The organism is Actinomycetospora sp. CA-084318, assembly GCF_050955885.1.
Classification (GTDB): Bacteria; Actinomycetota; Actinomycetes; order Mycobacteriales; family Pseudonocardiaceae; genus Actinomycetospora.
This window is the reverse complement of sequence record NZ_CP192098.1, coordinates 5016321-5128715: the sequence shown is the minus strand read 5'-3', so window position 1 is coordinate 5128715 and position 112395 is coordinate 5016321. Positions and strand designations below refer to the sequence as shown.

General features: G+C 72.0%; 111 protein-coding genes and 3 pseudogenes (2 of these 114 running past the window's edge). 50 read left to right on the top strand and 64 right to left on the bottom strand.

Annotation, left to right across the window (positions count from 1 at the left end):
* Positions 1–666: the start of a sensor histidine kinase gene (locus ACQPYX_RS24995; RefSeq protein WP_433799967.1), read on the bottom strand. It extends 1089 nt beyond the left edge of the window; 666 of the gene's 1755 nt are visible here — the first part of the coding sequence; it begins with the start codon at positions 664–666; the stop codon falls past the left edge of the window.
* Between the two features lie 177 nt (positions 667–843).
* On the opposite strand from ACQPYX_RS24995, the gene ACQPYX_RS24990 reads away from it, so the two are divergent.
* Positions 844–2715: a hypothetical protein gene (locus tag ACQPYX_RS24990; protein ID WP_433799966.1), complete on the top strand. Its 1872-nt coding sequence runs from the start codon at positions 844–846 to the stop codon at positions 2713–2715.
* Positions 2716–2836: 121 nt separating this feature from the next.
* A complete protein-coding gene (locus ACQPYX_RS24985; RefSeq protein WP_433799965.1) occupies positions 2837–3184 on the top strand; it encodes a hypothetical protein in 348 nt (115 codons plus the stop codon).
* 7 nt (positions 3185–3191) lie between these two features.
* On the opposite strand, the gene ACQPYX_RS24980 is transcribed toward ACQPYX_RS24985, so the two are convergent.
* The 4 genes from ACQPYX_RS24980 to ACQPYX_RS24965 all read right to left on the bottom strand — a co-directional run bounded on the left by ACQPYX_RS24980 (position 3192) and on the right by ACQPYX_RS24965 (position 12841).
* On the bottom strand, positions 3192–5633 hold the full coding sequence (locus ACQPYX_RS24980; RefSeq protein ID WP_433799964.1) for a caspase family protein: 2442 nt from the start codon (positions 5631–5633) through the stop codon (positions 3192–3194).
* A gap of 10 nt (positions 5634–5643) precedes the next feature.
* Positions 5644–9018, bottom strand: a complete 3375-nt coding sequence (locus tag ACQPYX_RS24975; RefSeq protein ID WP_433799963.1) for a CHAT domain-containing protein — start codon at positions 9016–9018, stop codon at positions 5644–5646.
* Positions 9019–9187: 169 nt separating this feature from the next.
* A complete protein-coding gene (locus ACQPYX_RS24970; RefSeq protein ID WP_433799962.1) occupies positions 9188–9724 on the bottom strand; it encodes a hypothetical protein in 537 nt (178 codons plus the stop codon).
* 795 nt (positions 9725–10519) lie between these two features.
* Positions 10520–12841, bottom strand: a complete 2322-nt coding sequence (locus tag ACQPYX_RS24965; protein ID WP_433799961.1) for a tetratricopeptide repeat protein — start codon at positions 12839–12841, stop codon at positions 10520–10522.
* Positions 12842–13426: 585 nt separating this feature from the next.
* Between ACQPYX_RS24965 and ACQPYX_RS24960 the strand changes: the two genes are divergently transcribed.
* A complete protein-coding gene (locus tag ACQPYX_RS24960; RefSeq protein WP_433803803.1) occupies positions 13427–13693 on the top strand; it encodes a GIY-YIG nuclease family protein in 267 nt (88 codons plus the stop codon).
* 185 nt (positions 13694–13878) lie between these two features.
* Here the strand turns inward: ACQPYX_RS24960 and ACQPYX_RS24955 are convergent, their stop codons facing one another.
* The 6 genes from ACQPYX_RS24955 to ACQPYX_RS24930 form a co-directional block, all read right to left on the bottom strand.
* Positions 13879–14580 carry an ABC transporter substrate-binding protein gene (locus ACQPYX_RS24955; protein WP_433799960.1) on the bottom strand — a complete coding sequence of 234 codons (702 nt, stop codon included), beginning with the start codon at positions 14578–14580 and terminating at the stop codon, positions 13879–13881.
* A gap of 48 nt (positions 14581–14628) precedes the next feature.
* The gene (locus ACQPYX_RS24950; protein WP_433799959.1) at positions 14629–14757 is read right to left on the bottom strand and encodes a hypothetical protein; all 129 of its coding nucleotides are present in this window, start codon (positions 14755–14757) and stop codon (positions 14629–14631) included.
* A 48-nt stretch (positions 14758–14805) separates the two neighbouring features.
* On the bottom strand, positions 14806–15552 hold the full coding sequence (locus ACQPYX_RS24945) for an SDR family NAD(P)-dependent oxidoreductase (RefSeq protein ID WP_433799958.1): 747 nt from the start codon (positions 15550–15552) through the stop codon (positions 14806–14808).
* A 703-nt stretch (positions 15553–16255) separates the two neighbouring features.
* The gene (locus ACQPYX_RS24940; protein ID WP_433799956.1) at positions 16256–16840 is read right to left on the bottom strand and encodes a TetR/AcrR family transcriptional regulator; all 585 of its coding nucleotides are present in this window, start codon (positions 16838–16840) and stop codon (positions 16256–16258) included.
* Positions 16837–17160, bottom strand: coding sequence for a DMT family transporter (locus ACQPYX_RS24935; RefSeq protein WP_433799955.1), 324 nt, complete (start codon positions 17158–17160; stop codon positions 16837–16839). Before ACQPYX_RS24935 ends, ACQPYX_RS24940 begins: the two co-directional genes overlap by 4 nt.
* Positions 17157–17516, bottom strand: coding sequence for a DMT family transporter (locus ACQPYX_RS24930; protein WP_433799954.1), 360 nt, complete (start codon positions 17514–17516; stop codon positions 17157–17159). Before ACQPYX_RS24930 ends, ACQPYX_RS24935 begins: the two co-directional genes overlap by 4 nt.
* Before the next feature lie 540 nt (positions 17517–18056).
* On the opposite strand from ACQPYX_RS24930, the gene ACQPYX_RS24925 reads away from it, so the two are divergent.
* Positions 18057–19364: a flavin monoamine oxidase family protein gene (locus tag ACQPYX_RS24925; protein ID WP_433799953.1), complete on the top strand. Its 1308-nt coding sequence runs from the start codon at positions 18057–18059 to the stop codon at positions 19362–19364.
* Here the strand turns inward: ACQPYX_RS24925 and ACQPYX_RS24920 are convergent.
* The gene (locus ACQPYX_RS24920; protein WP_433799952.1) at positions 19348–19947 is read right to left on the bottom strand and encodes a TetR/AcrR family transcriptional regulator; all 600 of its coding nucleotides are present in this window, start codon (positions 19945–19947) and stop codon (positions 19348–19350) included. The two genes, ACQPYX_RS24925 and ACQPYX_RS24920, sit on opposite strands and share 17 nt — an antisense overlap.
* A 474-nt stretch (positions 19948–20421) precedes the next feature.
* Here ACQPYX_RS24920 and ACQPYX_RS24915 point away from each other — a divergent pair, with 474 nt between their 5' ends.
* Both ACQPYX_RS24915 and ACQPYX_RS24910 read left to right on the top strand, forming a co-directional pair.
* Positions 20422–20706 (top strand): hypothetical protein, encoded by a 285-nt coding sequence (locus ACQPYX_RS24915; RefSeq protein WP_433799951.1) that lies wholly within the window; start codon positions 20422–20424, stop codon positions 20704–20706.
* Positions 20707–20773: 67 nt separating this feature from the next.
* On the top strand, positions 20774–22255 hold the full coding sequence (locus ACQPYX_RS24910) for an APC family permease (RefSeq protein WP_433799950.1): 1482 nt from the start codon (positions 20774–20776) through the stop codon (positions 22253–22255).
* A 109-nt stretch (positions 22256–22364) separates the two neighbouring features.
* Here ACQPYX_RS24910 and ACQPYX_RS24905 read toward each other — a convergent pair whose 3' ends face one another.
* The 4 genes from ACQPYX_RS24905 to ACQPYX_RS24890 all read right to left on the bottom strand — a co-directional run bounded on the left by ACQPYX_RS24905 (position 22365) and on the right by ACQPYX_RS24890 (position 27218).
* Positions 22365–23597, bottom strand: a complete 1233-nt coding sequence (locus ACQPYX_RS24905) for a cytochrome P450 (protein ID WP_433799949.1) — start codon at positions 23595–23597, stop codon at positions 22365–22367.
* Between the two features lie 70 nt (positions 23598–23667).
* Complete coding sequence (locus ACQPYX_RS24900; RefSeq protein WP_433799948.1) at positions 23668–24645, bottom strand: PDR/VanB family oxidoreductase; 978 nt, start codon at positions 24643–24645, stop codon at positions 23668–23670.
* 80 nt (positions 24646–24725) lie between these two features.
* On the bottom strand, positions 24726–26099 hold the full coding sequence (locus tag ACQPYX_RS24895; protein WP_433799947.1) for a cytochrome P450: 1374 nt from the start codon (positions 26097–26099) through the stop codon (positions 24726–24728).
* 177 nt (positions 26100–26276) lie between these two features.
* The gene (locus ACQPYX_RS24890; RefSeq protein ID WP_433799946.1) at positions 26277–27218 is read right to left on the bottom strand and encodes a zinc-binding dehydrogenase; all 942 of its coding nucleotides are present in this window, start codon (positions 27216–27218) and stop codon (positions 26277–26279) included.
* 228 nt (positions 27219–27446) lie between these two features.
* On the opposite strand from ACQPYX_RS24890, the gene ACQPYX_RS24885 reads away from it, so the two are divergent.
* The 4 genes from ACQPYX_RS24885 (at position 27447) to ACQPYX_RS24870 (ending at position 32630) form a co-directional block, all read left to right on the top strand.
* Positions 27447–28520, top strand: coding sequence for an LLM class flavin-dependent oxidoreductase (locus ACQPYX_RS24885; protein WP_433799944.1), 1074 nt, complete (start codon positions 27447–27449; stop codon positions 28518–28520).
* A gap of 26 nt (positions 28521–28546) precedes the next feature.
* Complete coding sequence (locus ACQPYX_RS24880; protein WP_433799943.1) at positions 28547–29161, top strand: cysteine hydrolase family protein; 615 nt, start codon at positions 28547–28549, stop codon at positions 29159–29161.
* A gap of 65 nt (positions 29162–29226) precedes the next feature.
* Positions 29227–31083 carry an FAD-dependent monooxygenase gene (locus ACQPYX_RS24875; RefSeq protein WP_433799942.1) on the top strand — a complete coding sequence of 619 codons (1857 nt, stop codon included), beginning with the start codon at positions 29227–29229 and terminating at the stop codon, positions 31081–31083.
* Positions 31084–31148: 65 nt separating this feature from the next.
* Positions 31149–32630 carry an aldehyde dehydrogenase (NADP(+)) gene (locus ACQPYX_RS24870; protein WP_433799941.1) on the top strand — a complete coding sequence of 494 codons (1482 nt, stop codon included), beginning with the start codon at positions 31149–31151 and terminating at the stop codon, positions 32628–32630.
* A 74-nt stretch (positions 32631–32704) separates the two neighbouring features.
* Here ACQPYX_RS24870 and ACQPYX_RS24865 read toward each other — a convergent pair whose 3' ends face one another.
* Positions 32705–33505, bottom strand: a complete 801-nt coding sequence (locus tag ACQPYX_RS24865; RefSeq protein ID WP_433799940.1) for an IclR family transcriptional regulator — start codon at positions 33503–33505, stop codon at positions 32705–32707.
* A gap of 60 nt (positions 33506–33565) precedes the next feature.
* Entirely contained in the window at positions 33566–34009 is a 444-nt protein-coding gene (locus tag ACQPYX_RS24860) for a nuclear transport factor 2 family protein (protein WP_433799939.1), read from the bottom strand.
* 132 nt (positions 34010–34141) lie between these two features.
* Between ACQPYX_RS24860 and ACQPYX_RS24855 the strand changes: the two genes are divergently transcribed.
* Together ACQPYX_RS24855 and ACQPYX_RS24850 are read left to right on the top strand one after the other, a co-directional pair.
* Positions 34142–35029: an alpha/beta fold hydrolase gene (locus ACQPYX_RS24855; protein WP_433799938.1), complete on the top strand. Its 888-nt coding sequence runs from the start codon at positions 34142–34144 to the stop codon at positions 35027–35029.
* Complete coding sequence (locus ACQPYX_RS24850) at positions 35026–35943, top strand: hypothetical protein (protein ID WP_433803802.1); 918 nt, start codon at positions 35026–35028, stop codon at positions 35941–35943. Before ACQPYX_RS24855 ends, ACQPYX_RS24850 begins: the two co-directional genes overlap by 4 nt.
* Positions 35944–36089: 146 nt before the next feature.
* On the opposite strand, the gene ACQPYX_RS24845 is transcribed toward ACQPYX_RS24850, so the two are convergent.
* Positions 36090–36869, bottom strand: coding sequence for a class I adenylate-forming enzyme family protein (locus ACQPYX_RS24845; RefSeq protein WP_433803801.1), 780 nt, complete (start codon positions 36867–36869; stop codon positions 36090–36092).
* A gap of 35 nt (positions 36870–36904) precedes the next feature.
* On the opposite strand from ACQPYX_RS24845, the gene ACQPYX_RS24840 reads away from it, so the two are divergent.
* From ACQPYX_RS24840 to ACQPYX_RS24825, 4 genes and pseudogenes are all read left to right on the top strand, one after another.
* Positions 36905–37288, top strand: a complete 384-nt coding sequence (locus ACQPYX_RS24840; protein WP_433803800.1) for a hypothetical protein — start codon at positions 36905–36907, stop codon at positions 37286–37288.
* 210 nt (positions 37289–37498) lie between these two features.
* Entirely contained in the window at positions 37499–37933 is a 435-nt protein-coding gene (locus ACQPYX_RS24835; protein ID WP_433799937.1) for a VOC family protein, read from the top strand.
* A gap of 188 nt (positions 37934–38121) precedes the next feature.
* Positions 38122–38835, top strand: a pseudogene (locus ACQPYX_RS24830) (SulP family inorganic anion transporter); the annotation flags it as partial.
* Between the two features lie 96 nt (positions 38836–38931).
* Positions 38932–40107, top strand: coding sequence for a PP2C family protein-serine/threonine phosphatase (locus ACQPYX_RS24825; protein ID WP_433799936.1), 1176 nt, complete (start codon positions 38932–38934; stop codon positions 40105–40107).
* On the opposite strand, the gene ACQPYX_RS24820 is transcribed toward ACQPYX_RS24825, so the two are convergent.
* Positions 40091–40612, bottom strand: coding sequence for a MarR family transcriptional regulator (locus ACQPYX_RS24820; protein ID WP_433799935.1), 522 nt, complete (start codon positions 40610–40612; stop codon positions 40091–40093). The two genes, ACQPYX_RS24825 and ACQPYX_RS24820, sit on opposite strands and share 17 nt — an antisense overlap.
* 200 nt (positions 40613–40812) lie before the next feature.
* On the opposite strand from ACQPYX_RS24820, the gene ACQPYX_RS24815 reads away from it, so the two are divergent.
* Positions 40813–41817 (top strand): bacteriorhodopsin, encoded by a 1005-nt coding sequence (locus ACQPYX_RS24815; protein WP_433799934.1) that lies wholly within the window; start codon positions 40813–40815, stop codon positions 41815–41817.
* Between the two features lie 120 nt (positions 41818–41937).
* On the top strand, positions 41938–42900 hold the full coding sequence (locus tag ACQPYX_RS24810; protein WP_433799933.1) for a beta-carotene 15,15'-dioxygenase, Brp/Blh family: 963 nt from the start codon (positions 41938–41940) through the stop codon (positions 42898–42900).
* Positions 42901–42955: 55 nt separating this feature from the next.
* Here ACQPYX_RS24810 and nhaA read toward each other — a convergent pair whose 3' ends face one another.
* The 5 genes from nhaA to ACQPYX_RS24785 all read right to left on the bottom strand — a co-directional run bounded on the left by nhaA (position 42956) and on the right by ACQPYX_RS24785 (position 48205).
* Entirely contained in the window at positions 42956–44230 is a 1275-nt protein-coding gene (gene nhaA / locus ACQPYX_RS24805) for a Na+/H+ antiporter NhaA (RefSeq protein WP_433799932.1), read from the bottom strand.
* Positions 44231–44556: 326 nt separating this feature from the next.
* Positions 44557–45102: a hypothetical protein gene (locus ACQPYX_RS24800; protein WP_433799931.1), complete on the bottom strand. Its 546-nt coding sequence runs from the start codon at positions 45100–45102 to the stop codon at positions 44557–44559.
* A gap of 109 nt (positions 45103–45211) precedes the next feature.
* Positions 45212–45580 (bottom strand): hypothetical protein, encoded by a 369-nt coding sequence (locus tag ACQPYX_RS24795; protein WP_433799930.1) that lies wholly within the window; start codon positions 45578–45580, stop codon positions 45212–45214.
* Between the two features lie 127 nt (positions 45581–45707).
* Positions 45708–46559, bottom strand: a complete 852-nt coding sequence (locus ACQPYX_RS24790; RefSeq protein WP_433799929.1) for a YhjD/YihY/BrkB family envelope integrity protein — start codon at positions 46557–46559, stop codon at positions 45708–45710.
* A 53-nt stretch (positions 46560–46612) separates the two neighbouring features.
* Positions 46613–48205 carry an alanine/glycine:cation symporter family protein gene (locus tag ACQPYX_RS24785; RefSeq protein ID WP_433799928.1) on the bottom strand — a complete coding sequence of 531 codons (1593 nt, stop codon included), beginning with the start codon at positions 48203–48205 and terminating at the stop codon, positions 46613–46615.
* A gap of 160 nt (positions 48206–48365) precedes the next feature.
* On the opposite strand from ACQPYX_RS24785, the gene ACQPYX_RS24780 reads away from it, so the two are divergent.
* Complete coding sequence (locus ACQPYX_RS24780; protein WP_433799927.1) at positions 48366–50648, top strand: MMPL family transporter; 2283 nt, start codon at positions 48366–48368, stop codon at positions 50646–50648.
* Positions 50649–50680: 32 nt separating this feature from the next.
* Complete coding sequence (locus ACQPYX_RS24775; RefSeq protein ID WP_433799926.1) at positions 50681–51238, top strand: hypothetical protein; 558 nt, start codon at positions 50681–50683, stop codon at positions 51236–51238.
* Between the two features lie 9 nt (positions 51239–51247).
* Here ACQPYX_RS24775 and ACQPYX_RS24770 read toward each other — a convergent pair whose 3' ends face one another.
* The 4 genes from ACQPYX_RS24770 to ACQPYX_RS24755 all read right to left on the bottom strand — a co-directional run bounded on the left by ACQPYX_RS24770 (position 51248) and on the right by ACQPYX_RS24755 (position 57217).
* Entirely contained in the window at positions 51248–53269 is a 2022-nt protein-coding gene (locus tag ACQPYX_RS24770; protein WP_433799925.1) for a transglycosylase domain-containing protein, read from the bottom strand.
* Positions 53266–55044 (bottom strand): BCCT family transporter, encoded by a 1779-nt coding sequence (locus ACQPYX_RS24765; protein WP_433799924.1) that lies wholly within the window; start codon positions 55042–55044, stop codon positions 53266–53268. The genes ACQPYX_RS24770 and ACQPYX_RS24765 overlap by 4 nt, the downstream gene beginning before the upstream one ends.
* 107 nt (positions 55045–55151) lie before the next feature.
* Positions 55152–56534 carry a sensor histidine kinase gene (locus ACQPYX_RS24760; RefSeq protein ID WP_433799923.1) on the bottom strand — a complete coding sequence of 461 codons (1383 nt, stop codon included), beginning with the start codon at positions 56532–56534 and terminating at the stop codon, positions 55152–55154.
* Positions 56531–57217: a winged helix-turn-helix domain-containing protein gene (locus tag ACQPYX_RS24755; RefSeq protein WP_433799922.1), complete on the bottom strand. Its 687-nt coding sequence runs from the start codon at positions 57215–57217 to the stop codon at positions 56531–56533. The genes ACQPYX_RS24760 and ACQPYX_RS24755 overlap by 4 nt, the downstream gene beginning before the upstream one ends.
* A gap of 245 nt (positions 57218–57462) precedes the next feature.
* Between ACQPYX_RS24755 and ACQPYX_RS24750 the strand changes: the two genes are divergently transcribed.
* The 3 genes from ACQPYX_RS24750 (at position 57463) to ACQPYX_RS24740 (ending at position 60015) form a co-directional block, all read left to right on the top strand.
* Positions 57463–57693, top strand: a complete 231-nt coding sequence (locus ACQPYX_RS24750) for a hypothetical protein (RefSeq protein ID WP_433799921.1) — start codon at positions 57463–57465, stop codon at positions 57691–57693.
* Between the two features lie 277 nt (positions 57694–57970).
* Positions 57971–59758, top strand: coding sequence for a purine-cytosine permease family protein (locus tag ACQPYX_RS24745; protein ID WP_433799920.1), 1788 nt, complete (start codon positions 57971–57973; stop codon positions 59756–59758).
* 35 nt (positions 59759–59793) lie between these two features.
* A complete protein-coding gene (locus ACQPYX_RS24740) occupies positions 59794–60015 on the top strand; it encodes a hypothetical protein (RefSeq protein WP_433799919.1) in 222 nt (73 codons plus the stop codon).
* On the opposite strand, the gene ACQPYX_RS24735 is transcribed toward ACQPYX_RS24740, so the two are convergent.
* Together ACQPYX_RS24735 and ACQPYX_RS24730 are read right to left on the bottom strand one after the other, a co-directional pair.
* Positions 60016–60858 carry an alpha/beta fold hydrolase gene (locus tag ACQPYX_RS24735; protein ID WP_433799918.1) on the bottom strand — a complete coding sequence of 281 codons (843 nt, stop codon included), beginning with the start codon at positions 60856–60858 and terminating at the stop codon, positions 60016–60018. It lies immediately after the preceding gene.
* A 125-nt stretch (positions 60859–60983) separates the two neighbouring features.
* Positions 60984–61289, bottom strand: a complete 306-nt coding sequence (locus ACQPYX_RS24730; RefSeq protein WP_433799916.1) for a helix-turn-helix domain-containing protein — start codon at positions 61287–61289, stop codon at positions 60984–60986.
* A gap of 136 nt (positions 61290–61425) precedes the next feature.
* On the opposite strand from ACQPYX_RS24730, the pseudogene ACQPYX_RS24725 reads away from it, so the two are divergent.
* From ACQPYX_RS24725 to ACQPYX_RS24710, 4 genes and pseudogenes are all read left to right on the top strand, one after another.
* Positions 61426–62409 (top strand): annotated as a pseudogene (locus tag ACQPYX_RS24725) (sigma-70 family RNA polymerase sigma factor); the annotation flags it as partial.
* Positions 62410–62579: 170 nt separating this feature from the next.
* Positions 62580–62723, top strand: a complete 144-nt coding sequence (locus ACQPYX_RS24720) for a sigma factor-like helix-turn-helix DNA-binding protein (RefSeq protein WP_433799915.1) — start codon at positions 62580–62582, stop codon at positions 62721–62723.
* A gap of 127 nt (positions 62724–62850) precedes the next feature.
* Positions 62851–63405 carry a DUF4232 domain-containing protein gene (locus tag ACQPYX_RS24715; RefSeq protein ID WP_433803799.1) on the top strand — a complete coding sequence of 185 codons (555 nt, stop codon included), beginning with the start codon at positions 62851–62853 and terminating at the stop codon, positions 63403–63405.
* A 2-nt stretch (positions 63406–63407) separates the two neighbouring features.
* On the top strand, positions 63408–64028 hold the full coding sequence (locus ACQPYX_RS24710) for a DUF4232 domain-containing protein (protein WP_433799914.1): 621 nt from the start codon (positions 63408–63410) through the stop codon (positions 64026–64028).
* A gap of 21 nt (positions 64029–64049) precedes the next feature.
* On the opposite strand, the pseudogene ACQPYX_RS24705 reads toward ACQPYX_RS24710, so the two are convergent.
* Positions 64050–65236: pseudogene (locus ACQPYX_RS24705) on the bottom strand (DUF2254 domain-containing protein).
* Between the two features lie 745 nt (positions 65237–65981).
* Between ACQPYX_RS24705 and ACQPYX_RS24700 the strand changes: the two are divergent.
* Positions 65982–67265, top strand: coding sequence for an MFS transporter (locus ACQPYX_RS24700; protein ID WP_433799913.1), 1284 nt, complete (start codon positions 65982–65984; stop codon positions 67263–67265).
* Here ACQPYX_RS24700 and ACQPYX_RS24695 read toward each other — a convergent pair.
* The 3 genes from ACQPYX_RS24695 to ACQPYX_RS24685 all read right to left on the bottom strand — a co-directional run bounded on the left by ACQPYX_RS24695 (position 67245) and on the right by ACQPYX_RS24685 (position 69477).
* Positions 67245–67466, bottom strand: a complete 222-nt coding sequence (locus tag ACQPYX_RS24695; RefSeq protein ID WP_433799911.1) for a hypothetical protein — start codon at positions 67464–67466, stop codon at positions 67245–67247. The genes ACQPYX_RS24700 and ACQPYX_RS24695 overlap by 21 nt on opposite strands.
* A gap of 440 nt (positions 67467–67906) precedes the next feature.
* Positions 67907–69025, bottom strand: coding sequence for an epoxide hydrolase family protein (locus tag ACQPYX_RS24690; protein ID WP_433799910.1), 1119 nt, complete (start codon positions 69023–69025; stop codon positions 67907–67909).
* Positions 69026–69057: 32 nt separating this feature from the next.
* On the bottom strand, positions 69058–69477 hold the full coding sequence (locus ACQPYX_RS24685; RefSeq protein ID WP_433799909.1) for a Rid family hydrolase: 420 nt from the start codon (positions 69475–69477) through the stop codon (positions 69058–69060).
* An 85-nt stretch (positions 69478–69562) separates the two neighbouring features.
* Between ACQPYX_RS24685 and ACQPYX_RS24680 the strand changes: the two genes are divergently transcribed.
* Positions 69563–70078 (top strand): MarR family winged helix-turn-helix transcriptional regulator, encoded by a 516-nt coding sequence (locus tag ACQPYX_RS24680; RefSeq protein WP_433799908.1) that lies wholly within the window; start codon positions 69563–69565, stop codon positions 70076–70078.
* A gap of 163 nt (positions 70079–70241) precedes the next feature.
* Here ACQPYX_RS24680 and ACQPYX_RS24675 read toward each other — a convergent pair whose 3' ends face one another.
* Together ACQPYX_RS24675 and ACQPYX_RS24670 are read right to left on the bottom strand one after the other, a co-directional pair.
* On the bottom strand, positions 70242–70589 hold the full coding sequence (locus ACQPYX_RS24675) for a carboxymuconolactone decarboxylase family protein (protein WP_433799907.1): 348 nt from the start codon (positions 70587–70589) through the stop codon (positions 70242–70244).
* On the bottom strand, positions 70586–71077 hold the full coding sequence (locus ACQPYX_RS24670; RefSeq protein ID WP_433799906.1) for a TIGR03618 family F420-dependent PPOX class oxidoreductase: 492 nt from the start codon (positions 71075–71077) through the stop codon (positions 70586–70588). Before ACQPYX_RS24670 ends, ACQPYX_RS24675 begins: the two co-directional genes overlap by 4 nt.
* On the opposite strand from ACQPYX_RS24670, the gene ACQPYX_RS24665 reads away from it, so the two are divergent.
* Positions 71076–72035: a GlxA family transcriptional regulator gene (locus ACQPYX_RS24665; protein ID WP_433799905.1), complete on the top strand. Its 960-nt coding sequence runs from the start codon at positions 71076–71078 to the stop codon at positions 72033–72035. The genes ACQPYX_RS24670 and ACQPYX_RS24665 overlap by 2 nt on opposite strands.
* Positions 72036–72189: 154 nt before the next feature.
* Here ACQPYX_RS24665 and ACQPYX_RS24660 read toward each other — a convergent pair whose 3' ends face one another.
* Positions 72190–72990: an IclR family transcriptional regulator gene (locus tag ACQPYX_RS24660; RefSeq protein ID WP_433799904.1), complete on the bottom strand. Its 801-nt coding sequence runs from the start codon at positions 72988–72990 to the stop codon at positions 72190–72192.
* A gap of 51 nt (positions 72991–73041) precedes the next feature.
* Between ACQPYX_RS24660 and ACQPYX_RS24655 the strand changes: the two genes are divergently transcribed.
* Both ACQPYX_RS24655 and ACQPYX_RS24650 read left to right on the top strand, forming a co-directional pair.
* Positions 73042–73494, top strand: coding sequence for a nuclear transport factor 2 family protein (locus ACQPYX_RS24655; RefSeq protein WP_433799902.1), 453 nt, complete (start codon positions 73042–73044; stop codon positions 73492–73494).
* Positions 73495–73547: 53 nt separating this feature from the next.
* Positions 73548–74216: an NIPSNAP family protein gene (locus ACQPYX_RS24650; RefSeq protein ID WP_433799901.1), complete on the top strand. Its 669-nt coding sequence runs from the start codon at positions 73548–73550 to the stop codon at positions 74214–74216.
* A 108-nt stretch (positions 74217–74324) separates the two neighbouring features.
* Here the strand turns inward: ACQPYX_RS24650 and ACQPYX_RS24645 are convergent, their stop codons facing one another.
* Together ACQPYX_RS24645 and ACQPYX_RS24640 are read right to left on the bottom strand one after the other, a co-directional pair.
* Complete coding sequence (locus tag ACQPYX_RS24645) at positions 74325–75083, bottom strand: enoyl-CoA hydratase/isomerase family protein (protein WP_433799900.1); 759 nt, start codon at positions 75081–75083, stop codon at positions 74325–74327.
* An 88-nt stretch (positions 75084–75171) separates the two neighbouring features.
* Positions 75172–75798, bottom strand: a complete 627-nt coding sequence (locus tag ACQPYX_RS24640; RefSeq protein ID WP_433799899.1) for a TetR/AcrR family transcriptional regulator — start codon at positions 75796–75798, stop codon at positions 75172–75174.
* 69 nt (positions 75799–75867) lie between these two features.
* Here ACQPYX_RS24640 and ACQPYX_RS24635 point away from each other — a divergent pair, with 69 nt between their 5' ends.
* A complete protein-coding gene (locus tag ACQPYX_RS24635; RefSeq protein WP_433799898.1) occupies positions 75868–76755 on the top strand; it encodes a sterol desaturase family protein in 888 nt (295 codons plus the stop codon).
* Positions 76756–76811: 56 nt separating this feature from the next.
* On the opposite strand, the gene ACQPYX_RS24630 is transcribed toward ACQPYX_RS24635, so the two are convergent.
* Positions 76812–77567, bottom strand: coding sequence for a FadR/GntR family transcriptional regulator (locus ACQPYX_RS24630; protein ID WP_433799897.1), 756 nt, complete (start codon positions 77565–77567; stop codon positions 76812–76814).
* 195 nt (positions 77568–77762) lie between these two features.
* Between ACQPYX_RS24630 and ACQPYX_RS24625 the strand changes: the two genes are divergently transcribed.
* The 6 genes from ACQPYX_RS24625 to ACQPYX_RS24600 all read left to right on the top strand — a co-directional run bounded on the left by ACQPYX_RS24625 (position 77763) and on the right by ACQPYX_RS24600 (position 82348).
* Positions 77763–78635, top strand: a complete 873-nt coding sequence (locus ACQPYX_RS24625) for a fumarylacetoacetate hydrolase family protein (RefSeq protein ID WP_433799896.1) — start codon at positions 77763–77765, stop codon at positions 78633–78635.
* Between the two features lie 35 nt (positions 78636–78670).
* The gene (locus ACQPYX_RS24620; protein WP_433799895.1) at positions 78671–79435 is read left to right on the top strand and encodes an alpha/beta fold hydrolase; all 765 of its coding nucleotides are present in this window, start codon (positions 78671–78673) and stop codon (positions 79433–79435) included.
* An 80-nt stretch (positions 79436–79515) separates the two neighbouring features.
* Positions 79516–80814: an amidohydrolase family protein gene (locus tag ACQPYX_RS24615; protein ID WP_433799894.1), complete on the top strand. Its 1299-nt coding sequence runs from the start codon at positions 79516–79518 to the stop codon at positions 80812–80814.
* 83 nt (positions 80815–80897) lie between these two features.
* Positions 80898–81260 (top strand): DUF1636 family protein, encoded by a 363-nt coding sequence (locus tag ACQPYX_RS24610; protein ID WP_433799893.1) that lies wholly within the window; start codon positions 80898–80900, stop codon positions 81258–81260.
* A gap of 63 nt (positions 81261–81323) precedes the next feature.
* Positions 81324–81656 (top strand): Cd(II)/Pb(II)-sensing metalloregulatory transcriptional regulator CmtR, encoded by a 333-nt coding sequence (gene cmtR, locus ACQPYX_RS24605; RefSeq protein ID WP_433799891.1) that lies wholly within the window; start codon positions 81324–81326, stop codon positions 81654–81656.
* Positions 81657–81697: 41 nt separating this feature from the next.
* Complete coding sequence (locus ACQPYX_RS24600; RefSeq protein WP_433803798.1) at positions 81698–82348, top strand: cation transporter; 651 nt, start codon at positions 81698–81700, stop codon at positions 82346–82348.
* Between the two features lie 4 nt (positions 82349–82352).
* Here ACQPYX_RS24600 and ACQPYX_RS24595 read toward each other — a convergent pair whose 3' ends face one another.
* Both ACQPYX_RS24595 and ACQPYX_RS24590 read right to left on the bottom strand, forming a co-directional pair.
* The gene (locus tag ACQPYX_RS24595; RefSeq protein ID WP_433799890.1) at positions 82353–83216 is read right to left on the bottom strand and encodes an alpha/beta fold hydrolase; all 864 of its coding nucleotides are present in this window, start codon (positions 83214–83216) and stop codon (positions 82353–82355) included.
* 74 nt (positions 83217–83290) lie between these two features.
* Positions 83291–84052: an SDR family oxidoreductase gene (locus ACQPYX_RS24590; RefSeq protein WP_433799889.1), complete on the bottom strand. Its 762-nt coding sequence runs from the start codon at positions 84050–84052 to the stop codon at positions 83291–83293.
* A gap of 85 nt (positions 84053–84137) precedes the next feature.
* On the opposite strand from ACQPYX_RS24590, the gene ACQPYX_RS24585 reads away from it, so the two are divergent.
* Positions 84138–84602: an RrF2 family transcriptional regulator gene (locus ACQPYX_RS24585; protein ID WP_433803797.1), complete on the top strand. Its 465-nt coding sequence runs from the start codon at positions 84138–84140 to the stop codon at positions 84600–84602.
* Positions 84587–85057: a TetR-like C-terminal domain-containing protein gene (locus tag ACQPYX_RS24580; RefSeq protein ID WP_433799888.1), complete on the top strand. Its 471-nt coding sequence runs from the start codon at positions 84587–84589 to the stop codon at positions 85055–85057. Before ACQPYX_RS24585 ends, ACQPYX_RS24580 begins: the two co-directional genes overlap by 16 nt.
* A gap of 39 nt (positions 85058–85096) precedes the next feature.
* Here ACQPYX_RS24580 and ACQPYX_RS24575 read toward each other — a convergent pair whose 3' ends face one another.
* Positions 85097–86020 carry a hypothetical protein gene (locus ACQPYX_RS24575; RefSeq protein ID WP_433799887.1) on the bottom strand — a complete coding sequence of 308 codons (924 nt, stop codon included), beginning with the start codon at positions 86018–86020 and terminating at the stop codon, positions 85097–85099.
* Positions 86021–86281: 261 nt separating this feature from the next.
* On the opposite strand from ACQPYX_RS24575, the gene ACQPYX_RS24570 reads away from it, so the two are divergent.
* Together ACQPYX_RS24570 and ACQPYX_RS24565 are read left to right on the top strand one after the other, a co-directional pair.
* The gene (locus tag ACQPYX_RS24570) at positions 86282–87538 is read left to right on the top strand and encodes a serine hydrolase domain-containing protein (protein ID WP_433799886.1); all 1257 of its coding nucleotides are present in this window, start codon (positions 86282–86284) and stop codon (positions 87536–87538) included.
* Positions 87539–88423 carry an alpha/beta fold hydrolase gene (locus ACQPYX_RS24565; protein WP_433799885.1) on the top strand — a complete coding sequence of 295 codons (885 nt, stop codon included), beginning with the start codon at positions 87539–87541 and terminating at the stop codon, positions 88421–88423. It abuts the gene before it with no gap.
* A gap of 53 nt (positions 88424–88476) precedes the next feature.
* Here ACQPYX_RS24565 and ACQPYX_RS24560 read toward each other — a convergent pair whose 3' ends face one another.
* The 11 genes from ACQPYX_RS24560 to ACQPYX_RS24510 form a co-directional block, all read right to left on the bottom strand.
* Positions 88477–89301 carry an LLM class flavin-dependent oxidoreductase gene (locus ACQPYX_RS24560; protein WP_433803796.1) on the bottom strand — a complete coding sequence of 275 codons (825 nt, stop codon included), beginning with the start codon at positions 89299–89301 and terminating at the stop codon, positions 88477–88479.
* Positions 89302–89445: 144 nt separating this feature from the next.
* Positions 89446–90279 carry a mycofactocin-coupled SDR family oxidoreductase gene (locus ACQPYX_RS24555; RefSeq protein ID WP_433799884.1) on the bottom strand — a complete coding sequence of 278 codons (834 nt, stop codon included), beginning with the start codon at positions 90277–90279 and terminating at the stop codon, positions 89446–89448.
* Positions 90280–90303: 24 nt separating this feature from the next.
* Entirely contained in the window at positions 90304–91074 is a 771-nt protein-coding gene (locus tag ACQPYX_RS24550) for an IclR family transcriptional regulator (RefSeq protein ID WP_433799883.1), read from the bottom strand.
* A complete protein-coding gene (locus ACQPYX_RS24545) occupies positions 91061–92083 on the bottom strand; it encodes a VOC family protein (protein WP_433799882.1) in 1023 nt (340 codons plus the stop codon). The genes ACQPYX_RS24550 and ACQPYX_RS24545 overlap by 14 nt, the downstream gene beginning before the upstream one ends.
* Positions 92080–93273, bottom strand: coding sequence for an FAD-dependent monooxygenase (locus ACQPYX_RS24540; protein ID WP_433799881.1), 1194 nt, complete (start codon positions 93271–93273; stop codon positions 92080–92082). Before ACQPYX_RS24540 ends, ACQPYX_RS24545 begins: the two co-directional genes overlap by 4 nt.
* A complete protein-coding gene (locus ACQPYX_RS24535) occupies positions 93273–93659 on the bottom strand; it encodes a nuclear transport factor 2 family protein (RefSeq protein ID WP_433799880.1) in 387 nt (128 codons plus the stop codon). Before ACQPYX_RS24535 ends, ACQPYX_RS24540 begins: the two co-directional genes overlap by 1 nt.
* Entirely contained in the window at positions 93656–94117 is a 462-nt protein-coding gene (locus tag ACQPYX_RS24530; protein WP_433799879.1) for an AtaL-like protein, read from the bottom strand. The genes ACQPYX_RS24535 and ACQPYX_RS24530 overlap by 4 nt, the downstream gene beginning before the upstream one ends.
* Positions 94118–94131: 14 nt before the next feature.
* On the bottom strand, positions 94132–95037 hold the full coding sequence (locus ACQPYX_RS24525) for a VOC family protein (RefSeq protein ID WP_433799878.1): 906 nt from the start codon (positions 95035–95037) through the stop codon (positions 94132–94134).
* A gap of 28 nt (positions 95038–95065) precedes the next feature.
* Positions 95066–95806 carry an SDR family NAD(P)-dependent oxidoreductase gene (locus ACQPYX_RS24520; protein WP_433799877.1) on the bottom strand — a complete coding sequence of 247 codons (741 nt, stop codon included), beginning with the start codon at positions 95804–95806 and terminating at the stop codon, positions 95066–95068.
* Positions 95803–96732 (bottom strand): fumarylacetoacetate hydrolase family protein, encoded by a 930-nt coding sequence (locus tag ACQPYX_RS24515; RefSeq protein ID WP_433799875.1) that lies wholly within the window; start codon positions 96730–96732, stop codon positions 95803–95805. The genes ACQPYX_RS24520 and ACQPYX_RS24515 overlap by 4 nt, the downstream gene beginning before the upstream one ends.
* Complete coding sequence (locus ACQPYX_RS24510) at positions 96729–97892, bottom strand: quinone oxidoreductase family protein (protein WP_433799874.1); 1164 nt, start codon at positions 97890–97892, stop codon at positions 96729–96731. Before ACQPYX_RS24510 ends, ACQPYX_RS24515 begins: the two co-directional genes overlap by 4 nt.
* Before the next feature lie 227 nt (positions 97893–98119).
* On the opposite strand from ACQPYX_RS24510, the gene ACQPYX_RS24505 reads away from it, so the two are divergent.
* The 4 genes from ACQPYX_RS24505 (at position 98120) to ACQPYX_RS24490 (ending at position 100675) form a co-directional block, all read left to right on the top strand.
* Entirely contained in the window at positions 98120–98869 is a 750-nt protein-coding gene (locus ACQPYX_RS24505) for a GntR family transcriptional regulator (RefSeq protein WP_433799873.1), read from the top strand.
* 74 nt (positions 98870–98943) lie between these two features.
* The gene (locus ACQPYX_RS24500) at positions 98944–99726 is read left to right on the top strand and encodes a 2-keto-4-pentenoate hydratase (RefSeq protein ID WP_433799872.1); all 783 of its coding nucleotides are present in this window, start codon (positions 98944–98946) and stop codon (positions 99724–99726) included.
* Positions 99723–100481, top strand: coding sequence for a 2-keto-4-pentenoate hydratase (locus ACQPYX_RS24495; RefSeq protein WP_433799871.1), 759 nt, complete (start codon positions 99723–99725; stop codon positions 100479–100481). The genes ACQPYX_RS24500 and ACQPYX_RS24495 overlap by 4 nt, the downstream gene beginning before the upstream one ends.
* Complete coding sequence (locus ACQPYX_RS24490; RefSeq protein WP_433799869.1) at positions 100472–100675, top strand: tautomerase family protein; 204 nt, start codon at positions 100472–100474, stop codon at positions 100673–100675. The genes ACQPYX_RS24495 and ACQPYX_RS24490 overlap by 10 nt, the downstream gene beginning before the upstream one ends.
* A gap of 62 nt (positions 100676–100737) precedes the next feature.
* On the opposite strand, the gene ACQPYX_RS24485 is transcribed toward ACQPYX_RS24490, so the two are convergent.
* The 4 genes from ACQPYX_RS24485 to ACQPYX_RS24470 all read right to left on the bottom strand — a co-directional run bounded on the left by ACQPYX_RS24485 (position 100738) and on the right by ACQPYX_RS24470 (position 104698).
* Positions 100738–102162, bottom strand: coding sequence for an aldehyde dehydrogenase (locus ACQPYX_RS24485; RefSeq protein WP_433799868.1), 1425 nt, complete (start codon positions 102160–102162; stop codon positions 100738–100740).
* Complete coding sequence (dmpG, locus tag ACQPYX_RS24480; RefSeq protein ID WP_433799866.1) at positions 102159–103184, bottom strand: 4-hydroxy-2-oxovalerate aldolase; 1026 nt, start codon at positions 103182–103184, stop codon at positions 102159–102161. Before dmpG ends, ACQPYX_RS24485 begins: the two co-directional genes overlap by 4 nt.
* Complete coding sequence (locus ACQPYX_RS24475) at positions 103181–104086, bottom strand: acetaldehyde dehydrogenase (acetylating) (RefSeq protein ID WP_433799865.1); 906 nt, start codon at positions 104084–104086, stop codon at positions 103181–103183. Before ACQPYX_RS24475 ends, dmpG begins: the two co-directional genes overlap by 4 nt.
* 72 nt (positions 104087–104158) lie before the next feature.
* Positions 104159–104698 carry a zinc-binding dehydrogenase gene (locus ACQPYX_RS24470; protein ID WP_433799864.1) on the bottom strand — a complete coding sequence of 180 codons (540 nt, stop codon included), beginning with the start codon at positions 104696–104698 and terminating at the stop codon, positions 104159–104161.
* Here ACQPYX_RS24470 and ACQPYX_RS24465 point away from each other — a divergent pair.
* Positions 104582–104908 carry an aldehyde dehydrogenase family protein gene (locus tag ACQPYX_RS24465; RefSeq protein WP_433799863.1) on the top strand — a complete coding sequence of 109 codons (327 nt, stop codon included), beginning with the start codon at positions 104582–104584 and terminating at the stop codon, positions 104906–104908. The genes ACQPYX_RS24470 and ACQPYX_RS24465 overlap by 117 nt on opposite strands.
* Before the next feature lie 29 nt (positions 104909–104937).
* Positions 104938–106116 carry an LLM class flavin-dependent oxidoreductase gene (locus ACQPYX_RS24460; protein ID WP_433799862.1) on the top strand — a complete coding sequence of 393 codons (1179 nt, stop codon included), beginning with the start codon at positions 104938–104940 and terminating at the stop codon, positions 106114–106116.
* A gap of 12 nt (positions 106117–106128) precedes the next feature.
* Here the strand turns inward: ACQPYX_RS24460 and ACQPYX_RS24455 are convergent, their stop codons facing one another.
* Positions 106129–106629, bottom strand: a complete 501-nt coding sequence (locus ACQPYX_RS24455) for an IclR family transcriptional regulator (protein WP_433799861.1) — start codon at positions 106627–106629, stop codon at positions 106129–106131.
* Positions 106630–106707: 78 nt separating this feature from the next.
* Here ACQPYX_RS24455 and ACQPYX_RS24450 point away from each other — a divergent pair, with 78 nt between their 5' ends.
* Positions 106708–108534 carry an FAD-dependent monooxygenase gene (locus ACQPYX_RS24450; protein ID WP_433799860.1) on the top strand — a complete coding sequence of 609 codons (1827 nt, stop codon included), beginning with the start codon at positions 106708–106710 and terminating at the stop codon, positions 108532–108534.
* 3 nt (positions 108535–108537) lie between these two features.
* Here the strand turns inward: ACQPYX_RS24450 and ACQPYX_RS24445 are convergent, their stop codons facing one another.
* The 4 genes from ACQPYX_RS24445 to ACQPYX_RS24430 all read right to left on the bottom strand — a co-directional run.
* Positions 108538–108852 carry a hypothetical protein gene (locus ACQPYX_RS24445; protein ID WP_433799859.1) on the bottom strand — a complete coding sequence of 105 codons (315 nt, stop codon included), beginning with the start codon at positions 108850–108852 and terminating at the stop codon, positions 108538–108540.
* Positions 108853–109102: 250 nt separating this feature from the next.
* Complete coding sequence (locus tag ACQPYX_RS24440; RefSeq protein WP_433799858.1) at positions 109103–111025, bottom strand: maleylacetate reductase and hydroxyquinol 1,2-dioxygenase domain-containing protein; 1923 nt, start codon at positions 111023–111025, stop codon at positions 109103–109105.
* A 90-nt stretch (positions 111026–111115) separates the two neighbouring features.
* Positions 111116–112267, bottom strand: a complete 1152-nt coding sequence (locus ACQPYX_RS24435; RefSeq protein WP_433799857.1) for an acetyl-CoA C-acetyltransferase — start codon at positions 112265–112267, stop codon at positions 111116–111118.
* Between the two features lie 74 nt (positions 112268–112341).
* Positions 112342–112395: the 3' portion of an SCP2 sterol-binding domain-containing protein gene (locus ACQPYX_RS24430; protein ID WP_433799856.1), read on the bottom strand. Its footprint extends 360 nt past the window's final position; the window shows 54 of its 414 coding nt (coding positions 361–414); its start codon lies off the right edge, out of view; the stop codon is at positions 112342–112344.

Below are 112395 nucleotides of genomic sequence, written 5' to 3'. Positions count from 1 at the left end.
GACCGCCGAGGCCACGGCGGCCGACGCCACCGGGCGCAGCAGCCGCCGGTCGATCCCGTGAGCACGGAGCAGCCGACGGGTCGCGAGCGCGCTGAAGACGATCGCGCCAAGCGCTCCGACCACCGCGAACGCGATGTCGCAGGCGGCCGCGATGGTCGGGGACGTCCTCAGCGTCGGCCACCAGGACCGCGGGTCGAAGCCGAGCCGGCCGGGCTCCTCGATGAGGGCCCACGTGATCCGAAGCGCGGCCAGGAGCACGGCGAGGGTGACCACGAGGACCCGATCCCGGGCCGCGAGGGGACGGGGGAACGGATAGCGCAGGAGCACTGCCATGAGGACGGGGAACACCAGCGGCCCGACCACCCATTGGACGAGGGCCCAGGGGCCGGTCGGCGCGAGGACGCTCGTGTAGCCCGCGGTCCAGCAGGCGGCGGCGACCAGGAAGGTGTGGACGTTCGGGCGCTGATCGGGCTCGCCGGTCAGAACGAGGGCTGTGACGGCGAAACCGATCGTGACGGCGAGGTTGACTAGGGCGAGCAGGGGATCGGTACGCCACGCCGGGAGGACAGCGACAGCGGCGAACACCACCACGCCGGCGATGACGCAGAGCAGAGGCACGCTCGGCCTCGAACGCTCCACAGGTCGACGGTCGTGCTCATTGTCCACGCCCGGCTCCTCGTGGTCGCCATCCACGGTATCGACAGGCTCGTGCTTCCCACAACACCAACCAGGGACCAAGGAGCGCCGCTGCCGTCCTGCCAGATCGACGTCGGGATCGGGAGAACCCCCATCAATGTCGCGGGATAGCCGGCCTGTTCGCGTCCCGCTGCTCGGGAACTGTCGGTGGCGGCGGACGACATCGACCGTCGACCCGCAGGACCAAACTCGAGGGAGCACCCCGTGACCGAATTCTTCATCACGGCGACCGAACCGTCGGTCTTCACCCGTGATGCATCCTTGGCCTTCTTCCCCACCACCATCGACGGCACTTGGGCCTACGCCAACCGGGCACCCCAGGTGGCCGAGGATGGAGACCTCTACCGCCTGACCCTGGTGCGCCGCCGCAAGAGCGAGCGCAACGAGGCGGGCCTGGTCGAGCTCGTGACCAAGGGCGGCACCTTCGCCCTCCAGCTCGACACGGCGGCGGTGATCGGCAGCCTCGAGGAGGAGGCTCGCTGGACGGAGGCGATCAAGCGGGAGAGCCCGTTCGTCCCGGCGGAGACCGAGCGGCTCACCTTCCGCCCCGCCACGCTCCGGGACACGACGATGAGCATCTACGGTGTCGACGCCCTGGTCGCGGACCCGACGGCGTTCCTGGACGTCGAGATCGGCAGCTCGACGAGTCTCCCCGTGACGCTGGAACTCACCGCTGACGGCGCTGACACTCTGTGGCGGGTGCTGGAGCAGGGCGGGCGGTTCCCGATCACCGTGGCGCTGAGCTCGACGATGACGCTGAGCGTGCCGGGGGCGCACTACCGCATCACCGCGAACTCGCGGAAGGCCTGGGACTTCTTCAGCGTCGACGCCAAGGCGCGCGCCAGCTACTTCGGGCTGGTCGACGCCGAGGTCGACGTGTCGGTGGCGCGCCAGAGCCTCGTGGAGAGCGGCGCGGTGACCATCGAGTGGATCGCGAAGCCTGCGGGCTTCGACGACACCCGCATCCGTGCGCTCGAGCAGACCATCATCGACACCTGGGCCAAGCGTGCCCTGCAGCAGATGACGCACAGCGTGGTCACCGACACCGGCGCCCCGGAGCCCGGCGGGTTCTTCGGCGGGGTGTCCGTGCGGATCAAGGACGTCCACGAGGTGGAGGACCTCGACCTGTCGGCGGAGTACCGCGAGACCGACCTGCAGACCGCGCCGTTCACGCAGACCACGGCGCTGACACTGCTGCGCGATCTCGACGTCGACGACTACGGCGTCGACGTCACCGGCGACAACGTGCTCCCGGTGACGATCAACCTCGGTCCGGACCCGGACCACGTCCGCCGCTACTTCTGCCAGTTCGGCTACCGGCGCGACGACGGCACCTACACCGCCGACGCGCGCGAGGCGACGGGACCCGACGGGCTGGTGCTCGCCGGACTCCTGCAGTGGAGCCCCGCCGATCCGCCGCCGGCGGAAACGGAGATCCAGTTCCTCGTGGACTTCGAGGACCTCGACGACGAGGACATCCGCCACGTGGTGCGCCGCGACAACGGCGAGGCCGGAGTGTCGTTCACCTACACGCCCGGCACCTACGTCAAGGACATCGAGCTCTCGACGAACCTGCCGTCCGCTCCCGAGGGCTCCCTCGCGACGATCGAGTGGTACACCGATCTCCCGCCGAACCCCGAAGGCGTCGAGCCCGCGATCCCGAAGAACTATGCCGGCGGCGTGACGTACGACGGTGCCGGCGCCGGGGCGCCGATGGACAAGGTCGCCATCACCTTCCCGTACAACCCCGAGACGGTGGACGGCGCGACGTTTTCGTGGCGGGCACTGCTCATCACGCCGGACGGGCGGACCTACGAGCGGGAGGAGCGTCGCCCCCTGGCCCAGGTGAGCCGGGTGGCCGTGGCGAGGGCGCTGCTCGAGGAGGTGCGCGAGGACGGCCCGAACCCCGACCCGGAAGGCGTCCGGCTGCGCCGGCTGCTGGGGGCCCGGCACCGCCCGACGCCCGCGCCGGTGCCGCGCCCAGCGGACGCGACGCCGACCACGGTCGCTGTCAGCTGACCGCGCGAGCCAGGCCGGCGGGGGCGTTGCCAGGCGGTGGCGCCCCCGCCAGGCTGACCGCCAGCAGCAGACTGCTGGGGCGTCAACCGACGACGCTACTCCTCGACGAGAAGGACGGATCTTGAACCAACCCGAGCGCGGCCTCGACCCCGAGATGCTGCGGACGCTGGTCGACGCCCACCACGACACGGCGTCTGCGCTCCGCTGGGTCAGCGCGGCCTGGGACCTCGAGCAGGACGGCACCCTGACCTACCCCCTCCGCAGCCTCGACGACCTGGACCACGTCTTCGCCCTCGCGCAGGGGGGCGGGCTATCGAACGCCGACGTGCGGACCATAAAGAGCTGCATCCCCGCCGCCGTGTTCCCGGTGGACGACTTCCGGGACTTCGTCCACAAGACCCTCGTGGTCGTCCAGGTCGTGCATCGCCTCCAGGATCCGAAGCGACCACCGAAGAAGTGGCGGCAGTGAGGGGATTTCACGTGGTGTCGGCGATCTCGAGGGCGAGTGCCACGGCGTCCGCCCGCAGCGACCCGACGGCGGGGTGACGTCGCGCGCCGTCACCGGTCCCGAAGCGCTCGTGCGGCACCAGGACCGTCCGGAACGCGGCGACCACACCCGGCCCGATCCGGTCACCCAGCGCCCGCGCCGCAGCCACGACGAGCTCCGCGACGGCGCCTGCGGCGCCCTTCGTCACGGGCTTGGCCGGCGCCAAGAGGTCGGCGAGGTCCTCGGCGCCGCCCTCGTCGGGTGACACCCAGAGCGCGACGTCGAGGAAGTGTCCCGGCCGGCCCTCGTCGAGCAGCAGGCCACTGTCGGGCACCGTGTCCCCGGAGGCGACCCGCACGGTGCGCGCTCGGAACGCCTCGCCGGCGGGCACGGCCAGCACGTCCAGCCGGAGCGCGTGGTCCACCGGCCCGGTGACGTCGAGGTCGACCAGACGCAGGCCCAGGCGACGGACTGGCTCAGCACCGTACCGGAGCGACGGCGTCACCAGCCGTACCGAGTCGTCGGGCCGCTGGTCGATGGCGAACATCGGTTCCGCGGGGCCGGGAGCGGGACGCCGTCCGGGGTGGAGCACGATGTCGAACGACACGACGCGGTAGCGCACCGGCGTGCCGAGGTCCGCCGCGTCCCGCGTGCGGCGCCCGACCGCCAGGTCCTCCAGCAGGCGTCCCACGGAGGTGGTGACGGTTCCGGACCGGGACACAACGCCGGGCTGAACCAACTGGGCCAATCCGTCGATCTTAGCGTCAGAGATGATCGTGACGATGGTCTCCCCGCGGGGCGCCCCGGCTGGCAGCCCGGGCACCCAGGACAGCGGGAGACCGTTGCGACCGCCGGTCCGCCCCAGCTCGTAGATCTCGTCGGGGGCGATCGTGAGACCGTCGGGCTCCGACGTGTTGAGGATGTCCAGGAGGCCGGCCAGTCCGACGTCGATCACCGAGACGTAGAGGGTGCGCAGCGCTCGGTTGTGGGCCCGGATCACCAGGCGATCGCCGACGAACAGGTGCGCGCCCTGCTCGAGCGGTTCGAGCCGGCCGGACGGCAGGAGCCGGAGCACGGACAGCTCGACCTCGTCGGCCAGCGCCTCGGTCCCGCGGCCGGACGACAGATTTCGGACCCAGGCGGCACGCGCGAGGGTGCGGACGTCGTCGGCGACCACGGCGGGCGTGGGGGTCGCACCGTCCTGGTAGAGCGGCTCGCCACCGGCGTCGAGCAACTGGACACCTCCGTCGAGGCGGACGGTGGCGAGCGCCCCCGAGGGGTCGTCGACCACGCGGACGTGAGCGGTCCGGCCGAGCTCGGTGACGACCTCTGGGCGAGCCGGTGACCCGGCCGGCAGCACCGCCACCGGGCGGCTGCCCAGGGCCACCTCCAGCGGCCAGGCCGCGGTCCCGGGCGGAAGGTCGGCGCCGGTGCCGCTGTCGAGGCTGAGCACGGCGCGACCGTCCACAATCCGGTCAACGACGGCCCTCACCGCCGGGGCGCGGGCCCGACCGCCGCGCGGCGGGACGAGCACGTACGCGTCGCCCACGGCGGAGCCGAACAGGGCCGCCGCGTCGAGCAGCGCCGTTCCCTCGACCACCTGGACCGGACGGACCCCCGTCTGGTCGCGCGTGGCGAGGGAGAAAAGCAACCGGTCCGTGCGGCCCTCGACCTCCGGTCGTTGCTGTTCGACCTGGAGGACGGCCACCCGGACCAGGTCGCGTACCTCGCGCCAGGTCATCTCGGCCGGGGTCCCGTGCGTCAAGACGTTGACGAGTGCCGCGGTCAGCAGACCGTGCACGACCCCGCCGAGGGCGGCGCTCGGCTGTTCGTAGGCCCTCTCGTCCGGGGAGCACGCCACCAGGCGGACCGAGACCGGGTTGCTGTCGGTGGTGACCGCCACCAGGCGCGGGCTCTCCCGGAGCTCCGCCCACCGCCGGTGGAGGTCCGCCTCCGGCAGGTCGACGCTGTCGAGGGCGCGTGGGACCGACATCGGGTTGCGTGACATCCGAGCGGAGTGGCAGCAGTCGAGGATGACCGTGGCGTTTCTGGTCCGGCCGGTCAGCTCGAGCTGCAGCAGGCTGAGCTCCTCGGCGAGCACGCAGCGGGCCCGGTTGTCGGAGCGGTCCTCGATGTCGGTGGGCACGATGTACTGCAGCCAGCGCGGAGCGGCCGGGTCGTCGCCAGGTACACGGCCGCGGGAGCCGTGCCCGGAGTAGTAGACGACGGCGGCGTCGTCGGGCTCGGTGTCGGCGATGAGCTCGCGGTAGCCGGCCACGATGCCGTCGGCCGTCGCCCCCGTTCCGGTCAGACGCCGGGTGGTGAAGTCGAGATCCTCGAGGACGTCGCCCAGGACGGCCACGTCGTTCTCGGGGCCGGTCAGGCCCGCCATCTTGCTGCCGATGAGCAGCGCGCGCCGATTCGGCAACATGCCCGTCCTCTCAGGAGGCGCCGATGTGGACGAACGGGGCCCAGGAACTGGGGTGTGTGGGGTCCGGGTCGGGGAGGGCCCCCTCGCCGCCGATCTCACGCGCCGTCCGCCGCATCCCAGCGCCCGAGGCGTCGGCCTCGGGGTCCAGCTCCCGGTACCACGCCGCGGCCTCCTCGCGGGTGAGCGCGCGGAGCCGACCCCGGGCCCGCTCAAGCGCTACGGCCACGGACGTCTCCCGCCCTAGTTCCTCGTGCAGCGCGACCATTGTCAGGCACGCGAGCCGGTCGTCCACCGGCCACAGCGAGACGACCAGCTCGTCCGCGCCCGCCGCGATCAGCGCGCGGGTCAGACCGACAACGTCACCGGCGGCCGTCGCCCTGCCGCGGCCGCTGTCGCAGGCGCTGAGCACGGCGAGCTCGATCGACGTCTCGGCGCCGACTAGATCGGGGAGGGTGAGGCTGGAGGTGCCCGCGAGGGCCAGCTCCGCGCTGTACGGGGATGCCTCGCGAAGGAGACCGTGGGTGGCGAGGTGCACGACCCGGGCCGTGGCGAGCCGGCCGACGACCGCCTCGCGCGTCGCTCCGTCGGCGAGGAGGGGCTCGGCCTCGCGGAGCCGGCCGATGGCCCTGACCTCGGCGCGGGTACCCGGCAGCGCCGTTAGCCCGCGCCCAGGCGCGTAGGTCGGATCGCCGACGAGCAGCACCTGCCCGTCCGTCGCCGCCGGGATCGAGGCTAGGCGCCCGCGCGCCGGTTCGGACGGCAGCAGCGAGGCCGCGGGTAGGGAGGACGTCGTCCATCCGGTGCCCAGCAGGTCCCCGTCCCACGGCAGCGCGTGGAACGGGAGCACCGCCAACGGCCCGTGGGGGACGACGACGAGACGGTCGTGGGCCGCCAACTCCTCGGCCCAGGGGCGCAGCAGGAGGTCCGCTAGGTGGGCGGCCCTCCCCGCGCGGGCTGCGTCGGTCGTCGAGGCCCGTGCGAGGGCGCGGTGCCAGCCACGGGCGTCCGCCACGAGCTGGGGCGTGGGGACCTCCTGGCGCACGACACGCGCGGAGTCGGCCGTGACCGCCCAGGCGACGAGCTCGTCGTCGAAGGCGTGGTACTGGAGCAGCAGGGTCCCCGGTGCGAGACGCTCCCGGACGGTTGCGAGGCCGGGGGTGTCGGGCAGGCGTCGTCGCGCGGCAAGGTCACCGGGCGACGCGGTGGCAAGCGCCTCTTCCGCGTTGTCGAGAGCGCGCTCCGCGTCGCGGACCTGCCGCTGGATCTGCTCGGCCGCCCACGGCTGGCCGATCTGGTCGCCGACCTGCTCGACGGTGCGTGCGAGGAGCGCCCCGGCCTGCTGCCATCGCCGGACCAGCGCGGCTCCGGGAGCGCGTGCCGATCGGCCGAGGAGGTCCGTCAGCGATCCGGCGCGGCTCCGGTCGGACAGCTCGAAGGCGCGAGCAAGGTCGGTGTCGGTGTCGGCGTCCCCATTGCCCGCCGCCGCGAGGCGGGCGTGGGCGCGGATCGCGGTCGTGTAGAGACCGGCGGTGGCGAGGTCGTCGGTCGCCATCGTGCGGAACACGTCGAGGCCCAGCCCGGCGAGGTGCTCCTCGAACCGCGCGATCGCCGTGTTCGCGGTCGCAGCGGCGCCCCGGACGTCATCGGTGCCGAGCTGGATCTCACTTCTGAGTCCGAGGTCCTCCCATGGCCGGGCGTCGGGCACCGCGGGCCGGTCGACGGGCAGCCCGGCGAGGAGGGCGCGCGCCTGCTCGTACTGGCGCAGGCGGACCCGGAGCTGGAGGAGCGCGTCCGCTAGCCCGTCGGCCACCAGCTGGTCGGCGATCGTGTCCAGGACGGCGACGGCCTCGTCGAACCGGCGCGTCTGGCCCAGGACGAGGAGCGTGGGCAGCGGACCCGCGGCCTGCGCGGCCGCCAGCGCCTCGTCGAAGCGCGGACCGGCGCGTTCGGGATCGCCCTCGGCGTGCAGCGTCAGCGCCTCGTAGAGGGGTCCGTAGACGGAACCCTCCGCCGCGATGTCCGCGAGCGCCCGCGCCAGGGTGACGCGAGCGGCGTTCGGGAGCGTGTCCACCGGGGGTGCCTCGGCCAGCTTCTGGGCGTGCACACCGACCCTACGGACGGACGCGGCGTCCCGCAGTCCCTGCGCGTCGCGGCTCGCGATCGCGACGCGCTCGACGAGGCGCGCCCACCCAACCGCGTCACGGCCGCCGTCCTCCCGGAGGGCCTCGTCGATCTCAGCGTCCGTGAGCACGAAGACCAGGCGCCGATAGTTTGCCTCGAGGTACCGGCTCGCCTGGTCGCCCCGCAGCAGAGCGGCCTCCGGTGCGGCCCCCAGTGGAGTCGTGATCTCCTCCGCGAGGCGGTGCGCGAGGCGGGCGTGGACCACGTCGTCGTGACGCCAGCGCGCGGAGCGCGCGACGCACAACCGGGCGAGCCCGCGCCCGTAGGCCCGGCTGCCGTCACCTAGCGCCCAGGCCGCCACCGCGCCGCCCACCGCCGCGACGTCAGCTCGGTCGCCGGCGCGGATGAGGGCCAGTGCGCGGTGAACTTCGAGCGTCACACCGAGAGCGCCGTCGCCGGAGCCCTCGGCGAGGGCCACGCCTTGGTCGAGGACACGAGCTGCGGATTGGTGGTCGTCAACGGCAGCCCGGGCGGCAGCGCGTCGCAGGGCGACAGCGGCCAGCCCGCGTGCCGTCCCCGCCGCCTCGAATGCATTCTCGGCTTCGGCCCACTGTTGCTCTGCCGCGTCCGCGTCAGGGACGACGGTCGCGGACTGGGGCGTCGGTACGAGGCGCTCGCCGAGCAGTTCGGGGTGCGATCCCGGCAACGCCGCTCGGTCGCCCGCGGCCAGCGCGCCGGAGGCGAGACCGGCGGTGTCGCCGAGCAGCTGGTGCAGCTCGCGGGCGACTTCCAGGTAGGGCGCGGCAGCGGCCGGGCTACCGCTCCGCGCGAGGAGATCGGCCACCGCGGCCGCGGCGGCCGCCGTCGCCCGTGGTTCGTCGAGGCCCGTGAGTTGCTCCAGGACCCGCTGTGCCGCACGAATCGCCAAGTCGCCCACCTCCGGCGCACCCGTGACGAGGTCCCGCCACAGGGGGACCGCGGCAAGCAGGTGCCCCGCGACCGCAACCAGCACCTGCGCCTCCCGGCCCGCCGCTGCCTCGGGCGGCGGAGCGGTGACGAGGTCCGCCTCGTGGCCCGGTTCGCGAGATGCTGCTCCGCCACCCGGGAACCACCCATTGTCGAGCACGCCGGCGAGGAAGCGGAAGGCCTGGGCCACGACCGACGCATCGCCGCCCAGGTCGGCCGTAGCAAGGAGGCGGCGCGCCCGTCGCGGCTCGCCGGCGCCGAGCGCGGCGGCCGCCCCGAGGAGCACGTCGGCAGCCATTGCGCCGGGCACTACGACGTCCCTGGGTAGCGCGCGCCACTCCTCTCGCAGAAGCGCGTCGAGGAGGGCGGGGAGCAGGGCCGGGAGCGGATCGACGGTCCGCGACCTGTTCATGCGCTAACGCCCCCACTGTCGACCGCCGGTTAGCCCCATCACGAGCATCGTCCTGCTACTCGGCGAACGAGGTCATCAGCTGGTCGAGCGATTCGACTCGCCCCGACGCCCACCCGGTCGGCCGCTGTACCCGGAGCGTGTCGCCCGACGTCTGGGCCGTCCAGGGTGCGGATAGCTCCCGCATGGCCGCGCGCAGACGTCTGCACCAAGGAAGACCGGCAATCGTGTCGACGTCGCACTGCACGCCGCTGGAATGGCTCGGCACGCGCGGGCGACGGCTGGCGCCGAGTTCGACGACACCGACTGACCAACGAGCACCGCAACCGGTGACGTCGACCGCACTCGTCGCCTCGTCGCCCTCGCCGAGGCCCTCTCTGCCCACGCCAGCGCCCGAATCGGGCCGTTCACCGAAGTCGATCGCGCCCGGGCCGAGTAGGCGTATCGCATGGAGGCGCGAGATCGGGCTCGTCGCGGACCCGGAGTCGGCCGCGGCCGTGGTCGCGGACCGCGGATCCGTCGCGACGGGGGATCGGGACGGGCCGCGAGCCGTCGAGGCGTTCGACACGGCGCTCGAAGCCGTGCGATCGCTCACGACCTCGCAACCCGAACGCCGACAGTAGGAGATCTGACGCCGCGCCGGACGACGATTGCTTGCCCGTGCGGCGTACGCGCTCGTGGCCGACGGGCGCAGCGCGGAGGCGGTGACCGCGCTTGAACGGCTTGCTGTCGCTGAGGCTGGCGGCCTCGCGTCCGCCCGCGGGTGGCTAGCACGCTGCAACCCCGGCGACCCTCGGCGGCTCTCGACGTGTGTCGACCCGCTAGCGACGATCGCTCGCCTAACATCGCAACGTCATCACGACTGACTGCGTCAGCAGAGGATCGGAGAGCGAGTGCCCTCGGAGAACGATGGCTCGCGGGCGGCGGAGGAAGCCTGTGATACTGCTCAGCGGTTACCGTCTGACCCAACGACCCTCAAGGATGTCAGTCCTTTGTCGATCTACGACATTGCGCCGTCAGACCCAAAGCGATCTATATATCTCACGCGTGCTAGTTGACGACGGTTGGCCTAGGAACCGCCAGCATAGACTTCTCGGGGCCCGCCTCACCGCAGCAATACTACCCCAGCACTTGGCCCGGTCAGACCCACTCAGCTGCGCCCCGAAAACGGAAGAGCCCCTTAAAGCCGGATGCTCTAGACCGTCTGCAGAGACTGCGCGGGTGCTCCCTCGACGAGCATTCCTCGTTTGCTCAACAACGCCACGGTCTCGTTACAAAACGTGTAGTTGGCCACCCGCGTCGCGCGCGTCGCGTCGTAAGGTCGTAAGGTCGTAAGACGAGCAAACATTAGCCTTGGAAGGAAATACGGCAGCGCCTTACTTCGTCGCATTCAGCACGACCATACGGTCGTTCCCTCTGGGTCGACTCCGCAGCGACGTAGTGCTGCGGCCTCTTCCGCGCGATTTTGGTGCTCGAGCCAATTCGCGAGCCGGAAATGAGCGAGCGGGTCGCCAGCGACTATTGCCGCACGGCGGACCTCCTCCGCTTCAACATGTCGGCCGCGAACGTCAAGCCGTCTCGCCAGATTGTCCTGGGCATTACGTTCGCGAGCCTCTATCGCCATATGAAGTGCGCGCTCCGCTTCCTCGACTCTTCCGTGATTCTCAAGCCACTCCGAGTAATACGAGTAGGCGCTCGGCTCGTTGGTTGCGATGGCTCCGAGCATGGCTTCCTCGGCTTCACGAAGACGCCCGTGACTTTCAAACCAACTAGCGAGGTTATAATTGGCGCTCCGCTCGTTGCAGGCCACGGCTGCGTGCCAAGCGCGTAACGCATCGTCGTCGCGGCCGTGAAGACCGAGCCACTCAGCGAGTTCAGAGTGGGCGTTCGGCTCTCCGGCTTCGACGGATTCGCGAAGGATCTCCTCAGCTTCGATGTCTCGTTTATTGCGACTCAGCCATCGAGCAAGACTGGCGTACGACCCTGGCTCTCCATCACCGACAGCTGCACGGCGAACTTGCTCCGCTTCGTGTTGGCGGTTTTGAGACTCAAACCAGCGAGCGAGAACGTAGTACGCGTCGCGGTCGCCAGCAACAACAGCTGCCCGCATGACCTGCTCCGCCTCGTCGTTTGAGCCCCGCCGAACAAGCCAACGAGCAAGATTCGAGAGAGCATTTACCTCTCCTGCACCGACGGCTGCGCGTCTAGCTTGCTCCGCCTCGTCGGAACGACCTTGTTGATTAAGCCACCGGGCTAGATTCTCATAGGCGTCGGGTTCATCTGCTTCGACCGCAGCTCGACGAAGTCGCTCAATCTCACCTGTATCGCGAGACTGCCTATCGAGGAGGCGGACGAGCCTGCCGTATGCGCCTGGCTCGCGCGCAGATATCGCCGCCCGACGCTCCCTTTCGGCTTCTTGAAGTCTCCCTTGGCGTTCCAGCCAAGCTGCAAATCGTGAGTGTGAGCTGCCCTGGCTGCCGGGAATTACCCGTTGCCACAGTGCGTCGGCGATTGCAATTCGACCACGAGCTTCAGCTGCCTCGGCTAGCAGCACATAGTCGCTAGGGTCAGCATGTTCGAATGCACTCCACACTTCGTCGTATACCGCTTGATAGTACCGCTCGTGAGCGAGGTACTCCTCAAGATAGTCGGATAGCGTGTAGGCGTCGGGTCCGATTTGGATCAAAGCACAGACCTCGCCGTCTGGGTCTCGAAGTGGACGACGTAAAGTGGCGATTGCCAGCAATATTCGGTCTAGTGCAGGAGTCTGTGGTGCGTAGGCCTTCTGCCAGAAGGCAGTGGCAAGCCGAATGAGGAGTTCCTGCGATATCGCAGCTTGCCCGCCAATCCGACGGTACTCTGCCGCACCCTCCAGGACTAGCTGTTGTGCGCGACTCGCGGTCCTGTAAAGCGAGAGCAACTCGGCCGCACCCGCGAGCGCCTGGGTGAAGCCAAATCCTCCGCGATCTTGCAGTGCAGCGCCAACGCGCTCGTCGTTCGTTCTCCTCGCCATAAATCGAGCTGCATCGAGTTCCGCACTAGTCAAACGGTCAGCAATATCGAAGAACCGCATTACCGTCCGATCGCCGATCAGCTCGCGGGTGTCGCGCGTGGCTTCAAGCTCGGGATTCGCCTGCTGAGAGAGCTTGTCAGGCCAAATCGTGCCCACGATCACCAAGGGCTGGCCTGCAGCCGCATCATGAAGGTCCTCAAGGAGTCTTCGAGTGAGTCCCGTACCGTTTGGACCCAGGAAACCCTGTAGTTCGTTGAGCCACAACACCGTTGGCGATCGCTTGAGCAGACCTGCTTCGGGCAGGTCTCTTAATGCCTCACGCCCGGCCGGACGTATTACATACCAGCTCTTGACCTGCTTACGGCGCCCACTGGGAATTTCGGACTCTCCGCACACCTGACGGATTCCCTCGTACAGACTGCGGGTCTTTCCTGTTGATGAACGACCACGCAGAACGAGTATCGCGTGATGTTCGCCCCGCGTAGCCTTGGCAATGCTTTCGCGAAGGGCAGGGTCGTGTTCGCGTTCAACGTAGGGCACAGGTGCAGGATGCAGAACCTGAGAAGAATGTTCATTGCTCCTGCCTACTGCAGCATGAACCATGGCTCGTTGTTCGTCGAACGTCTCGAGCGGCCATATATCGCAACTTCTATCAGCGCTATCGAGTTCACCTAACGCGCTGACAGTGTCCGAGCCCACGGTTTCCGTCGTCCGGCTTTGTCGGGAACTCGCGACTGCTAGGGTGCCAGTGATAACTAACGCCGCTGTGAAAACGAACCAGACTACCGCATCTGGCGGTTGCCCGAGCCCTGCGACCCAGTTCCCCGAGACGCCGGTGACGAGGGCTCCGATCGCGACGACGGCCGCGAGTATTGACCCGGCGCCCGCGCTCCTTCTTCCCGGAAGGCTCCGCCTCACCATCCCTCCCCTTCTTGCTGGATCCGCTACCCGATGGCGAGTCCACAACTCAGCTTAGCGAAAGACTGGGTAGGAGGCCTAGCCGAATGCGGCTGCGCGCGCCACCGCCATCGGCGCAGGACCCAAATAGACGAACCTGCCGCTCCTACGGCCGTGCCCCCCACGGTGAAGGTGGCCGTCGGGCCCCATGCGTGTACCGACAAGACTAGGCCGACCGCCACGCCAGGCAACATGGCGACTAGGAGTAAGGCTGCGAGGGTGAGCTCTTGCGCGTTCCGCGTCCGACGGTCTTGGTCCAGAACGTCGTAGAGCAGACCTGTCCAAGGAGTACAGCTCGGACGAGGTGGGAGCCAATCACAATACAGCCTGCGGCAACAGCGGTGCTTCGCCCTCGTGTTCAGCGAGGACGCCGTCAGCCTCGAGGACCGGCTGCATCACGACCTCGCCGGCCGCCGCGACAATCGCGTCAACCTGCGACGCGAGTTCTTCCGCGCCACCCCCGCCGAAGTCCTCGAGGTCCTCGGGCGCACTGAGGCCCGCGAGCACGTCCTCGAATACACCGAGTTCGCCGAAGCCGAAGAATGGCGCACCAGCATCGCGCTCGCCGAAGGGGCAGCGGGCACCACGGGCTGACATAACGTGCGGTCGCGGATGGCGTTCTCGGCTGCGAAATGCATCGCTGCTACGAGGTCCGTCGTCAGTGACCACGCCCAACTCCTCACGAGCGGGCACGTGGGGAGCCTGGGGCTGGTCGGGGGCGCCGACAGTGTGGCAATCCACCGGCAACAGGGGCCCCAACGGCGTGCGGTGAACGTCGATCAGACCGGGACGAGGTCGGTGCGGTAGACGTCGGCGGCCCGGGGGACCTCGGTGATGCCGAGCTCGGCGGCGACGGCGGCGAGGCCCTCGTCGGCGGCGGCGAGGTTGACCTGCCCGTGGGTGGTGAACGAGGGCGCGATGAAGCGGGCGTGGTAGCGCCGCACCTCGTCGGGAGTGGCGCGACCGAGGAACCGCTGGAGGTAGGCGACGGCGGTCTCCGGCTCGTCGGCGAGCAGGGCCAGGGCCCGACGCTGTGCCCGTACCGCGGCCGCGACCGCGGGGTCGTCGAGGGAGACGACAGCGGGGTCGACGGCGAGTCCGACGGTGGGGATGGCCAGGTGGTCGCCGACCCAGGCGAGCTCGAGGAATCCCTCCTCGGCGGCGACCTGGGCGGGGTCCAGCGTGCTGCCGAGGTATGCGGCGTCGACTTCGCCCGCGCGGAGTCGTCGGAGGTCCATTGCGTAGTCTCCGAGTGGGCGGACCACGCACTCCAGGTCGCGGTCGGGGTCGAGGCCGTGGCGGCGCAGGACGATGCGCGCGAAGCAGCCCGGCGCGGTGTGCGGGGCGTGGACGAGCAGGCGGCGTCCGCGCAGCTCCTCCATGACGCTCACCTGCGGGCCGCCGACGAACCAGAACAGCGGGCGGTGGGTGCTGACCGACAGGGCGGTCCACTCGACGCCGTCGGTGAGCCGGGCGAACACGGAGCGCCCGAGCCCGATGGTGGCGCCGCGACGGAGCGGCTGGTCATCTCAGTTCGCGCCGTCGCGCAGCGCGAGGTGCACGCCCTCCTGTTCGGGGAAGCCTTCCTGGTCGGCGACGTAGGCGACGAGTTCCTCATGCAGGCCGTGGCCGACGTAGGTGAGGTCGAGGGTGTGCAACGCGATGCTCCTGTGTGGCTCGAAGTTCGAGATGGTCGCGGTGCGGTCTCAGAGCATGAGCGCGCCGCCGTTGACTGGGGCCCAGCTGCCTGTGGTGAAGCCGGCGTCGTCGCCGGCGAAAGAGGCGACCGTGCGGGCGACGTCCTCGGGGCGGGCCAGCCGCCCCATCGGGGTGTCGGCGGCGAGCTGTTCCCGGAGTTCGTCGGGAAGCCGGTCGCCGACCGCGGTGTCCTCGACGGTGGACGGTGCTACGACGTTGGCCGTGATGCCGTGGGGTGCCACCTCGGTGGCGACGTAGCGCACGAAGGAGTCCAGGGCGGCCTTCGCGACACCGAGCGCGATCATGCCGGCGCGGGGGCGGCGGGACAGGCCGGTGGACAGGTAGATCAACCGTCCGTCGCGGCGGTCGATCATCCCAGGTAGGACGGCGTGGGTGAGCAGGTACGCGGCGTGCATCTCCTGGTCGAGTTTCGCGCCGAGTTGTTCCCAGCTCAGGTCGGCGAACGAGGTGACGGGGAACGGGGCCATGGCGTTGTGCACCAGGACATCGAGCCGCCCCCAATGGCTGAGGGTCGTGTCGACCAGCCGCGTCACGGCGTCGGGGTCGGTCACATCGGCCTGCACGACGAGGGCCTCGCCGCCTGCGGCACGGACGCCGTCGGCGACGGACTCGGCCGCGTTCGCGCTGTCCCGGTGGTTGACCACCACGCCGTAGCCGCGTGCTGCCAACTCGCGCGCGGTCGCGGCCCCGATGCCTCGGCTGGCCCCGGTGATCAGACACACCCGCTCACTCACGCGCGATCTCCTCGCTGTCGATGCGGTCGCGCGATGATCCTCGTCAATGGGGACGCTCAATCTCCACGTCTTCAGGCGCGCCGCACACCACCGAGGGCCAATGTCTGCGCGCGGTCGCGCTGGAGGAAGGAGACAGCTACTTGACCGAGCCGTCCCCATGCCGCTGATGCGCCCGAGCCCGGCGACGAGCAGTCGCTGGCCTGGCGGCTCGAGGAGATGCTGTAGCCAGGCGTCGCGATCCGCGCGCGGCGGACCTGGATCACGCTTCGTGACGCAACGATGCGGTGTCGGCGTGGGCTCGAAGCTCTGACAATAGCCAATCGCACAGCAGCAACGTGTCGTGCGCCTTCTCCAGCACAGAGGACGTCGCGATCACGGGGATTATCGCGCTATTGCGGGTCTTATGACGCTCAAGGGTTGTCAGCATTTCTGGTGGCCAGCTGCTCACTTCTTCTGGGTCACGTTCTGCGCGCCTGGATAGCGCGATCCGGCCGGGGGCTTCGTCAATAGGAACGAACGCCGGTGGCGAGGGGTCGCCACCCCGCTTCCTGTTGGGCGGCCTCGTGGATCATCCGCGTCGCCCGCTCCCGCGTCTCATCGATGAACTTTCTCGGCGTCGGCACGACTCCCACTCACCTGTGGAATCAGGGCCTCCACCACAGTCGGGGCGTTTCAAGAGTCCCCGAAGGAACTCGAATGTTCATCAGAACGTCTGCGTGTAGTCCCCCAGTGCTGCCTTGAGCAGGGCTTCGAGTTCGTCAGCGTCCGGTGCGGTGTCGGAGGCGAGGGTCTGGAGGAAGTAGCCGTCCACGGCCACGGCGAAGCCGCGGATCCGCTCGGGGTCGTGGGTGTGATGTCGGGCGAGGCCGTGCAGGAGGTCGAGCCATAGGCCGACGGCGCCGCGCAGGGCGGGGCGGCGGGCCGCGAGCGTGTAGAGCTCGTAGCCGGCGGCTACGCGGTCGCGGTTGTCCTCGAACAGGGACACCAGCTGACGGGCGAACCAGGACAGGTCGCTGTCGGCAGGGACGTGCGGGACCGCGGAGATCAGCTGCTCGGTCCCCGAGCGAAGGGCGGCCTCGAGGAGGTCGTCGAGCGAGCCGAAGTGGTGGAAGACGGCGCTGCGCGGCAGGTCGGCCGCCGCGGCGACCGAGCCGTGGGTCGCCCCGGCCACCCCGTCCCGGGCGACGACGGCGAGGACGGCCTCGACCAGGGCCGCCTGGCGGCGCAGGCCGCGGCGCCGACGGCCGTCGGGCTCGTGGTCGGTGCCGTGGACGTCCGGTCCGGTCACGGCGCTGCGCCGTAGACGATGACGACCCCGGCGATGACCAGGGTCAGTCCGAGGACGTGGCGAGGGGGTAGGCGGTCGCCGAAGAGGACGACGCCTGCTGCGGCGGCGAGGACGATGCCCGACCCGCTCCAGATGCCGTAGCCGACCGCGAGGGACAGGCCGAGGGCGAGCGCCCGCGCCATCAGGGCCACCGACACCGCCATGGCGGCGAACGCCGCGATCACCCAGCGGCGGCGGCGCAGCCCGTCCGAGGCGCGGGTTGCGGCGATCCCGACGCCTTGCGCCACGACCGACGCCGAGAGCAGGAGCGTCTCGGTCACCCCGCCGTCCCGTCGGCGGAGCGTGGACCGGTCTGCAGGGTGAGCGCCCCGAGCAGGATCAGCGCGAGTCCCGTGAACTGCAGCGGTGCGATCGGATCCCCGAAGAGCACCGTGCTCGCGAGCGTCGCCGCCACGAGTCCGCACCCGGTCAGGGTCCCGTAGGCGATCCCGAGGGTCAGCCCGTATCGCAGGGCCCGGGAGAACAGCAGGATCGAGGTCCCGTAGCCCGCCAGGACCCCGAGCGAGGCGAGCGGGCTGGAGAAACCCTGCGAGGCGTGCAGCAACATCGTGCCCGCGACCTCGCAGACGATCGACGCTGCCAGTAGCAGCAGGCCGACGGCGGTTTCGGGACGCATGTCCCACTAGTAGCACGCCGCAGGCCGACGAACACGTCCGATGGACCTGGAGTTTTCGTAGCGCCCGAGGCGAGATTCAGGCCGTCGTCCTGGGCGGGTCTCGGGCGTGACCTCCAGCAATCCGGTGCGGGGCTGCTCGTCAGCGCTGCGGGCTTCGGGCTGAACCTCGTGCTCGGCGGACACGGGATGTCTTCCCACTGATGTGGGGACGCCGGGCGAGTCCGTCGTGGCCGTCGACGGTGCGGCGACTCGCAGCCAACCGGACACCCACGGCCGAAACCATCGGGAACTACGGCCACTCCGATGAAGGTCTCCCCGACGCCCACCCGTGGTCGCCACGGGGTGTGCGTGTGCCGCTGCGGAGCGTGCTCACTCGCAATTAGCCAATTGACAAGTTTGTCGAGTCGCTCGCACACTCGTGCCGTCCGTCACTCAGCACTCGGCCAGGTGCCCCCGGCGCCGGCCTGATGTCCTTCCCGGCATCCCCCGACGGATCCCCGAGCGCACCGCGCGGGCCCGACCCGCTGGAGAGGATCTGCCATGACCGAGAAGGTCGACGTCATCGTGGTCGGAGCCGGATTCGCCGGCCTCGTCGCGAGCCGGGAACTGGCCCACCGCGGCCTGTCGGTCCTCGTGCTCGAGGGTCGTGACCGCATCGGGGGTCGAACCTGGACCGACCACCGGCTCGGTCGGGACCTCGAGCTCGGCGGCACCTGGTTCCACCACGTGCAGCCGCACGTCTGGGCCGAACTCGTCCGCTACGGCATGGAGTTGACCCCCAGCCCGGATCCCGAGGTGTTCCTCGTCGCCGGCGAGGACGGCCCGACCGCGGTCGACCCCGAAGCCGGGACCGACCTGATCGGCCAGGGACTCGGGCACGTCACCTCCGATGCCCGCGAGCTCGTGCCGCGACCGTTCCACGCTCTGTTCAACGAGGCCGCCGTTCTCGAGGCTGACCGGCACTCGGTCGCCGAGCGGCTCGCGACCCTCGACATCGGGCCGGTCGGCCGCGAGATCGCCGAGGCCTTCTACGCCACCGGCTACCAGGCGCCGGCCGAGGAGGTCAGCGTGGCGCACGCGGCCCGGATCAACGCCCTGTGTCACTGGGATGCCGAGCTCGAGCTGGAAGCAGCGGCAACCTTCAAGCTGGTCGGAGGCACGCGGACCCTCATGGAGGCGATCCGGGCCGACTACGGCGGGAGGATCGAGTTGGGCACCGACGTGACCTCGGTCTCCAGCGGTGGCGACGAGGTCGTCGCCACCACGGCGGCCGGCACGGAGTACCGGGCGAGCGCCGTCATCGTGACGGCGCCGATCAACGCCGTGTCCCGGATCGCGTTCGACCCGCCGCTCGCCCCCTGCAAGCGGGAGCTCGTCGAGGTCGGCCAGGCCTCGCGCGGCGTCAAGATGTGGATCCGCGTGCGAGGCCACGTGGCGCCCTTCCTCGGGTTCGCCTCCCCGGTGCGGTCGCCGCTGACCATCGCGATGGCCGAGTACGACGCCTGCGGCGACACGCTGATCGTGGCGTTCGGGCCCGACCACTCGCGGATTTCGGCCGACGACACCGAGGCGGTCCAGGCTGCCGTGCGGCACTGGTTGCCGGACGCCGAGGTCGTCGAGGCGACGGGGCACGACTGGACCGACGACCCGTTCTCGGGTGAGACGTGGGCCAACCTGCGGCCGGGTCAGATGAGCGCGGGGATTCCGGAGATGCAGCGCCACGAACAGGGCGTCTACTTCGCGGGCAGTGACTATGCGACCGGATGGCTGGGTTACATCGATGGTGCGGTGGAGAGCGCGCTGACGGTGTCGCGTCACGTCATGGCGGACCTCAAGGCCGAGCGGTGACCGACCCGTCAGGGTCGGCTCGGGCGAGGGCCAGCAGAGACCGCAGGGTGGCCACGACCTCGTCGGTCGGAAGGTCGTTCACCCCGCAGACCTGCTGGAACACCAGCCCGTCGATCGCTGCGAAGACCACCGCGACCAGACGTTCGTCGTCGAGACCTGCGGCGGCGAGCTCGCGAGCCAGAGCCTCGCGGTAGCCGCGGTAGACCGCTTGCAGCTCCGGTGCGAGCCGCGGTGTGCGCCGAGCCTCGAGGGCGAGCTCGTACTGGAAGGCCTGGACGGCGGGGGTGCTCGCCACCAGGTCGCCCAGGCCCTCGACGAGCACGTCGAGACGCCCCGACCCCGGCTCGGGGGAGACCACCGTGGTGCTCATCTGCAACGAGTAGGTCAGCGCCTGACCGATGAGCTCCTCGCGGGTGCCGAAGTAGTGGGTGACCAGACCGTGGGTCACGCCGGCCTCCTGGGCCACCGCGCGGTACGTCAGGTTCCGCAGGCCGCGGTCGGCCACGACCCGGACGGCCGCGTCGAGGAGCGCGTCACGCCCGGTGCCATACGCACCGCGGGTGCCGTCAGGCCTCGTCGACATCTCCACCGAGCTTACTCCGCCCACCGGCCGGCGGCGGCGCCGCGGTCACTCGGTATCTCCCCGCGAGCCGCACCATTGAGAGCCTCCGGAGCAGAGAAGCATTCGTGGGGATCTGAATGACAGCGATGTTTCCGGGATCGTTCGTCGCATCAGCGCTCGCGTATCCGATCGATCCTTTCCACTTGACTAGTTTAACCGCGTGGGGCACCGTTGATGCAGTTCAGTGTGCATCTATCGGCAGGTGACGAGGCTTCTCGGCCGCACGCGCGAATTCGATCAACTCTTTCGCGATCCACGTCCGACTGCTGGTCGGCGCGATTCGCGACGGACGTCGGACACCACCATCAGGAGCTGCGGCATGAGTGCCAGCGAGCACGATCGGACCGCCCACGTCGCCTGCCCGGACCCTGACGAGCGTGTGCTCATGCGTATCGAACGCATGGGCGATCGCCGACACCGCCCGGAGGACCTGACATGAGCCGTTCGAACCACGGTCTGAGCATCGGCCTCGGGTTTGCTGCGGCCCTCGTTCCGGGGGAGTACGGCCCTCTCGCGGCCCGCGCCGAGCAGATGGGCGTCGACGAACTGGTCGTCCACGGCGACCTGATGTTCCGGTCGTCGACCACCTTCCTCGAGCTCGAGGCAGCCGGAGTCGACCAGGTCGACCTCGGCAACCCCTTCGGCCTCGACGAGCGCCGAGGGCCCGACCTGCTCGCCGACCGGGTGCCCCCCGCGCTGCGTGGCTCGCTCGGCTCCTAGCCCCTCCCCGTTCCTACGCGAGCGGCAACCACCCACTCCACCCACCCAACGGCCTGAGGAACACGGCATGTCCCTGCACCCCGAGCGCGCCCCTGCCCCACCCGACACCACCCACGAGTCCACCGCACCGGCGGGCACCCACGCGACGACCCTACGACGCGGGTCGCTCGGCGTCGCCGCGATCGTCTTCTTCGTCCTGTCCGCCCAGTCGCCGCTCACCGGCATCGCCGGTGCGCTGCCGATCGCGATCGCCGAGGGCAACGGTCCGGGCGCACCGGCCGCATTCCTGGTCGTCGGGATCGTGATGGCGCTGTTCTCCGTCGGCTACATGACGATGAGCCGTCACCTCACCGACGGCGGCGCCTTCTACACCTACATCGGCCGTGGTCTCGGCGCGGTTCCAGGGGCCGGCGCGGCCTTCACCGCGCTGCTCGCGTATTGCGTGGTGCAGGCCGCCATGTACGGGCTCTACGGCTTCACCGTGTCCTTCCTGCTCTCGACCTATGTCGGCCTCGAGGTGCCGTGGTGGGTCTGCAGCGTCGTCACCATGGTGCTGGTCATGGGGTGGGCGTGGCTGAACATCGAGATCGGAGCCCGCGTTCTCGCAGCCCTGGTCGCGCTCGAGATGGGTCTCCTGCTCGTGTTCGCCGTCGTCACCATCGTCAAGGGCGGCGGACCCGAGGGCTTCGGTGTGGCGGCTACCTTCTCCCCGTCCGCCCTGGTCGCCGGTGCTCCCGGCATCGCCTTCACCTTTGCCATCGCCTCGATGTTCGGTTTCGAGTCCACCGCCCTCTATGCGACCGAGGCCGTGAACCCGCGCCGCACCGTCCCGCGCGCCACCTACGTCTCCGTCGCTCTCGTCGCCGGGTTCTTCGCGTTCATCTCCTGGACCGTCGTGAGCTTCTACGGCGCCGGCCAGGTCACCGCAGCTGCCGGTAACGCCCTGCAGAGCGGCGACGCGACCTCGCTGGTGACCGGCGCGGTCGCAGCGAACCTCGGCGGGTGGGCCGGCGACGCGGTGAGCATCATCCTGGCAACCTCGCTGCTGGCCGGCATCCTCGCTTTCCACAACGCGATCAACCGCTACCTGCACTCGCTGGCCGAGCACGGTGTGCTGCCGGCCCGCGTGGCCTGGACCAACCGTCACGGCTCGCCGTACATCGCGGGCACGATCTCCACGGTCATCGCGATTCTGCTGGTGGTGCCGTTCGCGATCGGAGGCCTCGACCCGGTGCTCAACCTGTTCTCGTGGTTCGGAGGCGCGGCCGTGGCTGCCCTGGTGGTGCTCTACCTGCTGACCACCATCTCGGTGGTGCTGTTCTTCCGCGGTCAGCGCACCGAGGAGCCCCGCTGGAACACGACCGTCTCACCCGTCCTCGCGGGCCTGCTCATCCTCGCCGGCCTCGTGGTGCTCGTGTCCAACTTCCAGCTCCTGACCGGCGGCTCGGGCGCGACTGCGGTGCTCCTGCTGATGTCCGTCGTCGTGGTCTTCGTCGTCGGAGCAATCGTCGGTCGGGTCCGTGGAGACGCCGTCCCTGGGCGGGACTGACGTCGTCGGCACGCACGGTGGACCGCGCCCGCGAAGGGCGCGGCCCACCGGAACCGTCGCCGAGCACCCCGGCGGGTTGCCTCGCGTGGCTGTCACCAGGTGACGGCACTCACCAGGTGACGTCGAGGTGCTCCAGTTCGCGGAAGGAGTAGCTGGCTGCGTACGCGCGTTCGTAGCCGTCGGCGAGGCGCAGGGTCGGCAGGTGATCGAGGAGCATGTCGATGGCCGTCCTCACTTCGGTGCGGGCTAGTTGCGCGCCGGGACATTTGTGGATGCCGCTGCCGAACGCCAGATGGTCGCGCACGTTGGGGCGGTCGAGCTTGACGGTGTCGGGATCGGGGAAGCGTGTCTCGTCGCGGTTGGCTGATCCGAAGAGCAGAAACAGCGGTGTTCCTGCCGCCAGGGTCACGCCGTGCAGCGTGACCTCTCTGGTCGTGATCCGCATGAGGCCGCGGTGGGGGGCGTCGCGTCGCAGGGTCTCCTCGATGATCCGAGGCAGCAGGGCGCGGCGGCCGAGCGCGAGCTCCCACAGCTCCCGGTCGTTGTCGAGCATCAGCAGCAGGGCGTTGGTGATCAGGTCGCGGGTCGTGTCGATGCCGGCGGCGCGGAGCCCGCGGAACATGTAGTGCAGGTCCGCGCGGTCAACGGGGGGTACGTGGTCGGAGCCGTTGACGAGATCGGACATGAAGTCGTCGCGGGGCCGGGCGCGGCGTTCCTCGGCGAGGCGGTCGATGTAGTCCTGGTAGTCGTGCAACCGCCGGGCGGCGTCGACCTTCCCGTCGTCGGGCGCAAGTGGGTTGAACAGCAGACGGTAGTCATCGGACCACGCCTGGATCCTGTCGATGTCCTCGATCGGGGTCCCGAAGACGAGGCTCTCGACGTGCTGCACGTAGGGATCGGCGTATTCGTCGACGAGGTCGGCTCCGGTTCCGAACTCGAACGCCTCGACGAGCTCCCGGGCGCGCGTCTTCATCGCCGGGTGCTGGAGGCGGACCCGCCGTCCCGACAACGCGTGGTCGAGGACCCGGCGCAGCGGTCCGTGGACGGGTTCGTCGGTGTTGACCACGGTGGGCGCCTCGGGGATCAGACCGTCGAGCGCTTCGAGGACCTCGGGCGGATTGTCCCAGATGGAGGGGATCGCGTTCCTGGACGAGTAGGTGTCCGGGTCGCTCACGATCCGTTCGATGTCCTCGTACCGGCTGACCAGATACGCAACGAGCGCCGGGCTGAAAGTGATCGGTTGTTCTTCCCTGGACCACCGGTAGAACAGGTGGGGATTCTGCCGGTGCGGTGCCTCGAAGGGGTTGAAGTCGGACACCGGAACCGCAGCTGGGTTGGTCATCGGAGCTCCTCGAGCGGTGGGCTCTGCGCCCTGCGCCGGCACCCGCCCGGGTGTCGGCGGGAGGGTGGGTTCAGAGTTCGAGCACGAGCTTGGGGCAGGCGGCGCGGGAGACGCAGATGAACATGGTGTCGCTGGTCGCGCGTTCCTCCGGGGTGAGCAGGGAGTCGCGGTGATCGACCTCGCCGTGCAGGACCCGCGTCTCGCAGGTACCGCACGTGCCCTCCTGGCAGGAGGAGAGGACGAAGACCCCTGCCTCGTCGACGACGTCGAGGATGGAGCGGTCGGGGGGCACGGTGAGCGTGACTCCCTCCAGGGTCAGTTCCACCTCGAAGTCGCCGCTGAGCACGCGCTCGCCCTGCTCCTTGGGCGCGAAGCGCTCCACGTGCAGAGTGCCGGCGGGCCAGTCCGCGCACGCCGCCTCGACCGCGCTCAGCAGGGGTTCGGGGCCGCAGCAGTAGACCTTCGTGCCCGGTCGAGGTGTGCCGAGGATCCGCGGGAGGTCGATCAGTCCGACCTCGTCCTGTGGGTGGAGGTCGACGGTCGATCCATGCTCGGCCGTGGCCTCGAGCGTCTCGAGGGTGTCCAGGAAGGCCATGGAGGTCCGGCTCCGCCCGCCGTAGTGGAACTCCCACTGGGCGCCTGCTTGTTCGGCCGCGGCGGCCATCGGGAGGATCGGGGTGATCCCGATGCCGCCGGCGAGGAAGATGTACCGGGGGGCGGGGACGAGGGGGAAGTTGTTGCGGGGGCCCCGGACGTCGATCTCGTGGCCCTCGCGGACCTCGTCGTGGATGTAGGCGGACCCGCCGCGGCCGTCGGGTTCGCGCAGGACACCGATCTGCCAGGCAGTGCGGTTCTGTGGGTCCCCGCAGAGCGAGTACTGCCGGACGAGCCCGTCCGGCAGGATCAGGTCGACGTGCGCCCCCGGGGACCAGGCCGGTAGGTCGTTCCCGGCCGGGTGGCGGAGTTCGAGGACGACGACGCCGTCGGCGCCCACCGCTCGACGGTGGACGCGCAGCCGGAGGTCCTCCTCGTCACTGGCCACCTGCATCAGTTCCTCCTCGTTCGAGAGCCGGGATCGGCGTCGCCGGTGGTCGGTGGCCGTGGGTCGGCCGTGAGTTGGCCGTGATGTCAGGTGGTGGGCGCGGCCGCGAAGCGGCACGGGATCGAGCGGGGCTCGACCAGCGCGGTCCACGAGATCTCCCCATCGAGTTCGAGCCAGGGGCCGCACGCGAAGAGTTCTTCCACGGCCACACGGATCTCGAGCTGCGCCAGCGGCATGCCTGCGCAGCGGTGGATGCCCCAGCCGAACGCGAGGTGATCGAAGCTGCGAGGGCGGTCGAGGCGGAAGTCGGCCGGGTCGTCGTAGCGCTTGGGGTCCAGATTGGCCCCGCCGTAGAGCAGGTAGACGTGTTGGCCGGCGCGGATCAGCTGGCCGCCGATCTCGACGTCCTCTACGGCCGTGCGGGCGAACCAGCGCAGGGGGGTGGCGATCCGCAGGGACTCCTCGGTGGCACGAGCGATGAGCTCGGGGTCGGCGCGCAGCGAGCGTTGCAGATCCGGGTCGGTGACGATCCGCGCCAGGAGGCAGGCGATACCCCGCGCGGTCGAGTGGTGACCGCCGAACAGGATGGCGAAGATGGCACCCTGGATCTCGGTCATGTCGAGCTCGCCGCCGGACCCCTGGTAGGTCTGCACGATGCCGGAGAGCCAGTCGTCCCCGGGCTGCTCGACCTTGAGGGCGATGAGCCGGTCGAACACGTTGATCAGACGCGTGATCTCGTCCCCGCCGCCGTCGTCGGCCGGCTTCCGGTAGAGCAGCAACGCCTCGGTCAGGACGTCGACCTCCTGCTTGAGGTCGTCGGGTGCACCGACCAGGGAGAAGATGACGTCGAGGGGGAGCGGGAAGGCGAGATCCTCGGAGAGGTCGAGTCGGCCCTCGCTTCGTGCCCGCTGCAGCAGGCTGCGGGCGTGCCCGCGCACCATGGGCTCGAGCTTCGGGACGGTCGCGGCACTGACGGCCTCGCTCAGGGCGCGTCGGTGCACGGTGTGCCGGGGCCGGTCGTACTCGAGTGCGAAGACCTTGGGTCCGCCCCGGGCGGGAAACCGGACGCCCTCTCCCGAGATGAATCGTTTGGCGTCACTGGCGATGGCCTTGCACAGCGCGAAGTCCGAGACCGCCCATAGCCCACCGTTGTCCTCGGTCCAGGCGATCCCGCCGGCGTCGCGGATCTCGTCGAACAGCTGGACGTCTTCGAAGCGGAGCGCCTGGTCGGTGGTGTCGAAATGCACGACGGGGCATTCCCTGCTGGTCATCGAGACTCCTGTGTCCAGTGAAGAGGCCGAGGCTTGGCCGTCGAGTCGGTATGTGTCGCGGACGTGGACCGGGCCACGGCACGTCGCGGCCCGGTCCCGGAGTCGGTGCCCCGCAGCTCGCTCGCGACGGCTGCTCCCGGTGACGATGAGCCACGCGCTCGCCCGGACCGCAAGGGTGGGGCACAGCACCGGACCGGCCGGGGATGCCGCTCATCCCACCGGAGGGAGGCGATCGGCGCCTGCATCCGCCGTCGACATGCTGTGACGCTCACGACGGTAGTCGCTGGTGCGCAGTCGGTCAATATTACAACCGTCGGTCCACATATTGACCACGTCTGGCTCGGTCGCCGAGCTGCGTGATCGCCTTCAGTCGGTGGTGAGGACGATCTTCCCGAGCTTGCCGCCGGCGGCGAAGCGCTCGTAGGCCGCCGGGGCCTGGGCGAGGTCGAAGGTCTCGGCGACGGGCACGGTCACCTGGCCGGAGGCCAGGGCCGGGAGCACGGAGCGCTCCACTGCGCGGGCGGTCAATGCTTTCTGTTCGAGGGGTCGGGATCGCAGCGTGGAGGCCATCAGTCGGCCGCGCTTGTTCAGGAGTCGCGCGAGGTTGATCTCCGTCGTCGCGCCAGCTCCGATGCCGATGACCACGATCCGGCCGTTGAGGTCGATCGCCTCGAGATCCTGGGCGAGGTTGGGGGCTCCGACGAGCTCGAGGACGACGTCGAAGGGGCCGTGCTCGTCGAATCCCTCGGGAGCGACGACCTCGGCGCCGAGGGCCTGCACCTGGTCGCGTAGTCGGGGGTTGCGCACGGTCGCGGTGACGCGCGCGCCGGCGGCGCGGGCGATCTGGACCGCAGCGGTCCCGACCCCGCCAGCGGCCCCGTGCACGAGCAGCCGTTCTCCGGCAACCAGTCCGGCCTGGGTGAACAGGGCGTCGTGAGCGGTCGTGAACACCTCGGCGGTGCCGCCGGCCTCGGCCCAGGACAGTAGCGGTGGGACGGTCATCAGCACCCGCTCGTGGGCGACCGCGAGCTCGGCCTGGCCGCCCCCGCCGAGGATGCCCATGACTGCGTCCCCGACCGCGAAGCGGTGCGCAGCCGGCCCGCGCTCGACGACCTCGCCGGCGAGTTCGAGACCGGGGATGTCGGCCGGGACGCCTGCCGGGGCCGGATAACGACCGCGGAGCTGGTGCAGATCTGCACCGTTGAGGCCGGCGGCGCGGACTCGCACCAGGACTTCACCAGCGCTCGGACGGGGGTCGGTTCGCTCGGTGACGACGAGCTGTCCGTCGGAGATGGTGACGGCGCGCATCACAGGGATCCTTTCGGGACGGGTTGGCCCGCCGTGGACGCGGGCGTGGTGGGACAGGTCGCACGGGGCGGCGAGCACCGTGGCCCGCACTCGACGGGGAGCTCCCCGCATGGCTGGAGGCCTGGTCGAGAAGAGCGTCGTGACAAACGACAGCATCCGTGGATACGCTCGCTTGGTCAATATCGTGGACACCGGTCACAATATGGACCACCAAGGGAGCTGGCGCGGATGGAACTCATGGTGGGAAGCCTCGCCAAGATCGATCAGGTCGACCTCGTGCGGAAGGCCGAGGACCTCGGCGCCACCCACTTCGGCGTCGGGGAGGGCCCCGTCCTGTTCAGCGATCCGTACCAGTTCCTCGCCCTCGCGGCGCGGGAGACCAGCACGATCAAGCTCGGCACGTGGGTGACGAACCCCCTGACGCGGCTCGCTCCCACGACGGCGAACTCCTTCGCCACGCTCAACGCCCTGGCTCCGGGGCGGCTGTTCATGGGAATCGGGACGGCCAACAACGCCATGCGCTCCATGGGTCGCGACGTCGCGACCCTGCGCGAGCTCGAGCGCAGCGTCGAGGTGATCAAGGGGCTCCTCGCGGGACAACGGGTGACGCACTCGTGGCGCGGGCAGGACCGGGCGATCGAGTTCCTCGACACCGCGGGTCACTGGTACAACATCGACGATCCGGTGGAGGTCCTCTGGGCGGCGGGCGGGCCGAAGAGCCTGGCCCTGGCCGCGAAACACGCCGACTACGTCACCTACTGCCTCGGTCCGGACCCCGACATGATCGGCCTCGTCCGCCGGGAGCTGGACAAGGCGGTCGCCGACGCCGGCCGGCCCCCGGGCTCGGTGAAGTTGGTCGGGGTGAGCTGGTTCTACCTGTTGCAGTCCGGCGAGACGTGGCAGGACGCGGTCGACCACGGCTTCGGTTCGGCGCCCATCAGTTCCTGCCTGACCAACTTCGCGTTCATGCAGCGCCACGTCGACGAGCTCGGCGAGCCGATCGTCAACGCCTCCACGCAGGCGGCGATGGCCTACCTCGGCGACCCCAACAGCCCTGAGGCTCGGGACTACCTCAGCATCTGGTCGAAGTACCTCAAGGGGCTCGACCCGCGGCACCGCCCGCTGATCACCGAGGAACTCGTCGACTACTGGTGCCTCTACGGCACGCCCGACCATCTGCGGGAGAAGACCCGGCTCATGCAGGAGGCCGGTGTCGACCTGGTGGGGGTCATGCTCGCCAACCCGTTCACGGCCGGACGCGACCTCGCCGACATCGGCCGCACGATCCTCACCCCGGCCTGATCCGCCCGACGGTCTGGAGACCAACGATGGTGACCGATCCCCGCACGACGGCGTTCATCGCCGTGCACTTCCAGCACGACGTCGTCGGAGACACCGGCGCCATGGCCGGGCTGTTCCGCGAGCAGGTCGAGGCCCGCCAGGTCCTCGACGCGGCCGGCCGCCTCCTGCAGGCCGCGCGCTCGGCGGGCGCACCGACGGTCTACACCCGGGTGGCGTGGGCCCCGGACCTGTCCGACCTCGACGCCAATTCCCCGCTGCTCGGGATGGTGGCGCAGTCCCGATTCCTCATCGAGGGCACCCCGGGCGCGGAGATCGTGCCGGAACTCGCGCCGGGCGGCGCCGACCACGTCATGACCCACAAGCGGATCGGCGGCTTCTCCGCCTCCGGTCTGCAGGACTGGCTCCAGCAGCGTGGTGCGAGGACCCTCGTGCTGTTCGGAGTCGCGACGAACGCCTCGGTGGAGGGGACCGCACGCCAGGCCAGCGACCTCGGCTACCGCACCATCGTCGTGGAGGACGCGTGCTCGGCCGCCACGCCGGCGGCGCACACGCACTCCATCGAATCCCTCGCCCTGCTGGCCGAGATCTCGACCGTCGGGGACATCACGGCGGCGCTCAAGCCCGCCAACACCGCCGGGTGAACACCCGACCTGCTCGGTCGGACCGCGGAACTCATGACACCGCCCCAGAACCTGAAGAAGGCCTCATGACCTCGACCACCGCCGTCTTCTCCCCGTTCCAGCCGGTCGACGGCTTCGACACCGACGTCGTCGTGATCGGCCTCGGGCCGGCAGGAGGGACCGCTGCGCTGGCTCTCGCGACCTACGGAGTGCGCGTCCACGCGGTCACGATGTTCCCCTGGGTGGCCAATACACCGCGGGCGCACATCACCAACCAACGAACCATGGAGGTGCTGCGCGATCTCGACGTGGAGGAGGAGGCGCAGCGCTACGGCACGCCGTGGGACCAGATGGGCGACACGCTCTTCGCCGGAGGGAGCCTCGCGGGCGAGGAGATCGCGCGGATGCGGACCTGGGGCACCGGACACCTGCGGCAGAGCGACTACGTGCAGGGCAGCCCCTGCACCATGATGGACCTTCCGCAGCCGCTGCTCGAGCCGCTGCTGATCAAGAATGCCGCCGAACGCGGCGCGATCATCAGCTTCAACACCCTCTACCTCTCGCACACCCAGGACGCCGACGGCGTCACCGTGCAGTTCCAGGACACCCGCACCGGCGCCACCTTCTCCCAACGGGCTCGTTACCTGCTGGCCTTCGACGGCGCCCGGTCCCAGGTCGCCGCGGACATCGGGTTGCCGTTCGAGGGCGTGACGGCCCGCGCGGGCACGGTCTACCTCTGGTTCAAGGCCGACCTGAGCCGCCAGGTCGCCCACCGACCCAGCATCATCCACTTCGCCTTCAACTCGCAAACCAGCTTCGGTGAGATCGGCATGGGGCTGTTCCGGGCCATCACACCGTGGCACGAATGGATCCTCGGCTTCGGATTCGACCTGGAGAAGGGCGAGCCGCAGATCTCCGACGACGAGGCGCGTCACCTCATCCGCACTCTGGTCGGAGAATCCGAGCTCGAGATCGAGCTGATCAAGAAGTACGTCTGGTACGTCAACCAGCAGCACGCCACCAACTACCAGGCCGGACGGGTCTTCTGTGGCGGGGACGCCGTCCACCGCCACCCGCCGACGAGCGGGCTCGGGTCGAACACCTCGGTGCAGGACGCGTTCAACCTGGCGTGGAAGGTCGCCTTCGTCGTCCAGGGCCACGCCGCGCCCTCCCTGCTCGACTCCTACACACCGGAACGCGCGCCGGTCGGTGCGCAGGTCGTCGCCCGGGCGAACCAGTCACGCAAGGACTATGCCGCGGTGCGCCGGTGGATCACTCCCGGCACCGACGACCCGGTCCGCGACGGGATGGACAAGCTGCGGGAGGCGACCCCCGAAGGGGTCGCCCTGCGCGAGGAGCTCTACGAGGGGCTCGAGCTGAAGAACACCGAATTCAACGCCCAGGGTGTCGAGCTCAACCAGCGCTACGAGTCCGCCGCGGTGGTCCCCGACCCCACCGCCGGCCCCGAGCAGTGGCCGAGGCACCCGGAGGTCTATCTGCAGGCCACCACCCGGCCCGGGGCGAAGCTCCCGCACACGTGGTTGGTCGGGGCGGACGGTCACCGGCTCTCCACCCTCGACGTCGTCGGGAAGGGTCGCATGACACTGCTCACCGGCATCGGCGGCGTGGCGTGGAAGCGCGCCGCCCAGAAGCTCGACCTGCCTTTCCTGCGCACGGTCGTCGTGGGCGAGCCGGGTGCGGCCGACCCCTACGGGAACTGGCGTCGCGCCCGCGAGGTGTCCGAGGCCGGCGCGATCCTCGTGCGACCCGACGGCTACGTCGCGTGGCGCCACACCGGTGCCGTGTGGGACGACGACCTGGCGCTGGAGGAATTGCAGGCCGCTCTCGACGCGGTCGTGGGCAGCGCCGAGCTGCACGGAACCCCGGAGCCGGGCGCCGAGGTGCACGGAGCCGACCTGAGCCCCGCGACGGGGCTCCGGTGATGCGTGAGCAGATCCTCGCTCCCGACGAGGTGGGCGTACCGCGACAGGAACAGGGAGACGACAGCGTGAACGACGTCTGGAGCATCGACCCCCGGAGTGGTCAACGGCGGATCGCGGTCGCGTCGTCAACCGAACCGGCGCAGGCCGACGCCGTCGCCGAGCGCGCCCACGAGGTGGGCGCGGAGCTGCTCGACGCGGGCCGTTCGGTCCGCGCGGAGGTCCTGCGACGGGTCGCCGCGCAGTTGGAGCAGCGCGCCGAGTCGCTCGTCCCGACCGCCGACCGCGAGACCGCGCTCGGCAGCACGCGCCTGACGGCGGAGCTGACCCGCACGATCGGGCAGCTGAGGCTGCTGGCCGATGCCACCGCCGAGGGCTCGTACCAGGAGCCCGTGATCACCGCGCCGGACCCGGATGCCCAGCCCCCGGTGCCCGGCCTGCGCCGCATCCTCATCCCGCTGGGGCCGGTCCTCGTGTTCGGGGCCGGGAACTTCCCGCTCGCGTTCTCCGTGCTGGGCGGTGACACCGCCGCTGCGGTGGCGGCCGGGTGTCCGGTGGTGTTCAAGGTTCATCCCGGGCACCCGGAAACGTCCTTGCAGACCGTGGAGGCCTGGCGGGCGGCGGCGCGTGAAACCGGCGTCCCCGCCGACGTCGTGCAGGTCGTCTTCGGCGACGAGGCCGCCCGCCGCCTGATCCAGCACCGCCGAATCCGGGCTGTGTCGTTCACCGGGTCGCTCGCCGTCGGGCGGGAGCTGCACGACCTCGCCATGAGCCGGCCCGAACCGATCCCGTTCTACGGTGAGTTGGCGGGGGTCAACCCGTTCGTCGTGACCAAACAGGCCGCCCGGGACCGCGGTGCGGACATCGGGCGCGGCGTGGCGGCGTCGTTCACCCAGGGAGCGGGTCAGTTCTGCACCAAACCGGGCCTGCTGTTCATCCCCGAGGGTCCGGGGGGAGATCGCCTGGTCGAAGCAGCGAGCCGGCACGTTGCCGAGCTGCCCCCGGCGACGATGCTCAGCGAGGGGACCCGACTCAACTACCAGACCGGGCTGGACGAGCTGACCGCGAACCCGCAGGTGACGACGGTGGCGATGGCCGGGAACCCCAGCGAGGACGTCGGCGGGGGGTTCGTCGCGCAGGCCGCGCTGCTGGAGACGTCGGTGGACAAACTCGACCCGGCGATCCTGCGGGAGTGCTTCGGCCCGCTCTCGGTCGTCGTCCGCTATCAGGAGATCTCTGACGTGCTCGCCGTGATCGAGGAACTCGACGGTGGGCTGGCGGCCGCCATCCACGCCGCCGAGGACGAGACCGAGCTCGTCGCCACCCTCACCCGGGCGGTGCTGCCCAAGGTCGGCCGGGTCGTCTACGACGGCTACCCGACGGGCGTGGCGGTCAGCGCGGCGATGACCCATGGCGGCCCGTGGCCGGCGACCACCAACGCGTTGCACAGCTCGATCGGCCCGAGCGCGCTGCGTCGGTTCCTGCGCCCGGTCACGTTCCAGAACGCCCCGGCGGCCGCGCTACCGGCCGACCTGCAGGATGCCGGCTGAGCCCGACCTCACGACCGAGCAGGGAGGCGGGCCGGGAAGCAGTCCGGCCCGCCGTCACCCGCTCGCGCCGGCGTTCAGTACGCGACCTTGCCTCCGATTCGTTCGGCGAAGGACTCGGCGAAACCGCGCAACTCGTGTCCAGCCTCCGCAGGGTGCTGCGGGGTCGCGCTGTCGGGGAAGGTGAAGCTGATGGCGATGAGCTCGTCAGCTCGCCGCGGGGTGCGGACGGCCACCCCGAAGCAGTGCAGGCCGGGAACGATCTCACCCGCCTCCTCGGCATACCGACGCGCGCGGGTCTCGTCGAGCTCCCGCCTCAGGTCGGCGACCGTGGCCACCGACCGGCTGGTCAGCGTCTCCAGGACGCCGTCGGCGGGTAGGAGGGCCTCGAGCTGCTGGCGGTCCAGGCCCGCGAGCAGCGCTTTGCCGTTGGCCGTGCAGGAGGCGGGAACCGACCGGCCGATCTCCGAAGCCAGGCCGAGGTTGAGCGGCACCTGACCGTCGTGTCGCGCGAGGTAGACGACCGTGAGCCCGTCGCCGAGCACGCCGAGCTGCACGGTGTGCGGTGCAGTGGGGTACACGGACTGGCAGAGGTCATAGAACTCCTCGACCTCGACGACGCTCTTCAGATAGGCGTTACCCAGTTCTGCGAGCCTGTTGCCCAGCTGGTAACCCGAGGGGCCCCGCCGCAGGAGCCCTTCCTCCACCATGGCGCCGCACAGGTTGAGCACCGTGGACTTCGGGACCCCGACGAGCCGGCTGAGCTCACTGGGGCCGAAGGCCTGCTTCGGCTTCTCGGCGAGCAGGGCGAGGATCGCGGCTGCCCGCGTCAGGGCCGGGGACGGCGATCGTCGCCCCGGCATCTCTTCTTCGCTCACGAACCCTCTCCTCCGACCCGCGTGCGGGGGCTCGGTCGGAGGGGAGCGTCGCGTCGCGTGTCAGTCGGCCGACGCAGGATAACCACGGCCGGGATAGTCGAAGCCGCCCAACGCGAGGTGGCTGCGGGATTTGTCCTGCGGAGACGCGTAGTAGGCGCGGATCTCGGTGATCAGTCCGTCGCCGTCGAACTCGTACCACTCGGTGCCTCGCAGGACGACGTCCGCGGCCCGCTTGAAGTGCGTCCACTCGGACACGGCCACTCGGCGGTCGACGTCGATGGCCAGGGCGTCGACCGTCCAGGCCGACCGACCGGCACGAACCGCCTCCGCCCAGCGCTCGGCGATGTAGCGACCTCCTCGCCAGGGGCCGTCGTACATGTCCGGCGGGAAGTAGTGCACGGCGTCCGCGCTCATGTGCGACGCGATCGCATCGGCATCCCCCGACGTGCACGCGTCCATGTACTCCCGGACACGGCTCTCGAGCTGTGCGGTGGACAGGGTCATCAGGGTTGCACCTCGTTCTCGCCGACTCTGGACACCCCCGAACGTAGGTCGTACGCTCATTATGGTCAATATGTTGCTCTGTCGGTCCAAATACTGGCCGACATCCGGACGCGCAGCGAGGAGTCGTCCCCCATGGAGCCAGCGTCGCAGCGGTTCTCCTCCACGGCCGTGTGGCCGAACATGAACGACTTGGAACTCACGACCCGCTACATCGACGTCGTCGGGTGGCGCACGCGGGTCCTGGAAGTGGGCGAGGGCCGGCCGCTGGTCCTCATGCACGGCAGTGGAGGACACCTCGAGGCCTACCTGCGCAACCTGCGCGCCCTCTCGGAGCACTTCCGGGTCATCGCCTACGACTTCCCCGGCCACGGGTACACCTCTCTGGCGACCGAGGACCTCGAGCTCCCCACCTACGTCGAGCACCTCCTCGCGCTGCTCGACACCCTCGGCATCGACAAGGCCAGCCTCGACGGCGAGTCCCTGGGTGGCTGGGTCGCCATCAAGTTCGCGGCCCGCCACCCGGAGCGGGTCGAGCGCATCGTCCTGAACACACCCGGTGGCACGATGGCCCGACCGGAGGTGATGAGGCGCATCCGCAGCCTCAGCCAGGAGGCTGCTGACGACCCGACCCCGGAGCGCATCCGACGCCGCCTGGAGTGGCTGATGGCCAGTCCGTCCTCGGTCACCGACGAGCTGGTCGACCTGCGCCGCGGGGTCTATTCCCGGCCCGGTTTCGCACGCTCGATGAGCCACATCCTGTGTCTGCAGGACCCCGAGATCCGGCGTCGCAACCTGATCACCGACGACGAGCTCGCCGCGGTCGAGGCGCCGGCGTTGGTGCTCTGGACCACCCACGACCCCTCCGGGCCGGCGCAGGCGGGCAAGGAAATGGCCTCGAAGATCCGCGGCGCCGAATTCGCCCTGATCGAGGACGCCGGTCACTGGCCGCAGTGGGAGCAGACCGAGAAGTTCGACTCGCTCATGCTCGAGTTCCTCGGCGCCGTGCCGGTCAGCGCATGAACACCTCGGGAGCGGCCTCGCCGGCAACGAACGGCCACCAGGGCCCCACGATCGCGGCCGTGTCGATGTCGCACAGTCCCAAGATGAGCGCGGACGTCGACCACCGGGAGGGCCTGGAGTTCCGAGCCGGCGTCGCGCAGGTCGTCAAGGCCGTCGCCGCATACGACCCGACCCTGGTCGTGTACTTCGGCCCCGACCACCTGCGAGCCCTGGCCGGCATCGCGCCGTGCTTCACCGTCGTCGAGCAGGCCCGTGGCTACGGTGACTGGGGCACGCCCGAGGAGGACTACGACGTCCCCCGGGATCGGGCCGTCGAGCTCACTCACGCGTTGGCAGGCCATGGCATCGACATCGCGTGCGCGGACTCGCTGCGGCTCGACCACGGATTCGGTCAGTCCACCGAGGAGCTGTTCGGGTCGCTGTCCGCGGTCCCGATGGTTCCCATCGTGATCAACTGTGTGGACCGGCCGATCGCCACCGCCGCCCGAACCGCCGCCCTGGGTGCAGCGGTCGGGGAGTGGTTGCGGGGTCACGTCGGGGCCGATGAGCGGGTGCTGGTGGTCGGCTCGGGCGGGCTGTCGCACACCCCGCCGTCGCTCGTGCCGGGTGCCCGCGACTTGAGCGAACCCCAGCGCCAGCAGCTCATCACCGACAACATCGCGACCGCTGCCGAAGCGATCAACACCGACTGGGACTACCGCATGCTCGCGATGCTCGCCTCCGCCCACGAGGACATGGCCGGACTCAACCCTGAGGACCTCGCGCCCGGCGGCGGCGGCGGCCAGGAGATCCGGACCTGGATCGCCTCGGCCTTCGCCTGCGCTCGTCCCCTGCAGACCGTCGCCTACCAGCCCGTACCCGAGTGGATCACCGGCATGGGCATCGCGGCGAGCAAGAACCTCCTCGGCGCCTGACGTCACCCATCACCGAGCCCGCGTGCGGCGGCTCTCGGCTCGACCGTCGGGCCATGGCCGCGTGGGTCCATGAGCAGGACAGCTGCAGCTGGACGGACATGATGACGACGTGCACGGACCCTCTTCTCCCGGTGTCCTGGAGCGAGTCAGCTCTGAGCAGATCTGTCGGCCCAGAACGGCGCCCGGAGCTCGCGGTGCGCCAGCTTGCCTGCGTGCGTCCGGGGGAGGTCGGGGACGAATTCGTAGCGTCGGGGCACCTTGTACCGGGCGAGGCGCTCACGGCAGTGGGCGTCCAACGAGCTGCTGTTCGCGTCGACGCCCGCGCGCAGGACCACGAAGGCGCACACCAATTCGCCCCAGGTCTCGTCCGGGATGCCGATGACGGCCGCCTCCACGACGTCGGGATGCGAGACCAGGACGTTCTCGATCTCCGTGGGGAAGACGTTGATCCCGCTGCTGAGGATCATGTTCTTGCGGCGGTCCGTGATGAACAGGTAGCCGTCCTCGTCGAGGTAGCCCATGTCCTCGACGGTGTGGAACTCACCGCGGAAGGCCGCCGCCGTGGCGGCCGGGTTCTTGTAGTACTCGACCCCCGTGTGCCAGCCGCGGCTGTAGATGGTGCCCACCTGGTTCGGCGCACACTCGACGCCGTCGTCGTCGAGAATCTTCAGCTCGACCCCGAGCGGGGGGACGCCGGCGCACATCTCCTTGCGGCGCTGGTCCTCCGGGTACAGCACGGCGGGGATCCCGCTCTCGGTGGCTCCGTAGGCCGAGCACAGGTCGGCGTTCGGGAAGAAGTCGAGGATCCGGTGCGTGGTCGTCGTCGAGGCCGCCGACCCTCCGACGATCACCAGTCGCATCGAGCTCATGTCGTGCTCGCCGTTCGAGGCGTTGAGGATCAGGTTGTACAGGGAGGGGGCCGAGATGAAGAAGGCGCTGGCTCGAGCGGGCGCACGCCGCGCTGCCGGGGATCGCGGAGTCCGACGAGGAGCCGGTCGCGCGTCTGCGACGCTGGCTCTGGGCCCTGTTCGACGCCAAGCGCGCGAAGGCCCTCGACGACCCGGAGCTGTTCGCGACCTACGAGGTCCTCGTCTCGGAGCAGGCCGACGTGGTCGCGGACCACCTCGACGAGCTGGTCGGCCAGCTCGAGCGGATCGTGGCCGACGGCGCGGTCGTCGGCACGTTCGCCGCAGCGAACCCCCGACGGACGGCCCGCGCTCTCTTCCACGCCCTGTCGCGCTTCCATCACCCCGCCTACGCGGCCGCGTGGGCGGCGCCGGGAGCGGTCGAGGACTTCGAGGCCGTCGTCGACCTCGTCCTCGACGGGCTCGTCCGACCGGCATGAGCGTTCTCGGTCGTCGGGCGGGGCCCGGCAGTCCCGTCGAGGTCCGCGGCCGTGGCTCCGTATTCCACGACCGACCCGGTCGCCTGCCGGGCCGCAGTCGGCGGCGAGTACCGCGTTGATGCTCGGGACGGCCCGCCCGGGGTTCGTCGCCTCGTTCCGCGCGGGCCGTCGACGGCCTCGGGCGTGAGCCGGCGGGGTATGGAAGAGACCGTGAGCACACTCGATCATGCTGGTCTGACCGTGGCCGACCTCGACGCCGCCAGCTCCTTCTTCCGGGAAGTCCTCGGATTCACCGAGGAGCGTCGGGCCCACCTCACCGGCGCGTTCGCCGCCGATGTCGTCGGCGTCCCCGGCGCCGACATCCACACCGCGATCCTGACCGACGGCGCCTCGCGCGTGGAGTTGCTCCACTACGCGGCGCCTAGGCAGGCTGACCACACACCGACCGGGCCGGAAGTGCCCGGTTCGATGCACGTGGCGGTGCGGGTGGACGATATCGAGGCGGTCGTCACCGAGGCAGCCGCTCACGGCTTCACCCCCCGTGGCCGGGTCGCGACGATGCCCGGCGGCCCCCGCGCGGGCACGCGCTTCATTTACCTGCGCGACCGCACCGGAGCAACGGTGGAGCTCATCGAGCCGGCGTAGCGCAGGGTTGATGGCAGCCGATCCGAACGCTGCCGGCAGCGTCGGCCTCGCCGACCGGGCCGACACCGGAAGTGGCTGTCCGGTGCTCATCCCCAGCGCCCGCTCGAGGGCCGGCGACGGGACCACGGCCGCTACACCGCGGGCTACGAGGAGGTCGGCCTGGTCGTGCCGCCCGACGAGGTGGCCGACGGCGCCGGGAGTCGTGGGCTCAGGGGGTGGCCAACGTCGTCACCGGGTTCTTCGGCGGCATGGGCGGCTGCGCGATGATCGGCCAGACGATGATCAACGTCCGCTCCGGCGCCCGGACCCGGGTCTCGACGTTCCTCGCCGGGGTGTTCCTGTTGATCCTGGTCGTGGCGCTCGGCGACGTCGTCGCCCGTATCCCGATGGCGGCGCTGGTGGCCGTGATGGTGATGGTCGCGGTGGGCACCTTCGACTGGCACAGCGTCGCCCCGGCCACCCTGCGCCGGATGCCGACCAGCGAACTGGTCGTCATGGCCGCGACCGTCGTGCTGACCGTGGCCACCGACAACCTCGCGATCGGCGTCGTCGTCGGCGTGCTCGTCGCCATGGTGCTCTTCGCCCGCCGTGTCGCGCACCTCGTCGAGGTCGACGGGGTGCTCGACCCGGACGGGACCGTGAAGGTCTACCGGGTCCGCGGGCAGCTGTTCTTCGCCTCGAGCAACGACCTGACCTTCCAGTTCGACTACGCGAACGACCCCGACCGCGTCGTCATCGACCTCTCCGAGGCTCACGTCTGGGACGCCTCCACGGTCGCCGCGCTGGACGCCATCACCACCAAGTACGCAGCCCGCGGGGTCGACGTCGCCATCGTCGGCATGAACGAGAACAGCCAGGCCCGACACGACAAGCTGGCCGGCAACCTCGCCGGGAGCCACTGACGGGAGGACACCGCCCGGGTGGACGCGCACGAGACGCCCACGCGACGACAGTGATTCAATTTCGCGCACCCGAGGTACGTGAGCAGGGAGTCGGACGTGGGTCAGTGGTGGACGCCCGAGTGGCGCGACGAACTGCGTCGTGTCGTGCTCGACGCCCCGCCCGACGCGGCGGTGGCCGTGGTGGCCCGTCGGGTGAGCGAGAGCGTCGGTGCCGCCGTCGAGATCCGGCTGTCCGACCGGGCCGGGTGGGACCTGCACCCGGTGGCCGCGTCCGGCGCGGAGCCCGACCAGCTCGAGACGTGGTCCCTCGACCGGGGCGTGGCGGCGGACGCGCTGTGGACCCGGACCGTCGTCCGGGAGCCGGGATCCGGCGCGGTGCACGTGCCGATCACCGCGCGCGGCACCGCCTACGGGGTGCTCACGGTCTGCGGCCCGGGCTCCGCGGGCCCGGGTGATCGGGTCGACGACGACCGGCCGTGGGCGGCGCTCGGTCAGGTCGTGGCGCTGGTGGTCGGGCAGGCCGGGCAGGCCACCGACGCCTGGGAGGTGCGTCGCCGGGCCTCGTCGTACACCGTGAGCGCGGAGATGCAGTGGCAGCAGCTGCCGCCGACGTCGCTCGTCGCCGACGGGGTCGAGCTGCACGCGCTGATCGAGCCGGCGCCCCGCGTCTCCAGCGACCTGTTCGACTGGTCGATCGACCGCGGCAGGCTCTGGCTCGCGGTGCTCGATGCGGACGGGCGGGGGCTGTCGGCATCGTTGTCGGCATCGGTGGCCCTGGCCGCGTTGCGCCACGCCCGCCGGTCGGGCCTACCGCTCGGCGAGCAGATCTCGCTCGTCGACCAGGCGGTGTACGACCAGTTCCGGGGCCGTGCGGTGGTCCGGGCGGTCGTGGTGGAGATCGAGCCCGGGGTGGGCGCGCGGATGGTCGCTGCCGGTGACCCGGTCGCGGTCCCGCGGGTGTTGCGCCGCCGGAGAGGCGAGGTCGTGGAGCTGGCGGCCACCGAGAACGAGGACCTCGGCCTGTTCGACCGCTCGCAGTACGTCGAGCAGGCGGTGGAACTCGAGGACGGCGACGATCTGCTCGTCGTCACCGACGGCGGCCCGCAGGCCGGGCAGGACGAGCAGTTCGGCATGGCCGCCGTCGTGCAGCACTTCGCGACGATGCGGGCGCCCGCGGCCCTGCCGCGTCGGTTGCTCGACGACCTGCGTCGTCACGTGGGCGGCGACCTGGTCCAGGACGCCACGGCCCTGGTGGTCAGTCTCCGGCGCTGATCGCGCTCCGGGTCGTCGGAGTCCCCTGAGCACCGACCCGTGAAGCGGCGTCGGCGAGGCTGCGGGCGGCGGCGAGGAGACGCCGGCGATCGCGGTCGCTCATCACCGCCAGCACCCGGGAGAGACGTTCCGCGCGGGCCCGGGCGAGATCGGCGAGGATCTCCCGGCCGGCCGGGGTCAGGTCCAGGAGGGTCGCGCGGCGGTTGGCCGGCGAGGCGCCCCGGGTGATGAGACCCGCGGCGGCGAGTCGGTCACTCAGTCGACTCGCGGTCGAGGGCAGCAGCCCGAGGTCCTCGGCCAGGACCGAGACGTGACACGGGCCGGCCGACTCGAGGGACTGCAGCGCGCGCAGGTGGACCGGGGACACCCGCTCCTCGAGCTGCTCGCCCGCCGAGACCGACGCGTCGACGACCGGCCGCAGCGCGAGCTCCAGCGCGACGGCGTCCTCGACGAGTTCGGGCGACGACGCCCCCGCGGCCGGGGGCGGCGACGGCTCAGGAGGCACCGTCCAAGCCTGCCATGCCCGTGCGGGTGCTCGAACCCCTCACCGTTAGGTGCGCTGCATAAACGTCGTGCTGTCGTCTACTTCGCCATATCTGCATGTCGTGCATTCTGCACGAACTCGTGCTCCGATGGCCGTGGGTCCCGAGGCGTCGAACGCTCGTCGATCCAGCAGACCCGTTGTCTTCGAGCGAGGAGTTCGTCATGGCACTGACCGTGCCCGGCCCGGTTCTGGCCGCGGCCACACCGCAGGGGGAGTTCGCGGCCGAGATCGCCTACAGCCCCGGCATCTGGCACCTGATCGAGTACTCGTTCGTCGTCGCCGGGTTCGCGCTCGCGGCGGGCTGCGTGTACAGCCTCATGGGCCGCAACGAGGTGGCGACGAAGTACCGCGCCGCGGTCCACGGGTCGGCGCTGCTGCAGGGCGTGGCCGCGCTGGCCTACCTCGCGCTGATCATCACGTGGAACTCGGGCTTCGACTACGTCAACGGGCTCTACGTGCCCGCCGCGACCGAGCGGTTCGACGGCGGGCTGCGTTACGCCGACTGGTCCGTGACCGTGCCGCTGCTCGCGGTGGAGCTGCTCGCGGTGTGCGCGATCGCCGGGAAGGCCCTGAGCCGGGCGCGGGCCATCGCGGTGGTCTCCGCGTTCGGGATGATCGTCACCGGGTTCCTCGGGGCGTCGGTCTTCGACAACGGGACCAGCACCCTGTGGCTCAACGTCTGGGCCGCGATCTCCACGGTGTTCTTCCTGGTGCTCTACGGGGTGCTGGGCAAGGCCGTCGCCGACAGCCGTGGTGCTCTCTCCGCCGGGACCTTCACCAGCCTGCTCCGCTCGACGATCGTGCTGTTCGCGATCTTCGGGGCGTACCCGCTGCTCTACCTGGTCCAGGTCCTCGTCGGACCGAACTCGAACCTGGTCGCCTGGGCGGTGGTGGTGCAGGTCGGCTTCTCCTTCTCCGACATCATCGCCAAGGTCGGGTTCGGCGTCATGATCCACCGGGTGGCCAAGCTGCGCACCGCCGAGGACCTCGAGGCCGGGACCACGACCCACGACGAGCCGGTCTGGATCGCCCACGAGCTGCAGGCCGCCCCTCGGCCCGCGCTCGCCGAGGCCCTCACCGGCACCGGGTCGGTCCTCACCGGCGCCGGCGCCGGCAACGGCGTCGGCAACGGGCGGCGGGGCAGCCACGAGGCCGCGGGGCGCTGAGCCCTGGCCCTCACCAGCGGCGTCGCCCGGACCCGTTCCCCGGGTCCGGGCGACGCCGCCGCCTCGTCCGGCCCGGCCGGCGCGCTGCGCGGGGCCACGGTCGTCTCCGTCGTCGCGGTCGTGGCCGTCATCGCCGTCCAGCTGCTCGCACCGGGCACGTGGTCCCGGTGGCCGTGGGCACCGCTGGCGGTCGGGCTGCTCGCCGGGCTACCGCACGGCGCCCTCGATCACCTCGTGCCGTGGTGGAGCGCGGCGACCGGGTCGTGGACGCGACGCCGGATCGCACGCACCACGATGCTGATGGCTGCCTACGCCGCCCTGGCCGTCCTGGTGTTCCTGCTCGCCCGGCTCTGGGCGACCCCGGCACTGCTGGTCCTGCTCCTCGCGTCCGTCGTGCACTTCGGCACCGGGGAGAGCAGCGTCGGCGACCTGCGCGTCGGCGCCCGCGGTCCCGCCGGCCGCTGGATCGGGCCGGGAACGGCGATGGTGCTCGGGCCCTTCGTGTTCTGGCCGGCCACCGTGCGTCCGGTCCTCGAGATCGTCGCCCCGGGCTCCGCCGCCGTCCTGCTCGGCTCCACGGTCCTGCGCGTCGGGGCGGTCGTCGTCGCGCTGGCCGTCCTCACCTCCGCCGTCGCCTGTGCCCGTGGGCGCCGCTGGGGCGAGCTCGCCGAGCTCGCCCTGCTCGTCGCCGTGGTCCTGCTCGTGCCCCCGCTGGCGGCGTTCGGCGTGTACTTCGGGGCCTGGCACGGACTGCGCCACCTCGCCCGGCTCGTCGACCTCGACCCCGCCAACCAGGAGGATCTGCGCAGCGGGCGCCTCCTGCGGCCCTGGCTGCGCATCGCAGCCGCCGCCGCGCTCCCGACCGGCGCCGTGCTCGTCGTCTTCGTCGTCCTGCTGCTGACCCCGGGCATGGTTCCCGGGCTCCTCGGCGCCGCCGTGTCGACCGGGTTGTCCGTGGTGCTGGCCCTCACCGTCCCGCACATGATCGTCGTCGCCGGGCTGGACCGCCGCAGGCGGGCCGAACAGCCCCGGCCCCGGACGCAGGCACGATCCGACACGACGTCCGGACGGTCCCGTCGCTGACGGCGAGGTCGCCCTCGTGATCGAGAGATCCTGCAGAGGTCGGTGCGAGCAGCCGTCAGACGTCCCGTTGGTAGACGTCGGGAATGCCGTCGGCGTTCGCGTCCAGTCGTTCCTCGTCGCGGATGCGGCGGTAGACGCGGGCGCGGGCTCGCAGGACGACGGTGGCCAGCAGCGCGGAGATCAGGGAGCCGGCCAGCACGCCGATCTTGACCATGTCGTCCTGCGGGGTGCCGGTGCCGAAGGCCAGCTCGCCGATGAGCAGGGACACGGTGAACCCGATCCCGGCGAGAAGCGACAGGCCCAGCACGTCCCACCACGACAGGTCCTCGGCGAGCCGGGCGCGGGTGAACCGCTGCACCAGCCAGGTCGCGCCCAGCACGCCGACTGCCTTGCCCACGACGAGCCCGACGACGATACCCAGCGTGACTCGGCTGGTCAGCGCGCTGGCGGCGCCTCCGCCGACGACCCCGACCCCCGCGGCGAAGAAGGCGAACACCGGGACGGCGACGCCGGCGGACAGTGGCCGCCAACGGTGCTCGAAGTGTTCCGCGAGCCCGGGCCCGGATCCCTCGGCGCGGCGGACGACGGGGACGGCGAAGCCGAGCAGGACCCCCGCCACGGTGGCGTGGACACCCGACTCGTGGACGAGCACCCAGGTCAGCAGGGCCAGTGGCAGCAACAGCCACCACCGACGGACCCGGCGTTGGACCAGCAGGGTGAACAGTGCCAGCGGCGGGAGGGCGAGCAGCAGCGGGACGACCGAGAGGTCGTCGGTGTAGAAGATCGCGATGATCGTGATCGCGAGCAGGTCGTCGACGACGGCGAGGGTGAGCAGGAAGGTGCGCAGCGCGTCGGGCAGGTTCGTCCCGATGATCGCGAGGATCGAGAGCGCGAAGGCGATGTCGGTGGCGGTGGGGATCGCCCAGCCGTCGAGGCCGTCGGTCCCGAGATTGATCAGGGTGTAGAGGACCGCGGGGACGATCATGCCCCCGACCGCGGCCGCGACCGGGAGAGCGGCCCGGGCCGGGTCGCGCAGGTCCCCGGCCACGAACTCGCGCTTGAGTTCGAGACCGGCGACGAAGAAGAAGATCGCCAGGAGGCCGTCGGCGGCCCAGGTGGCAAGACTCAGGTCCAGATGCAGCGACGCCGGGCCCACCGTGAGGGCTGCGAGGTCGGTGTAGGCCTGCGCCCACGGGGAATTGGCCCAGATCAGGGCGATCGCGGCGGCGCCGACGAGCAGGGCACCGCCGACCGTCTCGCGGCGCAGCACGTCGCCGATCCGACGCTGCTCGCGCCACGTGCCGCGGGCGAACAGGTGGGGACGGTTCACGGGTGACCTCCGGGCAGGCGTCGGCTCGACGCCGACCAGACTTCCCGGCACACCACGCAGGACCCTACGGGTCGTGGCACGTCCGAGCCGATCGAGCGGACGACGTCACACCCCGCATCACGGTCTTCGTCAGGAGGCTGCAACGTCATGTCGGCCCCCGGACGAGGTCGGCCGTGCTGTGCTGGAGTCCGACCGTTCGAGAGGAGACCGATCGATGAGCCTGCTGGGCAACCTCCGTGATCTCATCGGGGACCTTCCCGACGAGGCCCCACCGCCGCCCCGCGAGCAGCGGGCGGTCGAGGTCCGGGGACGTCGCTGCCGGACCCTCACGAAGCGCTCAACATGCGGCAGGCCGGGACCGACGCCGCCTCGTCGGTGAGGTTCACGGGCAGAGCGAGGTCCCGCAGGACGGTCGGGCCGGGCAGCGGGAGGGCCGACCGTGCCCGTTCGAGCCCGCCGACGAGGGTGGCGTCGGAGTTCGCGGGGATCGCCGCCAGCGCTTCGCGCTGCTCCCGGAGCGACGCTGCCCGCTCCCGCAGCAGGTCGACGACGGTCGCGGTGGTGGACTGGCCGTTGTCGACGGGCGCCGGCCCCGCACGGTTGACGCCGGCGGCGGAGGCGTCGAGAGCGGTCGCCCGGTCCTCGAGGTAGGCGACCATGCGATCCCGCGACCCGGCCAGGTCACCCGGCACGGTCGCCGGGACCGGCACGGTCGAACGGACGGCGGGCGCCAGCGCGGAGCAGACCTGGCCGAGCCAGGTCTGGGGGGTCGGGGGCGCGACGGTGTTCTCGGGCGCCATCGGCCGACTCTGCGGGGGAGCGGCCTCGACGCCGTAGCTGCACCCGGCGACGACGGCGAGGGCGACGGTCACGGCGAGCACGGCAGGGACCGGGTGTCGTGGGGTCACCCGGTCCTGGTACCGCAGGTCTCTGGCCGGGAATCGGACCAGCCGCGATCGTCAGGTGGTCGTCAGGTGGTCGTCAGGTGGGCGAGGACCCGCTTCGTCGGCTCCCGCTGTCCTCGTCGTAGGCGCGCATGGCGAGGGCCGTGTAGAGGGCGAAGGTGTCCGAGCGCATGGTGGCCCGGTGGGCGGCCGATGCCCAGTACGCGGCGTCGCGCAGGGCGGCCACGTCGTGGGCGGCGAGGTCGAACTCGGCGGCGAGGACCCCGGTGAGCGCCCGCACGTCCTCGATCATCGTCGCGTGGTGCTGCGGCCCCCCAGCGGGGGCGGGCTCGCCGAGGACCTCGTCGCGAGCGATCAGCGCGCGGGCGGCCGCCTGCCGCACCGACACCCCCGTCTCGGCGCAGACGATGTCGGAGAAGTCCGCGGACCCGGCCTCGCACGTCACGTCGGACCTGCCCTCCTGCGCTCCCGGCCGGGCGGGCGCCCGACGCGGCCGTGGACATGCAACGCCGGGACGGGCCACGGTGGAAGGGGTCCGCCCTTGCAAGTTCCTGACGACCGCGGTGGTCGGCTCAGCCGCGGTCCTCGTCCCCGCGCGTGGTCGGGGTGCGGGGCGGGGACGACCGGACCACGAGGGTCTCCGCCGCCAGGTACAGCGAGGCCATGAGCAGGTAGAGCCAGACGAGGAGGATGAGCCCGCCGCCCAGGGCGCCGAGGCCCTGCGCGACGCTCGCCGCGACCGAGACGTACACCGGGTACAGCGCGCTGGCCAGCACCCACCCGCCCACGGAGAGCGCTCCGGCCGCCACCAGCGCGCGCCGGTTCCGCCGTCGTACGCCGGACCGGAGGACCAGCACCGCCCAGCCGAACAGGGCGAGCAGCATCAGCGGCCACCGGAGCACCCGCCAGAGCAGGTGCCCGCCGGGCACCCCGAGCCACGCGATCGGATCCTGCACGGCCGCCGCCGTGACGGTCGCGGCGCCGACCAGCAGCAGGACCCCCAGCACGGTGGCGACCCGCCAGGAGCGCGGCGCGGTGCCGGAGATCGTCGCGAGGCCGTGGAGCACCGAGCGCAGCGTTCGGACCACCAGCACCACCGCGGCGGCGGTCCCGACCGTGAGCAGGCCCGGGGTGCTCGTGGCCAGCAGCGCGGTCGCGGCGTCCGCGGCCGCACTGCCCCGCGTCGTCAGCACGAGCCGCAGCAGTCGGGTCATCCCCTCGACCGCCGCGGTGTCGGCCGCGCCGGGCAGGGCCGGGGCCGCCGTCCGGAGGATGGCCACGACCGTGAGCAACGCCGGGAACACGGACAGGGCCGCGAAGAACGCGGACTCGGCCGCGAGGGCGGGGAGCCGGTGCGCGGAGGCGGAGGCGACGACCCGGCCCGCGGCGGTCCGGGCGAACCGTCGCCGTCCGGGAAGGATCACGCGGACAGGCTGCCCGGTGGAGCCGCCGGCCGATGCGGCGACCCCCTGCGGGGTCAGGCGCTGGTCGAGGCGCGCCGCTCCGACGGCGCCATCTCGACCACCTCGCCGGACCGGCGCGCGGCGCGGAACGCGTCGACCTCCTGCTTCACCACGGGGGCGAGCAGGTAGAGCCCGATGATGTTGAACAGAGCCAGCAGGAACAGCACGGCGTCGGCGAAGTCGAGGACGGCGCCGAGGGTGAGCACGGAGCCGATCACGACGAACAGGCAGAAGACCGCCTGGTACAGGCGTTCGGAGAGGGTGCTGCGCCCGAAGAGGTAGGTCCAGGCCTTCTGGCCGTAGTAGCCCCAGGTGATCATCGTCGAGATCGCGAAGAGGGCGACCGCGAGGGTGAGCACGTAGGGGAACCAGGGCAGCACCGTCTCGAACGCCGAAGAGGTGACGACGACGCCCGAGGGGTCCTCCCCGGCGGCCGCGGCGGCCTGCGCGTCGCGCCAGAAGGTGGTGTCGGCGACGACGATCGTCAGCGCGGTCATCGTGCAGACCACGACGGTGTCGACGAACGGCTCGAGCATCGCGACGTAGCCCTCGGTCGCCGGGTGCCGGGTCTTCACCGCGGAGTGCGCGATCGGGGAGGAGCCCAGCCCGGCCTCGTTGGAGAACGCGGCGCGCTGGAAGCCCACGATGAGCGCGCCGACCGCACCGCCGGCGACGCCGGCCCCCGTGAACGCCCCGCCGAGGATGGCGCCGACCGCGGCCGGGATCAGGGGCAGGTTGACCAGCAGCACGATCAGGCAGGCCGCCACGTAGACGATCGCCATGGCCGGCACGAGCCGACTGGTCACGCGGCCGACGGAGCGGATGCCGCCGAAGATCACGGCGCCGACCAGCAGGGCGAGCAGGACACCGAAGACCAGCGCGGCGCCGTCGCCCCCGAGGAGCCCGGCCTCGCCGCCGGTCACCTCGGTGAGCTGGGCGAAGGTCTGGTTGGCCTGGAACATGTTCCCGCCGGCGACCCCGAAGAAGAGGATGAACACTGCGGCGAGGCCGGCGAGGACCTTGCCCAGCGAGCGTCCGAACGCCGTCGGGAAGCGTTCGGCGATGCCGCGCCGCAGGTAGTGCATCGGGCCACCGGAGACGGTCCCGTCGGCGTGGTGCTCGCGGTAGCGGACCCCGAGGGTGCACTCGACGAACTTGGTGCACATGCCCAGCAGCCCGGCCACGATCATCCAGAACGTTGCCCCCGCGCCGCCGATGGTCACCGCGACCCCGACCCCGGCGATGTTGCCGAGTCCGACCGTGCCGGACACCGCCGACGTCAGCGCCTGGAAGTGCGAGATCTCCCCGGGCTCGTCGTCGCCGGTGTACCGGCCACGCGCGATGCGGACGGCCAGCCCGAAGCTGCGGAACTGCGGCGCGCGGAACACGACGGTGAAGATCAGCGCCGCCAGGATCAGCCACCCGACGATCCAGGGGAACGACACGCCGAAGAGCGGGATCTCCGCGAACACGACCGCCGAGAGGCCCTCGGAGACGGGTGTGAACACGGCGTCGATGGCGTCCTCGATCGCCGAGAGGGTTCCGGACGAGGCCCCCTCCTGGGCGAGGACGTCGACCACGGCGGGTGGTGGAGCGGCAGCCGTCATACGGACATTCCAGACGCTCCGCCACGGACCACAAGGCCCGCGACCGTTTCGTCAGGCGATCGTCAGGCGGGTCGTGTGGTCGCCGTTTGCCCGGGCAGCGCCCGGGGAACGGCGGGGTCGTCCGGTCGCGCGGCGCGGCCCCACCCCGAGGAGCGCCCCGATGGCGGATCGGTCCGAGGACGCGCGTCGTCGACCGTGGCCGGTGCGCGGGTTCGCGGCCGTGACCACCCGCGGCTGGTGGGCGGTCCTCGCGCTCGTGGCCGTCGGGGTGTGGCTGGCGACGACCCTGCTGCCCTCGCTCGCGTCGGTGGGCGGGGACGGCGGGGTGTCCTTCGTCGGTGAGGACGCCCCGGCGGTGCAGGCGCAGGCGCGGGCGCTGCAGATCTTCGGGCTCCCCGTGCTGACTCGGATCGCGGTGGTGCAGCGCGACCCGGCGGGGCTCTCACCGGAGGCGGTGGACCGGGCGGTGCGGCGGGCGCTGGACGCCTCGCGCCCGGCGATCGACGGTCGACCGACGCCACCGCTGCTCTTCGCGCTGCCTCTGGTCGACGGTGTCCCGGCGACCCTGCCGTCGAGCCTCTCGCCGGACTCGGAGGCCCTCGGCCGCGCCTTCGACGCTCTCCCGGCCCCGGGCGCCCGCGGACCGACCACGGTCGTGACGTACCTGTTCACCGATCCGAACGCCAATCCGTACGTGCAGCAGCAGGTGGCGCGCGACTACGCCGCACGGATCGACCGCCCCGACGACCACCTCTCCGGTTTCAGCGGGCTGATCCCGTTCCAGCTCGAGCAGGGCAACGTGGTGAACCGGCACCTCACGGCGGTGGAGATCGCGTCGGTGCTGGCCGTCGCGCTCGTCGTGGCGGTGGTGTTCCGGTCGTTCCTGGCCCCGCTGGTCACGTTGGTGACCGCTGGGGCCTCCTACCTGGTCGCCGACCGGGTGGTCGGGTTCGCAGCCGAGCTGTCGGGCATCAGCGCCCCCGGGCAGCTGCAACCGGTGCTCGTCGCCCTGACCCTCGGGGTGAGCACCGACTACTCGATCCTGTTCCTCTCGGGCCAGCGGGCACGACTACGCCGCGCGCAGGGCGGTCCGGAGGCCGCGCGTGGAGCGGTCGAGGACTACCTGGCGATCGTGCTGGTCGCCGGGGTGACGGTGGTGGCGGGGGTCGCGGCGCTCTCGGCCGCCCGGACGTCGGTGTTCCGCGCCTTCGGCCCCGGCCTCGCCCTCACCGTCGCCACCACCCTCGTGGTGTCCGTGCTGCTCGTGCCCGCCCTGATGGGCCTGTTCGGCCGGGCGATGTTCTGGCCCGGTCTCCGACGACGTTCCGCGGAAGAGCCCGCCGAGCCGCGGAGTCGATTCGTCGAGCTGCTGCGGCGGCGCCCGGGCGTGGCGCCGGTGACCGTGGCGGTCGTGGTGGTCGTCCTCGCGCTCGCCACCGTGCCGCTCGCCGGCCTGCGGGAGTCGGTCTCGCCGATGCGCTCGCTGCCGGCGGACAACCCGATCCGCACCGCCTGGGAGGACGCCGCCGCGGGCTTCGCGCCGGGCATCCTCTCGCCCACCCAGCTCGTGCTGACCGCACCTGGGCTCGCCGACCGGCGCGCGGAGCTGGTGGCGTTCCAGCGGGCGCTGCTCACCACACCCGGGGTGGCGGGCGTGATCGGACCGGGAACGGTGGATCTGCGACGCCCCGACGCGCCGTTCTCGGTGTTCACCGCGGCCGACGGGAACGCGGCGCGCGTCCTCGTCGTCCTCGACGCCGACCCGGTGGGCGCGCAGGCGATCTCCGACCTCCGTGACCTGCAGCAACGGCTCCCGACGATGCTCGCGACCGCCGGGCTGGGCGGGGTCGGGGTGGCGACGGCGGGGGACACCGCGATCGGTCTCGGGCTCGTCGACAGCGCCCGCGGGGACCTGGTCCGGGTGGCGGTCGTGGTCGCCCTGGTCGACCTGCTGCTGCTCGTGCTGTTCCTGCGTGCGCTCGTGGCACCGCTGTACCTGCTGCTGTGCAGCGCCTTCGTGGTCGGTGCCTCGCTCGGGGTGACCACGCTGCTCTTCGGGCCGAGCAGCGGGCTGATCTTCTTCGTGCCGTTCGCGGTCGGTGCGCTGCTCGCGTCGCTGGGCTCGGACTACGCGGTGTTCGGCATCGGGGACGTCTGGTCCGAGGCCCGCACCCGCCCGCTCGGGGAGGCCCTGTCGGTCGCCGTCCCGCGGTCGAACACCGCGATCGGCGCGGCCGGCGTGACGCTGGCCGCGAGCTTCGGCCTGGTGGCGATCGTCCCGCTCGACTCCTTCCGTCAGCTGGCGTTCGCCATGGCCTTCGGGGTCCTGCTCGACACCTTCGTCGTCCGGAAGTTCCTCATGCCCGCGTTCATCGCGTGGGTCGGCCCGGCGAGCGCCTGGCCGAGCCACCGGCTCCGGCCCGACCGAGCTCCGGCCGCCTGATCCCGATCCCCCCCACCGGAAGGACGTCGAGCGTGCGCACGGCATCCCTGGCCCTCCTGCTCGTCCTGGTCCTCGGCGGATGCAGCGACGGCGCGCAGCCCGCGGGTCCCCCGCCGACGCGGCCGTTCACGCCCGAGAACACCTCGGCCCCACCGTCGCCCGACACCTGGCTCTCCCAGGTCTGCACGGGACTCGCCCCGGCGCGGTCGACGACCGGGCCACCCGGGACCCTCCCGGGCGACCCCGCGGCCTCGAAGCAGCTGATGCTCGCCTGGCTCGACGGTCGGATCTTCGGCGTCTCGCGCGCGGTCGAGCAGGTGAACGCGGCCGGCCCCGCGCCGGTCGACGGCGGTCAGGGCACCACCGCGACGGCGGTCGACCTCCTCCGTCAGCGCCAGGCGGCGCTCAGCCGGGAACGGGAGGACCTCGCGGCCGTGCCGGACGACGATCCGGCGACCATCACGAACGCCCTCCAGCAGGTGCGTGCGAACGCCGTCACCACCAGCGCCGCCACCCTCCGCGACCTGGCGATCCCGGCCGCGCTCGCCGACGAGGCGACCGACGTCCCGGCGTGCGAGGGACTCCGCTGAGCGTGGTGCTCAGTCGTCGCGGTCGGGCACGAGACCGCCCTCCGGGACGTCGCGGTGCAGCGGCAGCATCGTCCGGTACCAGGTCTCGGCCGGCACGGAACCGCCCGTGAGGTCGCCGTCGGAGCAGACGCGGACCGGGCCGGTGCACACCGGCTGGGGGGCACCCCGGTCGGAGAACGTCATCACCGCGCCGGCGTAGGCGGTGGTTGCGCCGAGAAAGGCCGAGGACGCCGAGACCTGGGTGGTCCCCGTCTTGCCGATCATCGGGCGGTCCCAGCCGACGTCGTCGGCCGCGTCGGCGGAGGTGCCGTCGGTGTGGTCCTCCGACAGCGCGGTCCGTAGGTCGGCCGCGACATCGGCGGGCACGGCCTGTTCGCAGGCGGGGGAGGGCAGATCCACGGGCCGGCCGTCGCGATCGGTGACGGAGAGGATCGGCGTCGGCGGGCACCAGCGGCCGTCGGCGACGAGTGTGGCGCCGACGTTGGCGAGCTCGAGCGGGCTGGTCGGGTTCGGCCCGAGGGTGAACGAGGCCTGCTCCTGCGCGGACACGGCCTCGCCGACGGTCCCGCCGCCGGGGGCCGGTGCGTCGAGGGAGCGCCGGAGTCCCAGCGCCCGGGCGGTCGCGACGACGGGCCCGATCGAGCCGATCCGGTCCTCGAGTTCCACGAACGCGGTGTTCGGCGAGGTCGCCAGCGCCCGGGTGAGCGTCATGCGGTCGTCGTAGCTGCCGAGGTTCTCGACGGTGTAGCCGGGGGAGATGGACGAGGTGTAGCGCTCCGGGACGTCGAGGTCGTCATCGGGCGAGACCAGTCCCTGCTCTAGCGCGGTCGCCGCCGTGAAGATCTTGTACACCGAGCCGGCACCCCGCAACGGCGCGGTCGTGAGCGGCAGCGAACTCTGGCCCGCAGCCGCGTCCGGTCCGTACTCCCGGTTGGCGGCGAGCGCGAGCACCGGTCGGGAGGTGGTACCCGGGGCCACGACGGCGACCACGTTCGCGACCCCCGAGGAGTCCCCGATCCGCCCGGCCGCCGCGTCGGCGCGCGCCTGCGCGTCCGGGTCCAGGGTGGTCCGGACGGTGTAGCCACCGGTGCGGAGTTCCGACGGCGAAATCCCGGCCGCCGCGAGCTCCTCCTCCACGTAGCGGCAGAAGAAGCCCGTACCCTCGACCGCCGCCCCGCACCCCGGCGCCGGGCGGCGGAGGGGCGAGACGACCCCGAGCGGTGCGGTGTCGGCCGCCGCGGCCTGCGCCGGGGAGATCGACCCGACGTCGGCCATGGCGCGCAGGACCTCACCCCGCCGGGCGCGTGCTGCGGCCGGCTGCTCCGTCGGGTCGTAGCCCTCCGGGCTGCGGACGATGCCGGCGAGCAGCGCGGCCTGCGGCACCGTCAGCTCCGCCGCGGTCGCGCCGAAGTACGTCCGGGCCGCGGCCTCGACGCCGTAGGCCCCGTTGCCGAAGTAGACCAGGTCGAGGTAGCGGGCCAGGATCTCGTCCTTGCCGAGCCGCTCCTCGACCCGGTGCGCGAGCCGCACCTCGGTCAGCTTGCGGCTCAGCGTGTCGGCGGTCGCCGCCCGACGGTCGGCCGCCGTGTCCGCCACCGCGTAGAGCCGGTAGTTCTTGACGTACTGCATTGTGATGGTCGACGCGCCCTGGCCCTCGAGCGGGGAACCGCGTACCGCGTTGCTCGCGAGGGCCCGGCCGAGCCCCCGCCAGTCGACCCCGTCGTGGACGAAGAAGCGGCGGTCCTCGATCGCGACGATCGCGGCCTTCATGGTGTCGGCGATGGCGTCGGAGCCGACCGGGAGCCGGTAGCGCTCGTAGAGCCGGGCGATCGGGGTGCCGGCGGAGTCGGTGATCACCGACGCCTCCCGGACCCGACCCCCGGCGAGCGAGCCGGAGGTCAGGTCGACCGACGCCGCGGCCCGCCCGACGAGCAGGCCGCCGGCCAGGACCGGGGGCAGCGTGAGGCCGGCGAGCAGGACGCCCGCCAGGGCGCAGGCGGCGAGCGCCCGCGCCCCTGCGCGCGGACTCACGCCTGGGCGCTCCCGGTGACCGGCCGTTCCGCGCCGTCCTCGCGGGACTCTCCGGACGCGTGCTTCGGATCATCGCCGCCCTCGACCGTCCCGGTCTCGGCCGTTGCGGGCGTTGCCGTCTCCTCGGCCTCGGCGTCCCGGTCGGCGCCCGGTCGGTAGCCGCCGCCCGCGGTGTCGGAGAGGACCACCGGGCCGCCGTCGGTGACGGCCGGGTCCGAGCGCAGGGCCTTGAGCACGCCGATCGCCATGAGGATGAGCACCACCGCGAACGGCAGGCCCGTCGTGATCGAGGCCGCCTGCAGCGCGTCGAGGGCCGCGGCCCCGCCCACGAGCAGCAGGACGATCGTCACCGCGCCCTCCATCAGCGCCCAGAACAGGCGCTGCTGCCAGATCGGGTGCGGGTCGCCCCCGTTGGTGAGCATGTCGACCACCAGCGAGCCGGAGTCCGACGACGTCGCGAAGAACAGCACGACCACGACGATCGCGAGGACCGAGGCGATCGCCGAGACGATGCCTCCGACGGGCAACGTGGACAGGACCGTGAACAGCGAGGACTCCGAGCTACCGCCGGCGATGTCGGCCTGCCCGGAGAGCTGCTGGGCGAGGCCGGTGCCGCCGAGGACGGAGAACCAGACGATGGAGGCGCCGACCGGAGCGAGCAGCGCGCCGGAGACGAACTGGCGCACGGTGCGCCCGTAGGAGATCCGAGCGATGAACATGCCCACGAAGGGCGCCCAGGACATCCACCACCCCCAGTAGAAGAGGGTCCACGAGGCCTGCCAGTCGAACGCGGCGGGCTGGGTGTCCGGGTTGAAGACGGTGAAGCTCGTCCCGATGATGTTCTGCAGGTAGTAGCCGGTCCAGTCGGCCAGCCCGGTGAGGACGAACATCTTCGGGCCGACGGCGAACACGAACACCATGAGGGCGAAGGCGAGCCACAGGTTCACCAGCGACAGCCGCCGGATGCCCTTGTCCACGCCCAGCATCACGCTGACGACGGCCACGGCGGTGATGGCGCAGACGACGAGGACCTGCGTGGTGGTCGTGTTCGGTAGCCCGGTCAGCTGATTGAGCCCGGAGCCGATCTGCTGGCTGCCCAGACCCAGCGAGGTGGCGAGACCGAACAGGGTGCCGAACACCGCGAGGATGTCCACCACCGCGCCGGGCCACCGGAAGACGCGCTGCCCGAGCAGGGGGTACAGCGCTGACGCCGGACGCATCGGCAGGCCCTTGCGGAAGCAGAAGTAGCCCATCGCGAGGCCGAGCACGATGTAGATCGCCCAGGGGTGGAGCCCCCAGTGGTAGAAGGTGTAGTTCATGCCGCGCTCGGCGGCCTCGGGCGTGCCCGCCGGGCCGGTCGGCGGGTTCATCGCGTGGTAGGCGGGCTCGTAGACGCCGTAGAAGACGAGACCGATGCCCATGCCCGCGGTGAACAGCATCGCGAACCAGGCCGTCGTGCCGTACTCGGGCGAGGCGTCGTCGGGACCGAGCTTGATGCGCCCGTACTTCGACACCATGAGGTACAGCGCGAAGGCGAGGAAGCCGGTCGCGGCGAGGATGTAGAACCAGCCGAAGTAGCGCGAGATCCCGTCCAGGAGAGCGGAGAACACCCCGCTGGTGCCATCCGGGAAGATCGCGCCCACGGCCAAAAAGGCGAGCACGACGATGCCGGAGACGAGGAAGACCGGCGGGTTCGTGTGGGTCCGGAGGTAGCGGGTGAGGGTCGAACCGCCCTCGGTCCCGCCCTCGGGACCGCCTGAATCGGTCGTGGTCATGTCCTCCAGAGTGTCCGGGGAAACCCGGGCGGGAACCGCACGAACCTGACGAATCCCTGACGAAACGGTCCGCGTGACCGTGCGATCGTCGTGCGCTACCGCCGTGGTCAGTCGGCGTCGGCCGCGCCGGGCAGATCGACGACGAACCGGGCCCCGCCGTCGGGACGATCGGTCACGTGGACGGTGCCGCCGTGGCGGCGCACGTGGCCGCTGACCAGGGCCAGACCGAGGCCGGAACCGGTGCCGGCGCCGCGCCGACCGGCCGTCGATCCCCGCGCGAACCGCTCGAAGATCTCGGTGCGGTCCTCGGCGGCCACCCCGGGTCCGGCGTCGTCGACCTCGAGCCGGACGGTGCCGGGAGCGTCCGGGGCCGGCCCGACCCCGAGGCGGACGACGCCGCCACCGTGCCGGTCGGCGTTGGTGCACAGGTTGGTGAGGACGGCGTCGAGGCGGCGCCGGTCGGCGACCACGTGCGTATCGCCGCGGGTGACCTCCACGCGGTCCTCGAGGCCCCGCCGGCGCGCGACCGCCCGGGTCAGGCCGGCGAGATCGACACGCTCGAGGTCCCGTGCGTCGACCGGCTGGTCCATCCGGGAGATCTCGAGCAGGTCGTCGACGGTGCCGACGAAGCGGTCGAGATCGGCTCCGAGCAGGTCGACGGCCTCCCGGGCGGCCGGGGACAGCTCGTCCCGGCGCCGGCGCAGCACGTCGGTGGCGCCGAGCATCGTCGTCAACGGGGAGCGGAGCTCGTGGCTGACATCGCCCGCGAACCGGGCGTCGCGACGGACCCGGTCGCCCAGGTCCTCGACGGTCCGGTTGAAGGTCGTCGCCAGCCCGGCGAGCTCGGGGTCCGTCCGGACCGGGAGCCGCGCGTCCAGGTCGCCCCGGGCGACGAGGGACGCGGCCGCGGTGAGCTCGTGCAGCGGACGCAGGGACCGACGTGCGGTCCAGGCTCCGAGCGCGGCCCCGGCCGCGGTCGCGGCAGCGGTCCCCGCCGTCAGGAGCAGGGCGAGGAAGCGGCGGGTGCTCTGCAGCTCCCGGACCGGGGCGAGCTCGACGAGCAGGTCCCCGCGCGAACCGAGCCCGGCGGCACCGGCCATCACCATCCGGCCGTCGACCTCCATCCACACGACCACGGGTGGGTCGCCCGGCGCGAGATCGGTGAGCGCGACGGGGAGCGCGGTGGGGGAGACGGCCGGGCCGGACCTCGCCCACGAGCCCGCGGACCGCAGGAGCACCGTCGTGTCGGGCTCCCCGCCCAGCCCCGCGAGCAGGTCGGGGAGACCACCGGGCCGGAACTGTCGGGTCCCGGCGACGAGCGTGGCGTCGGCGGAGACCCGTGCCCGCACGGCGTTCTCCCGCTGGGCGGTGGCGTAGCTCGTCGTCAGGAACCAGGTGGCGATCGAGAGTGCGCCGCAGATGACCAGTGTGACCAGGGCGAAGGAGACCGCGACGCGGACGCGGAGCGAGGCCGTGCCGCGGAAGGTCACGGCTGGACGCGGTACCCGTGGCCGCGCACGGTCAGGACGATCGCTGGGGCGTCCGGATCCTGTTCGATCTTCCGTCGGAGCCGCCTGACGTGGACGTCGAGCAGGCGGGTGTCGCCGAAGTAGTCGTAGCCCCACACCCGCTGCAGGAGGTCCTCGCGCGAGACCACCCGGCCGTCGCCCTCGACCAGTTCGGTGAGCAGCCGTAACTCGGTCCGGGTCAGGGCGACCGGCTGCCCGGCGCGGGTGACGACGCCCTCCTCGGGACGCAGCACGAGATCGCCGACGACGAGTTCCCGCCGTGGCTGCTCGACGGGACGCCGCCGGCGCAGCAGCGCCCGGACCCGGGCGGCGAGCTCGCCCGGGACGACGGGTTTCGTCACGTAGTCGTCGGCGCCCGCCTCGAGCCCGGCGATGACGTCGTCGGTGTCCGAGCGGGCCGTGACGATGATGATCGGGAGATCGCCACGCTCGCGCAGGGACCGGCACAGCGCCATCCCGTCGAGGCCGGGGAGCATGAGGTCGATCAGGGCGACGTCGACGTCGTCGTCGAGCAGGGGGAGAGCCTCCTCGGCGCTGGCGGCCTCCCGGACGTCGATGCCCTCGTCGATGAGGCCGACGGTCAGGACGCGCCGGATGCGGTCGTCGTCCTCCACGAGGAGGGCCTTCGGTCCGCTGTCCTCCATCGGTGTGCCTCCCGAGAGCGATCCGACCAGCGCGGTCTGCTCCACCCGGACCTCCGGGCCGGACCCGTCAGGAGACCGCAAGGCTCGCGGGCTCACGGACGGGTGGTCGGGGGCGATGATCCCTGCAGGGACCGACGACGACCAGCGGGGGCACCATCCACGGGCAGGGGACTTCCGGCGGCTGCGGCAGGCGGGGGATCGCGTCACCGGCCGAGGCCGACACGGCCGAACTCGGCGTACCGACGGTGCGGCACGCCGCCGCCGGGCTGCCCCTGACGACGGGGCGCCGGACACCGGTGGCGACCGCTCCGAGGCACGGCGAGACGCCCGATCATCCCGAGCAGCACCCGCTCTGGCCCTGGGCGCTGGGGATCGTCTTCGCGTTCCTGGTCGGTTGGGTGATCCCACCGCCCGGTCCGAGCACCGTCGACGGGGCGCCCGCCGGCTCGGTGCAGGAACTCCCGGCAGGTCGTTGACCGGCCGGGAACGGTCGTCCCAGGCTCGGACGAGGGGGAGCCTGGGCCGGCGTCGGCCGGGGCGGGGCGGGCGGGCGCTCCCGCCCCGGCTACGGGACACACCTCCGTCGCAGGCCGACGGAACCGGCCGAACAGAGGCGGCGGAGGTGTGCGGTCGTGCTCCCGCGGGCACACGGCCGCGACCTACGTCACCCCACCGGGGTGCCTGACGGTGGAGTCGCAGCACGCGCGGCGGACGCACGGCCGCGACACCCGGCCCGACGTGACGGAGATGCACATGACGGACGACGACGTCGCGCAGATGGATCGACGGATCGCGCAGCTCGACGCCGAGCAACTCCCTGCCGGCGACCACGAGCTGCACCGCTCCGGGCACTTCGCGGGGCTGTACGCGGCGGAGAACGTCGCCGGGACGGAGTTCGTGTTCGGGGCGACGTTCGTCGCCCTCGGCGCCGAGATCGTGGACGTGCTCATCGGACTCGCGATCGGCAACCTGCTCGCGGTGCTGAGCTACCGCTTCGTCACCGCGCCCATCGCGACGCGGACACGGCTCTCGGTCTACACCTTCCTCGACCGGGTCGACGGCGGGCTGACCTCGAAGCTCTACAACGGGGTGAACGCCGTCGTCTTCGCGGTGATCTCGGCGGCGATGATCACCGTGTCGGCGACCGCGCTGAACATCGTCTTCGGCTTCCCGTCCCAGGAGGAGGCCTATCCCACCCACTGGGGCTTCATCGTCGTCGCGATCGCCTTCGGCTCCGTCGCGGTCCTGGTCGCGGCCTACGGCTTCAACGCCCTCGCGGAGTTCGCCAGCATCTGCGCGCCCTGGCTGATGGTCATGTTCGTGGCCGGAGGCGTGGTGCTGATCCCCGCCCTCACCGCGGCCGCGACCGGGAGTCCCCAGCTGGGCGGCCTGGGGGAGTTGATCGACATCGGCGGGAGCACCGTCTTCACCGGGCAGACGCCCGACGGTACTGCGGGCATCACGCTGCTGGGGATCATCGGGTACGCGTGGGCCGCCAACAGCTTCGCCCACGTCGGACTCGTCGACATGTCGCTGTTCCGGTATGCGCGGAAGAGCTGGTACGGCTACATGTCGGCCTTCGGCATGTTCCTCGGCCACTACGTGGCGTGGATCGCGGCCGGCTTCATGGGTGCGGCCGCCGCCGCGATCGTCTCGACCGGCATCGACGTCATCTCCCCCGGGACCGTCGCGTTCGAGGCCCTCGGCTACGCGGGCCTCGTGGTCGTCGTGATCGGCGGGTGGACCACGGCGAACGCGAACCTGTACCGCTCCGGGCTGGCGGGCCAGGCGATCCTCCCGAACCAGTCGCGGCAGCGGGTCACCCTGATCATCGGCGTGCTCGTCGTGATCGCGGCGCTCTTTCCCTTCATCTACCGCGGCTACCTCGACCTGGTCACCTACGTCGGGATCGTGCTGGTCCCGATCGGCGGGATCCTGTTCGCAGAGCACCACCTGCTGCCCCGCCTCGGGATGACGCGGTTCTGGGCCCGGTACCGCGGGGTGCGCAACGTCCCCGCGCTCGTGGCCTGGGTGACTCCCGTCGTGCTGGCCTTCGCCGTGGTGGCGCTCGATCTGGTCGACGTCTACTTCCTGTTCGTCCTCGCGTTCCTGGTCGCCGTCGTCGTCTACGTCGTGCTGGCCCGGCAGATGGGCGCCGCCGAGAGCTACCCCGACGGCGTCGCCCGTGACGAGCTGTTCGCCGAGCGGGTGGCGGTCTTCCACCGCGAGCAGGCCCGGCAGGCCCCGCACGTCGACACCACCGACCGGCGGCCCCTGAGCCAGGTGCTGCTGGTGGTGTGGATCGTCGCCCTGGTCGTCATCGCCGTGGCGGCGGCCGCCGTGCTCCTCGTGGCCCCCGACCTCGCCACCTACACCGACAACCGCGACCGGTTCTTCTGGATCGCCGGGGCCGGGACGGTCATCTACTTCGTGGCGGCCTACTGGCGGCTGCGCCGCACCAAGGCCCACGCGCAGCGGGCGATGGCCGAGCAGGACGACCGCGACGAGACGATCGCGACGCCCGCCGCCGGCGGTTCCTGACGGCGGGCGGGCGTCCGGGCGCCGAGGATCGTCCCGTGAGCAACGCGCCGCCCCGCACGTCGTCGCCGCGACGCCGGATTCTCGGGGTCGTCCGCTCGGCCGCCGCCCACCGCGTGCCGCTGGCGGCGGGGGAGCGCCGCGGCCAGGATGCTCGTCGGCGCCGCCCTCGTGCCGGCCGCCGCGGTCCAGGACCCGTTGTCGCCCTGGTCGACGACGGGACGGGTGCCTCCGGCGGCCGCCCCGACGCCGACGAGTGATCAGGACCCGAGGAACGACAGCAGTGCCTCGTTGAACTGCTCCGGGTGCGTGCCGTTGATGCCGTGCGGTCCGCCGTCGATGAGGGTCAGCTGCGCATGCTCGATCGACTCGTGGGTCCGCTTGCCGCTGACCTCGAAGGGAACCACGGCGTCGGAGTCACCGTGGATGACCAGGGTCGGGACGCCGAGCTCGGAGACCTTCGCGACGTCGTCGCGAAAGTCGGTGCGCCCGAAGGCGGCGATGCAGTCGAGCGTGCCCTTCGGGGAGGCGAACTCCGCGATCGCCCGGTGGTACAGCCGGTTGGGCTCGCTCACCAACGGCCCGTCGCCCGCGGAGAAGAAGTTCGTCGTGAACTCCTCCAGGAAGGCGATGCGGTCGCCGGTGACACCGCCCTCGAACTGCTCGATCGTGGCGTCGTCGAGACCGCCGTCGGGGTTGTCGGTCGACCGGTAGAGGTACGGCGGCACCGCCGCTGCGAGGACCGCGCGGCTCACGCGCGCGACACCGTACCGGGACAGGTAGCGCACCACCTCGCCGCCGCCCATGGAGAACCCGACCAGCGTGGCGTCGGAGACGTCGAGGTGGTCGAGCAGGGCCGCGAGGTCGGCGGCGAAGGTGTCGTAGTCGTAGCCCGACCAGGGCTGTGAAGACGATCCGAAACCGCGCCGGTCGTAGGTGATCACCCGGTACCCGGCCGAGATCAGGGCCGGGACCTGGTTCTCCCAGGACCGGGAGGAGAGGGGCCAGCCGTGGATGAGCACGACCGGGCGACCGCTGCCCTGGTCGGAGTAGTGGATCTCGACGTCCGTGCCGTTCTCCGTGCCTACGGTGAGGCGAGCCATCTCGTGTTCGTCCTTCCACGTCGCGGACCTCCGGCCGGACGGCCGGGATCGGTGCCCGCGTTGCCGCCGACGACGGAATTCATGCGCGACGGGCGTGGATCCCGGACCACACCGGTGCGCGGGCGTCAGAGCCCGGTGAACGTGCGCCGGTACGCGGTGGGGGTGACACCGAGAACCCGGCGGAAGTGGTGCCGCAGGGCGGCGTCCGTGCCCAGCCCGGCGCGCAGCGCGATCGCGGGGATCGACTCCTCGGTGGTCTCCAGCAGCAGGCGGGCGCGGATGATGCGCTGGACGAGCAGCCAGTCGTGCGGGCTGGTGCCGGTCTCGGCGCGGAACTGGCGGGTGAAGCTGCGGCGGCTGGTGCGGGCCCGGTGGGCCAGTGCGTCGAGGGTGAGGTCGTCCTCGAGGTGCTCGAGCATCCAGACCCGCATCGGGGCGAGCGAATGGTCGTCCCCGTCCGGCACCGGATGTTCGATGAACTGCGCCTGACCACCCGGCCGATGGGGGGCCGCGACGAGGAAGCGGGCGCACCGGTTGGCCACCTCGGTCCCGTGCGCCCGCCGGACGATGTGCAGACACAGGTCGATGGCGGCCGCGAGACCGGCCGAGCTGGGCGAGGACGAAGGCCCCGGTGCACAGGGAGGCGATCCGGGCGCCGCGGGCGTGCGCCGCCAGGAGGGCGGTGGCCGCGGCCGCCGGGAGCTCGGGTGGGATCGCCTCGGGTCCGGGGATGACGACGAGGTCGGCCTCATCGAGGGCGTCGAGCCGCCGTCCGATACGCAGGTCGAAGCCGTCGGAGGTCGGGACGTCGGGTTCGGCGCTGCAGACCACGGGGTCGTAGAGCCCCAGCTCTCGGGCGACCGGTCCGCCGAAGATCTGGCCCGGGACGCCGAGGGTGAACGGGACGACCCCGGGCAGGGCCAGCACCGCCACCCGCTCGGGCGGGACGGCCCGGGGCGGTCGTGGCTGCGGATGCGTGCCGCCCGTCCCGGACATGGCCCGAACTTTACCGATGTTGGCCCGCGGGCCGTCGAGGCCCACGCGTCGGGGAGGGCATGGTCCTCCTCGACAGGGGGACGATCCGGAGGCGATGTGACACGGCACCACAGCGACGAGTACGACGTCCACGAGCCGCTGCTGGCCCGGTACGCCGGACTCGAGGCGTCCGACGTGCGCCGCGGCCCCCTGCGGGACCGGCTCGTCGCCGCCTACCTCCCCCTGGCCCGGCACATCGCGAGGCGGTTCGCCCGCCGGGGCGAACCGCTCGACGATCTCGAGCAGGCGGCCTCGATCGGGCTCATACACGCCCTCGACCGCTTCGATCCGGACCGTGGCACGGACTTCCTCGGCTTCGCCGTCCCGACGATCACCGGAGAGGTCCGACGACACTTCCGGGACTCCACGTGGGTCGTGCGGACACCCCGGGCGGTCAAGGAGCGCTTCATCGCGGTCGGAGCGGCGACGGCACGCCTGTCCCACGACCTGCAGCGTTCGCCGACCGCCTCCGAGGTGGCCGCGGATCTCGGGATCCCGGTCGACGGCGTGATCGAGGCCCTCGCCGCGCAGAGCTCCTACCGGCCGGGCTCCCTGGACGCCGATCCCGAGGGGGCCGGCGCGCCCCTCCACGACGTCCTGTCCGTGATCGATCCCAGGTTGGACGGCGTCGAGCGACGGGAGGTGTCCGCGGCCTCCTCGCGCAGCTCCCGGAGCGTGAGCGGCGCATGCTGGTCCTGCGCTTCGTGCACGAGCGCACCCAGAGCGAGATCGGCGCCGAGCTGTGCCTGTCGCAGATGCACGTCTCGCGCCTGCTGCGACGCACGTTGGAGATGCTGCGCGACGGCCTGGAACTCGCCGAGGCGGGCTGACACGCCGCGACCGACGTCGGGCCCCGCCGGAGGTGTCAGGCGATCGCAAGATCGTCGTCGGAATGGCAGGGGGGCGGACCGGGGTAGGCGGAGCACGATCCCGGTCCGAGTCGACCCCACCGGAGGCATGATGGTCGTGCGCGAAGCCCTGCCGCGGCGGGTCCGCGGGGCCGTGCCCGTTCTCGTCCTGGCCGCCCTCCTCGCCTCGTGCGGGTCGACCGGGACGGGGGCGCCGAGCGCGTCCGCCTCGGGTCCCGCCGGAGCGACGGCCGCGATCCCCACCGCGACGACCGGCTCGGCTCCCACGTCGACACCGCCTGCGCCGAGTCGCGACGAGGCCGACACGACCGCATCCACCTCCGCCACGTCGTCGAGCTCCCCGCCGACCGGCACGCTCGTGCCGATCGTCCCGGACGGGTCGGGCGGCGGGACGTCGCCCGTCTGCCCGACCTCGTCGTTGTCGGTCACGCTCGGGCCGGGTGAGGGGACGACCTCGGGGACCGTGTACCGCCCCCTCGTGTTCACCAACACCGGATCGAGCGCGTGCCGCCTGCAGGGTTTCCCCGGGGTGTCCCACGTGGCCGGTGACGACGGGCACCAGGTCGGCCGGGCCGGGCGTGGGTCGGGCCGCGTGGCGACGCGGTCGAGATCGCCCCGGGGGCGTCCGCCCACTCGATCCTGAGCGTGACCGATGCGGGCCTGGTCGAACGCGACGTCTGCGACCCGACCGAGGTGCGCGGGTTCCGGGTCTACCCGCCCAGGAGTGAGGGAGCGGCCTACGTGCCGTCCCCCGGAATCTCGTGTGCGGCCGACATCTCCACGATCCGGGTGCGGACGGTCCTCCCGGGGCGCGGCGATCTCAGCGGTCAGGCCGGCGTCGACCCGCCGCGCTGCACCACCGCGTCGCTGGCCGTGACGCTCGGCGCGACCGAGGGCGCGGCCGGGTCGTCGTACCAGCCGCTCGTCTTCACCAACACCGGCTCCGCGGTCTGCACCCTGCAGGGCTTCCCCCGGGTCTCCCACGTCGCGGGCGACTACGGTCACCAGGTCGGACCGGTGGCGACGGAGACCGGCGGGCCGGGGAGTCCGGTCGAGCTCGCGCCCGGCGACTCCGCGCACGCGACGGTGCGCACCGCCGACCCCGACGCTTTCGGTCCGGGGCGCTGTGATCCCACGGCCGTGCGGGGCCTGCGGGTCTATCCGCCCGGCGAGAGTGCCGCGGCCTTCGTGCCCAGGTCCGGGACCTCGTGTGCGGGTGACGTCGTGACCCTGCGGGTCCGATCGGTCCGGCCGGGTTCCGAGTGAGGGACGACGCCGGCTCGCCGCTCACCGGCCGATCCGATTGCGGTACTGCCGGACGACCTCGCGGTGTTCGGCGCGTGCGACGCTGTCGAGGTCGTCGAGCAGTCGGGTGAGCCGTTCCGGCACCTGCGTGGATTCGGCGCCGTAGTGGTGGATCTCGTCGAGCGCGATGCGGAGCAGGGCCCCGACGTCGTCCGAGGGGATGCAGACCCGGGTGACGCCGTCGTCGTCGGCCAGGCGCACGGCGGGCCAGGGACGGGTGACGACGCGGCGTAGGAGGTCGTGGAGGACGTCGAGCACCTGACACGCCGTCGTCGGGTCGTTGATGCTCGGGGACAACGCCTTGATGGCCACGTCGACGAGCTGTCGGAACCCGAAGCCCAGGTCCTGGTCCATCGTGCGCTCCGTGGCGGTCCGGACGAGCCCGGCGTAGCGCCCGGGCTCCACAGGGCCGCCGGAGCGGGCATGGACCGTCAGGAGCGTGGCGCCCGCGGGTACGAAGTCCCCGATCCGCGGGACGAGGACGGCGACCGCGTCGTCGCCGACGGCCCGGCGCAGCATCGCGTCCCGGTCGACCGACACCACCAGACCGGGCTTCTCGGCGGTGACCGGCACACCGTCGTCGTGCAGGACGGGCGACGCGGGTGCCGGCGGAGCGTCGGTGGGATGCCGGGACTCGAGCAGGTCCCGGGTCTCCTCGCCGATGCTCACGATGATCGACGACGCTGGATCATGTGCACGACGTGGTGGATGTAGTGCACGAACTGTCCGACGGCGACGAGGACCAGCAGGAAGGCCACCGTCACCGAGATGCGCGGGACGAAGGCGTCGTTGCCGTTCGTGCCCACCACCTCGCGCAGGGCGAAGATCGCGTAGAGGAAACTGGCCACGAACAGACCGAGGGACCACTGGATGGTCCGGTCGTGCAGGAACTGCCGGAGGACGCGGGGCGAGAACTGCCCGCTGGTCAGGACCAGCACGACCACCGTGATCGAGAAGACCAGCCCGGTGAACGAGATCATCGCCGTGATCACGGCGCCGAGGAAGCTGCGGGCCCCCTCCGGCGGCCCGGGGAACAGGAAGGCGCTGCCGACGTCGCCGATGGCGCGGTCGAGACGGGCGAGGGCGAACGCCAGGACGATCGCCACGCCGCCGCACCAGGCCGGGACGACCCAGAACCGGCCGGAGGTGTGCCGGGTGCTGGGGGTCATGGCGCTCCTGTCGCTAGGACTCCGCCGACGAGGGGCCTCGTGGCGAGCTCGGGGTCGCGTCGGCGCCGATGTGGCTCTCGGATGTCGCGCCGGTGTCCGGGTCACCAGGGCTACCCGAAGCGGCGACACCGTCACCGAGGAGATACCCGAGGAGGAAGGTCCCCACGAAGGCGGCGGCGATGCCGACGCGTCGTCCGGCCGGCGTCGGCCGGGCCCCGAGTGCCGGGGACGGCCCTGGCTCCTGCGGTGGCGAAGGCCGCCGGTGTCGCGCGGTGTGCAGCTCGGCCGCGTCGAGCGGTGCGAGCGGCGGTCGGTCGTCGGGCTCCGAGAGGCGTGGTGGCGGGATGCTCGGGTTGCTCCGGTAGGCCGGGGACACCTCCCACCGGCCCGACTCCGGATCGAACACCACCGGGCGGTGCGCCGGTCGGCCGTGGTGCGGCCGGTCGTTCACGGGTCCAACTCCTTCTGGTTCGGGAGTTCCTCCATCTCGAATGACCCGGGACGGCCGATCGCATGCCCCTCGCGTGCGCCCGGTCGATGATCGCCGGCTGCCCGTCCGTCGCATCGTCAGCAGACCGCAACACCAGCCGGGCCCGGGACCACGGTGGCTCGACCGCAGGTAGCACGATGCTGCTACGTTCGGGTGTATCGAGGCGTGGGCCGGCGCTGGCTGCACCGGCGGAGACATGGGCCACATCGATCGGGTCAGGGTTGGGGGACCGGGCCGTCCGGGAAGGCGTGCGCGATGCCCTCATCGCGACCGGCGTCTGCGCGCGACGCGTCGGCCGACGGTTCCCCCGGCGGACGGGACCAGTGGGCGTTCCTGCTGGAACTCGGGGCGCCGGCGTTCGGGATGTCGTTCGCCCTCACCGCGCTCACGACCTACCTGCCCACGCTGCTGGCCGCCTCGTCGGGGCCGCTGGTGACCGGGCTGGTCGTCGGGGGCGAGGGGCTGGCCGGGATCGTCGTCCCGGTGCTCGTCGGACTCCTGAACGACCGGTGGGCGGGCACGGTCGGCGACCGACTGCGCCTCGTGCTGCTGGTCGCGCCGGTCGCCGTCGTGGGACTGCTCCTCGCCGCCCTCGACGTCGCACCTGCGGTGATCATCGTCGGTGCGGCGGTCTACTTCGTCGGCCACTTCGCGTACCTGACGCCGTACGAGGCGCTCTACCCCGACCTGGTGCCCGACGCCGTCAGCGGCCGCTCCCGGACGGCGGCCTCGGCGTGGCGGTTCGCCGGCCTGGGTGGGGCCCTGATCGGGGGCGGATTCCTCCTCGATCTCTGGGAGCCGGCGGTGTTCCTGGTCACGGCCCTCGCCGTCGTGGTCGGCACGGCCGTGCTGGCGAGCGCCGTGCGGCCGTACCGCCACCACCGTCTGCCGCGGTCTCCTCCGGGCGGCGGTGGACTGCGGCCGATGCTCGCGCTGGTGCGCGAGCCCGGCGTCGCGGTGGTGCTCGTGGCGACGCTGCTGTGGAACCTCGCGCTGCAGGGCCTCAAGGCGTTCGTGGTGCTGTTCTTCGTCGTCGGCCTCGGCCGGAGCGCGAGCTTCGTGTCCGGGGTGGTCTTCCCGCTCGTCGCGCTCGGGCTCGTCGCGGTGCTGCCGTGGGCCGGTCGGGTGGCCGACCGCGTCGGCCACCGTCCGGTCCTCGCGGCGGCCTCGGCGGTGTACGGAGCGGGGCTGGTGGGGGCCGGCCTGTCCCACAGTGCCTGGATGATCGCGCTCACCCCCGTCGCGGCCGGCGCCGCGGGCATCGTGATGACCCTGAACTACTCGGCGCTGATGCGTGCGCTGCCCGGGGAGCACCACGGCGCGGCGTCCGGCCTGTTCCTGGTCAGTCGGGGGGCGGGATCGCTCGCAGGGCCGCTGCTCGTCGGTGTCGCGGTGAGCGTGGCCGGGCCGCTGTTCCCCGCGACGAACGGCTACGACGCCATGTGGTTCGTGATCGGACCGGCGGTGCTCCTCGCGGTGCCGCTGCTGCTGGTCCGGCGCCGGTCCGACGAAGAGGGCTCAGAAGAACCGGACCGGTGAGGTGATCCCGATCCAGATACCCCAGAGCGCCAGGCCCGCCGTCCCTCCCAGCACGAGCCAGCCGAGGACCACCGAACCGGTGTCGCGGTCGTCGCGCAGCATCGCGCGCCAGCCTCGCCACATGACCAGGCCGGCCAGGAGGAGCCCCAGGACCACCGGGACGATGCGGTAGGTGATGTAGAAGGTCGGCGAGGTCAGCACGGGGCGGCGCCTCCGGGCGTCGCCCGACGTGGCTGGTGCACGCGTACTCCCGATGGTCGCCGGTTACGCCCGAGGAAGGCCGGTGCATCCTCACATCCGAGGGCGCATCGTGGGCGATCGAGTTGACCGCTCATTGCGATCGACCACTGTTGATCATCGTCGACCGTCTACCGTGCAGAGCGGGTCTCGAACAGGGCGGAGCGCGTGCGGGTGGATCGAACGGGACGAGAGGCCGGACCGGAGTTCGTCGACCCCCGAGCGCGAGTGGCCACGGCTGGCATGGCAGCGGTCCCGGCGTTCGATCGCCTGACGGCGAGGGCCGAGCCTGACACGCGCTCCGCAGACATGTCAGAGGCCCGAGTTCGTGCAGGCAACTGCCTTCGCAGTTCATCGATGCTGATGCACGGCTGACATGACGTGCGGATTCGGCTTATCATCCGTTATCGGACGAGGCGGAAGAAGCCGCGGATCTGTTCGACGAGCGAGGCGGGCTGTTCGAGGGCGGCGAAGTGGCCGCCGTGGGGCAGCTCGGCGTACCAGCGCAGGTCGGTGAAGCGTTTTTCGGCCTCCCGTCGCGACGGGCGGACGATGTCGCGCGGGTAGACCGACAGCCCGGACGGGACGGTGATCGGGCCGCGGGGATCGGCGAAGCTCTCCCAGTACAGGCGCGCCGACGACGTGGCCGAGGCGGTGAACCAGTACACCGAGATCTCGTCGAGGATCGTCTGCCGGGACACGGCGGTCTCGTGGTCTCCGTCGTGGTCGGTCCAGGCCCGGTACTTCTCGGCGATCCACGCAGCTTGGCCGGCGGGGGAGTCGGTGAGGCCGTAGCCGAGGGACTGCGGTCGGGTCATCTGGATCGCGGAGTAGCCGCGTCCGGTGCGGGCGAACTCCTCGGCGGCGTCGTGGGCGGCCCGTTCGGTGGGGGTGGGGTCGGTGAAGGTGCCGAGGGGGACCCTGCCCATGTTCAGGTGCACCCCGGCGACCCGCTCGGGCGCGACCTGGCCGAGGGTGGCGGTCACCTCCGAGCCCCAGTCGCCGCCCTGCGCGCCGTAGCGGTGGTAGCCCATCGACTCCATGAGCGTGTCCCAGGCTCGGGCGATGCGGGGAACGCCCCAGCCGGTCGTCGTGGGTTTGTCGGACCAGCCGTAGCCGGGCAGGGAGGGTGCGACGACGTGGAAGGCGTCGGCGGGGTCGCCGCCGTGGGCTCGGGGGTCGGTCAGCGGGCCGAGGACACCGAGGAACTCGAGCACCGAGCCCGGCCAGCCGTGCGTGAGGACCAGCGGGAACGCGCCGGCCTCGGGGGAGCGGACGTGCAGGTAGTGGATCCCGAGACCGTCGACGGTGTCGCGGTACTGGGGGAAGGCGTTGACGCGGTCGGCGAACCCGAAGTCGTAGTCCTCGGCCCAGGCACGGCACAGCTCGCGGGCATAGGCCAGCGGGACGCCCTGTGACCAGTCGTCGACGGTCTCCGGCTCGGGCCACCGGGTCCGCCGGAGCCTCTCGCGCAGGTCGGTGATCTCGGCGTCGGTGATCCGGACGACGAACGGCTCGGCCATCGGGGGACGTCCTTCGAGAAGTGCGGTCGGCGTCAGTCGTCGATCTCGGCCGTGACGCGGATTTCGATACGCATGTCGGCGAGCCCGAGGACGGTCACGCCGGTCTGGGTCCACACGGGCGCCCGGTCGCCCATCCGGCGTCGGAACTCGCGGGTCATGACCGCATTGTGGTCAGGTCCGATGGCGGACTCGCCTGCCTCGACCTTGTGGTAGGAGTTGATCGCGATGACGTGTCGCCAGTCGGCGCCGGCTTCGGCGAGGGTGCGCTCGACGTTGTCGAAGGCCTGCACGATCTCCTCGGTGAGGTCGCGTCGGACCACCAGCTGGTCGTCCCAGCCGCCCTGGCCGGAGGTCTCCACCCGGTTGCCCACGCGCACGGCCTGGCTGTAGCCCAGTGCTTCGTGCGCGAGGTCGCCGTAGCCGGGGGTGACGTGGAAGCTGGTGGTGCTCACGATCGCCTACTCTCGTGGACTTCAAGGATGAAGTGACCGTAGCACGAGGACTTCACGGTTGAAGTCATGATCGGGGGGCTGTCGCATGGCTCAGGAGTCGGAGTCCGTCGCTGCCACCTCGGGAGGGGAGGGTGGCGCGGACCCGCGGCGGTGGCTCGACGCCGAGGAGAAGGCGGCGTGGACGGGACTGGTGGCCCTGATGTTGCTCCTGCCCGGGCGTCTGGAGGCGCCGTTGCAGCAGGAGCACGGACTGACGTTGTTCGAGTACCTCGTGCTCAGCCACGTCTCCGAGGCCCCGGATCGGTGCTTGCGGATGAGTGAGTTGGCCGCTCTCGCGAACGGGTCGCTCTCGCGCCTGTCGAACGTGGTCAAGCGGTTCGAGCAGCGCGGGCTCGTGCGCCGCTTCCCCGATCCGGCCGACGGCCGGTACACCGTCGCCGCTCTCACCGACGACGGGCTCGACGTCGTCACCCGCGCCGCGCGCGCCCACCTGGACTCGGTGCGCCTGCTGGTCCTCGACCCGCTGTGCACCGCCGACCTGAACGCCCTGACCGCGATCACCGGGAAGCTCGGACTCGGACCCGCCGCGCTCGGTGGATGACCGTGGTCGGAGCCGGGGCGAGTCTGACATCGAGGTGCGCCGGTCCGACGGCTCGTCCTCGACCTGCAGCCGGCGTCGCGCGTGCAGGCCACGACGGGAGCCCGTGCAGTCCACTATGCGACCTGACATCCGGACGTTGTCGGCGTTGTGTCCGCGGGGCCGTTCAGGGTCGGAGGGTTTCGTTCTCGGGGCGATCAGCGAGGAGGGCGCGCAGTTGCTTGGCTGCGGTCACCGAGCACGGCCAGCCGGTGTAGAAGGCCAGATGGGTGATGAGTTCGGTGAGCTCGTCGGCGGTGACGCCGTTGTCGAGGGCCAGCCCGAGGTGCAGGTCGAGCTCGTCGGCGCGGTAGAGCGCGACGAGTGCGGCCACGGTGACGAGGCTGCGGTCGCGCTTGCTCAGGCCGGGACGTTCCCAGACGTCGGCGTAGAGCACGTCGTCGGTGAGCTCGGCGAGCTTCGGGGCGATGTCGCCGATGCTGCGCTGCCCGGGTCCCGGCGCGCGGGCGCTCATGCGTCCATCCAGGGGCCGACACCGGCGATGCGGTGCACGGTCGTGGTGATCACGTAGCCGGGCGGCGGCCCGGGCGGCATGGGGTAGTCGAAGTCCGGGGCGACGTAGACCGTGGCCAGACGGCCGACCAGCTCGGCGGCACCACCCTCGCTGATCTCGGCGTCTCCGTGGACGACGAGGTTGGGGTGCATTCCGTTGGGCAGCGGCGTGGGACCGGCGAAGGACAGGGCGATCCGTGGATCCCGGAGGAGGTTGATGATCTTGCGGTAGCGGCCGAAGTGCCCGGTGACGATGCGGTCGCCGTCCAGGCCCGCCCAGACGACGCTCACCTGAGGTGAGCCGTCGGGGTTCAGGGTCGTCATGTGGGCGAGGGCGGTCCCGCTGAGGATCAGTTCTCGGGCCGAGGGGGGAAGCACGAGAGCAGTGTCGGCCGTTCTCCTGGTCGGCACGAGCGGTCGTCGGGACACCGGGTGGAAGGATCGAGCCATGGAGCGGCATCGGATCGCGGTCCTGGTGCGAGATGGCGTGCTGGCCATGGAGCTGGGCATCGTGCATCGCGTGTTCGGCGAGGCCCGCGACGCCGAGGGCCGACCGTTCTACGAGGTGACCACGTGTGCCCTGGAGGCGGGCTCGGTCCGCACGGACGGGGACTTCTGCCTGGCGATCGAGCACGGACCGGAACTGCTCGGCGAGGTGTCCACGGTCATCGTGGCCTCGACCGATCGCGACGCGGTGAGTGTCTCGGACGCTGAACAGAGCGCGATGACGGCCGCACTGGGCCGCGTCCGACCCGGCACGCGTGTGGCCTCGATCTGTACCGCCGCTTTCCTCGTGGCCGCGGCCGGGCTGCTCGACGGCCGGGATGCCACCACTCACTGGGCTCGAGTGGCGGCATTCCGAGAGCGTTTCCCCGCCGTGCGGGTGCACTCGGAGGTGCTCTACACCGTCGACGGCGACGTTCTCACCTCGGCCGGGGTCGCCTCCGTGGCGGACATGTGTCTGCACATGGTGCGAAGCGACCACGGCGCGTCGGTGGGCGGTGTCGTGGCTCGTCGCGTGGTGCTGCCGCCGCACCGTGAAGCAGGGGAGGCCCAGCTCGTCGCGCGTCCCGTGGTGGAGGACGGCGTCGCCGGGACGGCTCGCGCGCGGAGCTGGGCGCTCGAGCACCTCGATCACCCACTGAGCCTGCGTGACCTGGCCGAACGGGAGGGGATCAGCACCCGCACCCTCTCGCGCCGCTTCCGGGAGGAGACCGGGACCTCGCCCGCGCAGTGGCTGCTCGCGCGGCGTCTCGAGCGGGCACGGGAGCTGCTCGAGACGACCGAGCTGAGCGTCGACGCGGTCGCCGCGCGATGCGGCTTCGGAAGCGCGGCGGCGATGCGCCTGCACATGCGCGCGGTGATGCAGGTGTCGCCGTCGGCCTATCGGCGCCACTTCCACGGCTGAGCATCGTCTCCGACCAGACAGCACCCAGCGCCTGCTCCAGCGGAGGGTGGGCGTCCGGGTCTCGTCGATGCGCTTCGGCGAGCCCTTCCGGGCCCTCCGCCACGGGGTCGATCAGCAGCGACCGGTCCAGCTGGCGCGTCCTTCCCGTGGGGGCTCAGGGCGTGGGGAGGTCGAGGGGGCCGATGTGCGTGGTGGCACCGGGGCCGAGGACCGTGCCGAGTCGCCTACCGAGTTCGTCGGCGGTGGCGTGGAGCGGGCCGAGCAGGGCGCGGAGCCCGACGTTGTCGATGCGGTCCTCGGGGGCGGAGAGCGACAGCGCCCCGAGTGGTTCCGGGTGGTCGGGAGCGCGCAGCGGCACCGAGATGCCGCGGCGGCGGGCGTGGTTGTGGGCGTGGGAGATGGCGTGGCCGTCGGTGCGGATGTGCTGCAGTTCCGCGCGGAGCGCCCTCGGGTCGCCGTCCGGAGGGCGGTGCCGGAGGACCTCCTCGACCTGGGCCTGGTCGAGATGGGCGAGGATCGCCCGGCCGCTGCAGCCTCGGGTGAGCCGGGCCCGCTCGCCGATCACGGTCTGGGCCGGGACGTCGGGCTCGGTCGGCGCGAGGGCGACGAAGGTCAGGATCCGGTCGGGTCCGCTGCGCAGGTGCAGGCGCGCGGTCAGGCCGAGCTGGACGGCGAGGCGGGCGAGCAGGGGGCGGGTGGTGGCCCGCACCTCGGGTCGGGGTTCGAGCAGCACGCCCAGGCCCAGGGCCCGGGTGCCGAGGCGGTAGCCCTGCCGTCCGACGTGGTCGACGAAGCCCTCGCGTTGCAGGGCGCGCAGCGCCCGGTAGGTCTGGCTCGTCGAGACCCCGACGCGGGTGGCGAGCCGTGGCAGCGTCGTGGGTTGCTCGGAGCCCGCGAGTGTCTCGAGCACCCGGACGGCGCGGGTGAGCAGCCCGTCGTCCTGCGTTGTTGCCACGAGGCGCATGTTAGGTCGCCGTCCTGCTCGGGCGTGACCGATGGTGAGGTCATGACCGACATCGACGTGATCACCGACCGCACCCGGCTCTTCGCCCGGCTCGCCGACCCCGCGACCGCAGCCGGGTTCTTCGAGCGGGTCGCCGACGACGTCTCCTGGACCGTCGAGGGCACCCACCCTCTGGCCGGGCACTACGGGAGCAAGCAGGACTTCACCGCCGCGACCTTCGACCGCCTGGGCCCGCTGATGCGTGACGGGGTGCGCCTGGAGGTGGTCGCCCTGCACGTCGCCGGCGAGGTCACCGTCGCCGAACTGCACGCCACCTCGACCACCCTCGACGGTGCTCCGTTCGACAACGACTACTGCTGGGTCTGTCACTTCGACACGGCTGAGCCGGGCGCGCGGATCGTCGAGGTCCGGGCCTATCTCGACAGCGCGATGGTCGCCTGGACGGTCACCCGCAACGAAGGGTTGACGGAGAACCGTCCAGCAGCGACGGCGTAGTCGCCGTCCGCGCTGACGCCTCGGCAACAGCCGCAACCGACAGGAGAACGCAGGTGCCCACCGAGCCGCTCCCGATCACCGGCCACGACCTCGACCCCACCGCTCAAGCAGTCCGCTACGAGCTGACGACCGTGCACTTCACCCTCCCGAACACCGACCGGGCGATCGCCGGCATCGAACCCTGGGTCCGTGCGCCCGACGCCGGTGGCGAGTTCCTCGGATGCTGGACCGGGGAGCACGGTCCGCTCGGCCGCGCCTATGTGCTGAGAAGCTTCGACGACGACGCCGCCCTGGCCGCCGAGCGGGCACGAGCAGCTCGCGCGCGTCACCCCTTCGGCGCCGGGGAGCATCTCACCGACCTCACGATGTGCGGCTTCGCGCCGTTCCCGTTCGTCCCTCGCGTGATCCCCGGCGAGTTCGGCCGGGTCTACGAGATCCGCGACTACCACCTGGTTCCCGGTGGACTGCCCGACACGATCGAGGGCTGGCGGCAGCGGCTCCCGGGGCGACACGTCATCGACCCCGTGACCGTGGTGATGTACGCGCTCGACGGACCTGCCCGCATCGTGCACATCTGGCCCTTCCAGGGCCTCGACGAGCGCGTCGCCATCCGCGCGGACCTCGTCGAGGCCGGGAAGTGGCCCCCGCCCGGAGGACCGGAGAACATCCTCCGGGGCGACTCCGTCATGGCCTGGCCGACGACCTTCTCCCCCCTGCACTGAGCCGCCGGTCGCGACGGCAGGCCGGGTAGGTCGACGGGTCGTGGTCGGCACGGTCGGAGAAGCCTGCGTGGACGACGGCGAACCGGCGCGTCTGCTGGGGTTGCAGGGTCAGCCGGGGGTGATCCCGTGTTCGACGCCGTACCGGTGCAGTGCCGTCCGGGTCTCGCCGGCCTCGAAGACCCCCGCGAACTCCTCGACGCTGATCTCGATGCCCTGCTCGAGGGTCGTGTTCTGCCAGGTCTCGAACAGGCGCTTCTGGGCGGCCAGCACCGTCGGGGTGTGGCCGGTGACGCGGGCGAGGAGTTCCTCGGTCGTCCGGTCGAGATCGGAGGGATCGACGAGTCGGGTGGACAACCCCGCCAGCCGCGGGTCGGTCGCCTCGAGGAGGTCGCCGGTCAGGACGAGGTCCTTCGCGACACCGAGCCCGACGTACTGCTGGAGCAGGCTCGCGTCGACCACGGACGGGATGCCGAGGCGGATCTCCGGGAGCCCGAGCCGCGACCGCGTGGTCACGACGCGCAGGTCGCAGGCGAGTGCCAGCTCGAAGGCCGCACCGACACAGGCCCCGTCGATGACGGCGAGGGTGGTCACGGGGGCTCGCCGGACGTCGGCCAGCATCGCGCGCAGCGCGGAGATGAACTCCCGGGCCGCGTCCGGCGAGTCGAGCGCGAGGAACTCCGTGACGTCGACCCCGGCGCTGAACGCCCGCCCGCCGGCACCACGGAAGACGATCGCCCGGGCGCCGCCGAGCTCGCCGATGCCGGCCCGCAGGGCCTCGATGTCCTCGCCGCGCAGAGCGTTGAGCTTCTCGGGCCGGTCGAGGGTGACGGTCAGGACCGCGCCGTCCGCGCGGATGTCGACGGACATGTCTGCATGCTCCCTCTCGTCGGAAGGCGGACCGCCGGCGGGCCCACGAGGTCGACGGTCGACGTCCTCCCGACGGGGCAGACGATCCTCAGTCGCGGCGTCGTGTCCGGTCCGACACCAGCGCCTCGACCAGCCGGACCACACGCTGCGTCATCTCCGTCGCGCTCTGGTCGGGGTGGGCCACCCACCAGTCCATCAGGGAGTCGACGATGCCCAGCCAGGTCCGGACCATCGCCGAGATGTCCAGGTCGTCGGTGATGCCGGCGTCGCCCAGCAACTCGAGCACTCCTTCCTGGGCGAGGGCATCGATGCGGGCGGTGTAGCGCCGGACGACCTCGGCCGCGGGGCCGTCCGCCGGAGCGGTGCGGTCGCGCAGGAGGCGCCAGAGATGGCGGCGGTCCTCGAGCACGGCGAACATCGCCGCGAGCGTCCGGAGCCCGCGCTCGACGCCCGAGCTGCCCTCCCGGGCGACCCGCTCGATCTCGGCGGCCAGCAGCTCGCCCGCCTCCGCGAGGCACGCGGCGTGCAGGCCCTCCTTCGAGCCGAAGTAGCTGTAGACGAGCGCCTTGGAAATGCCGGCGACGTGCGCGACGTCGGACACCCCGGTCGCTGCGAAGCCGTCCCGGCCGAAGGCGACCGACGCCGCCCGCAGGATCTCCTGCTCCCGCGCGGCACGGGGGACCCCCTTGGTGCCGGCGTTCGAGCGGGAGATCACGGCGACACCCTAGTACCCGATATGACTCTGAGGTAACTTACCCGGTGGTCACATGCGAGGAGGGGTCCGATGGAAGCGCTGCTCGACCCGCTGCAGAACCCGGTCACCTACGCGGCCCCGTTCTTCGTGCTGGCGATCCTCGTCGAGGTGGCGGCCCTGCGGTGGCTGGGTCACGACGACTCGGTGACCGGCTACGCGTGGCGCGACGCCCGGACCTCGATCTCCATGGGCGTCGTGTCGCTGGTGTTCCTGACGCTGTTCAAGGTGGTCACGTTCCTCGCCTTCAGCGTCGTCCACGTCTACCTCGCCCCGTTCCACCTGCCCACCGACACGTGGTGGTATTGGGTGTTGGTGGTCGTCGGGGTCGACCTCGGTTACTACTGGCACCACCGGTTCAGCCACCGCGTGCGCATCGCCTGGGCCGGCCACCAGGCGCACCACTCCAGCGAGTTCATGAACTTCGGCACGGCGCTGCGGCAGAAGTGGAACCCGTGGTTCGAGTTCTTCTTCTGGCTGCCCCTCCCGCTGCTCGGCTTCGCCCCGTGGACGCTCTACGCGGCGTTCGGCGTCAACCTCGTCTTCCAGTTCTTCGTGCACACCGAGCTCGTCGACAGGCTCCCGCGGCCGGTGGAATTCGTGTTCAACACGCCCTCGCACCACCGTGTGCACCACGGTCGCGACCCCGAGTACCTCGACCGCAACTACGGCGGAATCCTGATCGTCTGGGACCGGTTGTTCGGCACCTTCGCCGCCGAGGAGCGGCGTCCGACCTACGGGCTCACCACACCCGTCGAGACGTACGACCTCCTGACCCTGCAGTACGGGCACTACGCCGACATCGCTCGCGACGTGCGGGCGGCACGGCGCTGGCGCGACCGGCTGGGCTACGTCCTCGGCCCGCCCGGCTGGACCCCGTCCGGCGGTCCCGCGCCGGAGCCGACCCTGCCGCGACGCTGACCGTGCCCCGAACCACCTCGAACCGCTGATCGGCCTTGGTGACCGCGGGCCTCGGATCAGTCGGCGCCGAGCAGGTTGGTGCGCACGCGGACGAGGTGCTGACGCATCGTCTCCCGAGCGACGTCGGGGTCGCGGTCGACGAGGGCGGCGACGATCTCGCCGTGGCAGTCCTCGTAGTCGCGGCGGCGCTCGGGGGTGGCGCTGCGACGCTTGATGCTGCCCCAGACCGGGAGGTCCCGAGCGGCGTTCATGGTGTCGAACAGCCGCAGGAGCAGCCCGTTGTGGGCGGCGGCGGCGATGCCGCGGTGCAGCGCGGAGTCCCAGGCCTCGAACTCGTCGTAGGTGTCGGTGGCGTTGCCGCGGCGCAGGCAGTGGGTGAGGTGGTCGAGGTCGGACTGCAGGGCGTGGCGAGCGGCCAGGGCGGCGATCTCGGGCTCGAGGACCAGCCGGGTCGCCATGATCTCGGCGGGGCTGGTCTGCAGGGAGGTTCCGGCCGACGGCACGGTCAGATCGGCACCGAGTTCGGCCAGGAAGGTGCCGCGCCCGACGTGGCGGGTGATCCGCCCCTCCCGTTCGAGCTCCGCGAGCGCGGTCCGCACCGCACTGCGGGAGGCACCGAGCTGGTCGCACAGCGCGCGCTCGGTCGGGATCTTCGCGCCGGTGCCGAGGGTGCCGTCGGCGATGGCGCGGTCGAGCAGGGCGCGAAGGCGCGCGACCACCGGCCCGGCGGTCTCGGACCTCACGGCCTGCTCACCGGTGCCCGCGACGAGGCCGTCGTCGGCGTCGTCGCTGCTCAGCAGGGGTGTGGCCACGTGGCACCTCGTGTTCGACCGGCGAACCGCCGTAGACAACCAATGTCGGACCAATCCTACCGGTTGCAGCTATTGGCATCCAGAGGTGCCGGTCGTAGTGTCGAACGCGTCGGCGGAGTGAGCAACCACACCCCGGGAATGGACTCGATTGGTCCTCAATTGGCTGCGGCAAGCAGTCGGGACAAGGAGCGTTCGGTGAAGCTCGTGACCTTCTCCGTCGACGGGCGTGAGGCCCTGGGTCGGGTCGACGGCGACGGGACGACGGTGCGCGACCTGCGCGGCGTCGTCGGGGACCTGAGCCTGCTCGAGGCGATCACGGCCTGGGAACGGGTCGGTCCGCAACTGGCCGCGGCCGGTGACCTGCCGGTGGTCGAGGACGCGCGGCTGCTCGCCCCGATCCCCGAGTTGCGTCGTGACATCTTCGCCGTCGGCAAGAACTACCGCGAGCACGTCGCGGAGTTCGGTCGCTCGGGCTACGACACCCCGCAGCGCTCGGAGGACCTGCCCGACAAGCCGATCGTGTTCTCCAAGGCCACCACCTCGGTGACCGGGCCGTTCGACGACGTCGAGTCCCACCCCGGCGTTACGGCCGAGCTGGACTACGAGTCCGAGCTGGCGGTGATCATCGGAACGGGGGGTCGCGGCATCTCCCGCGAGCAGGCCCTGGAGCACGTGTGGGGCTACACCATCATCAACGACGTCACCGCGCGCGACGTCCAGCGCGACCACAAGCAGTGGCTGCTGGGGAAGTCGCTCGACACCCACGCCCCGATGGGTCCGTGGGCGGTCACCGCCGACGAGGTCGGTGACCTCGCCGCTCTCGAGGTCTCCTCGACGGTCAACGGCGAGCCCCGGCAGAAGGCGCCGGTCGCCGACCTGATCTTCGACGTGCCCGAGCTGATCCGCGTGATCTCCGCCGGCATCACGCTCCTGCCCGGGGACGTCATCGCCACCGGCACTCCCGCCGGAGTCGGCATCGGGTTCGACCCGCCCCGCTTCCTGCAGCGCGGCGACGTCGTCGAGTGCGCCATCACCGGCCTCGGCGCCATCCGCAACACCATCGCTTGAGCCTCCTCGTCGAGGCTCTGAAGGAGGACGAGTCAGTGCAGGTCAATGGCAAGGAACTCGCCGTCGAGATCACCGGGGAGGGCCCGCTGGTCCTGCTGGTGCACGGTCTGGGTGGGACCTCGAACTTCTACCAGCCCCAGGTCGCGGCGCTCGCCGAGCGGTTCACGGTGGTCCGCCCCGACCTGGAGGGCTCGGGTCGCTCCCCGGTGAGCGGCACCCTCTCGATCCAGAGCTACGCCGACGACCTCGCCGCGCTGCTCACCCAGCTCGACGCCGGCGCCGCCCGCGTCGTCGGGCACTCCATGGGCACGGTCGTGGTCCGCCACCTCGCCGCGTCCCACCCGGAGCTGGTGTCCCACCTCGCGCTGCTCGGCGCGGTGCCGGCGCCCCTGCCCGAGGCGGGTCAGCAGGCCCAGCACGACCGGGCCGCGAAGGTCCGCGCCGAGGGCATGGCCGCCGTCGCCGACGCGGTCATGACCAACGCCACCGCCGAGGCCACCCGTCGGGACCACCCGGCCGCGGCGGCCGCGGTCCGCGAACTGGTGATGCGCCAGGACCCCGAGGGCTACGCCCGCTCGTGCGAGGCCCTCGCCGGGGCCACCGACCCCGGCCCGGTCGACCCGAGCCTGCCGCTGCTGGCCGTGACCGGCGCCGAGGACAAGGTCGGCGCCCCCGAGATCACGCAGCGCATCGCGGAGGCGCACGGGTCCGCGGTCACCGACTACCTCGACGACTGCGGCCACTGGCACGCCCTGGAGCGGCCCGAGGAGATCACCGCTCACCTCGTCAAGTTCTTCTGACCCGCCGCCCGACCACCACCTGACGTTCGGCGACGCGATCCCGCGCACGCCGTGGCCTCGACGCCGAGGAGCCCCCAACCATGAGCAAGGTCCTGTTCCGCAACGTCTCCATCCTCGACTCCACCGGAGCCGATCCCTATCCCGGTGACGTCCTCGTGGAGGACGACCGCATCGCCGCCGTCGGCACCGTCTCCGAGGACCGCGCCCGGGACGCGCAGGTCGTCGAGGGCCGCGGACGCACGCTGATGTCCGGGCTCTGCGACGCGCACACGCACTTCACCTGGAACAACTCCGCCGACCTCGACGGCCTGGGCACGATGCCGGTCGAGGAGCACCTGCTCTTCGCCGTCGAGTCGGCGAAGAAGTACATCGACTCCGGCTACACGATGTGTCTCGGCGCCGCCTCGGCCAAGGAGCGCCTCGACGTCGTGTGCCGCGACGCGATCAACGCCGGGCGCATCCCGGGCCCGCGCTACCTCGCCAACGGCCCCGAGATCGCCGTGACCGGCGGCGCGCTGATCAAGTCGATCACCAAGTTCGCCGACGGCCCGGAGGGCATGCGCAAGGCGGTCCGCGAGCTCATCGACATCGGCGTCGACCAGATCAAGCTGTCGATGACCGGTGAGGAGATCACCGGCACCCAGCGCGCCGAGGACACCTACTTCTCCGACGAGGAGGTCGCGGCCGCGGTCACGGAGGCCCACCGCCGCGGGAAGCGCGTCTGCGCCCACGCGCGCTCCGCCGAGAGCGTGAAGATGTGCGTGCGGAACAAGGTCGACATCATCTACCACGCCTCCTTCACCGACGCCGAGGGCATGGACATGCTCGAGGCCAACAAGGACTGGGTGTTCGTCGCCCCCGGCATCAACTGGCTCGTCGCGACCCTCTACGAAGCCGAGGCGTTCGGGTTCCCGCAGGAGGCGGCCGAGGCCGTCGGCTACAAGAAGGAACTCGAGATGGCCACCGAGGGCCTGCGCGAGATGCACAAGCGGGGCATCAAGCTGTTGCCCGGCGGTGACTACGGGTTCGCCTGGACCCCGCACGGCACCTACGCCCGCGACCTCGAGCACTTCGTCGAGCGCCTCGGCTTCACGCCGATGGAGGCCATCATCTCGGCCACCGCGTGGGGTGGAGAGATCATGCTGCGCCCGGACGAGCTCGGGAAGGTCCAGCCCGGCTACCTCGCCGACCTGATCCTCGTCGACGGTGACCCGCTGGCCGACATCACGGTGCTGCAGGACCACGACAAGCTGCACGCGATCATGAAGGACGGGACGTTCCACAAGGCGGACTCGCCGCTGGCGGACCACAGCGCCCTGGACGACCCGGCCGGCCCGATCAGCGAGAAGACCCGCGAGTACGTCGAGGCCCGTCCCTGACCCTCGCGCACCACCGACCCGCGGCGGGCGTCACCCCCGGTGGCGCCCGCCGCGGCGTGCCCCCTTCGGAAGGTCCTCCCGCCGTGCCGCTGCTCGTCTGCCGCACCTGCCCCCGCTACGAGCCCGACAGCGGCTCCTTCGGCGACGCCCTCGATCCCGCCCTCGCCGCGGCGCCCGCCCGCGGTATCCGCGTCCGCCACGTCCCCTGCGTCGGCGGCTGCCCCCACACCGGCAACGCCGCCCTCGACGGCCCCGGCAAACCTCGCGTCCGGTTCTCCCACCTCACCGCCGACGACGCCGACGACCTCCTCGAGGCCACCGTCGCCTACGACGCGAGCCCCACCGGCATGCCGGAGGACTGGGTCGTCCCCGACTCCCTGGCCGGACGCATCTCCGCCGTCACCGACAAGCGGCTTCCGATGAGCTCCGGCCGCTTCGGGTGCTGACGAGACGGCGGCCTCGAGTCGTGAGCCCTTTCGCAGTTCATCGCCGGCTGTACAGTTCAGCGGGTGCTGACCGGTGAGACGCGAGAGGCAGCGCTGGCCCGGGTGGGTCGCGCTCTGGCCGACCCGACGCGATGCCGCCTGCTGGTGGCCCTGCTCGACGGGCCCGCGTATCCCGCCCGGCTCGCCGCGGACCTCGGACTGTCACGGTCCAACGTGTCCAACCACCTGGCCTGCCTGCGTGGATGCGGGCTGGTGGTGGCATCGCTGGAAGGTCGTCAGACCCGGTACGACCTCGCCGATCCGCACCTCGCGGCGGCCCTTCGTGAACTGGCCGGTGTCGTGCTCGCCGTGTCGACGACCGATGCGTGCCTCGACGAGGCGGAGGCCCACGCGTGAGCACCGACGAAGCCGCGTCCCGGTCGACGCCGTCGGTCCCGGTGGCCGCCTGCGAGAAGCCGTGCTGTGCCGATGCTGCTCCGCGGACCGGGGGAGATGAGGGCCGCCGGGCCGTCCTCGCCCGACGCGTACGGCTCCTGGTCGCCGCCACGATCAGCTACAACGTGGTCGAGGCCGTCGTCGCCATCTCGGCGGGGACCGTCGCCTCGTCGTCCGCGCTGGTCGGCTTCGGCCTGGACTCCGTCATCGAAGTGGCGTCGGCCGCTGCTGTGGCGTGGCAGTTCGCCGGTCCGGACCCCGACGCGCGCGAGCGGGTCGCCCTGCGGGTCATCGCGTGCTCGTTCTTCGCGCTGGCGGTCTACGTGAGCGTCGAGTCGGTGCGCACGCTGCTCGGCGCCGGCGACCCGGAGCCCTCGACCGTCGGCATCGTCCTCGCCGCCCTCAGCCTGCTCGTCATGCCGTTCCTATCCGCCGCGCAGCGCCGCGCGGGCCGCGAACTCGGCTCCCACTCCGCGGTGGCCGACAGCAGGCAGACGATGCTGTGCACCTACCTGTCCGGGGTGCTGCTGCTCGGCCTCGTCCTCAACGCCCTGTTCGGATGGAGCCTGGCCGACCCGGTCGTCGCACTCGTCATCGCCGCCGTGGCCGTCAAGGAGGGGCGCACGGCCTGGCGCGGCGAGCACTGCTGCTGACGCCCTACCGGCCCGGACCCGCTGGTGGGTCGGCGAGGAGGTGGGCCACCAGCCGGGCGGGTGCGTCCTCCTGCAGGAGGTGGCCGGCGTCGTCGATCCAGTGCATCTCGGCGTGGGGGATGTGTTCGTGGAGCCAGGTGCCGTACTCCGGGGGCAGGATGCGGTCGTGGGTGCCCCAGAGCAGGCGCACCGGGATGGTGATGTCGCCGAGCAGGGGTTCGTAGGGGCGGGTGTCGGCTTCGGTGAGCTGGCGGTACTGCCGGTAGTAGGCGGCCTGACCCGCGGCGCCGCGCCAGGGTGCGAGGAACGCCTCGAGCACCTCGGGGCGCAGGCCCTTCTGGCTGGCGTTGCGCAGGTGGGCGGCGACGAGGGCTTCGTGGGCGTAGCCGGGTAGGGCGTCGAAGACGTCGGGGTGCTCGCGCATGAGGGCGAACAGTCCGCGTTCCCAGTGGCCGCCGCTGACGGCGTCGAAGATGGTCAGGTTCCGGTAGCGGGCGGATTCGAGCAGGTGGGCGCGCAGGACGATGGCGCCGCCGATGTCGTTGGCGACCACGCTGGGCTCGTCGAGTCCCCAGTGCTGGAGGAGTCGGGCGAAGCGGCGGGCCTGTGCGGCGATCGTCAGGTCCTGTCCTTCGCGCTGCTCGGACTGTCCGTAGCCGAGGTGGTCGAAGACGTACACCGGGCGGGAGCGGGCGAGGGCGGGGGCGATGTCGCGCCAGAGGAACGAGGAGTACGGGGTCCCGTGCACCAGCACGACAGGGGTTCCGTCCCCGTCGCCCAGGCGCGCCCAGCGCACGGTCCCCTCGTCGGTCTCGACGCCCTCGCTCAGCGTCCAGTCCACGCTCTGGTCCACCGCTTCGTCCGGCACGACGACCACCCCTCTACACAGGCCTGTGAAGTTCTGCCTGCCACGGTAACTACACAGACCTGTGAAGTCCAGGGCTACGGCGCTGACGGCGCGGACGGGGCGACGGACCAGTCCTCGAAGGTCGTCGAGCCGATGCGTGCCGGTCCGAGCGGAACCAGTGAGTCCTGCACGATCGGGACTCCGAAGTACCCGGCGTCGGGCTCGGACCGGACCGCGCGCTCGTCACGGTGGGCCCGGAGGGCGGGGTCGACGAACCGCGCGAACGTCCCGCGCTCCGGTCCGGCGATCTCGACGACGCCGCCGAGCGGCGCGGCGGTGACGACGTCGGCGAGCGCGGCGGCGACGTCGGCCACGGCGATCGGCTGGAGGTCGGCGGCCGGGAGCACGATCTCGTCGCCCTGCGCCAGGCCGGCGCCGATCGTCGTCAGGAACTCGAAGAACTGCGTCGCGCGGACGATCGTGAACGGGACGCCCGAGTTCGTGACGAGGCGCTCCTGGGCGGCCTTGGCGTCGAGGTAGCCGGGGTGGGAGATCCGGTCGACGCCGACGATCGAGAGCACCACGTGGTGCCCCACCCCTGCGTGCCGCTCGGCCTCGAGCAGGTTGCGGGTGGAGGTCGTGAAGAAGTCCGTGATGGCGCCGGGTTCGAACGTCGTCCTGTTGGTGAGGTCGACGACCGCGTCGGCTCCGGTCAGGGTCTCGGCGAGGCCTTCGCGGGTGACCGTGTCCACGCCGGTCGACGGCGAGGCGGCGACGACGTCGTGGCCCTGCCGGCGTAGCAGCTCGACGAGCGTGGACCCGACGAGTCCCGTGCCCCCGACGACGACGATCCGCATGACTGCCTCCTCAACTCGGACAACTGATGTCCGAAAACCTACTCGGACTTCCCGTGTCCGAGTCAAGTACGGTGGCGTGGTGAAGATGTCCGGCGGGGTCGAGTGGGGGCTGCACTGCTGCGTCGTCCTCGGCAGTGCGTCCGACCCGGTGCCGGCCGCGAAGTTGGCGGAGTTCCACGACGTCTCCCCGAGCTACCTGGCGAAACAGCTCCAGCTGCTGTCACGGGCCGGTCTGGTGCGCGCCGTGCAGGGGCAGTCCGGTGGCTACCTGCTCACGCGGGACCCCGCGGACGTCACGGTCCTCGACGTGGTCGAGGCGATCGACGGTGAACCAGGCTTCCGGTGCACGGAGGTGCGGCAGCGGGGGCCGCTGGCGGTGCCGCAGGAGCGGTGCGTCGTGCCGTGTCCGATCGCCCGCGTGATGGGGTCCGCCGACCGGGTCTGGCGGGACTCGCTGCGTGCGGTCACCATCGCCGACCTGACCGCAGAGGTCGGTAGCACGGCCCTGCCGGGGACGCTCGACCGCGCGCGGGAGTGGCTCCGGAGCTGAGCCAGCGCCGGCCGGGAAAGTTCGAGCTGGTGGTGGACGCGCTGGACTGGGGGTTCCGCGCCCAGCTCGACAGCTATCCGACCGTCGACCTGGCGTCCCTGTCGCCGCCCGAGGCGTTCCGGGAGGCCGCCCGCCGCGTCGACCCCTGCTACGTCAACCCGGACGCGATCATCCGGCAGGGCGGGTTCACGGGGGAGCAGCCCCGGGCCCCGGAGCTGCTCGACCTGGTAGGGGAGCGGGCCGTCGAGCACCGGATGAGGCTGCTCCTCGACGTGCTCACCGGCCTGCAGGAGCGCGGGCACGTCCGCGCCGACCTCGACGCCGACACCCTCACCACGATGTGCTTCGGGGGCTTCTTCGGAGCGTTCCTGCGCGGCGATCCCGGCGGATCGGCCTTCGCCGAGCGCGTCGGGGACACCGTGTGGCAGCTGATCGCCACGGATCCCGGCGCGTGACGACGAGGGAGAGCGCCGAGTGGTGGTCGTGCTCGGCCGTCACCCCGCCCACAGCGGGACGACGGCCACGACGACGTCCTCGAGATCGCCGTCGTCGAACGCGGCTCGTCGTCGTCGGCACTCCCTCGCGGCGGCGCGGCCGTCGTAGGGACCGTAGGAGTCGGCCTCCCCGGTCTCCGGGTCGTAGACCACCACGACGAACCGCTCGGCGGTGAAGTACCGGACCGACGGGTCGCTCCCGTCGGCGCCCCGCCCGAAGGACAGTCCGGTATCGGACGGTCCGTCCATGCCGTCGGGCAGCGGGAACTCCTCGTCCGCCTCGGCCCGGGAGTCGTTCATCCCGGACATGAGCGGCTCGTGGGGTCGGCCGTGCAGGGCCTCGATGTCGTCGACGAGGTCGAGTTGTTCGACGAGGTCCCGGCCGGTGGTGCCGTCGGCGGCGGCGAGGTGTTCTCGGAGCTGACCCGTGAGCACACGCCGGGAGACGGGGTCGACGTCGTAGGCGATGAGGATGCGGCAGATGCCGATGAGTGCTCGCCGTCGCGGGACGGACAGCCCTTCGCTCACCAGTGGCCCGAGGTGGGCTAGGGCGACCTCGGCGACGGCCCGGACGTGGTGGAGCGGCTCGGTGGTGTCGATCTCGAGCGACCCGAGGTGCGGTTCGGGGTGCTCGCCGCCGGTGTGCGGGTGGGGAGCACCGGTCTCGACGTCGATCACGGTGACGTCGATGGTGCGCCCGGGGAGGAGCGGTGCGAGGGCCGAACGCATGGCGGTGGTCGTCGCGTCCCGGTCGTGGTCGGCGGCCAGGACGAGGTCGATCTCGACGTGGCGGTCGAACACGCGCAGGGCGCCGGGCGTCGTCGAGCGTGGGGGTGGCCCGAGCCCGTCGTGGTGGTCGGCGAGGCGGGCCACCCCGGGGACGGTGAGTGCGCGCAGACGTAGGGATCCGAGGTCGGGGGACATGGGCGGCTCACCTCCGGGGAGGCGGCGGCCGGGGCTGCCGAGGACACGAGGTCGGAGGTCGTGCCCGCGAGCGGGCCCGGCCGGATCGGATGGTTCCCCGGTGGGACGTGCTCGGGGCGGGATCCGTCATGCCCGGCTCGGCGTGAGCGCTGTCACGTCGTGGGTCGGACGGGCTCTGACCGTGTCCGACCTCGTCGTCCACCCCGTTCGAGGTGGCCGGCGGCCTAGGGTGAGCCCCGGTCCCGGTGGAAGGAGTGCGGCATGACGCAGGTTGAATCCCGGCTCTCGTCGGCGGAATCGGTCGGGATGAGCTCCGACCGGCTGGAGCGCATCGAACCCGCGCTGCAGAAGTACGTCGACGAGCGGGGCTATCCCGGTTTCGCGACGCTGGTGTCCCGCCGTGGCGAGCTGGTCCATTCCGGGCTGATCGGGTGGCAGGACCGTGAGGCGCAGGTGCCGCTGGCGGAGAACACGATCTACCGGCTGTACTCGATGACCAAGCCGATCATCTGCACCGCGCTGATGACGCTCTACGAGGAGGGCCGGTTCCAGCTCGTCGACCCGGTCGCGACGTGGATCCCGGCGTTCGGTGCGACCAAGATCGCCGGGCCGGGCGGGACACTCGAGGACCAGTCGCCGCTGCGCCCCCTGCAGATCCGCGACGTCATGATGCACACCGGCGGGCTCACCTACAGCTGGCTCGAGGACTTCCCGGTGTCGGAGCAGTACCGCGAGCACCGGATCGACAGCGACGCGACGCGCACGCTGGAGCAGTTCGTCGACGTCCTCGCGACGCTCCCGCTCGCCTTCGCGCCCGGGACGCAGTGGCACTACAGCCTGGGCATCGACGTCGCGGCCCGGCTGATCGAGGTCATCTCGGGCCGGAAGCTCGGGGACTTCCTCCAGGAGCGCCTCTTCGGGCCGCTCGGCATGACCGACACGGCCTTCGGCGTCCCCGAGACGGCCCGCGACCGCCTCGCCGCGATGTACGGGCTGCCGGACATCGTCGGCGGCGACATGACCATCAGCAAGCTCGCGATGGCCTTCGCCACGGGCGATTCCCGTCGTCGGGACGTGGAGGCGAGCTACCCCAGCGACACGCCGGAGGTCTTCCAGCGCGGCGGCCACGGTCTGTTCGGCACGGCCTCGGACTACCTGCGGTTCGCGACGATGCTGCTCACGGGGAAGGCCCAGGACGGCACCCGCATCATCGGGCGCAAGACGCTGGAGCTGATGCACACCAACCACCTCGCCCCGGCGCTGCTCCCGTTCTCGCTCGGCGGGCTCCCGGTGCCCGGGTACGGGTTCGGTCTGGGCTCCCGCGTCGCCCTGGACATCGGCCAGACCGAGATGGCCGGCTCGCCGGGGGAGTTCGGCTGGTCCGGCGCGGCGAAGACCTACTTCTGGGTCGACCCGGTCGAGGAGGTCGTCGGCGTGCTCATGACGCAGCACATGATGGGCTTCGATCTGCCCGAGGCCGACTTCCGGGCCGTCGTGTACGGGGCGATCGAGGACTAGGTGGGAGACGTCGGCCTCGTCGTCGGGGACGTCGAGATGCTCGCCGGGCCGGACGACGCCCCGTTGGCCCTGCGTCACCTGGGCGGGACCGGACCCGCCGTGCTGATGAGCCATGCGACGGGGTTGCACGGGCACGTGTGGGCGCCGGTCGCGGCCCATCTGTCGTCCTGGTCGTGCCACGCGCTGGACCTGCGGGGGCACGGGCTCTCACCGGTGCCGGAGTCCGACGACCTGGCCTGGGCCGGGATGGGGCGGGACGTGGCCCTCGTGGCGGACCACCTCGGTCCCGGCGTGATCGGCGTGGGGCACTCGGCGGGGGCGACGGCGCTGCTGATGGCGGCTGCGGCGCACCCGGAGCGTTTCGAGCTGCTGGTGCTGTTCGAGCCGGCGCTGCGCCCCGGGCTCGACCCGGTGCCCCCGGCCCTGACCGACAGCCAGCGGGCCCTGGTGGAGATGACGACGAGGCGTCGCGCCGTCTTCTCCAGCCGCGCCGAGGCGCTCGCGTCGTTCGCGCGGAAGCCGCCGTTCGACACGGTCACGGCGGCCGCGCTGCACGCCTACGTCGAGCACGGGTTCGCCGACACCGACGACGGACAGGTCACGTTGCGGTGCCTCCCCGAGGTCGAGGCGCAGGTCTTCGCCCGGGCCCACGGTCACGATCTCGCCCGCCGGCTCCACGAGGTAACCTGCCCCGTCGTCGTGATCCGCGGCGACGAGTCCGCTCCGCACCAGATCGCCGCGAGCGACGCCCTCGGGGAGGTCTTCGGACGCGGCGCCGTGGTGCTCGACGGAGCGGATCACTTCGGGCCGCTGTCCCAGCCGTCGCGGGTCGCGCGGGTCGTGCGGGACGCGGTCGTCGGCATCGGCCCCGTCGATGGCCGCTGACATCGGGTCGGCCCGGCCATCGAGGCGCGACGCGGCCGACGGTGACGTTCAGGTCACGACCCGTCCGGTGAGGCAGGTGCGTCGGTCGTGCCTCGAGGGCGGTCATCGGGGAGGTCCTGGCGCACCAGGGGGACGAGTTCGTCGGCGAACACCTGCAGTTGCCGCTCGTGGTCCTCGCACGGCCAGAACACGATGCCGTTCATCCCGTGCTCGGTCAGTGCGATCCGGATGTCGTCGCGCCACCGCGCCGGCGGTCCGTCGAAGGGCCCGCGGTCCTGCGGGCCGATGCGCCCGGCCACGTTGTAGATCTTCCGGAGCGAGGCGGGGTCCCGCCCGGCCCCTCGCGCGGCGTCGTCGAGCCGCTGCACCGCATCGCCGAGTCGATCGAGCCCGAGGAAGGCGTGCGAGGGCAACCATCCGTCCCCGTGGGCGCCGGTCAGGGCAAGGGTCCGGGGGCCGTAGGCGCCGAGCCAGAGGCCGAGGTCGGGACGAGGTGTCGGCCCGGGGTGGGCCCCGGCGAGCGCGTAGTGCCGGCCCGGAACGCGGACGCTGTGCTCCCCGCTCCACATGGCGCGGATGACCTCGACCGCCTCCGTCAGGGCGTCCACCGCCTCCTTCGGGCTGCGGCGGGGGCCGCCCATCGCCTCGATGGCCTCCCAGAACGCTCCCGCGCCGAGCCCGAGCTCCAGCCGGCCGCCGGAGAGCAGGTCCAGGCTCGCCGCCGCCTTGGCCAGAACGGCCGGCGGCCGCAGCGGCAGTGAGGACACGGTGGGCACGACGGTGATGCGCTCGGTGCGCGACATCAGGTGGGTGACCAGGGTCCAGGAGTCGTAGAAGGCCGACTGATAGGGATGGTCCTGGACCGTGACGAGGTCCAGCCCGAGTCGCTCCGCGAGCAGGGCGCGTCGTACCGGGGCGTCCGGGGACGCCAGACGGGATCGACGTTCGCGCCGAAGAGCACCGGCAGGGTCATGGTCGTCCTTCCTCGACGTACACGGGGTCAGGCGGTGAGTCGTTGGAGGTCACTTCACGGCGTAGCCCGCGTCGACGGGGAGGGCGACACCGGTGATGTAGCGGCCTTCGTCGGAGGCGAGGAAGAGCACGGCGTTGCTGATGTCGTCGGGCTCGACGTACGGGACGGGCAGCGCGTTCAGGGTGCGGTAGACGGGGCGGGCGTCCTCCTCGGTCGGGTCCTCGAGGTCGGGCCGGAAGAGCCGGAAGTTGACGGGGTTGAGCAGCATCGGCGTCGCGACCGTCGTCGGATTGATCGTGTTGACGCGGATCGAGTGTTCGGCGAGCTCGAGCGCGAGGGTCCTCATCAGTCCGGTCAGCCCGGCCTTGGCCGCGCCGTAGGGCGCGAGGTTCGGCACGGACCGCAGCCCGATCGAGGAGCTGGTGATGACGATCGAGCCGCCTCCGCGCGCGACGAGGTGGGGGATGGCCGGCCGGACGGTGTGGAAGACGCCGGTGAGGTTGGTGTCGATGACCGCGGCCCAGTCCTCGGGTGTGGTCGACGCGGCCGGGCCGGGGTTGCCCTGGATGCCGGCGTTCGCGACGACCACGTCGAGGCCGCCGAGCTCGTCGACCCCGCGGTCGACGAGCGCGGTGACGGCGTCCGCGTCCCGGACGTCGGCCTCGAGGGCCACGATGCGGCGGTCGAGCTTCTCGACGAGGGCGACGGTCTCCGCCAGGTCCTCCGGGGTCGCGGTCGGGGCACCCTGGGCGGGCACCGGTCCGACGACGTCGAAGGCGATGATGTCGGCCCCTTCCTCGGCGAGCCGGACGGCGTGGTGGCGTCCCTGGCCGCGGGCGGCGCCGGAGATCAGCGCGACCTTGCCGGCCATGCGGTGGCCCATGGGGTTCTCCTTCGTGACGATGGATCAGGCCGACGCCCGGAGCAGGCGGGAGGCTTCGGCGGCGGCACGGCGGACCGCGTGGACCGGGGCGGAGGTCCGGACGTCGTGGGTGCGGGCGGTGACGGACAGGGCGGCGACCGCGTGGTGGTCGGCGCCGAAGATCGGGGCGGCGATGCAGCTCACGCCGACGGCCGACTCCTCGTCCTCGCGGGCGTAGCCGCGGCTCCGGACGGCGTCGAGCTGGCCGAGGAAGAGGCTCGGGGCGACGACGGTCCGCGGTGAGACGCGGCGCAACCCGTGGTCGAGCACGGTCCGGGTCTGCCGGGCCGGGGCGTGGGCGAGGACGGCCTTGCCCACCGCGGTGGCGTGGGCGGGGAGCCGCCCCCCGACCCGGGAGGCGAGCGGCGGCGCGCCCCCGGCGTCGAGCTTGTGCAGGTACACGACCTCGGTGCGGTCGAGGACCGCGAGGTGCACGGTGAGGCCGGTCGTGGCGTGCAGTCGGTGCACCACCGGCGTCAGCTGCTGCTCGATCCCGTGCTGGGCGGGGACGAGCTGTCCGAGCTCGTAGAGCCGCATGCCGAGCCGGTAGCCGTCGTCGGCCCGCTCGAGCAGGCCCCACGCGACGAGCTGTCCGAGCAGCCGGTGGGCGGTGGGTTTCGGCATGCCGGTCCGCCGGTGGATCTCGGCGAGGCCGAGCGCGTCGTCGCCGGGGCGGAACGCCCCGAGCAGGGCGACGCTGCGGCCGAGGACGCTGTTCGGGTCGGCCTCCGCGGACCGGCCCTCAGACGAGGGCACGGTCCTTCCAGCCGTCGAGCAGCTTGTCCTGGCCCTCGTTGCCGGGGGTGCCGTAGACGAAGTAGGTCTCGGCGGGCAGGGTGCCGCCGCCGATCGCGAGGCCGGTGTCGAAGTCGGCGAGGTCCCACGTGACGGTCTCGTGGTCGGGTTCGAACTGCAGGATCCCGGAGTTGCCGAACAGCTCGATGCGGTTGCCGCCGGGCTCGAAGACGTAGAGGAACGCGCCCTGGGTGATGCCGTGCACGTCCGGGCCGGCCTCGATCTGGATGCCGTACTCGCGGCAGAGCTCGGCGGCGTCGCTGTTGTGCTGGGGTACGCCGTACCAGAAGGCGAGGTGGTGCAGCCGCCCCTTCGTGCCGGTCTGGTCGCGCATGATCGCCATCTCGTGCCCGAGCACGTTGACGCTCATCCAGGCCCCGATCTCGGTCCCGCCGCCGGCGCCGTCGATCACCCGCTCGCGGGTGCCGAAGCCGAGGGTCTGCTCGAAGAGCTCCTTCTGCAGCGTGACGTCGGAGGCCATGAGGTTGACGTGGTCGAGGCGCCGCGGCGGCAGGCCCTGCAAGGGCCGCTTGGAGCGGCGGGTGAGGATGCGGCTCTGCAGCTCACGCGGGGCCTGGTACTTCTCGACGTCCCAGACGAGCTCCATCGGGTGCCCGTCGGGGCTCTGGAAGGCGAACGTCCGGCCGACCCCGACGTCGCCCTTCGTCCACCCCAGGCCGAGACCGGCGGCGTCGAGGGCGGCCGCGCGCCGCTCGAGGGCGTCGGCGGAGGTGGTGCGCCAGCCGACGTTGCCCAGACCGGGCGTGTCGCGCTCGGTGAGCTTGAGGCTGTGGTGGTAGGGGTCCTCGTAGCAGCGCAGGTAGACCGAGCCCTGGTGGCGGGCGGTCTCGCGCATCCCGAGCAGCTGGGTGAAGAACCAGAGGCTGCCCTCGAGGTCGGGGGTGTACAGCTCGGCGTGGGCCATGTGCGCCAGCTCGAAGCGAGCGGCGGAGGCGTCGGCGGTGGTCATGCGGAGGCCTTCCGTCGGGTACGGAGCCCGGCGGGCTCGCGGTGGTCATAGGCGTGGATCCAGCTGAAGTCCTCGACGAGGTCGGCGAGGCGGCGGTCGCGGGCCCGGGCGGCCGGGCCGTCGGGCAGGTGCAGCAGCGGAGAGGTGACCCAGGCGCTGCGGGCGACCTGTCGGGTGCGGCAGCGCCGGAGTCGTTCGTAGGTCGCCAGCGCGGCGGGGAGATCGGCGTCCGAGGTGGTGTCGGCGAGGAGGTCGGCGAGCACCGCGGCGTCCTCCAGGGTCAGGTTGGCGCCCTGGCCGTGGTGGGGGACCATCGCGTGCGCGGCGTCCCCGAGCAGGACCATCCGGTCGGCGCTCCAGCGTGGGAGCGGCGGGAGCGCGAACAGGCCCCACCGCGGGCTCTGCGGCACGGCCCCGAGCAGGGCCCGGACCGCAGGGTGCCAGTCCCGGAACGCCTCTTCGAGCTCGCCCGGAGCGGCGGGGATCATCCCTCCGGGGCCGGGCCAGGGGTCCGGCCCATCGACGACGGCGAGGAAGTTGACGACGTCGCCGATGGCGTAGTGCAGGACGTGGGCGCCGGGGCCCATCCAGAACTGCACGGCGTCGGGGTCGGGGAGCTCCGGCACCGCCGAGCGGGGCACCAGGCCGCGGAACCCGCTCGCGCCGGAGTAGACGGGTGCCTCGTCGGCGATGCGGGCCCGGACGCGGGAGCGGATGCCGTCGGCGCCGACGACGAGCGTCGCCGTGGTGTCCGTGCCGTCGGCGAAGGTGAGCCGGGTGCGGCCGCCGAGCATCTCGACGTCGACGAGCTCCTTGCCGAGGTGGAGGTCCTCGGTGCCCCAGGCGGAGGCGAGGGCGTCCTGCAGGCGGGCACGGTGGATGCCCCAGAAGGGCGCGCCGAACTGTGCGGCGTACCCCTCGCCGACCGGGATGTCGACCAGTCGCGGGCCGGTCCAGTGCCGGTACACCAGCTCGGTCGGGACCGTGGACGCCGCAGCGAGGGCCGGCTCGAGCCCGAGCTCGCGCAGGACGCGGGTGCCGTTCGCGGCCAGGGCCACCGCGGCCCCGACCTCGCCGAGCTCGGGCGCCTGCTCGTAGATCCGGGCGCGGATCCCGTGGCGGCGCAGCGCGAGGCCGAGGGTCAGCCCGCCGATGCCGCCGCCGACGATCGCGACGTCCGGGCGCCCCATCAGCCGACCTCGATCGGGCTCGGGTCGAGGAAGATCCGCAGGTCGTCGACGATGCCGTCGCGGTGCTCGAGGATCGACACCACCGGCACGGACACCTCGCGGCCGTCCGGGTGCCCGTAGGTCACGGTGGCCTCGAGGACCACGGTGCCGCCGCTGACCCACACGTGCCGGAACTCGTGGCGGATCCCGCGGTAGTAGGTGTAGAGCCAGGTCAGCCCGCCGCGCACGGCCTCCCGGCCCACCATGGGCTCCATCGAGCCGTAGCGCATGGTCGCGTCGGGGGCGAACCCCGCGAGCGTGCCCTCGAGGTCGAGCGCGTCGACGGCGTGGTAGAAGTCGACCAGCCACGCCGGGGCGTCGACGTGGGCGGTCGTCGTGCCGCTCATCGGGCCGGCTCCGCGACGCGGGTCCGGACGGCGGCGAGGGTGGTCTCTACGGCGGCCTGGTAGGCGCCGACCATCTGCTCGGCGAGCTCGGCCTCGGAGATCGGGAGCTCGTCGCCGGGCCGGATCACGAGGGCGAAGCGGAACCGCAGCCCGAGCTCGCCGTCGTGCTCGACGATCTCGTTGGTGATGGTCCCGAGGACCGGTCCGTCGGTGCGCGTGAACACGACCCGGTTCGGGGCCTCCAGCCAGACCCGCTCGACGTAGCGGGCGCCGCCGAGCTCGATCTCGCGGTCGAACACGGTGTCGGAGAGCCGCGCGATCTCGCGGCAGGCGGTGATCGCCTCGACGTAGGGCACGGCGTCGAGGGCCTTCTGCTCCAGGCCCTCCCAGATGCGCTGCCGGTCGAGGGTGACCTCGCCGGGCGGGTTGGCGGGCAGTTCGAGTTCGCTGTAGATCATGGTGGTCTCCGGGGTCAGTGGTCGAGGATCTCGGGCAGGACGGGGCCCCAGGAGTTCGCGGTCGCGACGTCGACCTCCCAGGTCTTGGGGACCTGCGGCCGGTCGGTGTGCCAGGGGCGGGGGTCGAAGTGGCCGGCGTCCTCGTCGAGCATCTGGTCGAGCTGGGTGAAGAGCTCGATCGTGTTGCCGTCGGGGTCGCGGTGGTAGGTGAAGACGTTGTGCCCGGGGCCGTGGCGGCCGGGCCCCCAGTGCAGCCGGTAGTCGTGCCGGGCCAGGTGGTCCAGCGCGGTCTGCAGGTGGTCGAGGTTGCGCATCTCGTACGCGACGTGGTGCATACCGGTGTACTTCGTGCTCTGGAGGAAGTTCGCGGCGTGGTGGTCGGCGTTGCAGCGCAGGAAGACGAAGAAGTCCCCGATGGTGTCCGACCAGCGGAACCCGAGCAGGTCCTGGTAGAAGCCCTGGATCCGGTCGAGCGACGGGGTGAAGGCCGCGACGTGGCCGAGCTTGGTCGGCCGGTGGGCGGGGGCCGGGCCCTCGTCGGAGCTCGTGGGCTGCGACTCGTAGAGGTGCAGCGGCACGTCCGTGCCGGGCTCGGCGAGGACCAGGACGTCCGGGGTGCTCGGAGCGACGTCGGAGCGGCGCGAGACCTCGTAGCCGGCGTCGGCGAAGCGCTTGCCGGCGTCGTCGAGCGAACCGGCGACCTCGAACCCGACGCTGGAGCGGGCGGCGGCGTCGCCGCGGCGGATGACCACGCTGTGGTGCTCGAGCCCGGTGGTCAGGTAGGCGAGGTCGGGCGACCGGTCCTCGACGTGCAGGCCGAGACAGCGCTCGTAGTACTCGACCAGGCGGTCGACGTCGGGGGTCGTGAACTCGACGTAGCCGACCTTGGTGACGCGGCCGGCGGCGGTGCCGGTGTCCATCGCGGTTCTCCTCTCGGATGCGGGCGGATCAGGCGGCGAGGTAACCGCCGTCGACGGGCAGGACGACCCCGTTGACGTAGCGGGCGGCGGGAGAGCACAGCCAGACGACGGCCTCGCCCACCTCGGGGGGCTCGCCGTAGCGACCCAGCGTGGTGCGGCCGATGACCGGGGCCATGGCCTCGTCGGGCACGGCGGCGGTCATGGCGGTGCGGATCGGTCCGGGGGCGACGGCGTTGACGCGGACGCCCTGGGCGCCGTGGTCGACCGCGGCGGCCCGGGTGAGCCCTACGACCGCGTGCTTGCTCGCGACGTAGGCGGCCTGGGCGGGAGCGGCCTGCTCCGACCAGATCGACGCGGTGTTGACGATCGCGCCACCGGTGGCGAGCAGGTGCGGGATCTGGGCCTGCATCCCGACGAGGACCCCGGTGACGTTGACCGCGAGGACGCGGTCCCAGTCGTCCCGCCCGAGCTCGGCGAGCGGGGCGACCGCGAACGTGCCTGCGTTGTTGTGCGCGGCGTCGAGGCGACCGAAGGTGCGGACCGCGAGGTCGACGGCCGCGTGCACGGCGTCGCGGTCGGCGACGTTGAGGCGGATCGGCAGGGCCTTCGTGCCCAAGGCCTCGATCTCGGTGGCAGTGTCCACCGGGTCGACGAGGTCGCACACCACGACGGCGGCACCACGGGCGGCGAAGGCGAGGGCACTGGCGCGGCCGATGCCGCCGGCGGCGCCGGTGACGAGGGCGACCCGCCCCTCGAGGTCGGCGCTCACGCGGTCACCCGGGCCGGCTCGACCGTCGCGGCCTGGGCGGCGGGGTCGACGACGGGATTGCGCAGCCGGCCGAGCTCGCCGATCTCGACGACGACCTCGTCGCCGTCGGCGAGGAAGTCCCCGCGGGGGGCGCCCACGCCGGCGGGGCTGCCGGTCGCGACGACGTCGCCCGGTTCGAGCGTCATGATCCGGCTGGCCGCGGCGACCACCGCGAACACGCCGTTCATCATGTCCGCGGTGCTGGAGTCCTGCTTCACCACGCCGTTGACGCTCAGCGTGATGCGCAGGTCCTGCGGGTCGGCGACGAACCAGGCCGGGGTGACGCCCGGGCCGGTGGGGCAGAACGTGTCCTCGCCCTTGGCCGAGGTCCAGTCGAACCCGAACGGCGGGGCGACGGCGTCGGCGCGGGCGAGGCGGTCGCGGGCCGAGACGTCGTTGACCACGGTGTAGCCCGCGACGACCGCGGCCACCTCCGACTCGTCGAGGTCGCGGGCGCGGCGTCCGATCACCACGCCGAGCTCGGCCTCCCAGTCGATCCTGCGGTCCGGCCGGTCGGGGAGCACGATCGCGTCCTCCGAGCCGACGACGGTCGTGGTGGGCGGCTTGAGGAAGAAGTAGGGCGCCCCGACGGGGTCGGGCCGGGGCACGCCCATCTCGGCCAGGTGTGCGAAGTAGTTCGCGCCGGCGCAGATGACCTTGGGCGGGTACTGGACCGGCGCCTCGAGCCGGACGCCGGGGACGACCTCGAGGTCGGCCACCGGCAGGCGGCGCAGCTCGGGGGCGACGGCGTCCCAGTCGCCGAGCAGGTCGAGCAGGGTGCGGCCTGCGAACCCGGGCAGGGCGCGGACCGTGCCGTCGGTCTCGCGGAGCCCGACGGCGGTGTCGACGCTCCCGGGGGTGCGGTAGGTGACCAGGGACCAGGTCATGAGTGGGCCTCTCCGGTGTTCGGGGTCGCGGCGCGGTCGCCGGCCCAGTCCTCGTCGGCCGTCGTGAGCACGACCCGGCCGGTGTTCGCGGAGTCCTCGAGGTGACGGTGTGCCTCGGCCGCCGCGGTGACGGGGTAGGAGCGGTCGAGCAGGGGCCGGAAGCCCTCGGCCACGGCCGCCCAGAGTCGGCGGGCGCTGCGCGCGTTGCCGCTGCGCACGCCGACGATCCGCTGCGAGCGGGAGTAGAGGCGCAGCAGGTCGAGCTCGACCCGGCCGCCCAGGAAGGCGCCGGAGGTCACGACGCGGCCGCGGACCGCGAGGACCTCCATGGTGGCGTTCCAGATGTCGGGGTGGCCGAGGTCGTCGACCACGAGGTCGACCCCGGCGCCGCCGGTCGCCTCGCGGACCCGGTCGGCGAAGTCCGGCGCGAGCGGGTCGAGCACCGCGGCGGCCCCCAGGGCCTCGAGGCGCACCCGCTTGTCCTGCGAGCGGGACGTGGCGATCACCCGGGCGCCGCGGTGCAGCGCGAGGGCCGCGGTGAGCGAGCCGAGCGCGGACGACGCGCCGTGGACCAGCACCCACTCGCCGGGGGCCAGGCCCGCCTCGTCGAACTGGTTCTGGGCGACCGGGCCCGCGAGGGCCAGGGCCGCGGCCTGCTCGGGGCCGACGCCCTCCGGCACGACGAACGCGTTGCCCGCGGGCACCACCGTGTACTCGGCGTAGGCGCCGGGCACGTGCAGGCCCAGGATGCGGGCGGTGGCGCACGCCTCGGTCGCGCCGGCCGCGCAGGCGGCGCACTCGCCGCACGTGAGGACCGGGAGGACGGCGACGTGGTCACCGACCCGCAGGGTCGTGACGTCGGCCGCCACGGCGGCGACCGTGCCGGCGTGCTCGGCGCCCGGGACGTGGGGGAGCGCGATGTGGGCGTAGGGGTGCGTGCCGGCCCGGGCGCTCACGTCGAGCAGGCGGCCGACGCTCACGGCGGCCACGCGGATCGCGACCTGACCGGGACCGAGGTCGGGTGTATCCACCTCCCGGAGGGTCAGGACGTCCGGGTCGCCGAAGCGGTCGAAGCCGACGGCCTGCATCCGGGCCGGCAGCGCGTCCGGGCGGTCGCTAACCGTCGGCCACGACTGCTGGGCGAGCAGCGCTTCGGACATCTGTGTCCTCCTGGTTCGGGCGGGGTGGAGCACGAACGGCAGCCATGCCTGCTCGGAGCGGTGACGGCGACCGGACGTCCGGTGAACCTGCCGGTGCTGTGAGGCAAACTGTACGCACTTTGCGACGATGATCGGAAGTACGAATTTTCGACGACGCCGCTCTGACGTCGTCGTTGACCCGGATGCCCGGCATCCCGGAGCGGCGCAGAGTGGATACACTGCGGCTCATGAGCAACGAGCCCGCCACGGTCGAGGCCCTGGACGACGTCCCGACCGGACGGCGCCTCGCCCTCGACGTCCACGCCGCGGTCCGGGCGATGATCCTGAGCGGCGAGCTCGAGCCCGGCGCGCCGATCCTGCAGGCCGCGCTCGCCCGCCGGCTGGGGGTGAGCCGCACCCCGATGCGCGAGGCCTTCCGCCTGCTGCAGGAGGAGGGCCTCATCGACAACAAGCCCGACCAGCGGGCGATCGTGCGCGAGATCGACCCCGGCGAGATCGACACGGTCTACACCTCGCGCGTGATGCTCGAGGCCGTCGCGGTGAGCATCTCCGTCCGGGCCGCCACCCCGGAGCTGGTGTCCCGGCTGGAGGACGGGCTCGCCCGGATGCGGGCGCTGGCGGGCGAGGACGACATCGAGCACTGGCAGCAGGCGCACCGGGAGTTCCACCAGCTCACCACCGAGGGCGTGCCCGCCCTGCACGACACGATCTGCTCGCTGGGCGAGCGGGCCGAACGGTTCCTGCGCCTGGCGCAGCTCGGGAACCCCGGCGCCTCCTCCCGCTGGGACGCCGAGCACGAGACGCTCGTGCAGGCCTTCCGACTGCGCGACCACGACCTCGCCGTGCGCACGATCGCGCAGCACCTCGCCCGGACCGCCTTCACCGCGATGGCCGACATCGCCCCGCACCAGGACGCCACGGCCACCCGTGCGGCGCTCAACCTCCTGCTCACCCCACCGGCCGGGTCGTTCCACTGAGCGGACCGGTTTCGCGGACACCGCTGCCGTCGTCGCCGCACGATCGCGCCCGACCGCAGACGAGAGGACCGACCGTGCCCGTCACCGACCCGCGGACGAAGGCGAGGGCGCTCTACGACGCCCGCGCCACCCGCATCCCCATCGCGCCCTTCAGCGACGCCGAACCCGACCTCGGGATGGACGACGGCTACGCCGTGCAGGAACAGCTGATCGACCTGCTGCTCGCCGACGGCGACCGGATCGTGGGCCGCAAGGTCGGGCTGACCTCCGAGCCCATGCAGCGCCAGATCGGCGTGGACTCGCCCGACCACGGGCCGGTCCTCGCCTCGACGGTCTACCCCGACGGGGCCGCCGTCGCCCTGGGCGACTTCATCGCGCCGCGGCTCGAGGCCGAGATCGTGTTCGTCCTCGGCGGGCGCCTGCAGGGGCCCGGGGTGACCGTCACCGACGCGCGGGCCGCGATCGCCGGGGCCGTGGCCGGGGTGGAGATCGTCGACTCCCGGATCGAGGACTGGCGCATCCGGCTCGTCGACACCGTCGCCGACCTCGCCTCCAACGGCGCGGCGGTCGTGTCGAGCCGGGTCGTCCCGCTCGACGACCTCGACCCCCGCCTGCTCGGCATGACCCTCAGCCGCAACGGCGAGCTCGTCGACACCGGCGCCGGCGCGGCCGCGCTCGGCGACCCCGTGGCGGTGGTCGCCTGGCTGGCGAACGTGCTCGGCGAGCACGGGGTCGCCCTGGAGCCGGGCCAGTGGGTCATGACCGGCGCGCTGCACGCGGCGGTGCCCATGGCCGCCGGCGACGTCTTCCGCGCCGAGTTCGACCGGCTCGGAGCGGTGACGGTGCGGGTCGCATGAGCATCCCGACCCTCGCGGGCCGCCTCCGGGACGCCGTCACCGCGCGGACGGCCATCGAGCCGCTCTCCGCGACCGTTCCCGAGCTCGACCTGCCCACCGCCTACCGGGTGCAACACGTCCTGCGCGACGAGGCCGGGCCGCTCGCCGGCTGGAAGCTGGGGCTGACCTCGCGGGCCAAGCAGCGGCAGGTCGACGTGTCCGAGCCGGTCCACGGCTTCCTCCCCGCCGCCGGCGCGCTCGACCTCGGCGAGCCGCTCGACACGGCGGCCCTGATCGCGCCCCGCTGCGAGCCCGAGATCGTGTTCGTCCTCGGGCACGACCTCGCCGGGCCGCACGTGACCGCCGCCGACGTCCTCGCGGCCACGGCGGGGGTCGCCGTCGGGATCGAGGTGCTCGACTCCCGCTACCGGGACTACCGGTTCACCATGGCCGACGTGGTCGCCGACAACACCTCGGCGGGCCGCTACGTCGTCGGCCCGCCGGTGCCGCCGGCCGGGATCGACCTGCGGCTGGCCGGGGTGGTGCTGGAGAAGAACGGGCGGGTCGCGGCCACGGCGGCCGGAGCGGCGTCGATGGGACATCCGGCCGCTGCCGTCGCCTGGCTGGTCCGGGCGCTCGCCGCCACGGGAGAGGAACTGCGGGCCGGTGAGATCGTCCTCTCCGGCGGGCTGACCGCCGCGGTCCCGGTGGAGCCGGGCGACGTCGTCGTCGTGACCGTCGACCACCTCGGCACCCTGGAGCTGGCATGCCGCTGATCCAGGTCACCCTCGCCGCGGGGCGGAGCCCCGAGCAGCTCCGCGCGCTCGGCGAGGCCCTCACCACCGCGGTCGAGCAGGCGCTCGACGCCGACCGCGCGACCATCCGGGTGGTGCTCACCGAGTGCCCGCCCGACCTGTGGTTCGCCGGGGGCGAGTCCCTGGCGGAGCTGCGGGCCTCCGGGCGCCGCTGATCCCCGCTCACGACGACGGGCCCGGGACGTGCGGTCCCGGGCGCGTCGTCGTGCGGTGGCTGTCAGGGACGGACGGCCATGATGCAGGCCTTCGGCTCGGTGAAGAACTCGCGGCTGAACGTGCCGCCCTCCCGTCCCCAGCCGGAGTCCCCGACGCCGCCGAACGGCGCCCGCAGGTCGCGGACGAAGAAGCAGTTCGTCCACACCGTCCCCGCCCGCAGCGCCGCGGACACCCGGTGGGCCCGCGAGAGGTTCTCGGTGAACAGCATCGCGTTGAGTCCGAACGGCGAGTCGTTGGCGAGCCGCACACCCTCCTCCTCGGTGTCGAACGGCGTGACGGTCACGACCGGTCCGAAGATCTCCTCGCGGTGGACGCGGGAGTCGAGCGGCGCGTCGGCGATCACGGTCGGGCGCACCACCCAGCCGTCGCCGCGGCCGCCGGTGAGGACCTTCCCGCCCGGGTCGTCGAGGTAGCTCGTGACCTTGCGCCAGTGCTCCTCCGAGGCCAGCGGGCCGACCTGGGTCGTGTCCTGCGCCGGGTCCCCGATCCGCAGCGCCTCGGCGGCGGCGACGAACCGGGCGGTGAACTCCTCGAGCACCGGCCGCTGCACGAACAGCCGCGATCCGGCGAGGCAGACCTGGCCGGCGTTCGAGAAGATCGCCCGGATCGACCAGCCCACCGCGTCGTCCAGGTCGGCGTCGGCGAACACGAGGTTGGCGCCCTTCCCGCCGAGCTCGAGGCTCACCGGGGTCAGGTTCCGCGCGGCGGCGGCGGTGATCGCGCGCCCCGTCCCGGACTCGCCGGTGAAGGTGATCCGGTCGACCCGCGGGTCGGTCGTGAGGGCCTCGCCGGCCGACCCCGGGCCGTAGCCGTGCACGACGTTGAACACGCCCGGCGGCAGGCCGGCCTCCACGGCGAGGCGCGCGAGGATCGTCGCCGAGGCGGGGGTGTCCTCCGCCGGCTTCAGGACGACGGTGTTGCCCCAGGCCAGCGCGGGCGCCACCTTCCACGACTCGAGCATCAGCGGGAAGTTCCAGGGTGCGATCGCGGTGACCACCCCGGCCGGCTCGAACCGGGCGTAGGCGTGGTGCCCGGAGTCCATCGGGTAGGCCTCGGACGTCGACAGCCGCGCGTGGTCGGCGAAGAACCGGAGGTTCCGCGCGGTCCGCGGCACGTCCTGGTCCCGCGCGTCGGCCATCGGCTTGCCCATGTCCCGCGAGTCGGCGCGCGCGAGCTCGTCGGCGTGGGACTCGACGAGGTCGGCCAGCCGGTGCAGCAGGGCGCCGCGCTCGGCGAGGCCCATCCGGGGCCACGGGCCCTCGTCGAACGCGCGTCGGGCGGCAGTGATCGCCACCCCTGCCTCGTCCGGCCCACCCAGGGCGGCCTCGGCCCACGGCTGCCGGGTCCACGGGTCGACCGACGCGAACCGCGTCCCGTCCGCGGACTCCCGCTCCTCGCCGTCGATGACGTGTCCGAACGAGGTCATCGCGCGTCTCCCGCCAGCTCGAGCGCCACGTCGATGATCATGTCCTCCTGGCCGCCGACGAGGCCGAGCTCGCCGCAGCGGCGCAGGATCTCGTGGGTCGGCACCTTGTAGCGCTCGGCGGCGTGCTCGGCGTGCAGCAGGAAACTGGAGTAGACCCCGGCCCACCCCTGGACGATGGCGTTGCGGTCCATCTTCGGCCAGCGGTGCAGGTAGGGCCGGACGACGTCCTCGGCCGCGTCGAGCAGGGCCATCACGTCGAGCCCGGTGTCGACCCCGAGCCGGTCGAAGACCGCGGCGAGCACCTCGGTGGGCGAGTTGCCGGAGCCGGCGCCGAGCGCGCAGAGCGACCCGTCGACGTAGCGCACACCGACCTCTCGGGCGATCACCGAGTTCGCGACGCCGAGGCTCATGTTCTGGTGGCCGTGGTAGCCGACCCAGGCCTCGTCGCCGACCTCGGCCACGAGCGCCTGGAACCGGGCGCGGGCCTCGTGCATCAGCAGGGCGCCCGCGGAGTCGGTGATGTACGGGGCCTGGCAGCCGGCGTCGACCATGATCCGGGCCTGCTTCGCGAGGTCCTCGGGCGACGTGCGGTGCGCCATCATGAGGAAGCCCGCGGTCTCCATCCCCAGCTCCCGCGCGGCGTGGAAGTGCTGGACGCTCACGTCGGCCTCGGTGCAGTGGGTGGCCACCCGCACCATGTCCGCCCCGGCGTCGCGGGCGCGGCGGAGGTCGTCGAGGGTGCCGATCCCGGGCACGAGCAGCACCGCGATCCGGGCGTTCCGGGCCTCCTCGCGGGCGGCGGCGATCAGGCGCAGCTCGTCGGTCAGGGAGAAGCCGTAGTTGAACGATGAGCCGCCCAGGCCGTCCCCGTGGGTCACCTCGATGACCTCGACGCCCGCGCGGTCGAGGGCGCGGACGGTGTCGCGGACCTGCTGCTCGGTGAACCGGTGCGCCATGGCGTGCGAGCCGTCGCGCAGGGTGGTGTCGATGATGCGCACGTCGTGGCGCAGCGCGGGCCTCATGCCGCCACCTCCAGCTGCGCGCGTGCCATCAGCTCGCCGACGCGCGCCGCGGCCGCCGTCATGATGTCGAGGTTGCCGGCGTACTCGGGCAGGTAGTCGCCGTTGCCCTTCACCTCGAGGAACACCGCGACCCGCGCGTGCCCGCCCCAGGCGTCGGTGGGCTCGTCGAACTGGGGCTCCGCGCGCAGCGTGTAGCCGGGGACGTACTCCTGGACGTCGGCGACCATGCGATGGACGGAGTCGACGATCGCGGGCCGGTCCGCGTCGGCCGCGATCATGCAGAACACGGTGTCGCGCATGATCATCGGCGGCTCGACCGGGTTCAGGATGATGATCGCCTTGCCGCGGGCGGCGCCGCCGACCTCGGCGACGGCACCCGAGGTGGTGTGGGTGAACTCGTCGATGTTGGCCCGCGTGCCGGGCCCGGCCCCGCGCGAGGCCACCGAGGCGACGATCTCGGCGTACGGCACCTCGGTGACCCGCGAGACCGCGTGGACCATCGGGATCGTCGCCTGACCGCCGCAGGTGATCATGGAGACGTTCGGGGCGTCGAGGTGGTCGCGCAGGTTGACCGGCGGACACACCATCGGTCCGAGGTGGGCCGGGGTGAGGTCGACCGCCTGGATCCCCGCTTCTGCGTACCGGGGCGCGTTCGCGCGGTGCGCCCCGGCCGAGGTCGCCTCGAACACGATCCGGGGCAGCTCCTCGCGCTCCAGGAGCCAGTCGACGCCCTCCGCGCTCGCCTCGATCCCCTGGGCGCGGGCCCGCGCGAGCCCGTCGGACTCGACCACGCCGACCATGTACCGGACGTCGATGACGTCGCTGCGCCGCAGCTTCGCCAGGAGATCCGTCCCGATGTTGCCCGGCCCGACGATCGCCGCCGGGACTCTTCGTGAAGTCATGACCCGACCGTCGCAGCGGCGACCGCCCCGACCGAGCCGGTCGTCTCCCTGACCGGAACGCGGCGGCGGGGCTCAGTAGGTGATGACCGCCTTGAAGCGCACCTCACCCGCCGCAGCCCTCGCGTGGGCCTCCTCCGCGCGCTCCTTCGGGAAGGTCTCGATCATCGGGGTGACCCGGCCTTCGGCGACCATGTCGAGCGCCTCGACGAGGTGCTCGACGGTGTTGTGGGCCGAGCCGATGACCTGATAGCTGTTCGAGGTCAGGGCCAGTGTGGGCAGGTTCAGCTCGTCGGTGCCGATGCCCATCAGCACGACCTTGCCCCACGGCCGCAGCCCGTTCATCGCGGCCGTGACGGCGCCGTGCGAGCTGTTCGTGTGCAGCAGCACGTCGGCGCCCCCGGCCGCCCTCAGCGCGGCTCCGTCGGTCACGACCTCGTCGGCGCCCAGCTGCCGCGCGAGGTCCTCCTTGTCGGGGCTGTGGGCCAGTGCCGTGACGTGGAAGCCGGCCGGGTCCTGGCGGCCTACACGTTCACCGCCGAGGACGAGGCGCTCAAGCTCGCCAACGACACGCCCTACGGCCTCGCCGGTGCCGTGTGGGCCAAGGACGTCCACCGCGCGCACCGCGTCGCGGCACGCCTCCGCGCCGGCACCGTGTGGATCAACGCCTACCGCGTGATCGCACCGAACATGCCCTTCGGCGGCTTCGGCTCGAGCGGCATCGGCCGGGAGAACGGCGTCGACGCGATCAACGAGTACACGGAGAACAAGTCCGTCTTCGTCGAGCTCACCGGCGGCACCCGCGACCCCTTCCAGCTCGGCTGACCCCACCCCGACCACCCGAGGAGACCTCCGTGACCGTCACCGCGAACGACCGCCTGGGACTCGCGCCCACCGACCCCCATCCGATCGACGAGACCCGCCCCCTGGTCGACCGCTCGCTGACCAACCCCCTGTTCGGCGACCAGAAGATGAAGCTCGGCCTGTTCGGGATCAACTGCTCCTACGGGCTGATCATGAGCCACGCCCCGAGCACCTACGAGATCACCTGGGCCCACACCAAGGAGATCGCGCAGCGCGCCGACGCCATCGGCTTCGACGTCCTCGTACCCGTGGCCCGGTGGAAGGGGTTCGGCGGCTCCACGAACTTCAACGGGAACTGCTACGAGACCTTCACCTGGGCCGCCGGCATCGCCCAGGCCACGGAGCGCATCGCTGTGGCCTCGACCTCGCACCTGCCGACCGTGCACCCGATCGTCGCGTCCAAGATGGCGACCACCATCGACCACATCTCGGGAGGGCGGTTCGCGCTCAACCTCGTGATGGGCTGGGTCGCTCCCGAGATGGAGATGTTCGGCTCCGAGCAGCGGGAACACGACGAGCGCTACGCCTTCGGCCAGGACTGGCTCGACTTCGCCGACCGGCTCTGGAGCGAGGAGGGCACCTTCGCCGTCCACACGCCCTACTTCGACGGTGAACTGCTCGAGGCCTACCCCAAACCCCACCAGGCGCCGCGTCCGGCGCTGCTCAACGCCGGCAACTCCGCGTCCGGCATCGAGTTCTCGGCCCGCAACGTCGACGTCAACTTCGCCTCCCTCGACACGCTCGAGAACATCCGGACCTACAGCGACAAGGTGCGCGCCAGGGCCCGCGACCAGTACCAGCGCGACATCCAGGTGATGACCTACGGCCTGGTCGTCTGCCGCGACACCGAGAAGGAGGCCCAGCGCGCGTTCCAGCAGGTCGTCGACGAGGGCGACTGGGGCGCGGCCGGCAACGTCATCAAGATGGCGACATCGGGTGCCAGCCAGTCGTTCGTCCACGCCGCCACGAAGATGCAGGAGCGCTTCATCGCAGGGTGGGGCGGATACCCGATCGTGGGCACACCCGAGCAGGTCACGGAGAAGCTCGCGGAACTCAACGAGGCCGGGATGCAAGGCATGATCTTCGGGCTCATCGACTACAACGAGGAGCTCAAGTACTTCGGCGAGAACGTGATGCCGCTGCTCAAGGAAGCAGGCCTGCGCCACTGAGGGATGGCCGGGTCAGTCCAGCTCCTGCGCGATGCCGTGCGCGGTGGCGGTCAGCTCGGCGACCCATCCGGCGAGGCGGTCGCGTCGGAAGCGTGCGGTGGGCAGGGCGATCGAGAGCGCGGCGCCGGACGGGCCGGGCACGGCGACGCCGATCGCGGTCAGGCCGGCCTCGGTGCGTTCGTCGTTGACCGCGAACCCCTGGCGGCGGAAGCGCCGCAGGTCGCGCAGGAGCGCGTCGACGTCGGTCACGGGGGAGTCCGGGCGGGAGTACCGGGCCACGACCTCGTCCTCGGGCAGGCCCGCGAGCACGGCGCGCCCGCCGGAAGCGAGGTGGGCCGGCAGGACCTGCCCCTCGCGCGAGCTGACCCGCAGCACGTGGGTGCACTCGACCGAGGCGACGAACTGCACGTGGTCGCCGTCGACGACCATCGCGTTCGTCGTCTCGGTCACGCTCTCGGTGAGCGTGCGGAGGTGGGGGAGGGCGATCCGGCGGAGCTCGGCGACCGGCTGCACGCCAGCACGATAGGGGTCGGCGGGCAGAACCGTCGTAGCGTCACGGGCGCAGACACCGGCGACCTCGGGGAGCGGGCAGTGGCGCAGTTCCACGTCGACGGCTACCGGCCCGGCGACCCCTTCCGGGCCGAGCCCCACCCAGCGGTGGCCCTCCGTCCCGAGGGCGTCGGGGACACCGTCGACGTCCTGGTCGTCGGGGCCGGCCCCGCCGGGCTGGTGCTCGCCGCGCAGCTCGCGGCGTTCCCCGAGCTGCACACGGTGGTGGTGGATCGTCGGGACGGACCGCTCGAGGTCGGGCAGGCCGACGGCGTCGCCTGCCGGTCGATGGAGATGTTCGAGGCCCTCGGGCTGGCGGAGCGGGTGCTCGCGGAGGGCTACCAGGTCAACGAGGTCGCATTCTGGCGCCCCGACCCGGAGGACCCCGCGGCCGTCGTGCGCACCGGCCGCATCCCCGACGTCGAGGACGGCCTCTCCGAGATGCCGCACCTGATCGTCAACCAGGCCCGGATCCTCGCGTTCCTGCGCGAGCACCTGGCCCGCTCGGCGGCCCGCACCCCGACGGTGTTCGACCGGCGGGTCGAGGACCTCCGCGTCGAGCCGGACGGCGACCACCCCGTCGTCGTGACCCTGGCCGACTCCACCGGACACGTCTCGACCGTCCGCGCCCGGTACGTCGTCGGCTGCGACGGCGCCCGCAGCCGCGTTCGCGCGGCGATCGGTCGCGAGCTGCGCGGCGACTCGGCGAACCAGGCGTGGGGCGTCATGGACGTCCTGGTCGACACCGACTTCCCCGACATCCGCCGCAAGAGCGCCATCAGCTCGTCGTCGGGAAGCCTCCTGATCATCCCGCGCGAGGGCGGGTACCTCGTGCGCCTCTACGTCGAGCTCGACGGCGTCCCGGAGCGCGGCACGGTCACCCCCGAGACCCTCGCCGCGACCGCGCGACGCATCCTCGCCCCGTACACGCTGGAGGTCCGCGACGTCGGGTGGTGGTCGGTCTACGAGGTCGGGCAGCGGCTCTGCGACCGCTTCGACGACGGCCCCGACGACGACGCGCACCCGCGGGTCTTCATCGCCGGCGACGCCTGCCACACCCACAGCGCCAAGGCCGGCCAGGGCATGAACGTGTCGATGGCCGACGGGTGGAACCTCGGCTGGAAGCTCGGCGCCGTGCTGCACGGGACCGCCCGCCCGGAGCTGCTGGCTACCTACTCCGCGGAGCGGCAGCAGGTCGCGCAGGAGCTCATCGACTTCGACCGCGAGTTCGCGGCGCTGTTCAGCGACCACTCCGAGCAGACCGACCCGTCGGTGTTCCAGCGCTACTTCCGCGACCACGGCCGGTACACCGCGGGGTTCGGGGTCCGCTACGCCCCGTCGATGATCACGGCGGCGGCTCCGGCACAGGAGCGGGCGAAGGGCTTCGAGGTCGGCACCCGGTTCCACTCGGCGCCGGTCGTGCGGCTCGCCGACGCGAAGCCGATGCACCTCGGGCACGTCGCCCGGGCCGACGGGGCCTGGCGGCTGTACCTGTTCGCCGACCGCGACGGCACCACGCTGCGCGCCCTCACCGATCGTCTGGCGTCCATGCTGCCGCGGTTCACTCCGGCCGGGGGCGAGCCGGACGCCGTGATCGACGTGCGCGCGGTGTTCCAGCAGCACCACCACGAGCTCGAGACCACTGGACTGCCCGCGGTCCTGCGGCCGCGCAAGGGCCCGCTGGGCCTCGTCGACCACGAGAAGGCGTTCTGCCCGGACCCGGCGTGGGACGTGTTCGACCTGCGTGGCGTCGACCGGGACGGTGCGATGGTGCTCGTGCGGCCCGACCAGTACGTGGCCCACGTGCTCGCCCTCGACGACCACGACGCCCTGGAGGCTCTCCTCGGCGGGGTCCTGCTCGAGGGGTGAGGGTCAGGCGCCCCGAGGTCGGAAGACCACGGTCGTGGTGGGCGCGTCCGGGTCGCCCTCGACGTCGGTCACGGTGATGTGCACGGCCCGCCCCGCCAGCAGCGGGGCGATCGCGGCTCGCAATCCGGCGGTGGTGGCCAGGACCGAGTGGCCGGCGGCGAGCACGATGTCGACCTCGGCGTGGTGCTCGTGGACACGGACCGCCTGCTCGGGCCTGGGTCGGGCGGCGGGTCGGAGGCCGTCGTGGTGGTCGGCGAGGCAGGCCACGCCGGAAACGGCGAGGGTGCGCAGACGCATGAGGTCGAGGTCGGGGGTCATGGCGGCTCCCCTCCGTGGTCACGGCGGCGGGACCAGGCGAGAGCGGGCGCTCGGCGTGTCCGCGGGCTGGTCCGGCCGCGTCGGTCGGTACGTCCGTAGGACCCGGGCGGGACGGCTTCGTCATCCGCGCACGGCATGAGGGACGCCACGCCCCGGGGATGGAATTCGTCGGGCCCCGTCGTCGCGCCCGTCGCCGCCGTCCCAGCCGGTCGCGGACGATGCAGCACCGCCGTGGGGACGCGCCGTCGGGTCAGAGCCTCCGCAGCCGGAAGGTGAACTCCAGCTCGCGCCACTCGCCGTCGACGTCACGGCCGTCGGGGGTCGGGCCGGTCCGGGGCACGAAGTCGACGACGAGGTCCTCCTTGACCCCGAAGACCGCGTCGGAGTCGAGGTAGCGGCCGCCCCGGACGAACAGCTGGGTGATCAGCTGCTGGTGGCCGGGGGCGTCGATGAGGAAGTGCAGGTGCGGCGCCCGGTAGGGGTGGCGGCCGGTGGCGGTGAGCATGGCCCCGACCGGGCCGTCGGCGGGGATCGGGTACTCCGAGGGCAGGATCGACCAGAACCGCAGCCGGCCGTCGGCGTCGGTGCGCAGGCGTCCGCGCAGGACCGGTCCGTCGAGGTCGGGGAGCTGGACGTCGTAGAAGCCGTCCTCGTTCGACTGCCAGACGTCGACCGGGGCGTCGGGGACCGGCTGCCCATCGGTGTCGGTGACGGTGACGTCGACGTGCAGCGGGGTGCCGGGCAGGCCCGCGGAGATGTCGGTGCCCTGCGCGAGCTCCGGCGGGCCCTCGACGTAGAAGGGTCCGAGGACGGCCGAGGAGGTCGTCTCCGGGGTGCGCGAGTTGGTGAGCAGGTCGACGGCGCTGGAGACGCCCAGGGTGTCCGAGAGCAGCACGAACTCCTGGCGGACGTCGGTGGTGATGTGCCCGGCGCGGGTGAGGAAGTCGATCGCGGTCTGCCATTCGTCCTGGCGCAGGTCGTGGTCGAGGGCGAAGCCGTGCAGGCGCCCGACCAGGTCGGCGAGCAGCCCGGCCAGGCGCGGGTTCGCGGTGGCGTCGAACGAGCGGCGGACCCGGTCGGTCAGCTCGGCGACCGCGGACGCCAACGGTGCGCCCGAGGGCGGCCGCTCGCCCGCCCAGGCGCGGCGCAGGAGTTCGGTCATGCCCTCGCGGGTCAGCGGAGCGGGGTTGGGGTACGGCCGGGCGGTGGCGAGCTCGACGGCGCGGTCGAGGCCGTCCTCGGGCATGCCGAGCTCGCGCAGGGAGGTGGGGCCACCGGCCGCGACGACGAGGTCGTACACGCCGGTCGGGGCGTCCGGCACACCGAGGCGCGCGGCGATCCGGGCCATGGCCTCCGGGGCGGCGTCGGCGTTGTAGGCCATCGCCTGGGGCAGCACGACCGTGTGGGTCGAGGCGTGGGGGAGGTCGAAGCTGCCGCCCAGGGTGTGGCAGAGCTTGTGGTGCAGGCCCATGCCGGCCACGCCGAGGCAGGTGCCGGCCAGCCAGGCGCCGCGCAGCAGGTCCGAGCGGGCGTCGAGGTCGTCGGTGCCGTCCGCGAGCCGACGCAGGCCGGCGGCGAGGACCTCGACCGCGTCGAGCGCCAGGCTGTCCACGACGGGGTTGGCGTCCGGGGAGTAGAGGGCCTCGACGGCGTGGGCGAGCGCGTTCACGGCGCTGGTGACCGCGATCGGGCGCGGCAGGTCCGCGGAGAGCTCGGGGTCGTAGATGACGGTCTCGGGCAGGATCGCGGGGTCGGTCCGGGTCGTCTTCCGCCCGTTCTCGGTCTCGCCGAGCAGCGCGGTGACCTCGGAGCCGGCGTAGGTGGTCGGGAGGATCACCTGGTCGACGCCGGTGCGCACGGCGAGCGCCTTGGCGAGCCCGGTGGCCGACCCGCCGCCGACGGCCACCACGCAGTCCGCGTCCACCCGCTGCAGCTCCTCGAGCGCGCGGACGGTCACCTCGACCGGGGTGTGCATCGCGGTGCCGTCGAACCGGCCCACGGCGAGGTCGCCGAGGGCCTTCTCGACGCGGTCGCCGAAGGCGGCGCGACCGGGGGTCGCCAGCACCAGCGCGCGGGTGCGGCCGAGCCGGGCCACCTCCGCGGCGACGTCGTCGAGGCGACCGGGGCCGAAGACGATGCGGGCGGGCTGGGCGGTGTACTCGAAGCGGGTCATCGACAGGGATCCTTCCTGGCGCGCACGCATCGGTCCAGCACCGCTCGTGCCGACGACGTGCGGTCGCTCTGAGCGGACCCCGGCGTCGGGTCAGAGTCGCTCGATGATCGTCACGTTGGCCTGGCCGCCGCCCTCGCACATCGTCTGCAGACCCCAGCGGCCGCCGGTCCGCTCGAGCTCGTGGAGCATCGACGTCATGAGGCGCGCTCCGGTGGCCCCGATGGGGTGGCCGAGGGCGATGGCCCCGCCGTTCGGGTTGACCTTGGCGGGGTCGGCGCCGGTCTCCTTGAGCCACGCCTGCACGACGCTCGCGAAGGCCTCGTTGATCTCGACGGTGTCCATGTCCCCGATGCGCATGCCGGTCTTCGCGAGCGCGTACGCGGTCGCCGGGATCGGCGCGGTGAGGACCATGACCGGGTCGTCGCCGCGGGCCGAGACGTGGTGCACCCGGGCGCGAGGCGTGAGGCCGTGGTCGCGCACGGCCTGCTCGGAGGCGATGAGCAGCGCCGCCGACCCGTCGGAGATCTGGCTCGAGACCGCGGCGGTCAGGCGTCCACCCGGCGCGAGCGTCTTCAGCCCGGCCATCTTCTCCGGCGTCGTGTCGGCCCGCGGGCCCTCGTCGGTGTCGATGCCGGCGACCGGGGTGATCTCCTTCGTGAAGCGGCCCTCGGCGATCGCCCGGAGCGCGCGCCGGTGGCTCTCGTAGGCGAAGGCCTCCATCTCCTCGCGGGAGATGGCCCACTTCTCGGCGATCATCTCCGCACCGCGGAACTGGGAGATCTCCTCACCGGGGTAGCGGGCCTGCCAGCCCTCGCACCCGGTCCAGGGGTCGGGGTCGCCGAACTCCTTGCCCGCGAGGAAGCCCGACATGAGCGGGTAGCGGCTCATCAGCTGCACGCCGCCCGCCAGCTGAAGGTCGGACTGACCGCTCATCACGGCCTGCGCGGCGAACGAGACGGCCTGCTGGGACGAGCCGCACTGTCGGTCGATCGTCACGCCGGGCACGGTCTCGGGCAGGCCGGCCGCCAGCGCGGCGGTCCGGGCGATGTCTCCGGCCTGGGCGCCGATCTGGTCCAGACAGCCGAAGACGACGTCCTCGACCGCCGCCGGGTCGACCCCGCTGCGGTCGACGACCTCGCGGATGGTGTGCGCCGCGAGGTCCGCGGGATGCACCCCCGCCAGGCCCCCGTTGCGGCGGCCGACCGGGGTACGGACGGCCTCGACGATGTAGGCCTCGGACACGGGCCACCTCCTCGTGGTGGAGCTGCTTCTTAATACAGAATAGAAGATGGGGCAGCTCCTGGAGTGTGACGTGCTCAGACCAGGAGGTCCTGCCGGCCGTCGGCGCGCAGCGACTCGATGTACTGCGG

Bases quoted from the DNA above. Each gene is read 5' to 3' on its own strand.
- ACQPYX_RS24735 (WP_433799918.1), bottom strand. From the start codon at position 60,858: ATGGCTCGCCTCACCGTAGGCACGGAGAACGGCACGGACGTCGAGATC.
- ACQPYX_RS24765 (WP_433799924.1), bottom strand. From the start codon at position 55,044: ATGACCACGACCGATTCAGGCGGTCCCGAGGGCGGGACCGAGGGCGGT.
- ACQPYX_RS24665 (WP_433799905.1), top strand. From the start codon at position 71,076: ATGGAGCGGCATCGGATCGCGGTCCTGGTGCGAGATGGCGTGCTGGCC.
- ACQPYX_RS24720 (WP_433799915.1), top strand. From the start codon at position 62,580: ATGCTGGTCCTGCGCTTCGTGCACGAGCGCACCCAGAGCGAGATCGGC.
- ACQPYX_RS24545 (WP_433799882.1), bottom strand. From the start codon at position 92,083: ATGACCACCGCCGACGCCTCCGCCGCTCGCTTCGAGCTGGCGCACATG.
- ACQPYX_RS24635 (WP_433799898.1), top strand. From the start codon at position 75,868: ATGGAAGCGCTGCTCGACCCGCTGCAGAACCCGGTCACCTACGCGGCC.
- ACQPYX_RS24485 (WP_433799868.1), bottom strand. From the start codon at position 102,162: ATGACCTCGTTCGGACACGTCATCGACGGCGAGGAGCGGGAGTCCGCG.
- ACQPYX_RS24680 (WP_433799908.1), top strand. From the start codon at position 69,563: ATGGCTCAGGAGTCGGAGTCCGTCGCTGCCACCTCGGGAGGGGAGGGT.
- ACQPYX_RS24745 (WP_433799920.1), top strand. From the start codon at position 57,971: ATGACGGACGACGACGTCGCGCAGATGGATCGACGGATCGCGCAGCTC.
- ACQPYX_RS24855 (WP_433799938.1), top strand. From the start codon at position 34,142: ATGGAGCCAGCGTCGCAGCGGTTCTCCTCCACGGCCGTGTGGCCGAAC.
- ACQPYX_RS24440 (WP_433799858.1), bottom strand. From the start codon at position 111,025: ATGACCCGCTTCGAGTACACCGCCCAGCCCGCCCGCATCGTCTTCGGC.
- ACQPYX_RS24885 (WP_433799944.1), top strand. From the start codon at position 27,447: ATGGAACTCATGGTGGGAAGCCTCGCCAAGATCGATCAGGTCGACCTC.
- ACQPYX_RS24670 (WP_433799906.1), bottom strand. From the start codon at position 71,077: ATGGCTCGATCCTTCCACCCGGTGTCCCGACGACCGCTCGTGCCGACC.
- ACQPYX_RS24505 (WP_433799873.1), top strand. From the start codon at position 98,120: ATGAGCAACGAGCCCGCCACGGTCGAGGCCCTGGACGACGTCCCGACC.
- dmpG (WP_433799866.1), bottom strand. From the start codon at position 103,184: ATGAGGCCCGCGCTGCGCCACGACGTGCGCATCATCGACACCACCCTG.
- ACQPYX_RS24910 (WP_433799950.1), top strand. From the start codon at position 20,774: ATGTCCCTGCACCCCGAGCGCGCCCCTGCCCCACCCGACACCACCCAC.
- ACQPYX_RS24475 (WP_433799865.1), bottom strand. From the start codon at position 104,086: ATGACTTCACGAAGAGTCCCGGCGGCGATCGTCGGGCCGGGCAACATC.
- ACQPYX_RS24905 (WP_433799949.1), bottom strand. From the start codon at position 23,597: ATGACCAACCCAGCTGCGGTTCCGGTGTCCGACTTCAACCCCTTCGAG.
- ACQPYX_RS24925 (WP_433799953.1), top strand. From the start codon at position 18,057: ATGACCGAGAAGGTCGACGTCATCGTGGTCGGAGCCGGATTCGCCGGC.
- ACQPYX_RS24930 (WP_433799954.1), bottom strand. From the start codon at position 17,516: ATGCGTCCCGAAACCGCCGTCGGCCTGCTGCTACTGGCAGCGTCGATC.
- ACQPYX_RS24755 (WP_433799922.1), bottom strand. From the start codon at position 57,217: ATGGAGGACAGCGGACCGAAGGCCCTCCTCGTGGAGGACGACGACCGC.
- ACQPYX_RS24555 (WP_433799884.1), bottom strand. From the start codon at position 90,279: ATGGGCCACCGCATGGCCGGCAAGGTCGCGCTGATCTCCGGCGCCGCC.
- ACQPYX_RS24980 (WP_433799964.1), bottom strand. From the start codon at position 5,633: ATGTTGCCGAATCGGCGCGCGCTGCTCATCGGCAGCAAGATGGCGGGC.
- ACQPYX_RS24785 (WP_433799928.1), bottom strand. From the start codon at position 48,205: ATGACGGCTGCCGCTCCACCACCCGCCGTGGTCGACGTCCTCGCCCAG.
- ACQPYX_RS24495 (WP_433799871.1), top strand. From the start codon at position 99,723: ATGAGCATCCCGACCCTCGCGGGCCGCCTCCGGGACGCCGTCACCGCG.
- ACQPYX_RS24975 (WP_433799963.1), bottom strand. From the start codon at position 9,018: ATGGCTGCCGACGTGCTCCTCGGGGCGGCCGCCGCGCTCGGCGCCGGC.
- ACQPYX_RS24915 (WP_433799951.1), top strand. From the start codon at position 20,422: ATGAGCCGTTCGAACCACGGTCTGAGCATCGGCCTCGGGTTTGCTGCG.
- ACQPYX_RS24875 (WP_433799942.1), top strand. From the start codon at position 29,227: ATGACCTCGACCACCGCCGTCTTCTCCCCGTTCCAGCCGGTCGACGGC.
- ACQPYX_RS24890 (WP_433799946.1), bottom strand. From the start codon at position 27,218: ATGCGCGCCGTCACCATCTCCGACGGACAGCTCGTCGTCACCGAGCGA.
- ACQPYX_RS24780 (WP_433799927.1), top strand. From the start codon at position 48,366: ATGGCGGATCGGTCCGAGGACGCGCGTCGTCGACCGTGGCCGGTGCGC.
- ACQPYX_RS24615 (WP_433799894.1), top strand. From the start codon at position 79,516: ATGAGCAAGGTCCTGTTCCGCAACGTCTCCATCCTCGACTCCACCGGA.
- ACQPYX_RS24700 (WP_433799913.1), top strand. From the start codon at position 65,982: ATGCCCTCATCGCGACCGGCGTCTGCGCGCGACGCGTCGGCCGACGGT.
- ACQPYX_RS24540 (WP_433799881.1), bottom strand. From the start codon at position 93,273: ATGGGGCGCCCGGACGTCGCGATCGTCGGCGGCGGCATCGGCGGGCTG.
- ACQPYX_RS24690 (WP_433799910.1), bottom strand. From the start codon at position 69,025: ATGGCCGAGCCGTTCGTCGTCCGGATCACCGACGCCGAGATCACCGAC.
- ACQPYX_RS24530 (WP_433799879.1), bottom strand. From the start codon at position 94,117: ATGATCTACAGCGAACTCGAACTGCCCGCCAACCCGCCCGGCGAGGTC.
- ACQPYX_RS24645 (WP_433799900.1), bottom strand. From the start codon at position 75,083: ATGTCCGTCGACATCCGCGCGGACGGCGCGGTCCTGACCGTCACCCTC.
- ACQPYX_RS24445 (WP_433799859.1), bottom strand. From the start codon at position 108,852: ATGACCCCCGACCTCGACCTCATGCGTCTGCGCACCCTCGCCGTTTCC.
- ACQPYX_RS24515 (WP_433799875.1), bottom strand. From the start codon at position 96,732: ATGACCTGGTCCCTGGTCACCTACCGCACCCCCGGGAGCGTCGACACC.
- ACQPYX_RS24850 (WP_433803802.1), top strand. From the start codon at position 35,026: ATGAACACCTCGGGAGCGGCCTCGCCGGCAACGAACGGCCACCAGGGC.
- ACQPYX_RS24860 (WP_433799939.1), bottom strand. From the start codon at position 34,009: ATGACCCTGTCCACCGCACAGCTCGAGAGCCGTGTCCGGGAGTACATG.
- ACQPYX_RS24570 (WP_433799886.1), top strand. From the start codon at position 86,282: ATGACGCAGGTTGAATCCCGGCTCTCGTCGGCGGAATCGGTCGGGATG.
- ACQPYX_RS24715 (WP_433803799.1), top strand. From the start codon at position 62,851: ATGATGGTCGTGCGCGAAGCCCTGCCGCGGCGGGTCCGCGGGGCCGTG.
- ACQPYX_RS24900 (WP_433799948.1), bottom strand. From the start codon at position 24,645: ATGCAGGTGGCCAGTGACGAGGAGGACCTCCGGCTGCGCGTCCACCGT.
- ACQPYX_RS24535 (WP_433799880.1), bottom strand. From the start codon at position 93,659: ATGAGCGGCACGACGACCGCCCACGTCGACGCCCCGGCGTGGCTGGTC.
- ACQPYX_RS24880 (WP_433799943.1), top strand. From the start codon at position 28,547: ATGGTGACCGATCCCCGCACGACGGCGTTCATCGCCGTGCACTTCCAG.
- ACQPYX_RS24675 (WP_433799907.1), bottom strand. From the start codon at position 70,589: ATGAGCGCCCGCGCGCCGGGACCCGGGCAGCGCAGCATCGGCGACATC.
- ACQPYX_RS24655 (WP_433799902.1), top strand. From the start codon at position 73,042: ATGACCGACATCGACGTGATCACCGACCGCACCCGGCTCTTCGCCCGG.
- ACQPYX_RS24490 (WP_433799869.1), top strand. From the start codon at position 100,472: ATGCCGCTGATCCAGGTCACCCTCGCCGCGGGGCGGAGCCCCGAGCAG.
- ACQPYX_RS24510 (WP_433799874.1), bottom strand. From the start codon at position 97,892: ATGTCCGAAGCGCTGCTCGCCCAGCAGTCGTGGCCGACGGTTAGCGAC.
- ACQPYX_RS24920 (WP_433799952.1), bottom strand. From the start codon at position 19,947: ATGTCGACGAGGCCTGACGGCACCCGCGGTGCGTATGGCACCGGGCGT.
- ACQPYX_RS24590 (WP_433799889.1), bottom strand. From the start codon at position 84,052: ATGCGGATCGTCGTCGTCGGGGGCACGGGACTCGTCGGGTCCACGCTC.
- ACQPYX_RS24525 (WP_433799878.1), bottom strand. From the start codon at position 95,037: ATGGACACCGGCACCGCCGCCGGCCGCGTCACCAAGGTCGGCTACGTC.
- ACQPYX_RS24585 (WP_433803797.1), top strand. From the start codon at position 84,138: ATGTCCGGCGGGGTCGAGTGGGGGCTGCACTGCTGCGTCGTCCTCGGC.
- ACQPYX_RS24730 (WP_433799916.1), bottom strand. From the start codon at position 61,289: ATGCGGGTCTGGATGCTCGAGCACCTCGAGGACGACCTCACCCTCGAC.
- ACQPYX_RS24575 (WP_433799887.1), bottom strand. From the start codon at position 86,020: ATGTCCCCCGACCTCGGATCCCTACGTCTGCGCGCACTCACCGTCCCC.
- ACQPYX_RS24815 (WP_433799934.1), top strand. From the start codon at position 40,813: ATGGCACTGACCGTGCCCGGCCCGGTTCTGGCCGCGGCCACACCGCAG.